Origin of the sequence: Streptomyces sp. NPDC093510, from assembly GCF_040683555.1 — a bacterium.
In the GTDB taxonomy this organism is placed as follows: Bacteria; Actinomycetota; Actinomycetes; order Streptomycetales; family Streptomycetaceae; genus Streptomyces.
This window is the reverse complement of sequence record NZ_JBFBEE010000010.1, coordinates 1-114,943: the sequence shown is the minus strand read 5'-3', so window position 1 is coordinate 114,943 and position 114,943 is coordinate 1. Positions and strand designations below refer to the sequence as shown.

General features: G+C 71.9%; 95 protein-coding genes (1 of these 95 cut by a window edge). 49 read left to right on the top strand and 46 right to left on the bottom strand.

Annotated features, from left to right (window positions below; translation table 11 throughout):
- Positions 1-702 carry the 3' portion of an exodeoxyribonuclease III gene (locus AB0N81_RS17770; RefSeq protein WP_365359181.1) on the top strand. 78 nt of this gene lie to the left of the window's left edge, so only the last 702 of its 780 coding nucleotides appear in the window; its start codon lies off the left edge, out of view; its stop codon occupies positions 700-702.
- A 4-nt stretch (positions 703-706) separates the two neighbouring features.
- On the opposite strand, the gene AB0N81_RS17765 is transcribed toward AB0N81_RS17770, so the two are convergent.
- From AB0N81_RS17765 to AB0N81_RS17730, 8 genes are all read right to left on the bottom strand, one after another.
- Positions 707-2,479: an SGNH/GDSL hydrolase family protein gene (locus tag AB0N81_RS17765; protein WP_365359179.1), complete on the bottom strand. Its 1,773-nt coding sequence runs from the start codon at positions 2,477-2,479 to the stop codon at positions 707-709.
- Between the two features lie 178 nt (positions 2,480-2,657).
- Positions 2,658-3,317, bottom strand: a complete 660-nt coding sequence (locus AB0N81_RS17760; protein ID WP_365359177.1) for a response regulator transcription factor — start codon at positions 3,315-3,317, stop codon at positions 2,658-2,660.
- Positions 3,314-4,594 (bottom strand): histidine kinase, encoded by a 1,281-nt coding sequence (locus tag AB0N81_RS17755; protein ID WP_365359175.1) that lies wholly within the window; start codon positions 4,592-4,594, stop codon positions 3,314-3,316. The genes AB0N81_RS17760 and AB0N81_RS17755 overlap by 4 nt, the downstream gene beginning before the upstream one ends.
- A gap of 101 nt (positions 4,595-4,695) precedes the next feature.
- A complete protein-coding gene (locus AB0N81_RS17750) occupies positions 4,696-5,886 on the bottom strand; it encodes a hypothetical protein (RefSeq protein WP_365359173.1) in 1,191 nt (396 codons plus the stop codon).
- Positions 5,886-6,983, bottom strand: coding sequence for a hypothetical protein (locus AB0N81_RS17745; RefSeq protein ID WP_365359171.1), 1,098 nt, complete (start codon positions 6,981-6,983; stop codon positions 5,886-5,888). Before AB0N81_RS17745 ends, AB0N81_RS17750 begins: the two co-directional genes overlap by 1 nt.
- Before the next feature lie 180 nt (positions 6,984-7,163).
- Positions 7,164-7,631 (bottom strand): hypothetical protein, encoded by a 468-nt coding sequence (locus tag AB0N81_RS17740; RefSeq protein WP_365359169.1) that lies wholly within the window; start codon positions 7,629-7,631, stop codon positions 7,164-7,166.
- Entirely contained in the window at positions 7,628-9,397 is a 1,770-nt protein-coding gene (locus AB0N81_RS17735; RefSeq protein WP_365359167.1) for a PRC-barrel domain-containing protein, read from the bottom strand. Before AB0N81_RS17735 ends, AB0N81_RS17740 begins: the two co-directional genes overlap by 4 nt.
- Positions 9,397-9,540, bottom strand: coding sequence for a hypothetical protein (locus tag AB0N81_RS17730; RefSeq protein WP_365359165.1), 144 nt, complete (start codon positions 9,538-9,540; stop codon positions 9,397-9,399). Before AB0N81_RS17730 ends, AB0N81_RS17735 begins: the two co-directional genes overlap by 1 nt.
- Before the next feature lie 345 nt (positions 9,541-9,885).
- Here AB0N81_RS17730 and AB0N81_RS17725 point away from each other — a divergent pair, with 345 nt between their 5' ends.
- The 5 genes from AB0N81_RS17725 to AB0N81_RS17705 all read left to right on the top strand — a co-directional run bounded on the left by AB0N81_RS17725 (position 9,886) and on the right by AB0N81_RS17705 (position 13,767).
- A complete protein-coding gene (locus tag AB0N81_RS17725) occupies positions 9,886-10,329 on the top strand; it encodes a DUF6278 family protein (protein ID WP_365359163.1) in 444 nt (147 codons plus the stop codon).
- Between the two features lie 202 nt (positions 10,330-10,531).
- Entirely contained in the window at positions 10,532-11,275 is a 744-nt protein-coding gene (locus AB0N81_RS17720) for an amino acid ABC transporter ATP-binding protein (RefSeq protein WP_365359160.1), read from the top strand.
- 66 nt (positions 11,276-11,341) lie between these two features.
- Positions 11,342-12,247, top strand: coding sequence for a glutamate ABC transporter substrate-binding protein (locus AB0N81_RS17715; RefSeq protein ID WP_365359158.1), 906 nt, complete (start codon positions 11,342-11,344; stop codon positions 12,245-12,247).
- A gap of 9 nt (positions 12,248-12,256) precedes the next feature.
- Entirely contained in the window at positions 12,257-12,901 is a 645-nt protein-coding gene (locus AB0N81_RS17710; protein ID WP_365359156.1) for an amino acid ABC transporter permease, read from the top strand.
- The gene (locus AB0N81_RS17705) at positions 12,898-13,767 is read left to right on the top strand and encodes an amino acid ABC transporter permease (protein WP_365359154.1); all 870 of its coding nucleotides are present in this window, start codon (positions 12,898-12,900) and stop codon (positions 13,765-13,767) included. The genes AB0N81_RS17710 and AB0N81_RS17705 overlap by 4 nt, the downstream gene beginning before the upstream one ends.
- Positions 13,768-13,799: 32 nt before the next feature.
- On the opposite strand, the gene AB0N81_RS17700 is transcribed toward AB0N81_RS17705, so the two are convergent.
- From AB0N81_RS17700 to AB0N81_RS17690, 3 genes are all read right to left on the bottom strand, one after another.
- Complete coding sequence (locus AB0N81_RS17700; protein WP_365359152.1) at positions 13,800-15,410, bottom strand: CocE/NonD family hydrolase; 1,611 nt, start codon at positions 15,408-15,410, stop codon at positions 13,800-13,802.
- A gap of 116 nt (positions 15,411-15,526) precedes the next feature.
- A complete protein-coding gene (locus AB0N81_RS17695) occupies positions 15,527-16,648 on the bottom strand; it encodes an Ig-like domain-containing protein (RefSeq protein ID WP_365359489.1) in 1,122 nt (373 codons plus the stop codon).
- A 205-nt stretch (positions 16,649-16,853) separates the two neighbouring features.
- Positions 16,854-17,609 carry a hypothetical protein gene (locus AB0N81_RS17690; RefSeq protein WP_365359150.1) on the bottom strand — a complete coding sequence of 252 codons (756 nt, stop codon included), beginning with the start codon at positions 17,607-17,609 and terminating at the stop codon, positions 16,854-16,856.
- A 104-nt stretch (positions 17,610-17,713) separates the two neighbouring features.
- Between AB0N81_RS17690 and ggt the strand changes: the two genes are divergently transcribed.
- Complete coding sequence (gene ggt / locus AB0N81_RS17685) at positions 17,714-19,522, top strand: gamma-glutamyltransferase (RefSeq protein WP_365359148.1); 1,809 nt, start codon at positions 17,714-17,716, stop codon at positions 19,520-19,522.
- Positions 19,523-19,566: 44 nt separating this feature from the next.
- On the opposite strand, the gene AB0N81_RS17680 is transcribed toward ggt, so the two are convergent.
- Positions 19,567-21,441 (bottom strand): hypothetical protein, encoded by a 1,875-nt coding sequence (locus tag AB0N81_RS17680; protein ID WP_365359146.1) that lies wholly within the window; start codon positions 21,439-21,441, stop codon positions 19,567-19,569.
- Between the two features lie 231 nt (positions 21,442-21,672).
- Here AB0N81_RS17680 and AB0N81_RS17675 point away from each other — a divergent pair, with 231 nt between their 5' ends.
- The 13 genes from AB0N81_RS17675 to aroA all read left to right on the top strand — a co-directional run bounded on the left by AB0N81_RS17675 (position 21,673) and on the right by aroA (position 36,312).
- Entirely contained in the window at positions 21,673-23,001 is a 1,329-nt protein-coding gene (locus tag AB0N81_RS17675) for a hypothetical protein (protein ID WP_365359144.1), read from the top strand.
- A 182-nt stretch (positions 23,002-23,183) separates the two neighbouring features.
- Positions 23,184-24,026, top strand: a complete 843-nt coding sequence (locus tag AB0N81_RS17670) for a nitrilase-related carbon-nitrogen hydrolase (protein ID WP_365359142.1) — start codon at positions 23,184-23,186, stop codon at positions 24,024-24,026.
- Positions 24,023-25,306: an aspartate aminotransferase family protein gene (locus AB0N81_RS17665; RefSeq protein ID WP_365359140.1), complete on the top strand. Its 1,284-nt coding sequence runs from the start codon at positions 24,023-24,025 to the stop codon at positions 25,304-25,306. The genes AB0N81_RS17670 and AB0N81_RS17665 overlap by 4 nt, the downstream gene beginning before the upstream one ends.
- Positions 25,307-25,355: 49 nt before the next feature.
- On the top strand, positions 25,356-26,747 hold the full coding sequence (hydA, locus tag AB0N81_RS17660) for a dihydropyrimidinase (RefSeq protein ID WP_365359138.1): 1,392 nt from the start codon (positions 25,356-25,358) through the stop codon (positions 26,745-26,747).
- Between the two features lie 380 nt (positions 26,748-27,127).
- Positions 27,128-28,036, top strand: coding sequence for an aromatic prenyltransferase (locus AB0N81_RS17655; RefSeq protein WP_365359136.1), 909 nt, complete (start codon positions 27,128-27,130; stop codon positions 28,034-28,036).
- Between the two features lie 55 nt (positions 28,037-28,091).
- The gene (locus AB0N81_RS17650) at positions 28,092-28,400 is read left to right on the top strand and encodes a hypothetical protein (RefSeq protein WP_365359134.1); all 309 of its coding nucleotides are present in this window, start codon (positions 28,092-28,094) and stop codon (positions 28,398-28,400) included.
- Positions 28,390-29,445 (top strand): diphosphomevalonate decarboxylase, encoded by a 1,056-nt coding sequence (mvaD, locus tag AB0N81_RS17645; protein ID WP_365359132.1) that lies wholly within the window; start codon positions 28,390-28,392, stop codon positions 29,443-29,445. The genes AB0N81_RS17650 and mvaD overlap by 11 nt, the downstream gene beginning before the upstream one ends.
- Complete coding sequence (locus AB0N81_RS17640) at positions 29,442-30,578, top strand: phosphomevalonate kinase (protein WP_365359130.1); 1,137 nt, start codon at positions 29,442-29,444, stop codon at positions 30,576-30,578. Before mvaD ends, AB0N81_RS17640 begins: the two co-directional genes overlap by 4 nt.
- Positions 30,575-31,666, top strand: a complete 1,092-nt coding sequence (gene fni / locus AB0N81_RS17635; protein ID WP_365359128.1) for a type 2 isopentenyl-diphosphate Delta-isomerase — start codon at positions 30,575-30,577, stop codon at positions 31,664-31,666. The genes AB0N81_RS17640 and fni overlap by 4 nt, the downstream gene beginning before the upstream one ends.
- Positions 31,663-32,724 (top strand): hydroxymethylglutaryl-CoA reductase, encoded by a 1,062-nt coding sequence (locus AB0N81_RS17630; RefSeq protein WP_365359126.1) that lies wholly within the window; start codon positions 31,663-31,665, stop codon positions 32,722-32,724. The genes fni and AB0N81_RS17630 overlap by 4 nt, the downstream gene beginning before the upstream one ends.
- Positions 32,725-32,727: 3 nt before the next feature.
- Complete coding sequence (locus tag AB0N81_RS17625) at positions 32,728-33,903, top strand: hydroxymethylglutaryl-CoA synthase (protein ID WP_365359124.1); 1,176 nt, start codon at positions 32,728-32,730, stop codon at positions 33,901-33,903.
- 103 nt (positions 33,904-34,006) lie between these two features.
- Positions 34,007-35,014 (top strand): ketoacyl-ACP synthase III, encoded by a 1,008-nt coding sequence (locus AB0N81_RS17620; protein ID WP_365359122.1) that lies wholly within the window; start codon positions 34,007-34,009, stop codon positions 35,012-35,014.
- Positions 35,015-35,037: 23 nt separating this feature from the next.
- Positions 35,038-36,312: a 3-phosphoshikimate 1-carboxyvinyltransferase gene (gene aroA, locus AB0N81_RS17615; protein WP_365359120.1), complete on the top strand. Its 1,275-nt coding sequence runs from the start codon at positions 35,038-35,040 to the stop codon at positions 36,310-36,312.
- A gap of 140 nt (positions 36,313-36,452) precedes the next feature.
- On the opposite strand, the gene AB0N81_RS17610 is transcribed toward aroA, so the two are convergent.
- The 8 genes from AB0N81_RS17610 to AB0N81_RS17575 form a co-directional block, all read right to left on the bottom strand.
- A complete protein-coding gene (locus AB0N81_RS17610) occupies positions 36,453-37,091 on the bottom strand; it encodes a hypothetical protein (RefSeq protein WP_365359118.1) in 639 nt (212 codons plus the stop codon).
- Positions 37,092-37,163: 72 nt separating this feature from the next.
- A complete protein-coding gene (locus tag AB0N81_RS17605; protein ID WP_365359116.1) occupies positions 37,164-38,369 on the bottom strand; it encodes a phage tail sheath C-terminal domain-containing protein in 1,206 nt (401 codons plus the stop codon).
- Positions 38,370-38,414: 45 nt separating this feature from the next.
- Positions 38,415-38,981: a PhzA/PhzB family protein gene (locus tag AB0N81_RS17600; RefSeq protein WP_365359114.1), complete on the bottom strand. Its 567-nt coding sequence runs from the start codon at positions 38,979-38,981 to the stop codon at positions 38,415-38,417.
- Between the two features lie 35 nt (positions 38,982-39,016).
- Positions 39,017-39,697, bottom strand: coding sequence for a phenazine biosynthesis FMN-dependent oxidase PhzG (gene phzG / locus AB0N81_RS17595; RefSeq protein WP_365359112.1), 681 nt, complete (start codon positions 39,695-39,697; stop codon positions 39,017-39,019).
- Positions 39,690-40,526: a PhzF family phenazine biosynthesis isomerase gene (locus AB0N81_RS17590; protein ID WP_365359110.1), complete on the bottom strand. Its 837-nt coding sequence runs from the start codon at positions 40,524-40,526 to the stop codon at positions 39,690-39,692. Before AB0N81_RS17590 ends, phzG begins: the two co-directional genes overlap by 8 nt.
- Before the next feature lie 172 nt (positions 40,527-40,698).
- Positions 40,699-41,940, bottom strand: a complete 1,242-nt coding sequence (locus AB0N81_RS17585) for an FAD-dependent oxidoreductase (protein ID WP_365359108.1) — start codon at positions 41,938-41,940, stop codon at positions 40,699-40,701.
- Positions 41,940-42,263, bottom strand: coding sequence for a 2Fe-2S iron-sulfur cluster-binding protein (locus AB0N81_RS17580; RefSeq protein ID WP_365359106.1), 324 nt, complete (start codon positions 42,261-42,263; stop codon positions 41,940-41,942). Before AB0N81_RS17580 ends, AB0N81_RS17585 begins: the two co-directional genes overlap by 1 nt.
- Positions 42,264-42,612: 349 nt before the next feature.
- Complete coding sequence (locus AB0N81_RS17575) at positions 42,613-43,542, bottom strand: LysR substrate-binding domain-containing protein (protein ID WP_365359104.1); 930 nt, start codon at positions 43,540-43,542, stop codon at positions 42,613-42,615.
- Between the two features lie 279 nt (positions 43,543-43,821).
- Here AB0N81_RS17575 and AB0N81_RS17570 point away from each other — a divergent pair, with 279 nt between their 5' ends.
- The 5 genes from AB0N81_RS17570 (at position 43,822) to AB0N81_RS17550 (ending at position 50,855) form a co-directional block, all read left to right on the top strand.
- A complete protein-coding gene (locus AB0N81_RS17570; RefSeq protein WP_365359102.1) occupies positions 43,822-45,123 on the top strand; it encodes a cytochrome ubiquinol oxidase subunit I in 1,302 nt (433 codons plus the stop codon).
- Between the two features lie 108 nt (positions 45,124-45,231).
- Positions 45,232-46,278, top strand: a complete 1,047-nt coding sequence (gene cydB, locus AB0N81_RS17565; RefSeq protein WP_365359100.1) for a cytochrome d ubiquinol oxidase subunit II — start codon at positions 45,232-45,234, stop codon at positions 46,276-46,278.
- A gap of 30 nt (positions 46,279-46,308) precedes the next feature.
- On the top strand, positions 46,309-47,985 hold the full coding sequence (gene cydD / locus AB0N81_RS17560; RefSeq protein ID WP_365359098.1) for a thiol reductant ABC exporter subunit CydD: 1,677 nt from the start codon (positions 46,309-46,311) through the stop codon (positions 47,983-47,985).
- On the top strand, positions 47,982-49,706 hold the full coding sequence (gene cydC / locus AB0N81_RS17555) for a thiol reductant ABC exporter subunit CydC (protein WP_365359096.1): 1,725 nt from the start codon (positions 47,982-47,984) through the stop codon (positions 49,704-49,706). The genes cydD and cydC overlap by 4 nt, the downstream gene beginning before the upstream one ends.
- A gap of 150 nt (positions 49,707-49,856) precedes the next feature.
- The gene (locus tag AB0N81_RS17550) at positions 49,857-50,855 is read left to right on the top strand and encodes a TIGR03842 family LLM class F420-dependent oxidoreductase (protein ID WP_365359094.1); all 999 of its coding nucleotides are present in this window, start codon (positions 49,857-49,859) and stop codon (positions 50,853-50,855) included.
- A gap of 16 nt (positions 50,856-50,871) precedes the next feature.
- Here AB0N81_RS17550 and AB0N81_RS17545 read toward each other — a convergent pair whose 3' ends face one another.
- Positions 50,872-51,936 carry a biotin/lipoate A/B protein ligase family protein gene (locus AB0N81_RS17545; RefSeq protein WP_365359092.1) on the bottom strand — a complete coding sequence of 355 codons (1,065 nt, stop codon included), beginning with the start codon at positions 51,934-51,936 and terminating at the stop codon, positions 50,872-50,874.
- Between the two features lie 210 nt (positions 51,937-52,146).
- On the opposite strand from AB0N81_RS17545, the gene AB0N81_RS17540 reads away from it, so the two are divergent.
- The gene (locus AB0N81_RS17540) at positions 52,147-53,520 is read left to right on the top strand and encodes a deoxyribodipyrimidine photo-lyase (RefSeq protein ID WP_365359090.1); all 1,374 of its coding nucleotides are present in this window, start codon (positions 52,147-52,149) and stop codon (positions 53,518-53,520) included.
- Between the two features lie 57 nt (positions 53,521-53,577).
- Here the strand turns inward: AB0N81_RS17540 and AB0N81_RS17535 are convergent, their stop codons facing one another.
- Together AB0N81_RS17535 and AB0N81_RS17530 are read right to left on the bottom strand one after the other, a co-directional pair.
- Entirely contained in the window at positions 53,578-54,258 is a 681-nt protein-coding gene (locus AB0N81_RS17535; RefSeq protein WP_365359088.1) for an SDR family oxidoreductase, read from the bottom strand.
- 1 nt (position 54,259) lies between these two features.
- Positions 54,260-54,901, bottom strand: a complete 642-nt coding sequence (locus AB0N81_RS17530) for a sigma-70 family RNA polymerase sigma factor (protein WP_365359086.1) — start codon at positions 54,899-54,901, stop codon at positions 54,260-54,262.
- Between the two features lie 99 nt (positions 54,902-55,000).
- Here AB0N81_RS17530 and AB0N81_RS17525 point away from each other — a divergent pair, with 99 nt between their 5' ends.
- From AB0N81_RS17525 to AB0N81_RS17515, 3 genes are all read left to right on the top strand, one after another.
- The gene (locus AB0N81_RS17525) at positions 55,001-55,987 is read left to right on the top strand and encodes a MerR family transcriptional regulator (protein ID WP_365359084.1); all 987 of its coding nucleotides are present in this window, start codon (positions 55,001-55,003) and stop codon (positions 55,985-55,987) included.
- A 407-nt stretch (positions 55,988-56,394) separates the two neighbouring features.
- Entirely contained in the window at positions 56,395-57,543 is a 1,149-nt protein-coding gene (locus AB0N81_RS17520; RefSeq protein ID WP_365359082.1) for a hypothetical protein, read from the top strand.
- Positions 57,543-58,331 (top strand): hypothetical protein, encoded by a 789-nt coding sequence (locus AB0N81_RS17515; RefSeq protein WP_365359080.1) that lies wholly within the window; start codon positions 57,543-57,545, stop codon positions 58,329-58,331. The genes AB0N81_RS17520 and AB0N81_RS17515 overlap by 1 nt, the downstream gene beginning before the upstream one ends.
- A 40-nt stretch (positions 58,332-58,371) precedes the next feature.
- Here the strand turns inward: AB0N81_RS17515 and AB0N81_RS17510 are convergent, their stop codons facing one another.
- The 4 genes from AB0N81_RS17510 to AB0N81_RS17495 are packed head-to-tail and all read right to left on the bottom strand — an operon-like array spanning position 58,372 to position 66,194.
- Complete coding sequence (locus AB0N81_RS17510; RefSeq protein WP_365359078.1) at positions 58,372-59,745, bottom strand: hypothetical protein; 1,374 nt, start codon at positions 59,743-59,745, stop codon at positions 58,372-58,374.
- Between the two features lie 32 nt (positions 59,746-59,777).
- Complete coding sequence (locus tag AB0N81_RS17505; RefSeq protein WP_365359076.1) at positions 59,778-60,515, bottom strand: Crp/Fnr family transcriptional regulator; 738 nt, start codon at positions 60,513-60,515, stop codon at positions 59,778-59,780.
- Positions 60,516-60,566: 51 nt separating this feature from the next.
- Complete coding sequence (locus AB0N81_RS17500) at positions 60,567-62,462, bottom strand: caspase family protein (RefSeq protein WP_365359074.1); 1,896 nt, start codon at positions 62,460-62,462, stop codon at positions 60,567-60,569.
- 57 nt (positions 62,463-62,519) lie between these two features.
- A complete protein-coding gene (locus AB0N81_RS17495) occupies positions 62,520-66,194 on the bottom strand; it encodes a CHAT domain-containing protein (protein WP_365359072.1) in 3,675 nt (1,224 codons plus the stop codon).
- 717 nt (positions 66,195-66,911) lie between these two features.
- On the opposite strand from AB0N81_RS17495, the gene AB0N81_RS17490 reads away from it, so the two are divergent.
- From AB0N81_RS17490 to AB0N81_RS17465, 6 genes are all read left to right on the top strand, one after another.
- Positions 66,912-68,738 (top strand): gamma-glutamyltransferase, encoded by a 1,827-nt coding sequence (locus AB0N81_RS17490; RefSeq protein WP_365359070.1) that lies wholly within the window; start codon positions 66,912-66,914, stop codon positions 68,736-68,738.
- A gap of 99 nt (positions 68,739-68,837) precedes the next feature.
- Positions 68,838-69,665, top strand: coding sequence for an inositol monophosphatase family protein (locus AB0N81_RS17485; RefSeq protein ID WP_365359068.1), 828 nt, complete (start codon positions 68,838-68,840; stop codon positions 69,663-69,665).
- A gap of 87 nt (positions 69,666-69,752) precedes the next feature.
- The gene (locus AB0N81_RS17480) at positions 69,753-71,165 is read left to right on the top strand and encodes an NAD(P)/FAD-dependent oxidoreductase (protein WP_365359487.1); all 1,413 of its coding nucleotides are present in this window, start codon (positions 69,753-69,755) and stop codon (positions 71,163-71,165) included.
- Positions 71,162-71,695, top strand: a complete 534-nt coding sequence (locus AB0N81_RS17475) for an O-acetyl-ADP-ribose deacetylase (protein WP_365359066.1) — start codon at positions 71,162-71,164, stop codon at positions 71,693-71,695. The genes AB0N81_RS17480 and AB0N81_RS17475 overlap by 4 nt, the downstream gene beginning before the upstream one ends.
- 83 nt (positions 71,696-71,778) lie before the next feature.
- Positions 71,779-73,260 carry an AlkA N-terminal domain-containing protein gene (locus AB0N81_RS17470; RefSeq protein WP_365359064.1) on the top strand — a complete coding sequence of 494 codons (1,482 nt, stop codon included), beginning with the start codon at positions 71,779-71,781 and terminating at the stop codon, positions 73,258-73,260.
- A 12-nt stretch (positions 73,261-73,272) separates the two neighbouring features.
- Positions 73,273-73,776: a methylated-DNA--[protein]-cysteine S-methyltransferase gene (locus AB0N81_RS17465; protein ID WP_365359062.1), complete on the top strand. Its 504-nt coding sequence runs from the start codon at positions 73,273-73,275 to the stop codon at positions 73,774-73,776.
- Positions 73,777-73,803: 27 nt separating this feature from the next.
- On the opposite strand, the gene AB0N81_RS17460 is transcribed toward AB0N81_RS17465, so the two are convergent.
- Genes AB0N81_RS17460 through AB0N81_RS17440 form a run of 5 tightly spaced genes read right to left on the bottom strand, consistent with a single transcriptional unit; the run spans position 73,804 to position 81,680 of the window.
- Positions 73,804-74,304, bottom strand: coding sequence for an NUDIX hydrolase (locus AB0N81_RS17460; RefSeq protein ID WP_365359060.1), 501 nt, complete (start codon positions 74,302-74,304; stop codon positions 73,804-73,806).
- A 26-nt stretch (positions 74,305-74,330) separates the two neighbouring features.
- Positions 74,331-78,113: an SAV_2336 N-terminal domain-related protein gene (locus AB0N81_RS17455; RefSeq protein WP_365359058.1), complete on the bottom strand. Its 3,783-nt coding sequence runs from the start codon at positions 78,111-78,113 to the stop codon at positions 74,331-74,333.
- 2 nt (positions 78,114-78,115) lie between these two features.
- On the bottom strand, positions 78,116-79,087 hold the full coding sequence (locus AB0N81_RS17450; RefSeq protein ID WP_365359056.1) for a MoxR family ATPase: 972 nt from the start codon (positions 79,085-79,087) through the stop codon (positions 78,116-78,118).
- Complete coding sequence (locus tag AB0N81_RS17445; protein WP_365359054.1) at positions 79,084-81,303, bottom strand: hypothetical protein; 2,220 nt, start codon at positions 81,301-81,303, stop codon at positions 79,084-79,086. Before AB0N81_RS17445 ends, AB0N81_RS17450 begins: the two co-directional genes overlap by 4 nt.
- A gap of 2 nt (positions 81,304-81,305) precedes the next feature.
- Positions 81,306-81,680: a CU044_2847 family protein gene (locus AB0N81_RS17440; RefSeq protein WP_365359052.1), complete on the bottom strand. Its 375-nt coding sequence runs from the start codon at positions 81,678-81,680 to the stop codon at positions 81,306-81,308.
- A 353-nt stretch (positions 81,681-82,033) separates the two neighbouring features.
- Between AB0N81_RS17440 and AB0N81_RS17435 the strand changes: the two genes are divergently transcribed.
- From AB0N81_RS17435 to AB0N81_RS17425, 3 genes are all read left to right on the top strand, one after another.
- On the top strand, positions 82,034-83,239 hold the full coding sequence (locus AB0N81_RS17435; RefSeq protein WP_365359050.1) for a glycerate kinase: 1,206 nt from the start codon (positions 82,034-82,036) through the stop codon (positions 83,237-83,239).
- 94 nt (positions 83,240-83,333) lie between these two features.
- Positions 83,334-84,134 (top strand): hypothetical protein, encoded by an 801-nt coding sequence (locus tag AB0N81_RS17430; protein WP_365359048.1) that lies wholly within the window; start codon positions 83,334-83,336, stop codon positions 84,132-84,134.
- Positions 84,131-84,886: a hypothetical protein gene (locus AB0N81_RS17425; protein WP_365359046.1), complete on the top strand. Its 756-nt coding sequence runs from the start codon at positions 84,131-84,133 to the stop codon at positions 84,884-84,886. The genes AB0N81_RS17430 and AB0N81_RS17425 overlap by 4 nt, the downstream gene beginning before the upstream one ends.
- Before the next feature lie 44 nt (positions 84,887-84,930).
- Here the strand turns inward: AB0N81_RS17425 and AB0N81_RS17420 are convergent, their stop codons facing one another.
- The gene (locus AB0N81_RS17420; RefSeq protein ID WP_365359044.1) at positions 84,931-86,169 is read right to left on the bottom strand and encodes a helix-turn-helix domain-containing protein; all 1,239 of its coding nucleotides are present in this window, start codon (positions 86,167-86,169) and stop codon (positions 84,931-84,933) included.
- Between the two features lie 293 nt (positions 86,170-86,462).
- On the opposite strand from AB0N81_RS17420, the gene AB0N81_RS17415 reads away from it, so the two are divergent.
- The 5 genes from AB0N81_RS17415 to AB0N81_RS17395 are packed head-to-tail and all read left to right on the top strand — an operon-like array spanning position 86,463 to position 91,335.
- Positions 86,463-87,254 (top strand): ABC transporter ATP-binding protein, encoded by a 792-nt coding sequence (locus tag AB0N81_RS17415; protein WP_365359485.1) that lies wholly within the window; start codon positions 86,463-86,465, stop codon positions 87,252-87,254.
- On the top strand, positions 87,251-88,057 hold the full coding sequence (locus AB0N81_RS17410; RefSeq protein ID WP_365359042.1) for an ABC transporter ATP-binding protein: 807 nt from the start codon (positions 87,251-87,253) through the stop codon (positions 88,055-88,057). Before AB0N81_RS17415 ends, AB0N81_RS17410 begins: the two co-directional genes overlap by 4 nt.
- Positions 88,054-88,944: a branched-chain amino acid ABC transporter permease gene (locus AB0N81_RS17405; RefSeq protein ID WP_365359040.1), complete on the top strand. Its 891-nt coding sequence runs from the start codon at positions 88,054-88,056 to the stop codon at positions 88,942-88,944. Before AB0N81_RS17410 ends, AB0N81_RS17405 begins: the two co-directional genes overlap by 4 nt.
- On the top strand, positions 88,937-90,061 hold the full coding sequence (locus tag AB0N81_RS17400; RefSeq protein WP_365359037.1) for a branched-chain amino acid ABC transporter permease: 1,125 nt from the start codon (positions 88,937-88,939) through the stop codon (positions 90,059-90,061). The genes AB0N81_RS17405 and AB0N81_RS17400 overlap by 8 nt, the downstream gene beginning before the upstream one ends.
- A complete protein-coding gene (locus AB0N81_RS17395; RefSeq protein WP_365359035.1) occupies positions 90,058-91,335 on the top strand; it encodes an ABC transporter substrate-binding protein in 1,278 nt (425 codons plus the stop codon). The genes AB0N81_RS17400 and AB0N81_RS17395 overlap by 4 nt, the downstream gene beginning before the upstream one ends.
- 60 nt (positions 91,336-91,395) lie before the next feature.
- On the opposite strand, the gene pssA is transcribed toward AB0N81_RS17395, so the two are convergent.
- From pssA to AB0N81_RS17350, 9 genes are all read right to left on the bottom strand, one after another.
- Positions 91,396-92,250, bottom strand: coding sequence for a CDP-diacylglycerol--serine O-phosphatidyltransferase (gene pssA / locus AB0N81_RS17390; RefSeq protein WP_362997565.1), 855 nt, complete (start codon positions 92,248-92,250; stop codon positions 91,396-91,398).
- Entirely contained in the window at positions 92,237-92,893 is a 657-nt protein-coding gene (locus AB0N81_RS17385) for a phosphatidylserine decarboxylase (RefSeq protein WP_365359033.1), read from the bottom strand. Before AB0N81_RS17385 ends, pssA begins: the two co-directional genes overlap by 14 nt.
- Positions 92,894-93,062: 169 nt before the next feature.
- Entirely contained in the window at positions 93,063-94,268 is a 1,206-nt protein-coding gene (locus tag AB0N81_RS17380) for an acyl-CoA dehydrogenase family protein (RefSeq protein ID WP_365359031.1), read from the bottom strand.
- Positions 94,265-94,804: a MaoC family dehydratase gene (locus tag AB0N81_RS17375; RefSeq protein WP_365359029.1), complete on the bottom strand. Its 540-nt coding sequence runs from the start codon at positions 94,802-94,804 to the stop codon at positions 94,265-94,267. The genes AB0N81_RS17380 and AB0N81_RS17375 overlap by 4 nt, the downstream gene beginning before the upstream one ends.
- A 5-nt stretch (positions 94,805-94,809) precedes the next feature.
- Positions 94,810-95,793, bottom strand: coding sequence for a CoA ester lyase (locus AB0N81_RS17370; RefSeq protein WP_365359026.1), 984 nt, complete (start codon positions 95,791-95,793; stop codon positions 94,810-94,812).
- Positions 95,790-97,817: a methylmalonyl-CoA mutase family protein gene (locus tag AB0N81_RS17365; RefSeq protein ID WP_365359024.1), complete on the bottom strand. Its 2,028-nt coding sequence runs from the start codon at positions 97,815-97,817 to the stop codon at positions 95,790-95,792. Before AB0N81_RS17365 ends, AB0N81_RS17370 begins: the two co-directional genes overlap by 4 nt.
- Positions 97,818-97,839: 22 nt before the next feature.
- On the bottom strand, positions 97,840-99,201 hold the full coding sequence (ccrA, locus tag AB0N81_RS17360; RefSeq protein ID WP_365359022.1) for a crotonyl-CoA carboxylase/reductase: 1,362 nt from the start codon (positions 99,199-99,201) through the stop codon (positions 97,840-97,842).
- Between the two features lie 392 nt (positions 99,202-99,593).
- Entirely contained in the window at positions 99,594-100,418 is an 825-nt protein-coding gene (locus AB0N81_RS17355; RefSeq protein WP_365359483.1) for a TetR family transcriptional regulator, read from the bottom strand.
- A 115-nt stretch (positions 100,419-100,533) separates the two neighbouring features.
- Complete coding sequence (locus AB0N81_RS17350; protein ID WP_365359020.1) at positions 100,534-102,315, bottom strand: 3-hydroxybutyryl-CoA dehydrogenase; 1,782 nt, start codon at positions 102,313-102,315, stop codon at positions 100,534-100,536.
- Positions 102,316-102,671: 356 nt separating this feature from the next.
- On the opposite strand from AB0N81_RS17350, the gene AB0N81_RS17345 reads away from it, so the two are divergent.
- Positions 102,672-103,241 carry an adenylosuccinate lyase gene (locus AB0N81_RS17345; protein WP_365359018.1) on the top strand — a complete coding sequence of 190 codons (570 nt, stop codon included), beginning with the start codon at positions 102,672-102,674 and terminating at the stop codon, positions 103,239-103,241.
- Here the strand turns inward: AB0N81_RS17345 and AB0N81_RS17340 are convergent.
- From AB0N81_RS17340 to AB0N81_RS17325, 4 genes are all read right to left on the bottom strand, one after another.
- Positions 103,171-103,779 carry a GNAT family N-acetyltransferase gene (locus tag AB0N81_RS17340; RefSeq protein WP_365359016.1) on the bottom strand — a complete coding sequence of 203 codons (609 nt, stop codon included), beginning with the start codon at positions 103,777-103,779 and terminating at the stop codon, positions 103,171-103,173. The genes AB0N81_RS17345 and AB0N81_RS17340 overlap by 71 nt on opposite strands.
- A 5-nt stretch (positions 103,780-103,784) precedes the next feature.
- Complete coding sequence (locus AB0N81_RS17335) at positions 103,785-104,186, bottom strand: RidA family protein (RefSeq protein WP_365359014.1); 402 nt, start codon at positions 104,184-104,186, stop codon at positions 103,785-103,787.
- Positions 104,183-105,754 (bottom strand): alpha/beta hydrolase, encoded by a 1,572-nt coding sequence (locus AB0N81_RS17330; RefSeq protein WP_365359012.1) that lies wholly within the window; start codon positions 105,752-105,754, stop codon positions 104,183-104,185. Before AB0N81_RS17330 ends, AB0N81_RS17335 begins: the two co-directional genes overlap by 4 nt.
- Before the next feature lie 120 nt (positions 105,755-105,874).
- Complete coding sequence (locus AB0N81_RS17325; RefSeq protein WP_365359010.1) at positions 105,875-106,909, bottom strand: Rv2578c family radical SAM protein; 1,035 nt, start codon at positions 106,907-106,909, stop codon at positions 105,875-105,877.
- A gap of 259 nt (positions 106,910-107,168) precedes the next feature.
- On the opposite strand from AB0N81_RS17325, the gene AB0N81_RS17320 reads away from it, so the two are divergent.
- The 5 genes from AB0N81_RS17320 to AB0N81_RS17300 all read left to right on the top strand — a co-directional run bounded on the left by AB0N81_RS17320 (position 107,169) and on the right by AB0N81_RS17300 (position 114,852).
- The gene (locus AB0N81_RS17320; protein WP_365359008.1) at positions 107,169-107,693 is read left to right on the top strand and encodes a GNAT family N-acetyltransferase; all 525 of its coding nucleotides are present in this window, start codon (positions 107,169-107,171) and stop codon (positions 107,691-107,693) included.
- 65 nt (positions 107,694-107,758) lie between these two features.
- Positions 107,759-109,006: an SLC13 family permease gene (locus AB0N81_RS17315; protein WP_365359006.1), complete on the top strand. Its 1,248-nt coding sequence runs from the start codon at positions 107,759-107,761 to the stop codon at positions 109,004-109,006.
- A gap of 96 nt (positions 109,007-109,102) precedes the next feature.
- Entirely contained in the window at positions 109,103-109,546 is a 444-nt protein-coding gene (locus AB0N81_RS17310; RefSeq protein WP_365359004.1) for an SRPBCC family protein, read from the top strand.
- A 199-nt stretch (positions 109,547-109,745) separates the two neighbouring features.
- Entirely contained in the window at positions 109,746-112,214 is a 2,469-nt protein-coding gene (locus AB0N81_RS17305; protein ID WP_365359002.1) for an MFS transporter, read from the top strand.
- A gap of 163 nt (positions 112,215-112,377) precedes the next feature.
- Positions 112,378-114,852, top strand: a complete 2,475-nt coding sequence (locus AB0N81_RS17300) for a SpoIIE family protein phosphatase (protein ID WP_365359000.1) — start codon at positions 112,378-112,380, stop codon at positions 114,850-114,852.
- The last annotated feature ends 91 nt before the right edge of the window (positions 114,853-114,943 follow it).

Below are 114,943 nucleotides of genomic sequence, written 5' to 3'. Positions count from 1 at the left end.
ACCGACGTCGTGTGCATACAGGAGACCAAGACGACGGCCGAGGGTTTCCCCACCGAAGCGCTCCGCGAGCTGGGGTACGAGTCGGCGGTGCACGCGACCGGCCGGTGGAACGGCGTGGCGCTGGTCTCCAAGGTCGGCCTCGACGACGTCGTCAAGGGCCTGCCGGGCGACCCGGGGTACGACGGGGTGCAGGAGCCCCGCGCGATCTCCGCGACCTGCGGCCCGGTCCGCCTCTGGTCCGTGTACGTGCCGAACGGCCGCGAGGTCGACCACGCGCACTACGCGTACAAGCTCCAGTGGTTCGAGGCGCTGAAGGCCGCCGTCGCCGGGGACGCGGGGGGCTCCCGCCCCTTCGCCGTCCTCGGCGACTTCAACGTCGCGCCGACCGACGACGACGTCTGGGACCCGTCCCTCTTCGTGGACTCCACACACGTCACCCCCGCCGAGCGCGCCGCCCTGACCTCCCTGCGCGAGACGGGCCTGACGGACGTCGTGCCGCGCCCCCTCAAGTACGACCACCCGTTCACGTACTGGGACTACCGCCAGCTCTGCTTCCCCAAGAACAAGGGCATGCGCATCGACCTCGTCTACGGCAACGAGCCGTTCGCGAAGGCCGTCTCCGACGCGTACGTGGACCGTGAGGAGCGCAAGGGCAAGGGCGCGTCGGACCACGCGCCGGTGGTGGTCGACCTCGACGTGTAGCGCCTCACGGCACGAGCGTGCGCAGGTCCACCGACTCCGCAAGCGCCGCGAGCCCCGCGTCGCCCGGATGCAGATGGTCCCCGCTGTCATAGGCGGGGAGCATCCGCGCCGGATGCGCGGGGTCCCGCAGCACCGCGTCGAAGTCGAGCACCGCGTCGAAGTCGTCACCGCCGCGCAGATACGCGTTGACGGCCTCCCGCTGCCGGTTCGCGGCCGCCGTGCAGAGCGACTCGCCCTCGCAGGGCGCGATCGTCGCCGCCACAGCCCGCAGCCCGCGCGCGTGGGCGCGGTCCGCGATCTCTTGGAGGCCGGCGATCACCTGGTCCGCGGAGGTGCCCCAGCGCACGTCGTTGACACCCTCGAAGACGACGACGGTACGCGCCGACGTCTGGGCGAGGACGTCCCGGTCGAGCCGGTGCAGGGCGCTCACGCCGCCCGTGTCGGTGGAGACGCCGTCGCCGGGATAGCGGTCGGCGACCACGCGGTTCGCGGAGATGCCCTGGTTCAGCACTCCGTAGCGCGGGACGTCGGTCTGGTTCAGGAGGCGGGTCGCGAGGATGTTGGGCCAGCGCCGGTTGGCGTCCTGCGTGGACTTCGCACCGTCGGTGATCGAGTCGCCCAGCAGGACCACGGACCCGGGCCCGCCGCCCACGTCGACGCCCGTCAGCAGCGGCCAGGTCGTGATCGTCGAGGTGTACGCGGCCGGGGAGCCGTCCGCCGCGTGGTCGCCGGGACCGCTGACGTACGACCGCTGGACGGCCTGGCTGTGCACGGGCGCCGTCGCCACCGGCCCCGGCAGATGGAAGCTCACCAGGAGGTTCGCGTCGGCGGGTACGTCGAAGTCGAGGGGGTCGCTGAACGCCTGGGCGCCCGCCGGGATCTCCGTGCCGCGCGAACCGCGGAAGGACAGCCGCCGCGGCTCGCCCCGCGCGCCCGCCCCGGACTCCTGCACCGCCACCGTCGCGCCGCCGATCCGGACCGGCGCCGCCGCGAACGTGTTGTCGAGCCGGATGCGGACCCGCGGCCCGCCCGTACTCGTGTGGACGACGAGCCGCACGGTCCGGTCCGTCCAGGGCCCCACCGCCGTGTACCCCGCGGTCGACGCCGACCAGGTGCCCGTCCAGCCCTTCGTCCCCGCCCGCACCGACAGGGCGAACACGTGCAGGTCGGCGGCGCCGGGGTCCCGCGGCAGGTCCACCGATGCGACCTCGCGGCCACGGGCGACCGGCACGGTCACCACGTACAGCCGTGCCTTCTCGGCGAGTTGGCCGCCGGGCGTGTTGATGTGCGGCAGGGCCACGGCCTTGGTGGCGAGCGGGCCCGAACGCCAGTCCGGCGCGGTGAGCCGGTAGCCGGTGCGCGAGCCGTCCCGGTAGCGGACCGTCCCCGTGCCGCTCGCCTCGCCGCCCGTGCCGGCGACCAGGAAGGCCAGGGCGTCACCGCGGCCGCGCACCCGCACCGGCTGGCCGTCGGCGCGCACGTTGTCCCGGGCGCCCGGCCCGGTGCGCGGCCAGGTGAGGCGGGCCCCGTCAACGGCCAGGGACCGCCCGGGAGTCCAGCCGGCGGACGTCAGGTCCCGGGCGGACAGCGAGCCGCCCGCCCCGTCGAAGTCCGCGTCGGCGGGCCGGGCGTCGTCGCTCACCGCACGGTTGTCGAAGAGCCGCTCCAGGGGGAGCGGCACGGGCCTGTGCGGGGCCGTGGCCTGTGCCGATGCCACGGGCACGGCACCCGCGAGCAGGGCGAGCACGGCGGCCGCTCCCCAGATACGTCGGCGCACGACAGACCCCTCCCGCGTGGAGCGATGAGCGACGAGTGAAGCGTGATGGGTGAAGCGTGATGGGTGAAGCGTGATGGGTGAAGCGTGATGGCGGTGCGCCATGAAGCTAAGGAGGTGCGGGAGGCGAGTCAATGAGGGACGCGTGAACACGGCGCGAACTCGCCGCGCACACGGTCCGTCAGCGATCCGCCGACACCAGCCCCTTCTCGTACGCGAGGATCACCAGCTGCACCCGGTCCCTGGCGCCCAGCTTGGCGAGCAGCCGGGTCAGATACGTCTTCGCGGTGGCGACGCTGAGGCAGAGCTCCTCGGCTATCTCCGTGTTCGAGAGGCCGCGGCCCACCAGGGTGAGGACCTCGCGCTCGCGGTCCGTGATGCCCGCGATCGCCGCCCCGCGTGACGGCGCCGACACCGGACGCCCCGCGAACTCCCTGATCAGACGGCGCGTGACGCTCGGCGCGAGCAGCCCGTCGCCGGTCGCGACGATACGCACCGCCGCCAGGATGTCGTCCAGTGCCATGTCCTTGACGAGGAATCCGGCGGCGCCGGCGCGCAGCGCCCCGTACACGTACTCGTCGTCGTCGAACGTGGTCAGGACGACGACGTGCGCGGGCGTCGGGCCCGAGGTGATCAGGCGGGTGGCCTCGATGCCGTCCATGCCGGGCATCCGGATGTCCATCACCACGACGTCCGGGCGCAGTTCCGCGCACCGGCGGACCGCCTCGTCGCCCGAGGACGCCTCACCCGCGACCTCGATGTCCGGAGCCTCGGTGATGACCATGCTCAGGGCGGTGCGGACGAGGGGCTGGTCGTCGACCAGCAGGACGCGGACCGTCATCGGGCGCCCGCCGTGGCCGGGACGGGCAGCCGGGCGCTCACCAGGAAACCGCCGCCGGGCTGCGGCGCTGCGCTGAACTCGCCGTGCAGCAGGGCGACTCGCTCGCGCATGCCGACCAGGCCGTAACCGGAACTGGGCGTGAGGCCGCGGGTGGCCTTCGCGGCGCCCTGTCCGGAGTACTGTCCGGAGCGCTGCCCGGAGTCCTCGATCTCGATGATGATCTCCTCGTCGCGGTAGTCCACGGCCACGGTGCAGGACGCGGTGGCCGCGTGCCGTACCACGTTGGTGACGGACTCCTGGATGATGCGGAAAGCCGACAGGTCGACATCCGCGGGCAGCGGCCGCCGCTCGCCCCGCCACAGCACGTCCACGCGCACCCCCGCCGCTGTCGTCGACGCGGCAAGCCGCTCCACGTCCGCGAGGCCCTCGGCCGGACCGCGCGGCGCCGGCTCCCGCTCCCGCTCCCCGCCCGGCCCTCGACCGGGGTCGCTCTCGCGCAGCGCGCCCAGCATCCGCCGCAGCCCGGCCAGAGTCTCCCGGCCCGCCTGCTCCACCGCGATCATCGCCTCGCGCGCGCCCGCCGGCTGGGTCTCGACGACCCGGGCCGCCGCGCCCGCCTGGAGGGCGATGATGCCGATGCTGTGCGCCACCGTGTCGTGCATCTCCCGGGCGATGCGCAGCCGTTCGGCGGTGACGGCCTGGGCGGCGGCCTGCGCGCCGAGCCGCTCCGTGTAGGCGCGGGCCTGCCGCACCGAGTTGCCGGCCAGCCAGGCGACGGCCGCGGTGAGAGCGACGGTCTGCCAGTCCGACCAGCTGGAGCTGAGGGTGTGGGGGAGCCGCAGGGGGAGCCCGAGCAGCAGTCTGAGCACCGCGTAGCCGGGCAGGACGCAGAGCGCGAGGACCACGGCGGCGGTACGGGCCCGCCGCGCCCCGGTCGCCACCACGTAACCCATCGCGATGTCGACCGCCGCGTACTGCAGGAAGCCGATGTTCGTCGCGTCGATCGCCAGGGCCCCCGCGTACGAGGCGACGACGAGCAGCCCGAGCGCCACCAGCGGGCGGCAGGGCAGCAGCCGGACGACGGCCAGCGCCATGCCGGCCGCGACCGCCACGAGCAGCCACTCCCACGGCCCGGGGCCTTCCTGCGTACTCGTCGGCAGCCACGGGATGCCGTAGTACGCGCGCGCCCCGAAGGCCATGCCCAGGCACCAGGAGGCGGCCGCCCACGCGCCCGGCGGCGCGTGCTCGACCAGGGGAATCGGCGGGGTGGCTGACATGCGCCGATCGTAGCCAGCGGGACCGGCATCCGAATCGACCCACGGGTGTACAACCACGGTCGACATCCGTCCCCCCCCACGGCACGTGTCAGCGCCGACCGTCACCCACGCTCTCCGCCCGGGAGTTCGACGCGCAGCGGGCCGCAGCCGATGCGGTCGGCCTCCGCGGCCACATAGCGGGGCAGGAGGGCGCGGATGGCTCCGGCCTGCGTCGCGTCCTGAGCGCGGATCAGGAAGGTGACGTCACCGCTCTGGCAGGACGCCTGGACCAGCCCCAGATCATCGCCGAGGAACCCGCGCACCCCGGCGTCGTCCGGCGTCCCCTTGATCCCCCTCGCGCCGGCACGGTGGAGCGCTTGACCGTCGTAGAGCACGGACAGGCGCGGGTCCTCGATGGTCATCAGGCGCAGCCTGGGGTGATCGAGCGACACATAACGGTCGCAGGTCCGTACGGGAGCTCCGGCCCCCCTGGTCACCAAGGGCGACCTGAGGGCGTCCGGCTTCCGGCCGACGGGCAGGCGCAGACCCTTGACGCCGCAGATCGCGTCCCGCCGCTCCTGCTCGAAACGCGCCGGAGCGGACAGGCGGCCCACCGGCTCACTGATGGCGCGGTCACAGCCCTGGTCGGCCATGTAGCCGTTGACGAGTCCGACCAGGGCACGGGCGAGGCGGTCGCGCTCCCCGGTGTCGACCTCGCGGTCGTAGTCGGTGAGACCTGTCTCCATGTCGATGACGAGCGGCCCCTCGTACTCACTGGGCCGGCCGACGCAGCCCTCCGGAACCGCGAGCCACGCGCGCGTGTCCGACACCATGCCGAGCAGGCCGTCGCCGAACGGAGTCATCCTGGCGGACAAGTACTCGTCGGCCCATTGGTCACTCGCGCCGCCGAACCGCTCGTCGAGCTGGTGCACGCGGGCCGTGACACGGTGGCCGCGAGGGGAGGCCAGACGGCAGACGCCGGTGGGGCCCGTGGTGGTGAACCGGGCAGTCGCGACGGGTATCTCGGAAGCGTCGATGTCCCTCCTCCCGTTGAACAGGTCCGCCACGTCGTCTTCGCCGAGGGCGCCCCAGCAGGCCCGTTCCCGCGCCGCGAACGGTCCTGCCTCCGCCTGCCACGCCGTCATTGTCCCGCCGAGGAGCGCCCCGGCGAGGGCGGCGGCGACAGCGGGCCGCAGGCGCCCCCGGGTCAGTTCGCGCCAGTGCCACCACGGCCTGGACGGCTCCACGGCGGCATCGCCGGCCCCGGACGTGCCGGCGGCCCGGGTTGTCGTGTCGGTGGTTTCCTCGGTCATCAGTGGGTTCCCCCGGTCGGCGCGGGCGCGACGGGAGCGCACCCGAGGCGCCGGGTCACGGCGCCGGTGAAGGCGGTGAAGTAGTCCTCGCCGGCCGAGGGGCCGAGCATCAGGAACGTCGTGGGGCGCTTCGCGCACTCGGCACGGACGATGTACTGATCCGGCCCCAGGGACCCGGTGCCCCGCCAGCCCGGCGCGGGCGCGCGATCGCCCGTCACTCCGTGGAGGAGCGCGGTGAGCCGTGGCTCGCGGATCATCAGGGCGTCGAAGAAGCCCTTGTCGTACCGCTCGCCCCTCAGCACGGACCGCCCCACCACCACGGAGCAGGACTGCAGATCGCGGGTGACCGCACCGACCTGGTATTCCAAGCGCCGCGCGGTGTCCTCGTCGACATCCTCCTGGGGATCGAGTCCCGGGATGCGGCACGCGGGCCCCTGCTCCACGTCCCCGACCTCCTCCGGGAGCGTGGGCAGCGGCGAGGTGAGGCGCAGGGGCTTCGCAGGGGCGCAGCCGGCCGCCTCCATGCCCTTGCCGGCGGCCGCCACCAAGAGGTCGGACACCGCGTCCGAGCCGCCGAGGTCCGGGGTGGCCGGATCATCCGCCCCGGGCTCCTCCCGGGCGTCGAGCGTGACCGCGGTCGGCCGTCCGTCGGCGGTGTCGCACCGCTTCGGCAGCACGAGCAGGCCGTGAGTCTCGTCGACGGCGCCCGGCAGGCCGCCGGGCAACGGCATCGCGTGGTCGCCCAGATATCCGGCGACCCATTCGACGCGCCGCTTCGCCGACTTGGGGGCCGGGCCGTACGCCACCGTGACCGTGGTGTCCTGGACGCTCTTGCCGCCGCTGCCGTACGTGAGGCTGGAATGCAGCTCGACGGTGCACCGGCCCCGCGGCCGTTGCCGTGTCGGCGCCGACTCGCTCCCTGTACGGCTACGGGCGTCGGGGCCCTCGAACCCGGCGTCGCCCACGAGGTCGAAGCCGCCGTCCTCCTGCCAGGCGCCCCAGCAGTAGCTGTCCCGGTCGGCGAACGGACCGGTGTCCGTGGCCCAGGCGCCGAGCGCGGTGGCGAGGACCGCGACGGTTGCGCCTGCGGCGACCATACGGCGACGTGACCGCAGGAACGCCCCCTTGAACAGAGGCAGTTGCCCCAGCCCGCCCCCACCCCTTGTCACGCCTCTTACCGCACCCCTTGCCACGTCCCCCGCCTCGCTCCCGGTCGGTCGCTGGATCAGCGGCTGATCGTATCCAGCTCCGGATTCGGCGTCAGGGGTGAGGGGAGCTCAAGCCCGGACGGCACCCGCGGCACCCGCGGCACCCGCGTCGGCCGCTCGGATCACCACCGCGTACGAGCCGATTCCGAGCAGGTGGAGGCCGGGGACGCGGTCGCCGCGGGAGGTGTGGAGGGTGTGGATGAGACCGGACTCCGGGTCGAACGCGACGTCGGCGAGGGTTCCCGCGGCGTCGCCCAGTTCCGTCAACAGGCGCTTGCCGAGCAGGTCCTGGCTCTCCGACGAGTCCGTCGAGGCGAACCGGGCCGCCGACGCCGCCCCGACGACCACCGCGTCCGGCCCCACCGCGTGCACGTCCGCCCAGGCGATGACGTCGCCGCCGCCCTTGACGCCGTCCAGCCGGACGGCGGTGATCAGCGCCTCTTCCGGCGCGACGACGAGCCCGGCGACGGTACCGATGTGCGAGGCATCCGCCGCACTGACGACCGGCCGCCCCACGACCTGACTGAGCAACATCACGCTCCCCACCCCTCACCGACGTCGCCGGCCCCGTGGGGACGGGTGCGGGGGGCGTCTGTGCGTTCGGGGCGGGTGGGGCGGGTGGGGCCGGCGGGTCCGGTGTCGGTGGGCCCGGCGCGGAGGGGTCCTCCGCCAGCGCTTCCCGCCTCGGCGGGCCTCATTCCGGTGGGTCCGGCTCCGGTGGGTCCGGCTCCGGTGGGCCTGGCCCCGGTGGGGCCGGCCCCGGTGGGGCCCGTGTCCCTGGGCACCGCGCCGGAGGAGCTCGTGTCCGTGAGCCCCATCCTGGCGGGGCCCGTGCCGGTGGCCTCCGCCCCGGTGGGCCCGGCGCTGATGGGCGTGGTGCTGGTAGGCCGGCTGCCGGCGGGTCCTGCCTCGGCATCCCCTGTGCCGATGGGCCCTGCCGCAGCGGCCCCCGCCCCGGAGAACCTCGTCCCGGCGGCCCGTGTGTCTGGGAGTTCCAATCCGGCGGACCCCGTGCCTGCGAGCCACGTGCTGGTGGACCCTGTGTCCGCGAACCCCGCCCCGGCGGTCCCCATGCCCGTGGGATCCGTTCCGGTGGCCCCCGCCCCGGCGGGCCCCGCTCGCGTGGTCCCCGTGTCGGTGGCCCTTGCCCCGGCGGGCCCGGCGCCGGTCGGCCCGGTGTCGGCGGGGCCCGTGCCGGTGGCCTCTGCCCCGGCGGACCGCGTCTCGACGCTCCCCGCCCCGGCGGGCCCCGCTCGCGTGGTCCCCGTGTCGGTGGCCCTTGCCCCGGCGGACCCGGCGCCGGTCGGCCCCGTGTCGGTGGTTCCTGCGCCGGTCGACCGCGTGTCGGCGGGTCCCGTGCCGGCGGGCTCTGCCCCGGTCGGCCCCGTGCCGACGGGCCCTGTGCCGCCGGCGCCTGCCCTGGTCGGCCCGGTGTCGGCGGGTCCCGTGCCGGCGGACCCGGCCCCGGTCGGCCCCGTGCCGACGGACCCTGTGCCGCCAGCGCCTGCCCTGGTCGGCCCCGTGTTGGCGGGCCCTGTGCCGGTGGCCCTTGCCCCGGCGGACCCGGCGCCGGTCGACCCCGTATCGGCGGACCCCGTGCCAGTGGCCTCCGCCCCCGCCGACCGCGTCTCGACGCCTCCCGCCCCCGCGGCCCCCGCCCCGAAAGCCCCACCCCCAGCGGCCCCGTCTCCGAACTCCCCGCCCCCAGCGGCCCCGTCGTCTCCGAACTCCCCGCCTCCCAAGCCCCGCTCTCGCCCCACCACCACCGCCAGCTCACCGAGCTCATCCACGGCGTGTGTCGTGTCGTGGGAGGGGATCAGGAGGGTGTCGCCGGTCATGGCCGCGTGGGTGGTCAGGGGGAGGAAGACCTTGCGTTCGTGGTGGCCCAGCGCCTCCGTGGAGGACATTTCGAAGCCGACCACCCGTCCCTCGCGGCCCGCCTCGACCACCACGTCGAGCACCGTGCCCACCTGGACCCCCTGGTCCGTCAGTACGCGGGCCCCGCGGATCAGGCCGCCGGAGGCCTCGTCCCCGGAGGCGACGGCGGACCTGTCCTCCAGGGCCTCGACCGAGGTGATCATCACCGCGTCCGCGCCCAGGGAGTGCACGGCCGCCCACGGCAGGCTCTTGCGCATCGGCCCGGACAGAAGGCCCCGTCCGGCCAGCGTGAAGCCGGCGATCCGGCCGCCCGCCCCGTCGAGCACCACATCCTTGACCTGGGCGACCGCTTCGCCGCCCAGCGTGACCACAGGGCGTTTGGTGAGGTCACCGGCCGGCATCAGCACCGGCAGGGGCATCGTCATCACACCCTCCCCCGTCCGGACCGCCGGCCGCGCCGCACCACGATCACGCCTCCGCTGCGCCGCCGCGCCTGTACGCCGATCACCGCGGCGGCCAGCAGCCCCACCACGACGATCACGGCGATCAACCACACCCACCACTCCATCGCCCACCTCCCGGACCGAACAGACCGAACCGAACAGACCGAACCGAACCGAACAGACCGAACCGGAGGGGCCGAACAGGACGTGCCCCTCGGGCGCCCACGAGTACCCCGTCGGGGAGGAACAGTCTCCCCTCCGTCATCTGCCGAGCGGACCTGGGTGAGGAGTTGGGAGGGGAAGGAGGGGAGGGGAAGGAGGGGAGAGGAAGGGGGGAGCGGGGCTGTGGCCGTCACCGGGCCGTCGGATTCGCGCATTCCGTGATCAACTGATGCAAGATATATTCTTGGACATACGGAATCAGCGCCAGGCCGCGCATCCGGCGGCGCCACGCGACGGAGAGGCCGACCATGAACATCCCGTTCCTCGACAAGTGGCGCAGGCGGCACTCCGCGACGGACCGGGCGGAGGGGCTCGCTGCCGCGTTCGAGGAGGACCCGGACGGCGTGGCCGAGCTGCTCTCCGAGTGTGAGCTGCTGCGGTCTCAGGCGAGTGCCGCCGGGCTCGAACTCGACGACTCCCCGGCCTCGTTGGCGGCCCTGGACCAGCTCAAGCCGCGCTGGCGCGACGACCCCGAGCTGTTGCCCTGGCTCGGCAACGACGCCGGGCTCTATCTGGGAACCGTCGTGGTGCGCACGGTGCCGGGCGCGACCTGGCACGTCTGGCCGGGCGGCAGCCCCGTCGTGCGGCTGAGGAGCGGGCGCGACATCCAGGTCGTCGAGGCGGGACTCGACTGGGCCGTGCAGGGAGCGCCCCAACTGTCCCAGGTCTACGCCGAAGCCTCCGAAGCGTGACCGCACGGCCTCCGAAGCGTGACCGCACGGCCTCCGAGACGTGACCCCGTGACCTCCTAGGCGTGACCTCATGACTTCCTAGGCGCAGCCGGAATTGCCTCAAATACGGTTAATGCCCATAAGTGCGTGTCGTCCAGTAAGCCCCGTTTTCACGTGGATAGTTTGCGCGGACGTACACAGCTGAGAGTGGGCAGGTCTTGCCATGGCCGTCGATCCTTTGATCGAGCTGCGTGATGTGAACAAGTACTACGGAGAGCTGCATGTCCTCCAGGACATCAACCTCACCGTCGGCAAGGGGGAGGTGGTCGTGGTCATCGGCCCGTCGGGGTCGGGCAAATCAACACTCTGCCGAACGATCAACCGGCTCGAGACCATCCAGTCGGGAGAGATCAGACTCGACGGACAGCCACTGCCCGACGAGGGCAAGGCACTCGCGAAGCTCCGCGCCGAGGTCGGCATGGTCTTCCAGTCCTTCAACCTCTTCGCGCACAAGACCGTTCTCCAGAACGTCTCCCTCGCGCAGGTCAAGGTGCGCGGCCGCAAGAAGGACGAGGCGGAGAAGCGGTCCCGCGAACTCCTTGAGCGCGTGGGTCTGTCCGCGCACGCCGAGAAGTACCCGGCGCAGCTCTCCGGCGGCCAGCAGCAGCGCGTGGCCATCGCCCGCGCGCTGGCCATGGACCCCAAGGCGCTGCTCTTCGACGAGCCGACCTCGGCCCTCGACCCCGAGATGATCAACGAGGTCCTCGAAGTCATGCAGCAGCTCGCGCGCGAGGGCATGACCATGGTCGTCGTCACCCACGAGATGGGCTTCGCCCGCTCCGCGGCCAACCGCGTCGTCTTCATGTCCGACGGCCGCATCGTCGAGGACCGGACCCCCGAGGACTTCTTCACCCGCCCGGAGAGCGAGCGCGCCAAGGACTTCCTCTCCAAGATCCTCAAGCACTGACGGGGGGACGTGCTCGTGAAGCGAACCACCATGCGAACCACCAAGCGAAACACCAAGCGAAACACCATGCGTACGACGCGCCTGCTCGTGGTGCTCGCCCTCGCCGCCCTCACCGCCGCCGCGTGCGGCAAGGACGGCAGCCCGCCGACCAAGGGCCCCGCCGCCGACGAACTGCCGAAGTACCGCGTGGCGACCGGCTTCCAGCTGCCCGCGTCGGGGACCTGGAAGAAGGCGAAGAGCCGCGGCCGCTTCATCGTCGGTGCCAAGGAGGACCAGCCCTACCTCGGCGAGAAGGACCCGGCGAGCGGCAGATACTCCGGCTTCGACATCGAGATCGCCAAGATGATCTCGGCCTCGCTCGGCGTGGACCCCGGGAAGATCGAGTTCAAGACCATCGCGTCGGCGAACCGCGAGACCGCCCTGCAGAACGGGCAGATCGACTACTACGTCGGCACCTACACCATCAACGACAACCGCAAGAAGCTCGTCGGCTTCGGCGGCCCCTACTACATGGCGGGTCAGGGTCTGCTGGTGCGCAGCGACGAGGACGACATCAAGGGGCCCGGGGATCTCGCCGGCAAGCGCGTCTGCTCGGCCGCCGGGTCCACCCCGTACCAGCGAATCCAGAAGGACCACCCGAAGGCCACGCTCGTCGCGTACGACACGTACTCGGTCTGTGTCGACAACCTGCTGACCTATCAGGTCGACGCCGTCACGACCGACGACGCGATCCTGATCGGCTACGCGGCCAAGGTGCCCGAGGAGCTGAAGGTGGTCGGCAAGCCGTTCTCCGAGGAGCCGTACGGCATCGGCGTGCCCCGGGGCGACAACGCCCTCCGGTTCGCCGTCGACGACGCCCTCGCCGCCGGTGAGAAGAACGGCGACTGGAAGAAGGCGTACGACGCCACGCTCGGCCTCTCCGGGGTCCCGGCGCCGAGCCCGCCCGCCATCGACCGCTACCCGGCGAGCTGAGGAGGCGTCGTGGACGTACTGACAGACAACTTCTCCACGTTCGGCGAGGGGTTCGTCGGCACCGTCGAACTCACCGTCTTCGCCTCGCTGCTCGCGCTCGTGCTCGGCTTCGTCATGGCGTCGTTCAGGGTGGCGCCCGTCGGCTCCTTCCGGGCGCTCGGCACGGTGTGGGTGACGGTTCTGCGCAACACGCCGCTCACACTGCTCTTCTTCGCCGTGCTGCTCGGACTGCCGCGCTTCGGACTCGTGCTGCCCTTCAAGGTGTTCGCCGTGCTGGCCCTCGGCTGCTACACCTCCGCCTTCATCTGCGAGGCGCTCAGGTCCGGCATCAACACCGTGCCGAAGGGGCAGGGCGAGGCGGCCAGGAGCCTCGGCATGAGCTTCGGCCAGACCCTGTCCATGGTCGTGCTGCCGCAGGCCTTCCGGTCCGTCATCGCGCCGGTCGGCTCCAACCTCATCGCGCTGGCCAAGAACTCCGCGATCGCGGGCGCGTTCAGCGTCACCGAACTGCTCGGCACGTACAAGACGCTGAGCGAGCTGGGCTACAACATCATCTGGACGTTCGGCTGGATCGCCCTCGGCTACCTCATCATCACCCTGGCCATCAGCGCGGTCTTCAATGTCCTCGAAAAGCGCTGGGGAGTCGCCCGATGAAAGCCCTCTCCCACGATTCCACCGCCCTCTACGACATCCCCGGCCCCAGGACCGTCCGCAGGCACCGGCTGTACGGGATGCTCTCCACCCTGCTCGTGCTGGCCCTCGTCGGCTGGATCGTGTATCTGCTCTTCGACACCGACCAGTTCACGACGACGAAGTGGACGCCCTTCGAGTACAAGGGCATCCAGGAGCTCCTCCTGCGCGGCCTCGGCAACACGCTCAAGGCCTTCGCGATCTCCGCGGTCCTCGCCCTCGCGCTCGGCGGCCTGCTCGCCATGGGGCGCCTCTCCGACCACCGGCCCGTGCGCTGGCTGGCCACGCTCGTCGTGGAGTTCTTCCGCGCCATGCCGGTCCTGGTGATGATCTTCTTCGTCTTCGTGGCGCTGAAGGTCCAGCCGCTGCCCGCGCTGGTCGCCGGGCTCACGCTCTACAACGGCTCCGTACTCGCCGAGGTCTTCCGATCCGGCGTCAACTCCGTGGAGAGGGGGCAGCGGGAGGCGGCCTACGCACTCGGAATGCGCAAGACGCAGGTCATGGGGCACGTCCTCGTTCCGCAGGCCGTGCGGGCCATGTTGCCCGCCATCATCAGCCAGTTGGTGGTGGCCCTGAAGGACACCTCGCTCGGATATCTGATCACCTACGAGGAGTTCCTCCATGCCGGGAAGCTCATCGCGTCGAACCTCGACTACGATTTGCCCTTCATCCCCGTTGTCATGGTGATCTCACCGATCTACATCGGGATGTGCATGTTGCTGTCGTGGTTCGCCCAGTGGGTGTCCAGGCGTCAGCGGCGCAACCCCAAGACCGAGGCCGCGGACGTGGCCCCGGCGGAACCAGGGACGCTGCTGCCAGGTACGCGGTAGCTGAAACAGGCCCACCCGGCAGCAGCCGGTGATCACTGCTCGCGCAGGGGGACGGACACGTACGACGGGTCCGACTCCGGCGAGGAGAAGGTCAGCTGCGCGCCGGACGGGTTGTGCTCGATGTAGAGCGGGTCGACCGTGTCGACCACCAGGGCGAGCCTGTGTCCTGCCGGTACGTCGTAGGCCGTGGAGAACAGCTCCAGGTCCACGCCGAACGGCTTGCCGGGCGTCTTGCCGTGGAAGGTGTACGGCGCGTTGCTGACCAGCTTGCCGAGGCCGAGCGGGCCCACGTCGTAGAGGTACGCGACGAGGGTGCCGCTCTCCTTGGTGCTGGTGAGCGTGGTGTGCAGCTTCGCCGTCCCGCGCACCCGCTGGGCCGATGTGTACCGCTCCGACTGCCAGACGCCCGTGTACCGGCGCGGGAGCAGCGGCACCGACGCCGTCGGCGGGATCTTGAGGAACTGGTCGAGGGCGTTCGACAGGATGGCGATGCCGCCGTTGGCGCCCGAGTCGACGTTGGCGCGGATCGTGGTGGAGCCCGCCATGGCGATCTTCTTGCGGTCGGGGCCGACCGACTTCCAGTCCGGGTAGCCCTCGTAGCCGCCCTCCGACCGGGATTTGAGCTGGACCGGCTGTTCCTTGTCGATGCCGTTGTCCGCGCCCTTGAGGTAGTGGTCGAACCACCGCTGGGTGGAGGTCCAGGTGTCGTTGGGCAGGCCGAGCAGACCGGTCGCCTCGGCCGTCGCGTGGTCGCCGGGGCGGAACTCCAGGCGCTTGGGGCCGGTCAGCCGTTCGTAGAACTCCGCGTACTGGTTCGGCGGGAAGAGGGTGTCGCCCCAGGCGTTGCCGAGCATGACGGCCGCGCCGTTCTCGTTGATGTCGTCGAGGTAGGTCGCGGGGGAGCGCTTCGCGCCCCAGGCGATCATCTCGTCCTCCTTGTCCAGGTTGGACCCGAGGAAGTCCTTGAGGGTCTGCTGGAGTTCGGCGCTCGGGCGGCCGGTGAGGGCGCCCGCTCCGCCGAGGAGGGCCGCGGCCTGGGAGTGCTGGGTGCGGCCGCTGTAGATCGAGTCGATCAGGTCGCCCCAGCCGCTCAGCGCGGCGACGGCCTTGACCCGCTTGTCGTGCCCCGCGGCGAGCAGGCTGATCCCGGCGCCGTACGAGACGCCCGCCATGCCGACCTTCGACGGGTCGGCCGGGGTGTTGGCGAGGGTCCAGTCGATGACCTTGGACGCGTCGGCGATGTCCTCGGGGCCCGCCGTCTCGATCTCGCCGCCGGACTGCCAGAAGCCGCGCGAGTTGTAACTGACCACGACGTAGCCGGAGTTCGCGAGCTTCTGGGCCTGCGCGACGTACTCGATCTGGGGCATCGCCCAACTGGTGGGCAGCACGATCGCGGGGTAACGGGTGCCCGGCTGCGCGCCCTTGGGAGTGAAGACGTTGGCCTTGAGGATCGTGCCGCCGTCGCCGGGTATGTCGACGAAGCGTACGTCGGTGGCGCTCGCGGCCGGCGGCGCGGCCGCCGGGGCCGCCGGGGCAGCCTGGGCCGCTGGGGCGAGGCCGAAGGCGGCGCCGGCGACGAGCGTCGCGGAGACGGCGCCCACGGTGGTCGTACGCAGGGCCCGGCGCGGGTGCGGAGCTCTCACGGGTCACTTCCTCACTCGTTGAAAGTGCAAAGTGACCCGACGGTAACCGCGAACCTTTACCGGGGGTAACCCGTCGGTAAGTTACGCCCCGGTAACGATCGTTGGAGGGGGCACGGTTACGCCAGTGCGCTCTTCGCCTGCCAGTCGGACCAGGAGATGTTCCACTCGCCGTAGCCGTTGCCCGGGTCCGGAACGCCCTTCGAGCCGCTGCCCTCGACCTCGAAGGGGTCGCCTATCTGCGCCTCGCGGTAGAGCCAGCCGGCGTCACCGGTGCTCATACCGACGCAGCCCGAGCTGTGGTTGGTGTTGCCGAAGTACGAGGCGTTCCATGGGGCCGCGTGCGCGTACATGCCCGACCAGGTCAGGCGCATCGAGTAGTCGACCATCTTGTCGTAGGAGTTGCTGCCGGTGAGGCCGACCGTCTCCGAGCGCATGTTGATGGTGCCTTCCTTCGACATCAGGACGGAGGTGCCGCCCCAGGAGGCCTTCTCGCCACCGGGCGTGCCGGCCGACATCGGCACCGACTTGACGGTCTTGCCGTCGCGCGTCAGCGTCGTCGTCTTGCTGTCCAGGTTCACCTTGACGACCTGGTTCTTGCCGACGGTGAAGTTGGTCGCGTAGTCGCGGACGAACCAGTCGTCGCCGCCCGAGTCGATGCCGTTGAGCCGGGCGTCCAGCTTCACCTTCGTGCCGGACTTCCAGTACTCCTTGGGCCGCCAGTCGACGCGGTCCTTGCCGTCGTGGTTCTTGATCCAGCCCCACGACCCGGTGGTGTCGTTCGACGTCGTCACCTTCAGGTGCTTCTCCACCTCGGCCTTGTTGCGCACCGGGTGGTCGAAGGTGATCGAGAGGGGCTGCGCGACGCCCACCGTGGAGCCCTTGCCCGGGGCGAGCGTCACCTTGTTGACCTGCTCGGGCGCGGCCGTCTTGAAGGAGGCCTTCGCGCTGCCGCCCTTGTCGGTGCTCGCCTCGACCCGGTACGCGGTGCCGGGCGCCGCCTTGCGCTCCGAGGTCCAGGTGCTGCCGTTCGCCGACACCTTCCCGGACAGCTTCGCGCCCTTGTCGTCGGCGACCGTGACCTGCTTCAGCCTGCCGTCGGCCAGGCTGACCTTCACCGGCTTGCCCGCCTCGGCCTGCTGCCCCGAGAGGTTCACCGAGATCTTCGGCTTCTCGGCGGCCTTGTCGGCGCCGGACGAGCCGCTGCCGCCCGAACAGGCGGTCAGGGCGGCGGCGAGCACCGCAAGGCCCGCGGTCGCCGTGTGGCGGGTGCGAAGGGGGCGTCGGCGGCTCGAAGAGCTCTGGGGGGTCAAGGAACGTACCTCCGTGCGAATGTGGACTGCACGGTGAGAGGGACGATCGTCCGAACGGGTTGCCTGTTGTCCGGAAATTCCCTGCTAGATCACGGAAGAGGCCGGATCGCGTCGGCGCTCAGTGAGGGCCGCGTCACTTGGCGCGATGGGAGGTGCGGGCCGACGGCGTGGGCAGCGGGGTCTGGGCCGCGCGCGTCACGTCCCCGACGAGCTCCACGACGTCGGGACCGTACGCCTGCGAATTGACGATCTTCAGGAGCAGCACGAAGGAGTTCTTGCCGTGCTTGCGGGCGAGCTTCTCGTGGTGGCGTGCCAGATAGCGGGTGGCCGCCTGGCTGGTGACCGCACGCTGGCCGCAGAAGAGGAAGACGGGTCTCGCCTCCTGGCCCTGGTCGGCGGTGAGCCGGGCGAGGATCACATACTCCGTGAGGCCGGCCTCCAGGCGGTAGCGCTCGGCGCCGATCTGGAAGGCGCCGCGGTCGGGCGTCGGCTCGGGCTCGCTGTTCACCCGGACGCCGGGCAGCAGGCTGTGCATGTGCGCCGCCATGCGGCGGTTCGCCACCGGACTGCCCACACAGAACTCCGTGCGCTCACCGAAACCCTGCTGGGCCGCGTCGTGCGCGACGACCTGCTGGTGCGCCCCGCACTCCTTGATGACCGCGGCCAGCTCCAGGAGCGCGAACACGTCCTGGCGCATCACGGTCGGCTCGGGGCCGCCCGCGTCGCGGTTCACCACGAGCAGCGACTCGGCGTTGTCGGGCAGCCCGAAGAAGGCCTGCTTGCGGCGGAGCCTGCGCTTCCACAGGTGGCCGCGGGCGAGCCAGCCGAGAACGGCGCTGATGCCGACCGCGATCAGGCCGAGGACGAGTGTGCGCACGTCTTCAGTCATGGGGGCGCATGCTAGCGGCCCGCCGGACCCGTGTTCGAGGAGGTCCTGACGAGACGGGGGACTCGAAGTTACGCTGCGCAGACGGTTGTTGACAGGAGGTACGAATGCGTCGCGCTGTCGTACGGAATCTGACGCTATTGGCGGTCGGAGGGGTATTGGTGTCGGTCGGTGCGGCCGCGCCCCCTTCGCCTACGCGCTCAGCGGAACCGGCCGCACCGGAGAAGGTGCCGGTCGCCGTCGGCCACGGCGGGGCGGTCGCCAGCGTCGACCCCGACGCCTCGGCGGTCGGCATCGAGGTCCTCAGGAAGGGCGGCAACGCCGTGGACGCGGCCGTCGCCACCGCCGCCGCGCTCGGCGTCACCGAGCCGTACTCGGCCGGCGTCGGAGGCGGCGGATACTTCGTCCACTACGACGCGAGGACCCGCAAGGTCAGCACCATCGACGGCCGCGAGACGGCCCCGCGCACCGCAGGACCCGGGCTCTTCCTGGAGAACGGCAAGCCGATCCCCTTCGACCAGGCGGTCACCAGCGGCCTCGGCGTCGGCACCCCCGGCACCCCGGCCACCTGGCAGTCGGCGCTGGACACCTGGGGCAGCAAAAGCCTGCGCACCCTGCTGAAGCCCGCAGAGCGGCTCGCGCGCGACGGATTCACGGTCGACGCGACCTTCCGCTCGCAGACCGCGTCGAACGAGAAGCGGTTCAGGGACTTCCCCGACACGGCGAAGCTGTTCCTGCCGGGCGGCAGGCTGCCGGTGGTCGGGTCGACGTTCAAGAACCCCGACCTGGCGCGCACCTACAAGGAACTGGGCCGCGAGGGCGTCGGCGCGCTCTACCGAGGAGACCTTGCCGAGGATTTCGTGCGCACGGTGAACAAGCCGCCGGTCGACCCCGCCTCTGACCGCGTCGTGCGGCCCGGCGACCTCTCCCGCAAGGACCTCAAGGCGTACGCGGTCAAACGCCAGGCCCCGACGAAGACCAGGTACCGCGGACTGGACGTCTACTCCATGGCGCCCTCCTCCTCCGGCGGCACCACCGTCGGCGAGGCGCTGAACATCCTGGAGCGCACCGACCTCTCCAGGGCGTCGAAGACGAAGTACCTGCACCGCTACATCGAGGCCAGTCGCATCGCGTTCGCCGACCGGGGGCGCTGGGTGGGCGACCCGGCCTTCGAGGACGTACCGGCCAAGGAGCTCCTCTCGCAGCGGTACGCCGACTCGCGCGAGTGCCTGATCAAGGACAGGTCCGTCCTGAAGAGCCCCCTCGCACCCGGCGACCCGCGCCGGCCGACGCCGTGCGGCACGGGTGACAAGGCGGCCCCGACGACGTACGAGGGCGAGAACACCACGCACCTCACGGCCGCCGACAAGTGGGGCAACGTCGTCGCGTACACCCTCACCATCGAGTCGACCGGCGGCAGCGGTATCACCGTGCCCGGTCGCGGCTTCCTGCTCAACAACGAACTGACCGACTTCTCCTTCGCGCCCGCCGCCCCCGGTGTGCACGACCCGAACCTGCCGGGCCCTGGCAAGCGGCCGCGGTCCTCGATCTCCCCGACGATCGTCCTCAAGGACGGCAAGCCGGTGGTGGCGCTCGGCTCACCGGGCGGCGCGACCATCGTCACCACCGTCCTGCAGACCCTGACGGGCTTCGTCGACCGGGGCCTCCCGCTGGTCGACGCGATCGCCGCGCCGCGCGCGAGCCAGCGCAACGCCGCGCAGACCGAGCTCGAACCCGGGCTCTGGAACAGCCGGGTGAAGGACTCCCTGGAGTCGATCGGGCACTCCTTCAAGCAGAACCCGGAGATCGGCGCGGCCACCGGCGTGCAGCGGCTGCCGGGCGGCAAGTGGCTCGCGGCGGCGGAGAAGGTCCGCAGGGGCGGCGGGTCCGCGATGGTGGTGCGTCCCGCCGACTGAGGGCCTGTCCGCAAGGCTCTAACTGAGGGCCTGTCCTCAAGGCTCTAAGGGACGGGTGAGGCCGCGCAGTTCTGCTCCAGCTCGTTCGCCGCCCAGCGGATCGACGACTCCGGGTCGTCGTGCAGATACCGCAGCGTGGGCAGCGCCTCGCGGACGGCGGCGAGCTGGGCGTCACCGCGGCCGCCGCGCGCTCGGCGGACGTCGGCGAGGTCGGCGATGAGCAGCAGCAGCGTGCTGCGGGACCTGTTGTCCGGGTCGGTCATCAGCTCGACCAGGAACGGGATCGCGGGGACCGCGGCGGTCGAGGCGGCCTCCTTGGAGACCAGGAGCCGGTAGAGGTCGTGGACCGCGTCCATGGCCGTCTTCTTGTCGTCGGACGCGACCTTGCCGATCAGGTCCGGGATCATGCGGCCGGGGCCGCGGGCGGTCCACAGCGAGCCCCAGTCGACGCCGTCCAGGCGCAGTTGGAGATCGCGGTGCGGCCACAGCTTCGCCGGGTCCAGGCGGAGCGCGGACGTGCCGTGCGCGTCGGTGACGTGCAGGGTGCCGTCCGCGTCCAGGCCGAGGAATCTGATGCCGGTGCCCAGACGCAGCCCGGCCACCGCGTCGGAGCCCAGGTCCCAGACGCGGACCAGGCCGTCGGCCCACGCGGCGGCGAGCGCGGGACCCGTCTCCAGCTGTGCCGGCGCCAGCGCCCGGACGGGCGTGCGGCGCCGCGCGAAGGGGGTGCGCAACGGCTTGCGGCGGGTGCTCCAGTAGCGGATCACGCCGTTCTCGTCGCCGCTCAGGACGAGGCGCCTGCCGCTGTCCAGCTCGAGGCAGGCGAGCGCGGTGACCGGCGCGCGGTGCAGCGCCAGGCTGATCGTCTCGGGTGACTCGTCGTCGGTCTCCAGGACGTGCACCCAGCCGTCCGTGTCGCCCGCCACGAGGGTCGTCGCGTCCTGGTCGGCGGCCACCGACCGCAGGACGCCGGACGCGGGGACGAGCGCGGCGGCGGCGCCCGGCACCGACGGCGTTGCGACGGGCCCGCGGGAGAGGACCGTCCAGCGCCCCCGCGGATCGGCGTCGCCCTGTGTCAGCGAGAGCGGCCCGAGGTCCTCCAGGGGCGCGGGCACCTCGGAGGGCGGGCTGATCGCCTTGTCGCCGGACCAGTCGACGCCGAGGGTCTCGGCGACGGCGACGAGCGCCTCACGCGTACGGGCGTTGATGACGACCGCGAAGTCGGCGCCGGGCCCGCGTCCATGACGTATGACCGCGTCCGGCGCGCCGTACGAGAGGGCGTCCGTGCCCATCTCCTGCCAGGGCAGCAGGCCCAGTTCGCGGTACGAGGACGTCAGGCGCCGGACGATCTCCGGGTCGGCGTCGACGGTCGCCCTGCGCACCCGCAGCGTCCAGCCGTAGTGTGCGGGCAGCCGTTCGAAGGCCAGCTGTGTCAGGAACTCGGACAGCGACCGGCTCTGCACGACCCACGCGCCGCCGACGCTCACGACGACGCGCGGGTCGGGCAGTTCGGCCTCGGCGGCGAGATAGCCCCACTCGTGGCTGTAGTGGTACTCCGACATGAAGACGCAGACGCGGCGGTCGCCGCCGGGCCCCACGAGGCCGCTGTCCGCGGCCGCTTCGAGCTCCGAGATGGTCGGCGGCCACTGGGTGTGGACCCAGTACAGGCGCGGATCGAAGGCGAAGGAGTTGACGGGGGAGTCCCACCACTCGTTCAGGGCCACGGGGACGGGCAGGTCCCAGTCGATGCCGTCCGTGCGGTTCTCGCCGCCCCACCGGGAGTGGCCGGGCTCGCCGCCCGGGTCCTCGTAGCCCCACTCGCGCTGTACCGCGTCGAGCAACTCCCAGCGGGGTCGGCCCTGTTGCCAGGCCCGCAGCCGGTCCGCGAACTGTCCGTAGTCGATGATCTCTCGTGTCACCGGAGAAGCGTACGGATGATCAAGGTCGGGGATTGTCCCCGCCGGGTCACAGTGCCGTGAGAATCCTGGGACCGTCCTCGGTGATCGCGACATGATCGCGACGGTGTGCCGAGCCGGCCGTTCCCGTACCGCGCGCCCGTGGTGGCAAACTGCGTGTAGTCGTCCTGTAACACGTCTGGTGTTATCTTCCGGACCGGAAGACTCCAGGCTCCACGGGGCGGTGCAAGTCGGATGGCAGTGGAACAACTCCCCGAACAGGTGAGGGAGTTCGCTAGGTACTTGAGGGATCTGCTGGGGCGGTTGGATCAGGGGACAGGCTGGTGCGGCGTGTTCTGGCAGCGCGATCCGGACGGCATGCGTGCCTGCCTGGACGGCGCCGAGGTCCCGCCCTGGGACGTGGTGCAGGCGCTGCTCCACGACCTCGCGGCGGACCGGGGCATTCCGGAGGCCGAGCGCGAGGCGGGCACGGCGAGCGCCCTGCACCGCGCGGCGATCACCGCGTACGACGCCGGGCCCGGAGGCCGCGAACGCCTCAGCGACCGGCTCGACCTGATGCTCACCGAGCAGCGGATCGCCCTGGAACGCCTGGCGGACCTGACGCGGCAGCTGACCGTCGCGGCCGACGCCGACGAGGCCGACCGCGTCAACCTCGATCTGGCCTGGGTGCGCGACGACCACGAGCGCGCGACCGCCCGCTGCGCCGAGCTCCAGGGCCGGATGGACCGCCTCGCCGACGCGGCACGCCCGTCGTGGGTGGACCTCGGCACGGCATCCGCCCCTCACGGGGGCGAACTGCGCCTGCCCCGGCAGGCCACCGGGCAAGGCCCGGCCGATCCGGCGCGCCCCCGGGGCGCACGGTTCGCCGGACTCGACGGCGTCGCGAGCGGCGAGGGCGCGCCCGCCGGCGCGGCCGCCCCCGTCGCGGAGCCCGCATCGGACGAGGCGTGGCACACCCCCAGAGGCGCCCGCTTCGCGTCCGGCGCGCAGGAGCCCGCGCCCGCGCCGAAAGCCCCACACGTCCCCGGCGGGGACCCCGGGGCCCGTGCCACGTCCGACGCCGTGCGGGAACTCGTCAAGCTCCGCGGCGAGGGCCGCAGCGGCGAGGCGCACGGCGTGCTCGTCGAGGCCGCGGGCTGGCCGGCGGCCAGGCTGCCGCTGTTCGCCGCGGAACTGCACCGCGCGGGCCTCGCCGCCGACTGGGCGACCCTGCTCTGGGAGGCCGCCTCGCTGCCGCCCGACCGGCTCGTCGCGCTCGCGGACGCGCTGGCCGGTGCGGGCCGCGCCGACGACTGCCGGAAGCTGCTCCGGCAGGGCGTCGCGCGCCCCGCGCCGGAGATCGCCGAGGCGATCGTCGCGCTGATCGACGCGGGCCGGGAGCGGGAGGCCCGCGCGCTCCTCGACTCCTACCTCCGCGTCCGCACGCCGGAGGACGTGGCCCGGTGCGCGCACACCGACCCCCACCGCCTCATCCCCCTGCTCCTGGAGACGGCACGGCAGGTGTCGGACGAGCACCACTGGGACCTGGTGCACGCCCTGCGCGTGGCCGGTTTCAGCGCCTGACCGGGATCACCCCTGCCCGTTTCTCGCCCGCTCGGGTGCGAAACATGATCGACTCCGGCGGTTGACGGCGATGGTCTTGCTCAGCCCCTCGGAGGAGGCTTACGTTCTCCTAATCCACGCACCGGATCTACGTGCGTAGAAGCTCTCTGACGTCCTCTCAAGGGCATACGAAGGAGCAGCTCATGGCCAACGTCGTACGCGCCGCACTGGTCCAGGCCACCTGGACGGGCGACACCGAATCAATGATCGCCAAGCACGAGGAGCACGCCCGCGAGGCGGCCCGGCAGGGCGCGAAGGTGATCGGCTTCCAGGAGGTCTTCAACGCCCCCTACTTCTGCCAGGTGCAGGAGGCCGAGCACTACCGATGGGCCGAGCCCGTCCCCGACGGCCCCACGGTCACCCGCATGAAGGAACTCGCCCGCGAGACCGGCATGGTGATCGTCGTCCCCGTCTTCGAGGTCGAGCAGTCCGGCTTCTACTTCAACACCGCGGCCGTGATCGACGCCGACGGCAGCTACCTCGGCAAGTACCGCAAGCACCACATCCCCCAGGTCAAGGGCTTCTGGGAGAAGTACTACTTCAAGCCGGGCAACCTGGGCTGGCCCGTCTTCGACACCGCGGTCGGCAAGGTCGGCGTCTACATCTGCTACGACCGCCACTTCCCGGAAGGCTGGCGGCAGTTGGGGCTGAACGGCGCCCAGATCGTCTACAACCCCTCCGCCACCTCACGCGGCCTCTCCGCCCACCTCTGGCAGCTGGAACAGCCCGCGGCCGCCGTCGCCAACGAGTACTTCATCGCCGCGATCAACCGCGTCGGCCAGGAGGAGTACGGCGACAACGACTTCTACGGAACGAGCTACTTCGTCGACCCGCGCGGCCAGTTCGTCGGCGAGCCCGCGAGCGACAAGTCCGAAGAACTCGTCGTCAGAGACCTCGACTTCGGCCTCATCGAGGAAGTACGCCAACAGTGGGCGTTCTACCGCGACCGCCGACCCGACGCCTACGAAGGGCTGGTGCAGCCGTGACCGATCTGTACGACCGCCACCGGGCAGTGCTGCCCGACTGGCTCGCGCTCTACTACGAGCGGCCCATGGAGCTCACCCACGGCGAGGGCCGCCACGTCTGGGGCGCCGACGGCAGGAAGTACCTCGACTTCTTCGGCGGCATCCTCACCACCATGACGGCGCACGCCCTGCCCGAGGTCACCAAGGCGGTGAGCGAGCAGGCGGGCCGGATCATCCACTCCTCCACGCTCTACCTCAACCGCCCCATGGTGGAACTGGCCGAGCGCATCGCGGCGTTGTCCGGCATCCCCGACGCCCGCGTCTTCTTCACCACCTCCGGCACCGAGGCCAACGACGCCGCCCTGCTGCTCGCCACCGCCCACCGCCGCTCGAACCAGATCCTGGCGATGCGCAACAGCTACCACGGCCGGTCCTTCACCACCGTCGGCATCACCGGCAACCAGTCGTGGTCGCCGACCAGCCTCTCGCCCCTCCAGACGCTGTACGTCCACGGGGGCGTCCGCAGCCGCGGCCCGTACGCCGGCCTGAGCGACGCCGAGTTCACGGCGGCCTGCGTCGCCGACCTGCGGGACATGCTCGGGCAGAGCCGCGGGGGAGTGGCCGCACTGATCGCCGAGCCGGTCCAGGGCGTCGGCGGCTTCACCTCCCCGCCCGACGGTCTGTACGCCGCGTTCCGCGAAGTCCTGGACGAGCACGGCATCCTGTGGATCGCCGACGAGGTGCAGACCGGCTGGGGCCGCACGGGCGACCACTTCTGGGGCTGGCAGGCGCACGCGCAACACGGCCCGCCGGACATCCTCACCTTCGCCAAGGGCATCGGCAACGGCATGTCGGTCGGCGGAGTCGTGGCCCGCGCCGAGGTCATGAACTCCCTCGACGCCAACTCCATCTCCACGTTCGGCGGCTCCCCGGTCACCATGGCGGCCGGCCTCGCCAACCTCACGTATCTCCTGGAGCACGACCTCCAGGGCAACGCGCGGCGCGTCGGCGGGCTCCTCATCGAGCGGCTGCGGGCCATCTGCGCCCAGCTGCCCGCCGTACGCGAGGTGCGCGGACGCGGCCTGATGATCGGCATCGAACTGATCGAGCCCGGCACGGACCGGCCGAACCCGCAGGCGGCGGCCGCCGTGCTCGAAGCGGCCCGAGAGGGCGGCCTGCTCATCGGCAAGGGCGGCGGGCACGACACCAGCGTGCTCCGCGTCGCCCCGCCGCTCTCACTGACCGTCGCGGAGGCGGAGGAGGGCGCCGCGATCCTCGAACGGGCGCTGCACAGCGCCTAGTTCGGGCACGCACATTCCTCGCAGGCCCGCAGGAAAGGGAGCGCACCACATGAGTAACCGCACTCTGATCACCGGCGGCCTGGTCATCACGGCCTCCGACGAACTGCCCGTCGACGTCCTGGTGGAGGACGGCCGCGTCGCGGCGCTGGCCACCCGTGACAGCCACGGGTGGACCGCCGACCGCGTGCTCGACGCCACCGGGAAGTACGTGATCCCGGGCGGCGTCGACGCCCACACGCACATGGAGATGCCGTTCGGCGGCACCCTCGCCGCGGACACCTTCGAGACCGGCACCCGCGCCGCGGCCTGGGGCGGCACGACGACCATCATCGACTTCGCGATCCAGCCCAAGGGCGGCACGCTCGCGGAGGGTCTCGACGCCTGGCACGAGAAGGCGGCCGGCCGATGCGCGGTCGACTACGGCTTCCACATGATCATGTCCGACGTGAACGAGTCCTCCCTCAAGGAGATGGACACGCTCGTCTCCTCCGGGATCACCTCGTTCAAGCTGTTCACCGCCTACCCGGGCGTCTTCTTCTCCGACGACGGGCAGATCCTCCGGGCGATGCAGCGCGCGGGCGGCAACGGCGGCCTCGTCATGGCGCACGCGGAGAACGGCCTCGCCATCGACGTCCTGGTGGAGCAGGCGCTGGCGCGCGGCGAGCGGGACCCGCGCCACCACGGAGAGGTCCGCAAGGCGCTGCTGGAGGCGGAGGCGACGCACCGGGTCATCCGGCTGAGCCAGGTGGCCGGCGCCCCGCTGTACGTGGTGCACGTCTCGGCGCGGGAAGCCGTCGCCGAACTGACCAGGGCCAGGGACGAAGGGCTCCCGGTCTTCGGCGAGACCTGCCCGCAGTACCTCTTCCTGTCGACCGACAACCTCGCGGAACCGGACTTCGAGGGCGCGAAGTACGTCTGCTCGACCCCGCTGCGCCCGAAGGAGCACCAGGCGGTCCTGTGGCGCGGGCTGCGCACGAACGACCTCCAGGTGGTCTCCACGGACCACTGCCCGTTCTGCTTCAAGGGACAGAAGGAGATGGGCCGCGACGACTTCTCGAAGATCCCGAACGGCATGCCCGGCGTGGAGAACCGCATGGATCTGCTCCACCAGGCTGTCGTGGAGGGCCACATCAGCCGTCGCCGCTGGATCGAGGTCGCCTGCGCGACGCCGGCCAGGATGTTCGGCCTTTACCCGAAGAAGGGCACGATCGCCCCGGGAGCCGACGCCGACATCGTCATCTACGACCCGAACGCCGAGCAGACCATCTCCGCTCAGACGCACCACATGAACGTCGACTACTCGGCCTACGAGGGCAAGAGGGTGACGGGACGGGTGGAGACGGTGCTGTCCCGGGGCGTCCCGGTGGTCGACGACCGCGCGTACACGGGGCGTGCGGGGCACGGCTCGTTCCTGCGGCGGGGGATCTGCCAGTACGTGTGAGCCGGGCCGGCCGGCGCCGGGGTCCCGCCCAACTGGCGCGGCCCCGGCGCCACTTCACGAGGGTGTGACCCGGGTCACTTTGGGGGCCCCTTGGCCCGAAGGCGCCACCCGTGTCACTATTTCTGCGCGCCGACTCTGCCCAAAATCTGCTGTGAGGCCGTGAGTCGAGTGCCCTGGCCGCCGGTTCGTACAGGCGAGGCCGAGTCCTCACTCGGCGCAGTACCGACTCCCTTTCACATCCCCGTCGCGATATCCCGTCGCGTGTGACGGTGCCCCTCCCTTTGCCGCGCCCTTTTCGCGGACCGCAGGGGACCGATGCCCTCAAGTTGCGATGCGGCCCCGGCGATCGACAGACGCCAAGATCGACAAGTGGAGGAATCATGTCAGAAACCACCGACTTGAAAGAGCTGTACTCGATCATCGAGAAGACGGCTCAGGTGGTGGACGTCACCGCTTCGCACGACAAGGTCTGGCCCATCCTGAACGCTTTCCAGGATGTGTTCGGACAGGCAGTGATCTCTTTCCGGGCGTCGACGGGCAGAAGCACGGACGAGCTGGACTGCCGTTTCACCATGCTCCCGAAGGGCCTCGACCCGTACGCCCGTGCCCTGGAGCACGGCCTCACCCCGAAGACGGACCACCCTGTCGGCAGCCTGCTGAAGGAAGTCCACCAGAACCTGCCCATCGACAGCTGCGGCGTCGACTTCGGGGTCGTCGGCGGCTTCGCGAAGACCTGGTCCTTCCCCAGCGCGGCCAACCTGCTGTCGATCTCCCAGCTCGTCGAGCTTCCGTCGATCCCGCGCGGTGTGGCCGAGAACGTCGACTTCTTCAAGAAGTACGGCCTCGACGACATCGTGAGCACGGTCGGCATCGACTACACGAACCGCACGATGAACCTGTACTTCGGAGCGGGCGGCGGACGTGAGGTGCCGGCCGGCTGCTTCGAGGCGGAGGGCGTCAAGGCGATTCTGGCCGAGCTCGGACTGCCGGAGCCGAGCAAGGAGCTCCTGGCGCTCTGCGCGCGGTCGTTCTCGATCTACATCACCATGAACTGGGATTCCCCGAAGATCCAGCGGGTCAGTTACGCCGCCATGACGCCGGAGCCGCGGGGCCTCGCGGTCGAGATGACCCCGGTCTTCGACCGGCTCCTCGAGAACGCCCCGTACAGCACGGAGGGCCACAACTTCGTCTACGGCATCGCGGCGACGCCCAAGGGCGAGTACCACAAGGTCGCGTCGTACTACCAGTGGCAGAAGCGCGTCGAGGGACTGCTCCATTCCGAGTCCTGACACACGCCTCGCCCGAGAGGGCATCACGACCAAGGGCTTGCGGAGAAGCAACGACATGCTTCTCCGCAAGCCCTTTTTCTCTCCCAGAAATCCGGATGATGCGATCTCCATGCAGAAAAGACAGAGGGCTGGTCCGACGCCGCGGCGTCGGCGCCACCGCCGGGGGCGCGTCGGCGCACCGGTCGAAGGAGCGCTCGCGGCGGGCAGCCTCGGCGCCGAGATCACGGGGGGTGGCATGGGCGGCTGCGTGATCGCGCCGACCCGGCCGGAGCAGGCGAGCACGGTGACCCGGCGGCTGCACGAAGCCGGCGCCGTACAGACATGGGTCGTACCGCTGAGGGGGATTGCCGGTCATGGGCACTGAACAGCAGGCCACTGCGGTACGCACCGCGCCAGGGAGCACGGCGGGCACCGCGACCGCGGTGGCGCACCCGAACATCGCACTCATCAAGTACTGGGGCAAGCGCGACGAGCGGCTCATCCTGCCGCGTACCGACAGCTTGTCGATGACCTTGGACATCTTCCCGACCACCACCGGCGTCCGGTTGCTGCCGGGGGCGGACCGCGACGAGGTGACGCTCGGCGGCGCACCCGCGGAAGGGGAGGCGCGGCGGCGCATCATCACCTTCCTCGACCTGGTGCGGGAGCGGGCCGGCGTCGCCGACCGGGCGGCCGTCGACACCGAGAACACGGTCCCCACCGGGGCGGGCCTCGCCTCCTCCGCCAGCGGATTCGCCGCCCTCGCGGTGGCCGCGGCCGCCGCCTACGGCCTCGACTACGACGCCACCGCGCTGTCGCGGCTGGCCCGCCGCGGCTCCGGATCGGCCTCCAGGTCCCTCTTCGGGGACTTCGTCGTCTGGCACGCGGGCCGGACCACCGGTACCGAGGAGGAAGCGGACCTGAGCTCGTACGCCGAGCCGGTGCCCGCGGGGCCGCTCGACCCCGCCCTGGTCGTCGCCGTCGTCAACGCCGGACCCAAGGACGTGTCCAGCCGGGCGGCGATGCGCAGGACCGTCGACACCTCGCCGCTCTTCGAGCCGTGGGCCGAATCCAGCAAGGACGACCTGGCCGACATGCGCCGCGCCCTCGGCCGGGGCGACCTCGAAGCGGTCGGGGAGATCGCGGAACGGAACGCGCTCGGCATGCACGCCACGATGCTGGCCGCCCGTCCCGCCGTGCGCTACATGTCACCGGCCTCCCTCACCGTCCTCGACAGCGTGCTACAGCTCAGGCGTGACGGCATCGCCGCCTACGCGACCATGGACGCGGGGCCGAACGTCAAGGTGCTCTGCCGCAACGCGGACGCGGACCGGGTCGCCGATGTGGTGCGCGCCGCCGCACAGGGCGGCGCCGTCCACACCGCCCGCCCGGGCCCCGGCGCCCGGCTGCTCGGCGAGGACGGGCGATGACCCGTCGCCCGACGGTCGTCCGGCGCGCCCCGGGCAAGCTGTTCGTCGCGGGCGAGTACGCGGTCGTGGAGCCCGGCAACCCGGCGATCATCGTGGCCGTCGACCGGTACGTCACCGTCACCGTGTCCGACCCCGGTGAATCCGGTGCACCCGGTGACCCCGGCGCTGTCGTCCTCTCCTCCGACCTCGTCCCGGGACAGGCACGCTGCCGGTGGCAGGACGGCAGGATCGACGGCGACAGCCCCGAGGACGGACAGCGTCTGAGCGACGGCTTCACCCACGTGGTGGCGGCCATCGAGACCGTGGGCCGCCTGCTGGCCGAACGCGGCCTGTCCGTACCGCCGTTGGACGTCTCGGTCAGCAGCGGACTGCACGACAACGGCACGAAGTTCGGGCTGGGGTCGAGCGGAGCGGTGACTGTGGCGACCGTCGCCGCGGTCGCGGCCCACAGCGGCCTCGACCTGTCGCGCGACGCCCGCTACCGCCTCGCCATGCTCGCCACGGCGGGCATCGAGGCCAAGGCATCCGGCGGCGATCTCGCCGCAAGCACCTGGGGCGGCTGGATCACCTACCGGGCACCCGACCGGACGGCCGTCCTCGACCTGGCCCGGAGAGCGGGCGTCGAGGAGGCTCTGCGCGCACCCTGGCCGGGCCTCGAGGTACGCGCACTCCCGCAGCCCGCGGGCCTCTCGCTGGAGGTCGGCTGGACCGGGACACCCGCCTCCACCTCGTCCCTCGTGTCCGGACTCGACCGCAGGACCTGGCGGGGCAGCGCCTCGCACCAGCGGTTCGTCGCGACCAGCAACGAGTTCGTGCGCGCCTCCGTCGACGCCATCGAAGGCGGCGACCGGGACGGGCTGCTGCGGCAGATCCGGCGCGCCCGCGAGGAGCTGGCGCGCATCGACGAAGAGGTCGGACTCGGCATCTTCACACCACAACTGACCGCGCTGTGCGACGCCGCCGAAGCCGCGGGCGGCGCGGCCAAGCCCTCCGGGGCGGGCGGCGGCGACTGCGGCATCGCACTGCTCGACGCCGAAGCGGCACCGGACATCGTCCAAGTACGGAAACGGTGGACCACGGCGGGGGTGCGGCCCTTGCCGATCCGTCCCGCCATGGAAGGGAACGAAGAATGATCTCTCAACGCAAGGACGACCACGTCCGCCTCGCCGTCGAGCACCAGCGCCGGCACAGCGGACACAACCAGTTCGACGAGGTGTCGTTCGTCCACCACGCACTGGCCGGCATCGACCGGCCCGACGTGTCCCTGGCCACGACCTTCGCCGGCATCTCCTGGCCGGTGCCGCTCTACATCAACGCGATGACCGGCGGCAGCGTCAGCACCGGCATCATCAACCGCGACCTCGCCATCGCCGCCCGCGAGACGGGCGTGGCCGTCGCCTCCGGGTCCATGAGCGCGTACTTCAAGGACCCGTCGTGCGCCGAGACGTTCAGCGTGCTGCGCAAGGAGAACCCCGACGGGTTCGTCCTCGCCAACATCAACGCGACGGCCTCGGTCGACAAGGCGCAGCGTGCCATCGACCTCGTGCAGGCCAACGCCCTGCAGATCCACATCAACACCGCGCAGGAAACACCGATGCCCGAGGGCGACCGGTCGTTCTCCTCCTGGGTCCCGCAGATCGAGAAGATCGCGGCGGCCGTCGAGGTGCCCGTGATCGTCAAGGAGGTCGGCAACGGCCTCAGCCGTGAGACGGTCCTGCTCATCGAGAGCCTCGGCGTCCAGGTCGCGGACCTCGGCGGCCGCGGCGGCACGGACTTCGCCCGCATCGAGAACGGCCGCCGGGAACTCGGCGAGTACGCGTTCATGCACGGCTGGGGGCAGTCCACCGCGGCCTGCCTCCTGGACAACCAGGACGTCGGCATCCCCGTACTCGCCTCCGGCGGCGTACGCAACGCGCTCGACGTCGCCCGCGCGCTGGCGCTCGGCGCCTCCGGCGTCGGGGCGTCCGGCGGATTCCTCCGCACCCTGAAGGACGAGGGCGTCTCCGCGCTGATCGCGCAGATCTCGACGTGGCTCGACCAGCTCGCGGCGCTGCAGACCATGCTCGGCGCGCGCACCCCCGCCGAACTGACGCGCTGCGATCTGCTGATCCACGGCGAACTTCGTTCCTTCTGCGCCGACCGAGGCATCGAGACGGGGCCGTTCGCGCAGCGCTCCCGCTCCGTCGAGGCCGCCCACCAACTGACGGGAAGCACCCGATGACTGAGACACACGCGATAGCCGGCGTCCCGATGCGATGGGTGGGCCCCCTGCGCATCTCCGGGAACGTCGCCACCACCGAGACCCAGGTCCCGCTCGCCACTTACGAGACGCCGCTGTGGCCCTCCGTGGGCCGCGGCGCGAAGGTCTCCATGCTCGCCGAGAACGGCATCGTCGCCACCCTCGTCGACGAGCGCATGACCCGCTCCGTCCTCGTGGAGGCGGCGGACGCGCAGACCGCGTACGTGGCCGCACGGGCCATCGACGCGCGCATCGACGAGCTGCGCGAAGTGGTGCGCGGCTGCAGCCGGTTCGCCCAGCTGATCAACATCCGGCACGAGATCAACGCCAACCTGCTGTTCATCCGGTTCGAGTTCACCACCGGTGACGCGTCCGGGCACAACATGGCGACGCTCGCGTCCGACGCCCTCCTCAAGCACCTCCTGGAGACGGTGCCGGGGATCTCCTACGGGTCGATCTCGGGCAACTACTGCACGGACAAGAAGGCCACCGCGATCAACGGCATCCTCGGCCGCGGCAAGAACGTGGTCACGGAGCTCACGATCCCGCGCGACGTCGTCACCGACGTCCTGCACACGACGGCCGCGAAGGTCGTCCAGCTGAACATCCGCAAGAACATGCTCGGCACGCTGCTCGCCGGCGGCATCCGCTCGGCCAACGCCCACTACGCGAACATGCTGCTCGGGTTCTACCTCGCCACCGGCCAGGACGCGGCCAACATCGTCGAGGGCTCCCAGGGCGTCACCATGGCCGAGGACCGTGACGGCGACCTCTACTTCGCCTGCACACTGCCGAACCTGATCGTCGGCACGGTGGGCAACGGCAAGGGCATCGAGTTCGTCGAGACCAACCTCGCCCGGCTCGGCTGCCGGGCCGAGCGCGAGCCGGGCGAGAACGCCCGCAGGCTCGCGGTGATCGCGGCCGCGACCGTGCTGTGCGGAGAGCTCTCCCTGCTCGCCGCCCAGACGAACCCCGGCGAACTGATGCGTGCGCACGTCCAGTTGGAGCGCGACAACAAGACGGAAAAGGTCGGTGTGTGAGGCATGGCCAGTGGTTCGGGCATAGGTATTCATGATCTGTCGTTCGCGACGACCGAGTTCGTGCTGTCGCATGCGGAGCTCGCGGCGTACAACGGGACGGAGCTCGGCAAGTATCACGTGGGCATCGGCCAGGAGTCGATGAGTGTGCCGGCGGCCGATGAGGACATCGTGACGCTGGCCGCCGCGGCGGCCGCTCCCATTGTGGAGCGGCATGGTCATGAGCGGATTCGTACGGTGGTGTTCGCCACCGAGTCCTCGATCGATCAGGCCAAGGCGGCGGGGGTGTATGTGCATTCGCTGCTGGGGCTGCCCTCGGCGGCGCGGGTGGTGGAGCTGAAGCAGGCCTGTTACGGGGCGACGGCGGGGCTGCAGTTCGCGCTGGGTCTGGTGGCGCGTGATCCCTCGCAGCAGGTGCTTGTGATTGCCAGTGATGTGTCCAAGTACGAGCTGGACAGTCCTGGTGAGGCGACGCAGGGTGCGGCGGCGGTGGCGATGCTGGTCGGCGCGGAGCCGGATCTGGTGCGGATCGAGGGTCCTTCGGGGCTGTTCACCGCGGATGTGATGGATTTCTGGCGGCCGAACTACCGGGATGCGGCGCTGGTGGACGGCCAGGAGTCGATCAACGCGTATCTGCAGGCGGTGGAGGGCTGCTGGAAGGATTACAGCGAGCAGGGCGGGCGTGCGCTGGAGGAGTTCGCGGCGTTCTGCTATCACCAGCCGTTCACGAAGATGGCGTACAAGGCGCACCGGCACCTGCTGAATTACTGCGGGTATGACACGGACAAGACGGTCATCGAGCGGGCGCTGGGGCTGACGACGGCCTACAACCGGGTGATCGGCAACAGTTACACGGCGTCGGTGTATCTGGGTCTGGCGGCGCTGCTGGACCAGGCGAAGGATCTGTCGGGGCGGTCGGTGGGGTTCTTGAGTTACGGCTCGGGCAGTGTCGCGGAGTTCTTCGCGGGCCAGGTCGTGGAGGGGTATCGGGAGCGGTTGCGTACGGCGGAGCACCGGGCGGTGATCGAGCGGCGCCGGCCGGTGGATTACGCGGGTTACCGGGAGCTGCACGAGCGGTCCTTCCCCACCGACGGCGGGGGTTATCCCACGCCGGTGCAGACCAGCGGCGACTTCCGGCTGGCCGCGCTGCGCGGCCACAAGCGCATCTACGAACGGCGCTGACGGCACCGCACCATACGGAAGTGCGGGGGCGGCCGACCGGCTGCCCCCGCACTCCGCGTCCACGCACAATCCATGCACGTCGCGTTGAGGGTGGGACAGGCGAATGGCCGGTATCGCAACCGATTTCGCAGTTCTCGGTACGGGCTCCTGTGTGCCGGACCGCATCGTCTCCAATGAAGAGGTCGGGGCCCCGGCAGGGGTCGACGGTGAGTGGATCGTGCGCAAGACCGCGATCCGGGCACGACGATGGGCCGCCCCGGAGCAGGCCACATCGGACCTGGCCGTGGCCGCAGGACGGGCGGCCCTGGAGTCGGCGGGGATCACGGCGGGCCAGCTGTCGCTGATCGTGGTGGCCACCTCCACCCCGGACCGGACGCAGCCGCCCACCGCGGCCTATGTACAGGAGCAGTTGAACGCCGTGGAGGCGGCGGCGTTCGACGTGAACGCCGTCTGCTCGGGCAGTGTGTTCGCCCTGTCGGCGGCCGAGAGCATGCTGGCCCGGCGCGGCGGCCACGCCCTGGTCATCGGCGCGGACGTGTACTCGCGGATACTGGACCCGGCCGACCGCAAGACGGTCGTGCTGTTCGGGGACGGGGCCGGCGCGATGGTGCTCGGCCCGGCCGACGGCGCGGGCGGACGCGGGCCCCGGGCGCGGCTGCGGCACGTCGCCCTGCATACCTTCGGGGAACTGTCGGGCCTGATCGAGGTCCCCGCGGGCGGCAGCAGGCAGCCCATGGACGAGGCGGCGCTCGACGCCGGAGCGCAGTACTTCGCGATGGACGGGCGGGAAGTGCGCCGGTTCGTGGTGGAGCAACTCCCGCAACTGACCAAGCAGTTCCTGCACGAGGCCGGTGTGGCGCCGGACGACATCGCGCACTTCGTACCGCACCAGGCCAACGGCGTCATGCTGGAGACGGTGATCGAGGACCTCGCACTGCCCCGAGTCACCACGCACCTCACCCTGGAGACCTACGGCAACACCGGGGCGGCGTCGATCCCCCTCACGCTGGACGCGGCCGCCCGCAGGGGCGCCTTCCGGCCCGGCGACCTGATCCTCCTGGCGGGCTTCGGCGGTGGCATGGCCGCGGGGTTCGCCCTGCTCCAATGGTGACTCCGCAACGAGGAGGACTCCGCGTGATCACACAGAAGGAACAGGACACCGGTCTGGCCGCCCGCGTCCCGGGCTCCAAGAGCCTGACCAACCGCCTGCTGCTGCTTGCCGCCGCGGCCGACGGCACGAGCACGCTCCGCGCACCACTGGTGAGCGAGGACACCGTCGCGTTCCGCGAGGCGCTCGGCGTGTCCGGCATCCCGGTGACGAGCGGTCCCGGGGACGCGTTCTGGGAGGTGACGGGCGCGGGGCGCGGGCCGGCCGGGCCCGCGAGGCCGTGGTGCGCGGATGCCGGGACGGCCGCCCGCTTCCTGCCCCCGTTCGCCGCCGCCGGACACGGCTCCTTCCTCTTCGACGGCTCGTCCCAGCTGCGCGCACGCCCACAGGGCCCCCTGATCGAGGCACTCCGTGCCCTGGGCGCCGACCTGGAGCCGGGCCCGGGCAACGGGCTCCCGCTGCTGATCCGCGCCCGGGGCCTGGAGGGCGGCGAACTCTCCGTGGACTCGTCCCTGAGCAGCCAGTACCTGAGCGGGCTGCTGATGGCGGCGCCCCTGATGCGCCGCGGCCTGCGGATCAGGGCGGGACATCTCGTCAGCCGCCCCTACGTCGACATGACGGTCGCGCTGATGCGGCGGTTCGGAGCCACGGTCGAGGAGAGCGCGGACGGCGGCCTCCTGGTCCTGCCCGGGGCGTACGAGGCCACTGACGTCGTGGTCGAACCCGACGCGTCCTCCGCCTCGTACGTCTTCGCCGCGGCGGCCGTCACCGGACGCACCGTCACCGTGCCCGGTCTCGGCACCGGCAGCCTTCAGGGCGACCTCCGCTTCGTCGAGGTCCTCGAACAGGCGGGCGCCGAGGTGCGCGTGGGGCCGACGGCCACCACCGTGACGGGCACCGGGCCGCTGCGTGGCGGCTTCACCGTCGACATGGGCGAGATCTCGGACACGTTCATGACCCTCGCCGCGATCGCGCCGCTGGCCGACGCGCCCATCACCGTGCGGGGCATCGCGCACGCGCGGCTGAAGGAGTCCGACCGCGTCGCCGCCGTGGCGGAGAACCTGCGGGCCTGCGGCATCGAGACCTCCGAAGGCAAGGACTGGATCACGGTATGTCCCGGAGTGCCGCGCCCCACCCGCGTCGCGTGCCACCGCGACCACCGGATCGCGATGTCGTTCTCGGTACTCGGGCTCGCGGTGCCGGACACGATCTCGTTGGACGACCCGGCCTGCGTGGCGAAGACCTTCCCGGCGTTCCACGACGAGCTGCGGCGCCTGTTCACCGGCCAAGCGAGCTCGTAGGACGGCCGTGAACGGCTCCGTATCGCGCCTTTCCCTGCTCTCTCCCGCTGAGCAGGCCGAGCGTTTCGCGGAGCCGTTCTCGTCAGTGCGAGTGCCGGTGCCGTTGCCGTTGCCGTTGCCGGTGCCGGCCGGGTGTTTCTCTAGGCGGCCTCTTCACGCTGTCTGTCCATGAGGTGGCGCAGGACGAGCCATTCCCGTATCTCCCAGGAATGCCCTGCCGAACAGCTGATGCTGCTCTTCTTTCCCCCATGACCGGAGTGCCGCGCGTTCTGCGGTGAGGCGTTGATCGTTCCTGTGCAGTCGTCCATCACGCACCGCGTGGTGAGCGGGTTCCCCTCGCCCCTGTCGGGGTCGATGACACGGAGCAGTTCGACGTGGAGGCTCTGGATCTCCTCCGCGAAGTCCAGCGCGGGGGGTTGAGCCGTGAGCCACCGCAGGTGGAGCAGGAGGAAGCAGGCGAGGTGGGGCACGGAGCGGGTCGGGGGAGTGGTCCCGAGTTCGTCCGCGACGTAGCCCGCCCACGACTCCAGGATGGCGGCGATGTTGCTTCGGGCGTCGAGCGCGGAAACGTTCAGGTGATCCCGCCGGCGGCTCCCGGACACCTTCGTCGGGTTCCGCCGCCTGGACGACGCCAGCACGTGGTGCAGGCCCTCCTGGTGGAGCCCGGGAAGCGCGCGGAGATCGAGTTCCAGTTTCCTGACGCAGGGGTCACAGAGCAGTGGGCCGGTGGCGCCGTCCGATTCCCGTCTGTGGTTCTGCGTGCATGAGTGGCTCTCCATGGTGAATCTCTCCTGTAGGTGTTTCGTTTCGGTGTTTCGGTGTTCGGTGCTTCGTCGCGTCGTGGCTTCTTGTCAGGTGGTTCTGGTTCCGATGTCGTGCTGAACGCGGAAGGTGACGAATTCGGCCGACCGCAGGGCCGCGAGGCCGACGTCGAGATTCACCCGGCCCCGCGCCACGTCCTCGGCGGTGTTGTTGGTGTCGTCGCAGACGACCTCGAAGGCCTCGGCCGCGGACCGGCCGGACAGTGCGCCCTGCTGCCACAACCCGTTCAGGAACGTCGTGGCGGAGTGGCGGATCAACGCGCGCAGCGGGGCGCTGTTGGTGTCGAACGCTGCCCACCGGGTGCCCTGTTCGAGGGAGGCGCGGGCGTAGTTCAACAGGCGGCGCACGCTGAGTTGCGCCCCCTCGGGCTCGGTCGACAGCGTGTGCGCCCCCAGTACCCGGACGCCCTTGCCCGGGACGGAACCGAGGCAGTTCACCCCGTGCGAGGCGACCGACTCCCTTTCGGCGTCGGTCAGTTCACGCTCGTGCTTCACCACGCCGACCAGCGCACCCACGGGCGTGGCGTGCACGCCACGGTCGGCGTCGACGCGGCAGCACATCCCCGACACATGACCGGAGGGCGGCACCAGGCGCTCGCGCCCGTCGGGCTCGGTCACGGTGACCCATGGGTAGTGGACGGCGACGAACTGGGCCTCGGGCTCGTCCAGTTCGAACGGCCTGCTCCGTATGTCGACGGGGTCGAGGCCCGGCGGGGTGTGCAGGAGTGCGACCCGGCGGCCCGCGCGGCGGCAGTGCCCGGCGATCTCCCGCGCGATGCCGTGCGCGTCCTCCTTCACCCGCCACAGGTCCGGCGCCACCACGAGGGTGATCTCCGGAAGGCGCTCCAGCTTGGCGAGGGCGGACCGGTAGGCGGCCACCCGGTCCTCGGCAGCGTCTGTGCCGAGTATCCAGGCCCCGCCTCCCCCGTTGCGGAAGTGGCCGAGCACGGCGTCGTGGACGAAGGAGAGCGGCTCCCCTTCGGCGCCGCCCTGTGACGCGGCGCTGCCCTGTGACGCGGTGCCGTCTCGCGCTGCGGTGCCGTCTCGCGCCGCGGTGCCGCGTCGCGAGAACGCCTCGATGAACTCCTGCGGGTGGCGGACGAAGGCCGGTTTGCCCGGCAGCCCCGGGGCGTCCCCGACGAAGACCGCCACCGACGTGTGCACTCCCTGGATGAAGGGCACACCGTGGCCTGACGTACTTGTGGTGCGTGGTGGATTCGGCTGCTGGTGGGGCATGCAGACTCCTCGGTCACGACGGAAGGGCGTCGGCGCGTCGCCGGGTCAGGAGGGGATCCAGTCCCGCTGGATGTGCGGGGTCTCGATGCTCAGGGCGCGCATGTGCTCGATGGGGTTGGTGTATTCACGGCTGGCGGCGATCCGGCCGTCGTGGAGGGTGAAGCCGTGGATGAAGTGGTTGCGGTAGGTGCCCTCGGGGTAGCCGGGAAAGCGGATGGTTCCCTCGCCGTCGCACTCGACCCAGATGATGGCCGGGTCCTGGGTCTCGTATACGCGGACGTTGAACCACTGCCAGTCGGGCAGCACCTTCAGGGACAGCTCGCCGTGCCGCTTCAGCTTCTCGCGGCCCTGCACCACGATGGGCCGGCCGATGTCGGTGTTGAACAGCGCAGAGGTGCCGTCCTCGGTGTAGAGGGTGTAGCGGCGCAGCCGCGCCTCGGGGCCCGTCTCCATGTACTGCTCCACGGCCCGCCGGTTGCGGGCCCGCAGTTCGAGATGGTTGGTGAACACGGGCCCCGCGGGCTCAGGTTCGGGGGACGTGGCTTCGGCGGAAGCGGTTTCGGCGGTATCGGATTCGGCGGTATCGGCTTCGGCCGGTGGTTGGGAGGTCATGACGTCTCCTGTGAGCGGGGTCGGGTCGCGGCAGGTCAGGGCTGGAGGCGGCTCACGCTCCAGCCGCTGTCGGTGCGGTCGTAGCGCAGGCGCTCGTGCAGCCGGTCGGTGCCGTTGCCCCAGAACTCCACCGCGTCGGGCTCCAGGCAGAAGCCCACGAACGCCTCGGGGCACGGCAACGGCTTCTCCGGCGCGCCCAGTTCCAGCGCCTGGGCGCGGATCTGCTCGAAGTGGTCCAGGTCGCGCACCGGCTGGCTCTGCAGCGAGACGGTGGTCATGGGGTGGGTGAACACCGCGCGCGCCGCCCACAGCGCCTCGGCCTCGGAGCGCGGAAGTTGGCGTACAGGACCGGACACTGTGATCTGCTGACTGGTCTCGCGCCAGTACAGGACGCCGGAGGCGAAGGGGTTGGCGGCCAGTTCGCGGCCCTTGCGGCTGCCGGCGTGGGTGATGAACACGATGCCGCGGTCGGTGACCTGGTTGATCGCCAGGATGCGGGAGGAGGGGCGGCCCCGCTCGTCGGCGGTGGCGAGGGCCAGCGCGCGCGGCTCGCGCACCCCCTGCTCGGTGGCCGTCTTGAGCCAGGTGGCCAGCAGCCCCATCGGCTCGGCCGGCGGCGTGATGAACTCGGGGAACTCCACCTCGACGGAGCCCGTGAGCGTCTCCGAACGCCGCGAGGGGGCCGCGCCGTTGCTCGGCTTGGTCAGCTCAGACATGAATCATTCCTTCGATCGTGATGACGCCGTGGCCGGAGACCTCGACGGAGTCGACCCGGTCGCCCTCGCCCTGGACCAGCGCGTTCATGGGAGAGGGGCGGCCGATCTCGATGCCCTGGGTGATCTCGATGTGCTGCCCGTACGAGGCGAGGCCGTGCCGGGCGATGTGGATGGCGATGGGGCCGGCGACGGAGCCGGTGGCGGCGTCCTCGACGACGCCGTAGGCGGGCGAGAACATGCGGTTGCGCCAGGTGGTACCGGACCCGGCGATGCAGTTGGTCGCCATGTCGGGGAAGGTCGCGAGCGCGCGGTGGTCGGGGTCCACCTTGGAGAGGGCCTCGAAGCTCTCGAAGCCGACCAGGACGTGCCGCGGGCCGTTGCGGTAGATCTCCACGGGGAGCGTCGACTCGCTGACACCGAGGGCTTCCAGGAGCTCGTCGGCGCGGTCGAAGGGCTCCCACACGGGCACGGGCTGGCGCATGCTCGTCGAGACGACCTTCCCCGCGACACGCCGCAGCTCGAAGGGGATCACCCCCATGGCGGTCTCGATCCGCAGCTGGTCCGCGTCGGTGCGGTGGCCCAGGGCGATCGCCGTGCCGAGCAACGGGTGCCCCGCGAAGGGCAGTTCGTTGACGGGCGTGAAGATCCGTATGTGTGCGTCGCCGCCCTGCTCGGGGGCGAGCACGAACGTGGTCTCCGAGAGGTTCATCTCCCGCGCGATGCGCTGCATCTGCTCGGCGGACAGGTCGTCGGCATCGAAGAACACCGCGACCGGGTTGCCGCTGAGGGGCTCACGGGCGAACGCGTCGACAACCACGTAGTTGTGCATCTGTTCTCCACTGTCATCGGGGCGGCTGCGGGATGCCGGGCCGACGCTCGGGGGAGGACGTCGGCCCGGACGATGCCCACGATGCGCGGTCTTTCTTTGGTCGGAACGGATTCCGGCTGGAATCGCGCCGAAGTCGCCGGCATCGCCCTGGACAGTGGGGCTCAGAGGTGTTTCAGAGAGAGCCCCTGAGATACTCCTTGAGGCTGAAGCCCGGCGCCGAGGCGCCCTCGGGCGTCAGGCGGGTGCCCCGCCCCAGGAGCCGGCGTGCCGCGATGTGATCGGCGGGCCGGTTGACGGACTCGACCGCTTGCAGGTCCTTCCCGTAGAAGCGCAGTACGGAGAAGGCATCGGGGTCGTCACCGAGCACCACCTCGGACTCGTGCCCTTCGGCCAGCCCCGCGATCTGCACGGTCGTGGAGAACTGATCGCTCCAGAACCACGGCAGTTCGTCGTACGCGCGAGGCCGCCCGGTCAGCCGCTCGGCGACCGCCCTGGCGTGGCCGACGGCGTTCTGCACCGATTCGAGCCGCCGCCGGTTCCCGGAGCGGGCCTGCGGAAACGTGGCGCAGTCACCGATGGCCGAGATGTGCGGGTCACCGGTCAGCAGCCGCGAGTCGACGGTGATGCCCCCGCTCACCGGGAGACCGGCCGCGACGGCCAGTTCCGTGCGCGGGGTGACACCGACTCCGACCAGGACCAGGTCGGCCGGCCGCCGGCCGCCGTCGGCGAGCTCCACCGCCGTCACGCCCGAGCGGCCGTTGCCGTGCAGGGCCGTGACACCCTGCCCGAAGAGCAGCTCGGTGCCCTTGCTGCGGTGCAGCCGGGTGAAGTGCTCCGCGGTCCGTGCCGATGCGACCCGGGAGAGCGGGCGGTCGAGCGCCTCGACGACCGTCACCCCGACACCCGACTCCCGTGCCACGGAGGCGAATTCGAGACCGATGTACCCGGCCCCGACCACCACCGCGTGCCGCGCCCCGGCCAGCGCCGACTGCAGTGCGGCGGCGTCCCGCGCGGTGCGCAGGGTGTGTACGCCGCGCAGCTCCGTGCCCGGCACGTCGAGCGTGCGGGGTGTGGCGCCGGTGGCCAGGACCAGGTGGTCGTATCCGTACACGGAACCGTCGGTGAGGCACACCGTGCGGGCGGCCGGGTCGATCTCCGACACGGTGCCCGCGACCAGGTCGATCGACTGGCGCACGTAGTACGTGGCGGGCCGCAGCCACAGCTGTGCCTCGTCCGCCTCGCCCCTGAGGTACGCCTTCGACAGCGGTGGACGCTCGTAGGGAAGGGCGTCCTCGGCGCTGATGAGCGTGATGCTGCCCTCGTAGCCGTACTCCCGTAAGGAAGCCGCGGTCTGGTAGCCGCCCTGACCGGCGCCCACCACCACGACGGACCCGGGAGGTGTGCCGTCCGTCATCAGTTCTGCCGTTCGGGGAGGTGGACGATCAGGCCTTCCAGGGCGTCGCTCGACTTGAGCTGGCAGCTCAGGCGGCTGTTGGGCCTGCGCGGGCAGGCCGTGAAGTCGAGCATCTCGTCCTCCCGCTCCTGCGGCGGCTCCAGCTTGTCGAGCGTGGACTCGTCCACGTAGACGTGGCAGGTCGCGCACTGCATGTTGCCGCCGCACTGGGCGACGATGCCGTTGATGTCGTTGAACACGGCGCCGCGCATGACGCTCGTGCCCGCCGGGACGTCGACCGACGTCTCGTTCCCGTCGACGGCGATGTACGTGATCTTGGGCATGACGGAACTCCTCGATGGCACCCGGACGCACACGAGGGCGTGCCGCGGCACGGATGCCTGACAAGTGGGATGACGGAAGGTGGGGTGGCGCGGCCGACGGCAGGCAGGGGGACATGACACCCGTGCCGACTCACCGACTCGCACCGGCCCTTCGGACACGCGACGTCCTGGGCCGGGGGTACGGCAGCGCGTCGGACAGTACCAAAGAAATTTGGGCCCAGCCAGGGCCCGTCAGGCTCGGCTAGGACCAGTCAGGCTCGACCAGGGGCCAGGGTCAGGGTCAGGGCCAGGGGCAGGGTCAGTCAGGCTCGGCCAGGTCCCGTCCGGGACTCCAGGGCCGGCGTGCGCGTCAGGTTCGGCCGCCGCGGCGGCCGCGGCGCGGGTCCGGCAGGCGGTGCGTCATGAAGGGCCTGCTGGTGGTGAACTCCCGGAACTTCAGGGCCGCGTCGGAGAGGTAGGTGTCGCGGTTCCACACCAGGGTGAGCACCCGGTGGCAGTCGGGAGCGTCCAAGTGCACCCAGGCCACCGGCACTTGCGACTCCGTACCGGCCTGGCGGGAGATCGCCGGGATCAGGCCGATGCCGAGCCCCGCACTGATCATGTCCTGGCTGGCGCCCGGCTCGTCGCCCTCGCAGGACAGCAGCGGAGTGAGCCCCTCGGCCGCGAACAGCCGGCCCAGGAGGGCGCGTTGCCACTGTCCGGGCCGGGTGGTGACGAAGGGTTCGGTGGCGATCTCGCGGATCGTCACGCTGTCCTGGCCGTCGAGCCAGTGGCCGCGCGGGACGGCGAGCAGCACCTCTTCGCGGGCGAGCTCGATCGAGTCGAGGTTCGTACCGGTCAGCGGCTGCGAGGCCACGCAGAAGTCGACCTCTCTGGCCCGGAGCTGGCGGTCCATCTCCTCCGCGTTCGACTGGTAGAGCCGGACGTTGGCGCGAGGGTAGGCGGCCCGGAAGCTGCCGAGGACATGGGTGATCGTCAGGAGGGTCTCGGAGGCCACGCTGACCCGGCCGAACGCCGTGTCACGGGCGTCGCGCAGGACCCGGCGGGCGTCGTCGAGCTCGCTCAGGGCGCGGTCCACGTGGGCCAGGAACACCACGCCGTACTGGTTGAGCCGGATGCGGCGGCCCTGCCGGTCGAACAGGGGCGTGCCGAGGTCGGCCTCCAGGCGCGCGATGGTGCGGCTGAGCGAGGGCTGGGCGACGTGCAACTCCTCGGCGGCGCGGCTGATGTGCTCGAAGCGGGCTACGGCCTGGAAGTAGCGCAACTGCAGAAGATCCATGGTCCACCTTCACTTATGCCTTCCGGGCCATCCTCACATGGCAGAACCGGTCTTGGAATGCATAAGGAATTCTCTCTACGGTTCTCATCGAGGTCACCGCACAGGGGCCGGGCGACGGAGCCCGGCACCTGCACACGCGAAGCGGGGACCCCACCCCCGTCCACCGCCCCCTACCCGGCCCTGCCCTGCCCGCCTTCATGACCGGCCCAGCCGGCCCGGCCGCCCGCCCCCACTCCCACCCCCACTCCCACTCCCACCCCCCCCCAGGAAGGTCGCATCATGAGCGCTGCGGATCTGGCTCGACTCCAGTTCGCGGCCACGACCGGCATCCACTGGCTGTTCGTGATCCTCACCATGGGCCTCGTCCCCATCGTGGCGGTCATGCACACCCGGGCCGCGTTCACCCGTGATCCCGCCAAGAGAGCAGTCCGGGAGCGCATGACCCGCTTCTGGGGTCAGCTCTACGTCATCAACTACGCGGTCGGCATCGTCACCGGCCTCGTCATGGAGTTCCAGTTCGGGCTCAGCTGGAGCGGAGTGAGCAAGTTCGCGGGCAACGTCTTCGGCGCCCCGCTGGCCCTCGAAACCCTCATCGCCTTCTTCGCCGAGTCCACCTTCCTCGGCATGTGGATATTCGGCTGGGGCCGCCTGCGCAGAGGCGTGCACGTCACGCTGATCTGGCTGGTCGCCCTGACCGCGTACGCCTCCGGGTACTGGATATTGATAGCCAACGGCTTCATGCAGCACCCGGTCGGCTACGAAGTGCGCGACGGCGCCGCCTACTTGACCGACTTCGGGGCGCTGCTCACCAACTCCAGCGCCCTGGTCGCGCTCTTCCACCTCTCGCTGGGCGCCCTGACCACGGGCGGCGTCTTCGTCGCCGGCGTCAGCGCCTACCACTTCCTGCGGCGCACCGGGGAAACCGAACTATTCCGCACCTCCCTGAAGCTGGGGCTGTGGGTGTCGACGGTCGCCTCCTTCTTCGTCGTGGTCGTCGGCGAGATGCAACGGCCGGTCATCGAGCGGACCCAGCCCATGAAGCACGCGGTCCTGGAGAACAGCGGCGTCGCCGAGGCGCAGGCCCGGCTCGTCCAGGAGTACGGTCCGGGTGACTACGTGCCCTGGCAGGACACCGTGCGGATCTCGATGGACGCCATGACGCTCATCGGCAACACCGTGTCCACCATCACCTTCCTCGCCCTCGTCCTTCTCTGGAAGGACCGGCTGATGCGCTGGCGCTGGGCCTCGTGGGTCTTGGTCGCGACCGTCCCGTTCCCCTTCATCGCGTCCGTGGGCGGCTGGGTGGTCCGCGAGGTCGGACGTCAACCGTGGGTCATATACGGCGAGTTGACGGTCGACGGCGCTCTCTCCCACGTGGGGAAGACGTCACTGTTCCTGTCCTGCACCTTGTTCATCACCATCTTCGTCGCCCTGGCCGTGACGAACTGGACCCTGATCACCCGGTTCGCGCTCCGCGGCCCCGACGCCACCCAGCTCGGCCTCACCGAACCGCTGCCCGACGACCTGCCCACGGCACCCGGAGGCGGCGCCGACGAGAAGCAGCCGGTACCCGTGCTCTGAGCCGGGCGGACCCGGCACCCCCACCAAGATGAACCCCACCAAGGTGAACCCCCCCGAGACGAATCCCACGGGGATGAACTCCCGTGCTGTGAAGGAAAGTTGAGCGAGATGAGTCTGGAGACGGCCTGGCTGGCCCTCCTCGGCCTGCTGCTCGCCGGGTACTTCGTGCTCGGCGGCTACGACTACGGCGCACAGATGCTGCACCCCTTCCTCGGCCGCGACGGTCAGGAGGCCGGTCAGGAGGGTCGTCAGGAGGAGAAGCGCACCAGCAAAAACGCCGCCCTCGACGCCATCGCGCCGTTCTTCCTGGGCAACGAGGTCTGGCTGGTCGGCTTCGCCGGAGTCATGTTCGGAGCCTTCCCGCACCTGGAGGGCTCCCTCCTGACGGGCTTGTACCCGCTGATCGTCGCGATCCTCACCGGCCTGGTCGTCGGCAACGCCGCGGTCCAGTTGCGCCGCCGCGCCCACAGCGCCCGCGGCCGCCGGATGTGGGACGCCCTGATCGTGTTCGGCGGCGTCGTCCCCGCCGTGTCCTGGGGGCTCGTCGTGGGGCTGCTGCTGCACGGCGTGCCCCGCCGCGCCGACGACAGCTTCCACATCGGGCCGGGCGAGGTGTTCGCGCCGTTCGTGCTGGCCTGCGGCGCCACCGCCGTGCTGCTCTTCGCCGCGCACGGAGCGGCCTTCGTCGCACTCCGCTCAGGACCCGGACTCGCCGCGAGAGCGCGGCGTCTGGGCGCCAGGCTGCTCGCGGGTGTCGCCGTCGCGGGCACCCTCGCCCTGCTCCTCACGCTCTTCGGAGCGGGCGCCTCGATGTCCAACCGCACGACGTCGGCGGTCATCGCCGCCCTGCTCGTGGCGGCCCTCGCCACCGCCTGGTGGCACCTCGACCGCGGACACGGCGTCCCGGCGTTCGCCGCCACCTGCGCCGCGACCGCGCTGCCCGTGGTGCTCCTGGGGGCCGGGCACTATCCGTACCTCCTGATCACGCGGGCCGGCGCGGGCCTGGACATCGACCACGCCATCACCGACGACGCCACCCTGAAGATCCTGAGCGGCTTCGGGGTCCTGGTGATCCCGACGATCCTCGCCTACCAGTTCTGGAGCTGGTGGGCCTTCCGGGGGCGGACGGGCCACCGCCACCCCAGCTACTTCTGACCCCCGGAACGCAACGAGAGGGACCCCACGATGAAGCCCGTCGAACGCCGCCTGACACGGGAGATACCGGCACTGCGGCGCCATATGACGTACTCCTCGGCGCTGGCCCTCGCGGGCGCCGGGCTCATCGTCGCCCAGGCCGTCCTGCTGGCGACGGCGCTCGCTGACGGCTTCGCCGGACACGGGCCCCGCACCGGGACACTGGTCGCGCTGGGCGCCGTCATGGCGCTGCGTGCCCTCCTCGCCTGGCTCCGCGGCGTGCTCGCACAGCGGGCCGCCGCCGACGCCAAACGCACCCTGCGGGACCGGATCACCGGACAGCTGAGGCAGACGGGACCGCTGCGGCTGACGGCCCACCGGCACGGCGAGACGGCCACACTGCTCACCCGCGGACTCGACGCCCTCGACCCGTACGTCGTCGGCTACCTGCCCACCATGGCCGCCGCCGCGGTCGTACCCCTCACCGTGGTCGCCTGGGTGGGATGGACCGACTGGTCGTCGGCGCTGATCATCATCGTCACGCTGCCGCTGATCCCCGTGTTCGGCGCGCTGGTCGGCATCCACACCGCCCGGCGCACCGCCCGCCAATGGCGGCTGCTGTCCCGCCTCGGCGGCCACTTCCTCGACGTGGTGGCCGGACTGCCGACCCTGCGCGCCTTCGGCCGCGAGCGGCACCAGGCCGAAGTGGTCCACGAGATGGCGGACGCCCACCGGCGCGCCACCATGCGGACCCTGCGCCTGGCGTTCCTCTCCTCACTCGTCCTGGAAACCGTCGCCACCCTCTCCGTGGCACTGGTCGCCGTCCCCGTCGGACTACGGTTGCTGCACGGCGAGGTCGACCTGCGGACCGCCCTGGTCGTCCTGTTCCTCGCCCCCGAGGCGTATCTGCCGCTGCGCGCCATGGGCGCGGCCTTCCACGACAGCGCCGAGGGCATCGCGGTGGCCGAGCGGGTCTTCGCCGCGCTCGACGACGAGGACGCGCACCCGTCGCCCACCGACCGCCTCCCCGCCCCCGACGCCCGCACGGCCCACCTCACCCTCGACGACGTCACCGTCCACTACCCGGGCCGCGCCGAACCCGCCCTGCGCAACGTCTCCCTGACCATCGCCCCCGGGGAGCACATCGCGCTGATCGGCCCGAGCGGCGCGGGCAAGTCCACTCTGCTCTCGCTGCTCCTCGGCTTCGTCACCCCGGCCTCGGGCCGGGTCGAGGCAGGCGGCACCGACCTCGCGGGGCTCGACCTCGACGACTGGTGCACCCAGGTGGCGTGGGTGCCGCAGCGCCCGCACCTGATCGCCGGGTCCGTCGCCGAGAACATCCGCCTCGGGCGGCCCGACGCGAGCGACGCCGAGGTGCGGGAGGCGGCCCGCGCCGCGTCCGCCGACCTCTTCGTCGACGAGCTGCCCCAGTCGTACGACACCGTGCTCGGCGAACACGGCGCCGGGCTCTCCGCCGGACAGCGGCAGCGGATCGCCCTGGCCCGCGCGTTCCTCAAGGACGCCCCCGTACTGCTCCTCGACGAACCGACCGCCCACCTGGACCCCGAGAGCGAGGCCGCCGTCACACGCGCCACGGTCGGCCTCATGCGCGGCCGTACGTCCGTCGTCGTCGCCCACCGCACGAGCCTGCTGCCCCACGCCGACCGGATCATCACCGTCCGCGGGGGCACCCTCTCCCTCCCCACCGAAAGGCTGGTGGGCTCGTGACCGCGCACCCCCGCCCCACCGTCCGCCTCCTGCGCCACCTCCTGCCGTACTGGCGCAGACTGCTGCCCGCCGCCCTCGCCGCGGCCGGCAGCGAACTCGCCGCCGCCGGGCTGATGGCCACCGCGGCCTGGCTCATCACCCGCGCCGCCGAACAGCCGCCGCTCGCCGCGGTGAGCGGCGCCATCGTCGCCGTACGGGCCCTGGCCCTGGGGCGCGGCGCGCTGCGCTACATCGACCGGCTCCTCGGCCACGACGCCGTGCTGCGGGCCGTCACGGGCTTCCGCACCCGGGTGTACGAGTCGCTCGTGCCGCTCGCCCCCGCGGGCACCCCCGCCTTCCGCGGCGGCGACCTGCTGACCCGCCTCGTCGACGACGTCGACGCCGCGCAGGACCTGCTGCTGCGCGTCATGATCCCGGCCACGGCTGCCTGCGTGGTCGCCGCGACCGCCACCGGCGTCACCATGACGCTGCTGCCCCAGGCAGGCGTGCTCCTCGGGCTGCTGCTGGCCGTCGCGGGACTCCTCGTGCCCGCCCTCGTCCTCGTACTGTCCCGCCGTGCCGGACATGAGGAGAAGGCGGCCCGCGCCGAACTCGCCGCCGTCTCCGTGGACTTGACGCAGGGAGCCGCGGACCTCGCCGCGTACGGCGCCCGCGGCCGCACCCACGACCGGTCCCGCCGCGTCACCGCCCGGATCGCCCGGCTGGAGCGCCACAAGGCCCTGACCACCTCCCTCGCCCAGGCCGTCGTGCTGGCGTTGCAGGGCACGGCGACGGTCGGCGTCACCTGGCTCGCGCTGCGCGCCCACGCGGCGGGCGATCTGCCGGCCGTGTGGCTCACCGTCCTCGCGGTCCTGGCGCTCATCTCCTTCGAGGCCCTCGCGCCGCTGCCCGCCGCCGCCCGGCGCCTCGCCGAGGTCCGCGCCTCCGCACACCGCCTGGCCGGCCTCTTCGACACCCCGGCACCCGTCCCCGACCCCGTCGACCCGCAACCGCTGCCCACCGGCACACCGCTCGACGTGACCGTCACCGACCTGCGGGTGCGTCACCTCCAGGGCGGCCCCCCGGCCCTGGACGGCGCGAGCCTGCGGCTGCCGGCCGGCCACCGGGTGGTGCTCCTCGGCGCCAGCGGGTCCGGCAAGTCGACGCTGATCGCCGCCCTCATGCGGTTCGTGCCGTACGAAGCGGGCAGCATCCGCGTCGGCGGACGCGAACTGAGCGACTGCACGGGCGCCGACGCCCGCCGCGCGATCACCGGCATGACGCAGGACGCGCACGTCTTCCACGCCACCGTCCGCGCCAACCTGCTCCTGGCCGCGCCCGACGCCACCGACGCCGCCCTGCGCGACGCCGCCCGCAGGGCGCGCATCCTGGACTGGATCGAGTCGCTGCCCGACGGCTGGGAGACCGCACTCGGCGGGGACGGCGCCACGGTCTCGGGCGGCCAGCGCCAACGCCTGCTCCTGGCCCGCGCGCTGCTCGCCGACCCGCCCGTCCTCGTCCTTGACGAACCCACCGAGGGCCTCGACCCGGACACCGCCGCGGAGGTGCTCTCGGACATCCTCGACGCCACCCGCGGCCGCACCACGCTCCTGGTCACCCACGAGCGCTCGGGCATCGCCGCCGCCGACGAGATCGTGACCCTGGACCGTGGCCGGATCCGTCCCGTCACCCCGGAGGATCTCGACTCCACCGCGGACGGCGTGGCCGCCGCGGCCCTCTGAGGCGCCCCGGACGGCGGCCGGGCGGCGGCGGGACGAACCGTAGCCGGACGCGCGTCGAGTCCCTCTTGCCAAGCCCCGGCGGTGAGCCGAGGATTGTCCCTCCTCGGACGACCTTCGAGGGGTGCTCGATCCGAGTGAGGAGCGAAGGCCATGGATTTTGGACTCGTACTGCAGACCGACCCGCCCGCCTCGGAGGTCGTCGGACTCATGAGGCGCGCGGAGCGCAACGGCTTCCGCTACGGCTGGACCTTCGACTCGTCGGTCCTGTGGCAGGAGCCGTTCGTCATCTACAGCCGCATCCTCGAACACACCACGCGCCTCACCGTCGGCCCCATGGTCACCAACCCGGGCACCAGGACCTGGGAGGTCACCGCCTCCACCTTCGCGACGCTCAACGACATGTACGGCAGCCGCACCGTGTGCGGCATCGGACGCGGCGACTCCGCGATGCGCGTCGCCGGGCGCAGGCCCAACACCCTCGCCCGGCTCGGCGAGGCGATCGACGTCATCCGAGACCTCGCCGAAGGGCGCGAGGCCGACATCGGCGGGCAGACGCTGCGGCTGCCGTGGGTGCGGAACGGCAAGCTGCCGGTGTGGATGGCGGCGTACGGCCCCAAGGCGCTCGCGCTCGCCGGGCAGAAGGCCGACGGGTTCATCCTGCAACTCGCCGACCCCTATCTGACGCAGTGGATGGTCAAGGCGGTGCGGGACGCGGCCGCCGACGCGGGGCGCGACCCGGCGGACGTGAAGATCTGCGTGGCCGCGCCCGCCTACGTGGGCGACGACCTCGCGCACGCACGCGAGCAGTGCCGGTGGTTCGGCGGCATGGTCGGCAACCACGTCGCGGACCTGGTCGCCAAGTACGGCGAGCACTCCTCGATGGTGCCCGAGGCCCTCACCGCGTACATCAAGGCCCGCGAGGGCTACGACTACAGCCACCACGGGCGGACCGGGAACCCCGACACCGCCTTCGTGCCCGACGAGATCGTCGACCGGTTCTGTCTGCTCGGTCCGGTCGAGGCGCATCTTGAACGGCTGCGGGAACTGCGGGAGTTGGGCGTCGACCAGTTCGCCGTGTACGCGATGCACGACGCGCGGGAGGACGTCATCGACGCGTACGGCGCCTCGATCGTCCCGGCGCTCTCCTGAATCGCCCCGCTTTCGGCTAGGGCACGCGGGCCGTCCACTCGGCGGTCGTGAACTTGGTCCGCACGAGATCCCGGGCGCGCGCCATCTCCTCGTCGGTGACCTTCCCGTCGGTGAGGCCGTAGCGCCCGCGGAAGGAGTCGACCATGCGCTCGATGACCGCCTCGCGGGGCAGCCCCGTCTGGCGGCGCAGCGGGTCGACCCGCTTCTTTGCGCTCCGCGTGCCCTTGTCGGACAGCTTCTCCTTGCCGATGCGCAGCACTTCCAGCATCTTGTCCGCGTCGATGTCGTACGACATCGTCACGTGGTGCAGCACCGCACCCGGGCCGCCGCCGGGCGCCACCATGCGCTTCTGCGCGGCACCGGCGATCTTCCCCGCCTCCGTCGCGATGTCGTTCAGCGGCTGGTACCACGCCTTGATGCCCATGTCGGCGAGCGCGCCGAGCACCCAGTCGTCGAGGTAGGCGTAACTGTCCTGGAAGGACAGCCCCTGCACGAGGGCGTCCGGCACGGACAGGGAGTACGTGATGGTGTTGCCGGGCTCCACGAACATCGCCCCGCCGCCGGAGATCCGGCGTACGACGTCGATGCCGTGCCGGGCCGCGCCTTCCGCGTCGACCTCGTTGGCCAGCGACTGGAAGCTGCCGATGATCACCGAAGGCGAGGCCCACTCCCACACGCGCAGCGTCGGCGGGCGCCGGCCCGCCGCCACCTCCTGCGTCAGCACCTCGTCGAGGGCCATGTGCAGCGCGGGCGGCTGCGGCCCCTCGTGGATCAGCTGCCAGTCGTAGTCGGTCCAGTCCGTCGCGTGCGCCAGGGCGCGGCGGACCGCGACCCCGACACCCTCCGACGTCAGGCCGTACATGACCGTGCCCTGCGGCAGCGCGGCGTCGATACGGGCGGCGAGACCCCGCGCGTCCGTGTCGGCGGGGGCGCCGTCCAGCGCGCCGTTGATCGCGTCGAGTGCCTCGTCGGGTTCCAGGAAGAAGTCGCCAGCCACGCGCGTGTTCCGCAGCTCGCCGCCCTCGACGTCCAGATCCACCACGACGAGCTTGCCGCCGGGGACCTTGTACTCACCGTGCACCGTGCTTCCTCCATGCCCTGTCATGCCCTGTTCCGAATCGTCCCCCAACGCTAGCCCAGCGCGGGAATGTCCCGTTGTGTGCGCCGTGCGGGGGACCGCCCACCGGACGGCGCATCCCCGCACGCCGGACCGGCCGAAGGAGAGGAGGAAGGTTCCGGCAGTGCGATCTGCCGGCGCAGGCACCCGGCCCGGCCCCCTGGAGTACGCACCATGCACAACTCGGTCGTCCTGTTCACCTCCGACCTGCGGGTGCACGACCATCCGCCGCTGCGCGCCGCCGTCACGGGCGCGGACGCCGTGGTGCCGCTCTTCGTCCTCGACCGGACCATCGCGGGCCTCGGCGCCGCGGGACCCAACAGGGAGGCGTTCCTCGCCGACTGCCTGGCCGACCTCGACCGGCGGCTGCGGGACCGCGGCGGCCGGCTCGTCGTGCGCGCCGGCGACCCCGTCGAGCAGGTGCGGTCCGTCGTCGAGGCCGCGGACGCCGACGAGGTCCACATGGCGGCCGGCGTCAGCCGGTACGCGCACGCCCGCGAACGGCGGCTGCGCGAGGCGCTGGAACGCGACGGCACACGCTTGTACGTCCACGACGCCGTGGTCACCGCGGTCGCCCCCGGCACCGTGACCCCCGCCAGCCGCGACCACTTCGCCGTCTTCACCCCCTACTTCCGCCGCTGGTCCGCGCAGGGCGTGCGGGCCGTCCTCGCCGCCCCGCGCACCGTGCGCGTCCCGGACCACATCCGCTCCCGGCCCTGCCCCGCCCGCGACGACATGGACGGCCTCTCGCCGGGACTCGCCGAGGGCGGCGAGAGCGTCGGCCGCGCCCTGTGGAAGGCCTGGCTGCGCGACGGCATCGACCGGTACACGGAGACCCACGACGACCTGGCGGCCGACGACACGTCGAAGCTCTCGCCGCATCTGCACTTCGGCACGCTGTCCAGCGCCGAACTCGTCCACGCCGCCCGCCGCCGGGCGTCGAAGGGCGCCGAGGACTTCGTCAGACAGCTGTGCTGGCGCGACTTCCACCACCAGGTGCTCGCCGCCCGACAGGACGCGGCCACCGTCGACTACCGCACGCGCGGCGACCGCTGGCGCTCGGAGGAGGCGGCGCGGGACGACATCCGCGCCTGGCAGGAAGGGCGTACGGGCTACCCGATCGTCGACGCCGCCATGCGCCAGCTGCGGCACGAGGGATGGATGCACAACCGCGGCAGACTCCTGACCGCGAGCTTCCTGGCCAAGACGCTCTACGTCGACTGGCGGGTGGGCGCCCGCCACTTCCGGCACCTCCTCGTCGACGGCGACCTCGCCAACAACCAGCTCAACTGGCAGTGGGTGGCCGGGACCGGCACGGACAGCCGGCCCAACCGGGTCCTCAACCCCGTGACCCAGGGCAAGCGCTACGACCCCGACGGCACCTACGTACGCCGCTGGGTGCCCGAGCTCGGCGAGCTGCGGGGCGCGGCCGTCCACGAGCCCTGGAAACTGCCGGAACAGGAGCGGGAGCGCTACGACTACCCCGAGCCGCTCGTCGAACTGGCCGACGGACTCAGCCGGTTCAAGGAGGCACGCGGCATCGCGTGACGGACGGCAGGGGAGGAGCAGTCGGGGAGGGGCGGGCCGGGGTCATGCCACAGGCTCTCAGGCCGCGGCGATGCTCTCCATCAGGGAGAGCGCCGCCTCCAGCGCGTCGGCCCCGGGCGGCAGCGGGGGCGGGCTCCCGGTGACGGGACGTTCGGCGAAACCGGTGTCCAGGTGCGGGGAGCGGATGTCGAGGACCGCGACGGACCGCGGCACGAGCTCCTCGGAGAGCACACCGAGCCAGCCGCTCAGCGCCGCCTTGGCGGCGGTGTAGTCGGCGGTGCCCGGAACGTAGGGGGTCCAGTGGTCCGTACGCGTCCAGGGTGTCGTCATCCCTCCGGTGACCGCGAGCAGGAACCCCTTGTCGGCCACCACCGGCGCCGCGCCCCGCAGCACGGCCATGGGGCACAGCGCGTTCACCGTCAGCAGATGCCCGGCCACCGCGTTCGACACCTCCTCGACGGCGCCGAAACCCGCGGCCCCCACCGTCACGAGCACCCCCTCCAGCCCCGAGAGCGCCCGCCCCGCCCACGGCCCGAGCGCGGAACACTGGTCCAGATCGCAGGCCTCGAAGGTACGGGCGGGGACCCCGCCGAGGTCTTGTGCGAGCGCGGACAGACGCACCGGACTGCGCCCGGCCAGCGCCACCCGGGCGCCGCGCTCCACCAGGGCGCGGGCGGTGAGTCCGCCGAGGACGCCGGTGGCCCCGACCACCAGGACGCGGGCACCCGAGATCTCCATGTCAGCCTCCAAACGGTGTCGTACGAAAGGGTCTTGTGCGGGGGGAGGGTGGCGGCCCGTTGGGTCCGAGGCAGTCCCGCAGGGCACGCAGCCCGCGCCGCGTGTGGCTCTTGACCGTGCCGAGCGGCAGGCCGGTCCGCTCCGAGATCTGGGCCTGCGTGAGGTCCGCGTAGAACGCCAGCCGCAGCACCAACCGCTGTGCGGCGGGTAGGTTCGCGAGCTCCCGCTGGACGACCACCCGGTCCAGGACCTGCTCGGGGCAGGGGCCGCCCGCGCGGGCCGTCTCCTGCCGGGCACCCACAGCCGCCGTCAGCACGGCACGCCTGTTCCTCGCGGCGAGCGCGTCGGCGACCTTGTGCCGCGTGATGCCCACCAGCCAGCCGCCGAGACCGCCCGCGCCGGGCCGGTACCCGAGCCGGCCGCGCCAGGCGGCGAGGAACACCTGCTGCGTCACGTCCTCGGCGTCCGGTCCTTCGCCCAGCGCGCGGCCCGCCAGCCGGTGGACGAGCTGCCCCCAGCGGCGGTAGGCCGCCGCGAGACAGAGTGCGTCACCGGCGGCGAAGCCCGCCGCGAGCTGCTCGTCCCCGAGCAGGTCCTCGGGGTGCGGGAAGCCGTCGGAGATCCTGGGGTCGGCCGTCACCATGATGCGTACTCCTCGTGCAGGGACCGGAGTTGGCCCCAGACTGATGACAGTCCGTGAGAGACGACAACTTGCAGCGATTGTGCGTCGTATCGTCGCGGGATGGGAGCTGCACAGCGGCCGGGCCACGCCCGGCGGAGCGAAACGGACGCCGCGCTGACCACGGGAAGCGTCGCCCGCAGACTGGGCGTCGCACCGACCACGCTGCGCTCCTGGGAACGGCGTTACGGCATCGGGCCCGCCCGCCGCGAGGAGGGCCGCCACCGCCGCTGGACCACCGTCGACGTGGGGCGGATGGAGGAGATGTGCCGGCTGACCGCGCTCGGCGTGCCGCCGGCCGAGGCCGCGCGCGCGGCGCTGGAGGCGACCGGCGCCGACGCCCCGCGCTCGCGGAACGGCGGCGGCCGGGGTGGCCGACGCGCCCTCTCGCTGCCCCTCGGCAACGTCCGTCAGGAGTGCCGGGGCCTCGCCAGGGCGGCGGTGCGGCTCGACGCGCCCGCCGTCGAGTCACAGCTGCGGGTCACCCTGGGCGAGTACGGGTTCACCACGGGATGGGAGGAGGTCATGGCGCCCGCCCTGCACGCCGTCGGCCGCAAGTGGGCCTCGTCCGGCGAGCGGTACGTGGAGGTCGAGCATCTGCTCTCGTGGCACGTGTCCTCCGCCCTGCGGCGCGTCGCGGACGCTCCGGAGGACGCGTCGAGGCCGGTCGCCCCGGTGGTGCTGGCCTGCGTTCCCGGGGAGCAGCACACCCTTCCGCTGGAGGCTCTCACCGCCGTTCTGGGTGAACGGGGCGTGCCCACGCGGATGTTCGGCGCCGCGCTCCCCGCCGAGGCGCTGTACGAGGCGGTCCGGCGCATCGGGCCTTCGGCCGTGGTGCTCTGGGCACACTCGCGGAACAGCGCCGACCGCGCGCTGGTGCGCCTCGTCGCCGAGACGGAGTGGGGCGTCCGGGGCGCCAGGACGCACTCCGCGGTGCTCGTCGCCGGGCCGGGCTGGTCACCGCGGGCGGGGACGTACGCGCCGGGGGTGGAACGACTCACCGGCCTGCGGACGGCGGCCGACCGCATCGAGTCGCTCTTCGCCGCCTGAGCGGCCCGGCCCACACCCGAGCCCGCGCTGTACCGGGAGCGGAGGGGTGAGCACCGGAAGCGGAGTCGCGACCCCCCGGGACCAACCATGAGTTTCCCGAAGCCAAGAGCTGCATCCGCCAGAACAGCAGTCGCGTACGGCAGATCGGCCGTCATACACGCGCCACATCGCTACCGAGTGACTGGGGGGGGACCGCTGGCTCCAGGAGCCCCCCGGTGCCGGCGAGAACGTCTGTCGAGACCGGCTGAGGGCATTGCCTGCTCGATGCCTATTCCCCGGGATTCCGCACCACCACCGAATCTGTTGGCCCCGGCCGGTCTCTACTGATGCTTCACGGGGGAGGGGAGGCCGCCCGCCGGGTGCCTCCCCCACTTCCCTCGCAGAGGTCAGCGAGGAGTTCAGCTGCGATGTCATCCATACCCGTCACTGTTCTGGGACCGCAGGGTTCCGGGAAAACGGTCTACCTGGCCAGTCTGTTCCGGCGCCTCGCGCTTCAGCGGGACGACGTGGGGTTCTTCGTTCAACTCCCGCCGCACGAGGCGACGAAGCTGAACCAGATCTACTCCCAGATCGTCAGCCCGGACGGCTGGCCCGACCCCAATCTTCTTTCGCACACGTCGGAATGGAAGTTCACGTGCTCGATCCGGACCGAACAGGGCGAGGTGTACAGCCCCTTCACCCTCGACTACCTGGACTTCGCAGGTGATCACCTGACCAACGCGGCGGCGACCGCGACCGAGTACGGGGCGGCCGTCTGGCAGCGGGTGGAGGAGTCCGAGTTCCTGCTGGTCCTGTTGGACGGGCTGAAGGTGATGCGGTACCTGGATGGCGACAACCGGCTGATCGATGAGTTGATGCCCGTGTTCGGCGCCATTGGCGCGAGCCGGGCCGTGGCTCACTTCCTCGTCACCAAGTGGGACCTGTTGGAGGCGGAGGGCTACTCCGTGCGCGCCGTCCTGGATCGGCTGCTGGAGAACCCGGACTTCCATGATTTCTACGTCAACCGCCTGCGCCGAACGGACGGCGGTGCGCTGCGCTTCATCCCCGTGAGTTCTCTGGGCAGGGGTTTCGCCACGCTTGGCCCCGACGGGCAGACGATGGTGAAGCAGGGCCGCTTCCCGCAGCCGTTGAATGTCGAAGTGCCGTTCATGGCCGTCCTCGTGGACCTGTTCACCCGCGAGCTCAATCGGACGAGTGAGCTGCAGGGCACTGTCGAGGAGGACCCGCGGAAGACGGAGCTGTGGCCCCGGCTGTTCGGGATGGCGGCGAAGAAGCTCCCGGCACTGCGCAGCATCCTGACGGCCTACGTCAACAGTTCGCCTGCTCTCGCCGCCGTCCAGGAGACGCTGATGGATGCCTTCGACGCGTTCGTGACGGAGCGCAACCGGAGGTTCGAAGAGAAGGCGGCGGAGGACAGCGGGCAGTTGCGCGCACGGATGCTCAAGGCACAGTCGCGACAGGAGGCGATGAACACCATGATCACGCTGTTCGATTCGGTCCTCGCGGAGTTCGAGGCGGCCAATCCGGGAACGCTCGTCCTGCGGGAGGCGTTGTGATGTCCAACATCGACCCCACGGGCCCGCCGATGGGCCCCCGCTCCGGTAGTGGCACCGTGTGGCCCTTCGCGATCACCCGCTCCGTCGATACGGGGTTCCATGTAGTGGTGGCCCCCGACTTCCTGGTCGACTGCGACCTGCACCACCTGCTGTCGGACGTGGTCGCGGGGGAGGCGGCCAAGGGCACCGCCTACCTCAGGGAGTACCTGGACCGGGGCGAAAGGGGGTTGTGGGTGCTCTATCGGGTCGGCCACCTGCGTGGTGCCGACCTCGGCCTGGACACCGAGTACGCCCTGCACGGGAGCCGCAGGACCCCGCTGGTGGAGGGCATCGTCTGCAGCGGGCGCCCGCACCCGCCCACCGACGATCTCTTCGACTGGATCCATGCGATCTGTGCCGACCCCGTCAAGGCCTTCTTCGACGCTGATTCCGACACTCATCCGGTGCGTTCCAGTGAGGGCGCCGAGCCGCCGACTACCGGGACTGCCCTGCGGGTTGTCGAGGAGAACGTCTACCGCTCGGAGAGGAACCTCCAGGTGGCCCTCACGGGCCGCCGCCCACTGCCCCCCCGCTCTTCGCCCACGGACGCTCCTTCCGTACGCACCGACGGCCGCGAAAGCGCTGCGGATACTCGGTCGGTTCCTGCTGGTCACGGGGGAGTGTGCGCTCGCTGCTGCGGAGTCGATCGATGCGCGCAGCGCATCCGGCGGGCGCGCCACGTCGCCCTCGCCTCCACGGTCGTCGCCCTCGGGCTCGGCCTTGCCCTGATGGTCGTCCTGCTGCGCTGAGTCATGAGGGCCGGTGAATCCGTGCCGGGTCCGTGGCGGTTCAGGCGCCGGGGCCCAGCCGGATCCAGGCGGTCGCGGAGAAGCCCTTGGCCGCGTTGCGCACGTCGACGCGGTGGAATCCGTCGGGTGACAGGCCGGCGTACCCGTGAGCAACCAGATCCTGATACAGGCTGTTGGAGAAGGCGACCGCGAGGACAGCCGACGCGTCCGATGCCAGGGCCTGCCGCAGTTGATCGCAGTCCAGTACGCGGAAGAGCTCGACCACGGCAGAGCCTGCCCACCCGCTGTCGGCCTCGTGGACGATGCCCTGGTGCAGGCTCGCCCGCATACGCAGCGGCCGAGTCGTGCGGTCCCCGGCGCTCTTGGGCCCTCCTTCTCGCAGGCTGTCGTCGGGGGGTGCCTCAGGGTGGGGGCCGTTGGCCGAGGAGAGGCCGGCGGCCAGTCCCACAAGCAGGTCGGGTACCACCCGTGTCTCGTCGACGCCGGAGGCGAGGACCAGGAGGTAGCCGTCGCCCTGGGCCTGGCGGCCGCACGTCTCCCACCGCACCCCCGCGCGTGTGCAGGCGACGCGCAGGGTGCGCAGCAGTACGCGTTGCAGCCGGATCATGTCAGCATTGTCGCGGGCACTGTACTTCTCGATGTCCACCGCGAGGCACAGCCTGCGCAGTCCGGGTGGCAGGCCCTCGTCTGTCGCGGCGTCCCTCGTCGCCCGTTCCGCACTGCCGGTGTCATGGTCCCCGTACGGTGGCAGGGCCCACATGCCGGGGAGGATGCCGTGGCCGGCGAGAGGCCCGGTGGTGGTCCAGGCGTCTTCGACCGACAGCCGGAACAACACGTCCTGCGGCAGCCGCGCCGGGGTACGTGGCCACACGCCGAACAGCTTCGGGCGTTCGATTACCGTGCTCAGCCTGATCCGTCCCGTCACCTCCGCGGCGCCGGGCGGCAGTTGTACGAGGGTTTGTGCCCAGCGGCCGTCGGGGCGCAGCGCGCCGGAGCCGCCGGAGGCGCGGAAGACCCAGCGGAGCCTGCTGCCGCCGAGGCCGAACGCCGTCACGTCGACGTCGTGCCCGGCGGACGGGGCGGCTGGGCCGCCCGGTGCCGGGGCGGAGGCCGGGTGCAGGGCCAGAGCCCGCAGGCCGTCGTCGAGGAGGACGGTGAGTTGCGCCTCGTGGTAGCGGCGTCCGTCGGGGAGTTCTTCCAGGTCGAAGGGGAAGCACAGGAGCAGTTCGCGAGGGCTGTGACCACTGCCGCCCGGCGGGGGCAGGGCGTACACGAGCGGGTGCCCCAGCTGGGCGCCGCAGACCCGTTCGGCGGTGGGCGCGGGGCCCTCGCCCCGGGGCACCAGGGCGTTCTCGTCGAAGAGGTCGACGGCGGCGAGTACGTCGTCCGGAACGTTTGTGGTCCACCGGTCCATGCGTGCCTCCTGTCGATGCGTACCGGACTGGCTCACCCGGGCTTGTGGGGCGGCTCGGTGGCCTCCCGCAGCCCGTCCAGCGAGCGCACCGTCACCCGCCGGTACCCGACGTCGATCACCTGCTGTGCCGCGAGTGCGCCGAGCACTTCGTGGACGCTGCGCTCGCGCGCGCCGACCAGTCCGGCGAGCTCGGCCTGGGTGAGTCCGGGGATGCTCAGCGCGCCGTCGTCGCGCTGCTGCCCGTAGTCCTCGGCCAGGTCGGCAAGGACCCGGGCGACCCGGGTGGCCACGGGGCAGCTGCTGAAGTCGCTGCGCCGCCGCAGTGACCACCGGTTCTTGCGGACCAGGGTCCGGCTGACCGCGAGGGCAACCGCTGGATGGCCGTCCAGGTGGCGCAGGAAGACTTGTTGGGAGAGCCGCCGGGCCCGTACTGGGCTTGCGGCGGTCACTGTGGCGGAGCGCGGCTGGTTGTCGAACGCGGCGAACTCGCCTACGAGGTCGCCGCCGAGCCGCACTGCGAGCAGGGCTGTCTCACCGCCCGGTTCCACGGTTGTCACCTTGGTGACGCCCGTGAGGAGCAGCAGCACGAAGGTTTCGGTGTGGCCCTCGGCCAGCAGGATCTCGTGCGGAGCGTAGGAACGCGGAGTGCCCGCCGCGAGCAGGGCTGCTGTTGCTGAGTTCGTGGCCGATCCCGCGGCGAGGTCCGCCAGGAAGGTGCCGTGCGGCCACGGTGTGGCAGGTAAGGGGTGCCGCGTGCTTGCGCCCGCCATGGCCGTACCTCCCGCACTGCCGCCCGACAGTGGAATGGTACGTCCGGTGTTTCATGAACGCGCCTTGTTCGTAGGCGGAGTGGGGTGCATTAGGGCGTGCGTGGTCAGCACCCGGTAGCGCAACTCGCGGTCCCGCTCCGGCTCCTGGTCGCGGCGGTGGTCCAGGGCGCCCTCCCATACCTCGTCGAGGAGGTGCCGCAGGGGGTGCCCCGGATCGTGACGCGCCAGCTCGCGGGCACCGCGTGAGATGAGTGGGGTGAAGTCCACCGGCCGGTTCCCGAGGAGTAGGTGCACGGTTTCGGGGCGCGGTCCATGCTTCGGGACGTCCTGCGGCCAGAACACGCGCACCGGACCCAGCCGCACGGTGCTGCCGTGCTCTGAGCCTTGGGGGAGTAACCGCACGCCGCTGGGCTGATCGTTGGTGATCAGGTCAGTCCGGCCGCTGAGGCCTACGCCGACGATCCAGGCGTACAGGACCTGGTCGCTGAGATTGGTCACGGTGAGGCGGTAGCGGTCGTCCGGGTACAGGGCTGCGCTCCCGGCCGACAGCGGCTCCCAGCCGCCGCCGGCGGCGGGCAGGAGATCAGTGTGCAACTCGACAGGCGCCTGGAGGCTCTCGTCGTTCGGTGGGTTTCTGAGCTTGCGCAGCCGGTCGCCCCGGGCCAGTGTCTCCAGCAGCTCGGCGACGGCCCGCTCGCCGCCAGTGGCTGCCGTTTGCGGGCTGCGTGCGGCGAGTCCGTCGGCGAGCCGGACCTCGATTCCGCCCTGTTGTGCCGGCAGTACCGTCGCGAAGGGGTGATAGGCGGTGTCCGCGAGGCCGAGACGCGGGGAGGAGGTCACGAGTTCGCGCAGTGCCGCCGCGAACTCCCGGGGCAGCGTGGCGTCGAGGTGCACCAGACGCCGGTCGTGCAGCAGCACCGGGACGGCGTGTGCGCCGGGCGGCAGTTCTGTTGTGGTCAGTTCGGCCCGCTCGGGCGCCACGTTCAGCAGGGCGTCCGCGCCGTCGAGCGCGCGGACCTCGCCGCGCACGGTGAGGGTGAGGTCCGCCTGCGCCTCCCCGCCCGGCGCCGGGGCGGGGGTGTCGTCGGGGAACACCAGATGCAGGACGTCGCCCGTGTTCAGTCCGAGTAGCTGTCCGCCGGGGATCCGGAAGCGCTCGTTCACGCGCTCCAGCGGCAGCAGCTCCGGTTGGCGCGGCACGTCGAGCGAGAATGGAAGCCTTCCCGACTCGCCGCCCGCGTCGGGCCATTGGTCCGAGACCTGCTTCACTCGATCCCGTACGCGCCGCACCAGCGCAGTCCAGGGCAGAGCGCCGGTGCGGGGGTCTTGCAGCAGGGCGGCCAAGGCGTCCGTGAACAACCCCTGTGTGCGACCACCGCGCGGTGACGGCCGCTCGAACGCGTAGCCGCCCTGTTGACTGGCCGTCAGCCGTACCAGGTCCGGTACGAGTCCGTGGCCCGCGCCACCGATCCGAGAAGCGCGCTCCCGCGCCGCCTCGGGCGGGGTCCCGTGCAGGGCAAGGGACTTGAGACGTAGCTGGTCGGGGCCGCGCACCAGGGCGCCGGCGTGGCAGCAGTCCAGCACACAGGTGACGTTGCGGACAGTTGGGGTGAGGCGGCGGAACATCTCGGTGAGCTCCGCACCGAGCAGGCCGCGGAAGTCGTCCGGTGTGCTCTCCTCGAGGTCGACGGGCACCAGATACTGCAGACCGTCAACAAGTGCGCCGTGTCCTGAGTAGTACACGACGATCGCGTCGCCGTCCCGGGCGTCCCGGCACAACTGCTCCAGGGCGTCGACCATGCCGTGGTAGGTGGCGTCCTTCCCCGTACACACGGTGATGCCGTCGAAGCCGCGTGCGGCGAGGACGTCCTGCATCAGTTCGATGTCGTTGTCCACGCCCCGCAAACCGTGGGTCGTTGCACCGATCAGTACGGCACGCCGGGTCATTTCGCCTCCAGTGGCACTGGTATTGACAGATGAGGGTCGGCGGGTTGGGTGACAGTTCTAGATGCCGACGTAGATGAACGGCGCCCAGTGGCGTGGTTCTCGGTCGGTGGCGGTGGGGGAGAGGAGTGTTTCGCTGTCGCGGATGGCGGGTGCCGATTCCGGCGCATCGGCCGCTTCCGCCAACCGGCCGTACAAGTCCTTGCGTTCGGCCCCACTCATGGCCCGTATGTCCTGCTGGGCGCCGTGCAGGGCCGTCGGTACGTCCGCCGCTGTTTCGTCGACCAGCCGCTCGTACATCCGGTTCATCACGAGGCAGCCGGTGGAGTCACCCACTGGCCACAGGGACACGACGGCTCCCTGCGCTCCGGTGATCATTGCCACCCGGGTCAGACCCAGGACGTCCCCACCTGCGGTGGCGGTGCCCCGGCCGGAGTTGCAGGCCGACAGTACGAGCAGCCGGGGCGCCCGCGCGCATTCGATGAGGTCGGCCATCTCCAGGCTGTCCGTACCGGCCAGGGCGAGCCTGCCGCGGCTAGGTGAGAGGTCGTCGACCAGGCCATGGGTGGCCAGGTGGAGGACGTCGCACTTCGGGGCGGTCGTTATTACCCGCTCGTGGGTGGCGCCCGTGCTGACCAGGAGCTCCGCGCCGGGCAGCAGCCGGGCGATCGAGGCGGCCTCGACGCCCGTGCCCGGAAGGGGCAGGAGCCCGGTCTCGGGAGACAGAGCGGGGGCCCCAACGAGCAGAGCTCGGGCATTGCGCCACGGCGCTTGTGGCCGTCGGGTCCGGGTCAGCAGGGAGGCAGCCGGAAGGTAGGAGACGACATGCCGGGTGCCGAGGACGTCGTCGTCCCAGGGCAGCACATGGAACGGCAGCAGCGACAGGCGTGAGGAGGGCACCACCACGACCCGTCGGTGCTTGGCGAGTGCGTCGGCAAAGGGCTTCAGCAGCCACTCGGCCAGTGCCTGCGCCGCCGCCGGTCCGCCGCTGTCCCCATTCGCGCACCCCGCGTGGAACCGGCGTGCCGCCGCGGTCACTTTCCCCGCCCAGCGGTGCCGCCGTTCGGCCCGCACCCCGTCCCGGGACACCGCCCAGCCCACCAGGTCCTCGTCGAAGACGTGGTAAGCGAGCAACAGGGTGTCCGGCGGCAGCGCGGCGGCGATCGCCGCCGCGCCCGGGAGCTTACCGCCGCGCACGGCGGTCAGGGCCGTCGGTGTGAGCCGCCGTACGGTGGCCTCCGCGGCGTCCAGTTCCGCCTCGGCCACCGTGATTCGCGCCAGCCGGCCTCCCGCTTGCGCACCGGGGCCGGCTCTCTGGCCCGATGCGGTCCGCACGGTGCCGGGCTGTTGACCCGAACCGTTGCGTGGCGCCGCCCGGACCCGCTCCGATGCTGGGTGCGACGCGAGGTCCGGCAGGCCGAGCGGGCGAACCTCGGGGTCTGCGCCCTCCCGCCGGATTTCCACCAGTTCCTCCTCGAACCGAGCAGACCACCGGATCCCGGCCGACAGCCAGGCGCGTACGGCGGTCTGCGACCCGGGGAAGCCCGTGGCGGAGTCGAGGGCGCGCACCGCGTCGAGGAAGCCGGAACGGCCGCGTTCCGCCCAGTCGAACGCGGCCTCGGCCGGTAGGCCCGTGCAGGACTCTTCGGGCAGCTGGGAGAGAACCGCGCAGTGGTAGAGCATGGCGACCACGGGGGAGTCGGCGGATGCGGAACGCAGGGCATCGCGGGCGAGCCTGGCCCGGTGCTCCTCATAGGCCTGCACGGCCTGCCTGGCGTATGCGTAGGCCGCGTCGAGGTCGCCGAGCTGGAGCTGCAACTCGGCGTGCAGGCCGGGGAGTTCCCATGGAGTGGAGGGGGCGGGGCCGCGACGGCCGATGGCCCGGGCCGACTCGGCAGCCTTCGCGGGCTCGTTGAGCCGCAGCCACAACGACGCTGACTGCAGGGACGTCGTGCGTTCGGCATCGCCGTCGTCGAGTCGTCGTGCACGCGCGCGGGCCTCCTCTGCGCGGCGGAGTTCGATCAGGGCCGCGTAGGCGCCGTAAGTGTTGCCGAGCCGATCCGCCTCTGCGAGAGCCAGACTGGCGTGCTGGTCGGCCTCGTCGGGGAGCCCGGCGGCGCGGTCGCGACGGGCGCTGTGCAGAGCCGTCCACAAGGGCAGCTCCGTGCGGTCGGCAGCCAGCAGCTTCAGCACTCCGGTCACCTGCGCGTCCCTGGCCGGAAGCCCGCGTGCGGCCTTCAGGGCTCGCTCGAGACGGACGCCCGACGCCGCGAGCAGCCCTGGGTCGCCCAGGGCAAGGGCGTGGTGATGGAAGAGCTGGGCGCAGGACACGACACCGAGCAGGTCTCCGAAGCACTCCGCGGCGGGACGTCCTTGTATGCGGGTGCCGAGGCCGGCCATCCGGACGTCGGTGAACACCAGCGCGGCCTGCCGGTGTCCGGCCGACCGGTACAACTCAGCCCAGGCATCGGCACGTTCGGGGATCTCCACCTCGTCCGAGAGGCGGTCCGCGAACAGCAGGGCGCCCCGGCCCCGTACGAGGTCCCCCGTGCCGAGCCACGAGGAGGAATGCTCCAACGCGATCAAGCGCAGCCCCCGTACCCAGGAGCCGCTGCCCACCGTGTTGCCCCAGGCCCGAATAGCATCCGCCTCTGCCGGGTCGGCCGTGGCCCCGCGTGCTACGGCCTCCAGTGCGACCTGCGTCCGTACGAGCGCGACGCAGGCACCGTCGCCGGCGGCCAGTGCCAAGTCCAAGGCCCGGGCGAGCGAGGTGCGGCACTCCCTGGTTCGGCCGTGGAGGCGGGCCGCGTGCGCAAGGCGCAGGGCCGCCGCGGCCTGTCCGCGCCCAGATCCGGCCCGGCGATAGGCGGCCTCGGCGCGGATGAAGTGCTCGGCCGCGGCCTCAGGGTCGGCCGTCGTCCGGTCCGGAGTCGGCAAGGCCCGTTCCGCAGCATTCGGCGATCCAAGAAGCCAGTCCCCGGCGAGGAGTTCGGCGAAGCCCTCGCACGAAGGGTCGCCCGCGACCGAATCGGTGGCGGCCCGATGCAGGGCCCGGGCGCGCAGTTCCCGTGCTCGATCCGGATCGGCGGCCCGTGCGCACAGGTCCGCTGCAAGCAGCATGTGGTAGGCAGACGCCGCGGCGCTCCCGCCAGCGGTGTCAAAGTACCGCAGCACCAGCGTGATCTCCGGGCCCAGGTCCCTCCGCACCCACGGCTCGTCCATCCCGTGCACCAGGGCCTCGCGCTGGGCGATCTGTGTGCTCGCCAGGTGTCCCAGCGTCGTCCGCGTGCTGATCAGGGCGGGCAGCGTTTGACCGGCCAACTGGGCGCACCGGCGCAGCCATGAGTCACCGGCGGCGGCAATGGCTGCCTCCAAGCCTATCGCCGCGGAAGCCAGCACGACGGATACCTCGGGCGGCAGGAACGAGGCCCCTGGGACCGGCTGCCAACTGTGCTCCAGATGGAGGGCGGCCACGCGTAGTGCTCGGGCCACGACGTGGTGGTCGTGCGGCATCGCGTCGAAGTTGAGCGGGCCCTCCAGCACGGAGAGTGCCCGCTTGCTCTCACCGGCCGCGAGCGCGGCCGCGACCTCGCACCATCGGTGTGCCAGGGCCTCGGCGTTGGAGACGCTCTCCAGGGCGGGCCCGGTCGCCATCTCGTCCTCGACGCCTGTCCCGGCAGCACTCGGATCCGCGCCGCGTTGCTCGGTCATCAGTAGATCCGTGAGTCGTTCCATGTCGTTCCCCCTCGAATCGCGACAGAGTTACGCGCCTGCCTCCTTGGATACACGGGCTGCGCGAACCGATTTCCGCATGGGTGCGGGTTTCCTGGGGGGGGCACCAGAGTGGCGCGGACCGCGGCCGGGACCGGCAGGATTGGTCGGCGCGGCCCGGGGCCCGGCTGAAGATGAAGATGACCGCGTCGGCCCAGGTCCAAGTCGGTGCGGTGGCCGAAGCTGCCTGATGAGCGTCGTGAGGCGTGGCCCGAGACGGTGCCTCGGGCTGATCCCATCACGTAGCTTTCGAGCTACTGCCAGCGCCTACCCGGGGAACAAGGTTGAGCTTCCGTGGGGCGGTCCTGAACCTGACCGGAGGCGAAAGAAGTTCGGCCTCGTGCTGGCGACGAAGTACGGGGAACGCGATCGCGGCCAACACGTGGAACACGGAGATCTGGAAGCCTGCGTTGGCCAAGGCGGGCATCATCCCCCCACCGGCGAAGGGGGCGAAACCGTGGCGATGGCAAGCAGCCCCGAAGGACGGGTTCCATGTGCTGAGGCACACGTACGCATCCCTCGTGCCGGAGGCGGGGGAGAAGGGGCGCAGGGCGATCGATAGCCTGCTGGGGGAGCGGACCGAGGAGAGCTCCGGCCCGAACTCCCCAGATTCTCCCCAGGACCGATCCTGAGCGCCCATCGGTTCGGCCGATGCGCGGAAGCACCGAGGTGAGAGCCCGTATGTTCACTACCCGCCCCACCCTTCAGGGCACCTTCGGCATGGTGTCGTCCACCCACTGGCTCGCCTCCCAGTCCGCCATGGCCGTCCTGGAGGACGGCGGCAACGCCTTCGACGCCGCCGTCGCCGCGGGGTTCGTCCTGCACGTGGTCGAACCGCACCTCAACGGGCCCGCGGGCGAGGTCCCGATCATCCTCGCGCCCGAGGGGGAAGAGGTGCGCGTGCTCTGCGGGCAGGGCTGCGCGCCCGCCGGTGCCACGGTGGCCCACTACCGTTCCCTGGGGCTGGAGTTGGTGCCCGGCACCGGCCCGCTCGCCGCCGCCGTGCCCGGCGCCTTCGACGCGTGGATGCTGCTCCTGCGGGACCACGGCACGAAACCCCTCGCGGACGTCCTCAAGTACGCCATCGGGTACGCGGAGGACGGGCACGCCCCCGTGGAGCGGGTCGGCGAGACCGTGGAGACGGTACGGGAGCTCTTCGAGACCGAATGGCCCTCGTCGGCCGAGGTGTACCTCCCCGGCGGCGTGCCCCCGCGCCCCGGCGAGCTGTTCCGCAACCCCGCGCTCGCGGCCACCTGGCGCCGGCTGCTCGCGGAGGCGGAGTCCGCGGCGGCCGACGGGTCGCGGGTGGCGCTGATAGAGGCCGCGCGTGAGGTGTGGCGCGGCGGGTTCGTCGCCGAGGCGCTCGTGCGGCAGGCCGGGCGGCCCACCATGGACACGAGCGGCGAGCGGCACGTGGGCACGCTCTCGGCGGACGACCTGCGTGGCTGGAGCGCCTCCTACGAGGACCCCGTCACGTACGACTGGAACGGCTGGACGCTCTGCAAGGCCGGCGGCTGGAGCCAGGGCCCCGCGTTCCTCCAGCAGTTCGCGCTGCTGCCCAGGAACATCGCGGAGCTCCCGGCGTACGGGTCCGCCGAGTACGTCCACCTCCTCGTCGAGGGCTGCAAGCTGGCCATGGCGGACCGGGAGGCCTGGTACGGGGACGCGGGGGAGGACGTGCCGGTGCGTGAGCTGCTCTCCGTCGAGTACAACGCGCTGCGGCGGCGGCTCGTCGGGGACAAGGCCTCGTACCGGCTGCGGCCCGGCGCGCCCGGCGGGCGGACGCCCCGGCTCTCCGCGCACGCGGACGCGGTGGCCTCGGGAGAGACCGCGGGAAACGACACTTGGGGCGGCACGGCGGCGGCAGGGGCGGGAGAGCCCACCGTCGCCGGGGACGGCGGCACGCGCGGCGACACGTGCCACATCGACATCGTCGACCGCTGGGGGAACATGCTGTCCGCGACGCCCAGCGGGGGATGGCTGCAGTCCAACCCCGTCGTGCCCGAGCTCGGGTTCCCGCTGGGCACGCGGCTGCAGATGGCGTGGCTGGAGGAAGGGCTGCCGAACTCGCTCACGCCCGGCAGGCGCCCGCGCACGACGCTCTCGCCGTCACTGGCGCTGAAGGACGGGGTGCCGGTGCTGGCCTTCGGCACGCCGGGAGGCGACCAGCAGGACCAGTGGCAGGTCCACTTCTTCCTCGGGGTGGCGCTGCGGGACGCCGTGCGGGGCGGACCGGACCTCCAAGGCGCGATCGACGCCCCCAACTGGCACACGGAGTCGTTCCCCGGCTCCTTCCACCCGCGGGGGATGCACCCCGGAAGCCTCGCGGTGGAGTCGCGCACGGACCCCGAGGTGGTGGACGAGCTGCGGCGCAGGGGGCACGACGTGGTCGTCGGGGGCGCGTGGTCGGAGGGACGGTTGTGCGCGGTCGCACGCGATCCCCGGAGCGGAGTGCTGTCCGCGGCGGCGAACGCGCGCGGGATGCAGGGGTACGCGGTGGGGCGCTAGGGCAGGGACGTCAGGTCGGATGCACGGGATTCACCAGGGATTAAGGGCCCGTTTGCCGAGGCCGTACGGGATGTCAGCGAGGCGTGCTCTCATGGACGCATGATCGAAGACTTTCTGGCGCACGGGGTGCGCGACGTGGAAGACGCCCTCCGCAAGGCCGCCGCGGCGGAGGTCACTCCCCGGTTCCGGCAGCTCGCCGAGGGTGACGTCGTCGAGAAGAGCGGCCCCCACGACATGGTGACCGTCGCCGACCGCCGCGCGGAGGAGCAGCTGACGGTCGACCTCGCCGCCCTGCTGCCGGGCTCGGTCGTCGTGGGCGAGGAAGCGGTGCACGCCGACCCGTCGACGTACGAGGCGATCCACGGCGACGCGCCCGTCTGGATCGTCGACCCCGTCGACGGGACGCGGCAGTTCGTCAACGGCGACCCGGCGTTCTGCATGCTCGTCGCCCTCGCGGTGGGCGGTGAGGTCCAGGCCTCCTGGACGTACGCGCCGGTCCTGGAGCAGTTCGCCGTCGCCGTCCGCGGCCGGGGCGCCTGGCTGAACGGCGAGCGGCTGGTGGCAGGATCACCCGAGGCGGGCACCGACGTGCAGGTGGCCACCTCCCACCCGGACTACACCACGGACGAGCAGAAGCGGGCCCTGCTCGGCCTCGGCGTCGAGGGCGTGCGCCCGCGGCCGTGCGGCTCGGCCGGACTGGAGTACCTCGCCATAGCCAAGGGCGAGTTGGACGCCGTCGCGTTCTCCTGGGAGCTGGACTGGGACCACGCCGCGGGGCTGCTGCTCGTGGCCGAGGCGGGCGGCGCCGACCTGACGCTGACGGGCGAGCCGTTCCGCATCGGCGGGGGCAACGCCCTGCCGTTCACGGCGGCCCGCGACGCCGCCACGGCCCGCCGCGTCGCGGACCTCCTCGCGGGCGCCGCCTGAGAGGGGCCCGACGGGTGGCGTGAGCACCCCGCCCTATCCTGGGCGGCAGAGGCCATCGGCTGACAAAGGAGTCCGAAGGTGCCGTCGATGCTGGACGCCGTCATCGTGGGGGCGGGACCGAACGGGCTGACCGCTGCCGTCGAGCTGGCCCGCCGCGGTTTCTCCGTGGCCGTCTTCGAGGCGAAGAGCACGGTGGGGGGCGGTGCGCGCACGCAGGAGCTGACGCTGCCCGGCTTCCGGCACGACCCCTGCTCCGCCGCCCACCCCCTGGGCATCAACTCCCCGGCGTTCCGCGCCATGCCCCTCGGGCGGTACGGACTGGAGTGGCTGCAGCCCGAGCTGCCCATGGCGCACCCCTTCCCGGACGGCTCGGCCGCCGTCCTGTCCCGCTCCGTCGCCGAGACCGCCGCCTCCTTCGGGCCGCGCGACGCGGGGGCGTACCGAAGGCTGGTGGAGCCCTTCCTGCCCAGGTGGGACGTGCTGCTGCGGGACTTCATGTCCCTGCCGATGAGCTCGCTGCCGCGGGACCCCGTGACCCTCGCCCGGTTCGGACTCGCGGGGCTGCCCCCGTCGACGTGGCTGATGCGGCGGTTCCGCGACGACCGGGCCCGCGCACTGTTCGCCGGCCTCGTAGCGCACGTCATCGCGCCGCTCGACGGCATCATCACCGGCGGCGTCGGCATGGTCTTCGCGCTGGCCGCCCACGCCCGCGGCTGGCCCGTCGCCCGCGGCGGCTCCCAGTCCATCTCCGACGCCCTCACCGCGTATCTGAAGGACCTCGGCGGCTCCGTCCACACGGACTACGAAGTCAAGCGGCTCGACGACCTGCCGCCCGCCCGCGCCTACGTCTTCGACACCTCGCCGACCGCCCTCGCCAGGATCGCCGGACTCGGCAGCGCCTACGACGGGTACCGGTACGGGGCGAGCGTCTTCAAGATCGACTACGCACTCGACGGACCCGTCCCCTGGACCGCCGAGGAGCCGCGCGTCGCCGGGACCGTGCAGATCGGCGCGAGCAGCAAGGAGATCGGCACCGCGCTGCACGCCGCCTCGCGCACGCGGCGCGCACCCGACGTACCGTTCCTGATCACCGTGCAGCCCAGCGTCGTCGACCCCTCCAGGGCCCCGGACGGCAAGCACGTCTTCTGGGCGTACGGCCACGTCCCGAACGGCTGGGACGGCGACCTCACCGACGCGATCGAACGCCAGCTGGAGCGCTTCGCGCCCGGCTTCCGCGACCGCGTCCTCGCCCGCGCCACGGCGGGCCCGCGCGAACTCGCCGCGCACAACGCCAACTACGTCGGAGGCGACATCGCCTGCGGCGCCGCGAGCGGACTGCAACTGCTGCTGCGGCCCAAACCCTCCCTCTTCCCGTACGCCACCCGGCACCCCGCCGTCTTCCTCTGCTCCTCCGCGACACCGCCCGGCCCCGGCGTGCACGGCATGTCCGGGCACAATGCCGCGAAGGCCGTGTGGAAGACGCTCAGGAGACAGCCATGACCGTCCGGATCACTCTCGTCCAGGGTGACATCACCCAGCAGACCGCCGACGCCATCGTGAACGCCGCGAACTCCTCGCTGCTGGGCGGCGGAGGCGTCGACGGCGCCATCCACCGGCGCGGCGGCCCCGACATCCTCGCCGACTGCCGCCGCCTGCGCGCATCCGACCACGGCAAGGGGCTGCCCACCGGCCGCGCCGTCGCCACCACCGCGGGAAGGCTCGACGCCCGGTACGTGATCCACACCGTCGGCCCCGTCTGGTCCGCCACCGAGGACCGCTCCGAGTCGCTCGTCTCCTGCCACCGCGAGGCCCTGCGGGTCGCCGCCGAGCTGGGCGCGCGTACGGTCGCCTTCCCCGCGATCTCCACCGGCGTCTACCGCTGGCCGCTCGACGACGCGGCCCGAACCGCGGTCCGGGCGGTCCGGGAGGCAGCCGACCCCTCTCTCTTCGACGAGGTGCGGTTCGTGCTCTTCGACAAGGCGGCCCACGACGCGTTCGCCGCGGCGCTCGCGGAGGCGGAGCGGGTGTAGGAGGCACGGCGGCTCCTGGCAGCACGACGTCGATGTCGGATTCTCGCCAGCCACGCGGCGCCGGACCCGCGATCCTGGACGGCATGCACACCGACACAGAGCGCTGTGTACGCGCCGTTCAGTCGAAGGACGCCCGCTTCGACGGCTGGTTCTACACGGCCGTCGTCACCACGCGGATCTACTGCCGTCCCAGCTGCCCGGTCGTGCCGCCCAAGGCCGAGAACATGACGTTCTACCCGAGCGCCGCCGCCTGCCAGCAGGCCGGCTTCCGGGCCTGCAAGCGGTGCCGCCCGGACAGCAGCCCGGGCTCTCCCGAGTGGAACCAGCGGGCCGACCTCGTGGCCCGCGCCATGCGCCTCATCGGTGACGGCGTCGTCGACCGCGACGGCGTCCCCGGCCTCGCGGACCGCCTCGGCTACAGCCCGCGGCAGATCGAACGCCAGCTGCTCGCCGAGCTCGGCGCCGGACCCCTCGCGCTCGCCCGCGCCCAGCGCGCGCAGACCGCCCGGCTGCTCATCGAGACGACCGCGCTGCCCATGGCGGAGATCGCCTTCGCCGCGGGATTCTCCTCGATCCGCACCTTCAACGACACCGTGCGCGAGGTCTTCGCGCTGGCCCCCGGCGAGCTGCGCGCCCGCGCGCCGAAGCAGCCCGGCACCCCGCCCACCGGCGCGGCCGGCGGTGTCCTCTCGCTCCGGCTGCCGTTCCGCGCGCCCCTCAACCCCGACAACCTCTTCGGGCACCTCATCGCCACCGCGGTGCCCGGCGTCGAGGAGTGGCGGGACGGGGCGTACCGCCGCACCCTGAGCCTCCCCCACGGGCACGGCGTCGTCGCCTTCACCCCGCACCCCGACCACATCGGCTGCCGGCTGAGCCTCACCGACCTGCGCGACCTCACCATCGCCATCAGCCGCTGCCGCCGCATGCTCGACCTGGACGCCGACCCGGCCGCAGTCGACGACCGGCTGAGGACCGACCCGCTGCTCGCCCCGCTCGTCGACAAGGCGCCGGGGCGGCGCGTGCCGCGCACCGTCGACGAGGCCGAGTTCGCCGTGCGCGCCGTCCTCGGCCAGCAGGTCTCCACGGCCGCCGCCCGCACCCACGCCGCGCGCCTAGTCACCGCGCACGGCCGGCCCGTCGAGGACCCCGAGGGCGGCCTCACCCACCTCTTCCCCACCCCTCGGGAACTCGCCGCGCTGGACCCCGACTCCCTCGCGCTGCCCCGCAGCCGCCGCTCCACCCTGACGAGCCTGGTACGGCACCTCGCCGACGGCAGCATCGGCCTCGGTGTGGAGAGCGACTGGGACGAGGCCCGCGCGCGGCTCACCGAGCTCCCCGGCTTCGGCCCCTGGACGGTCGAGGTCATCGCGATGCGGGCGCTCGGCGACCCCGACGCGTTCCTCCCCTCCGACCTCGGCATCCGCCGCTCCGCACGGGAGCTGGGCCTGCCGCACACCCCCGCCGCGCTCACCGCGCGCGCCGCCGCCTGGCGACCGTGGCGGGCATACGCGGTCCAGTACCTGTGGGCCACCGACGACCACCCGATCAACTCGATCCCCGAGTAAGGGACTTCACTCATGAAACGTCTGCACACCCTCATCGACAGCCCCTACGGGCCGCTCACGCTCGTCGCCACCGACGGCGTGCTCAGCGGCCTCTACATGACCGAGCAGCGCCACCGCCCGCCCGAGGAGACCTTCGGCGACCGCGACCCGGCGCCGTTCGGCGAGGCGATCAGCCAGCTGGAGGCCTACTTCGCCGGGGAGCTGACGGAGTTCGACGTGCCGCTGCGGCTCGACGGCACGCCGTTCCAGCGCACGGTCTGGCACGAGCTCCTGCAGATTCCCTACGGCGAGACCCGTACGTACGGCGAACTCGCCGCAGCCCTCGGCAAGCCCAACGCCTCACGCGCGGTCGGCCTCGCCAACGGGAAGAACCCGATCAGCGTCCTCGTGCCCTGCCACCGCGTCATCGGCGCCAGTGGCAGCCTGACGGGGTACGGCGGCGGGCTCGACCGCAAGCAGCGGCTGCTGGCCTTCGAGGGCGGGGCGGCGAGGAAGGCCGAGGACGCGCTGTTCTGACAGCCCCGCCCGGTCGCGGGGGCCGGGTCAGCCGACCCGGTGCCCGTTCTCCAGCTCCGCCGGTCCTTCGCCGCGCGCCAGCACGTCCAGCGCGGCGGCGACCCGGCGGCCCAGCTCGTCGGGCAGGTGTTCCGGCAGGTCCTCGACGGCCACGAGGCGCCAGGAGAGCAGCTCCTCCTCCTGCAGCCTGATCGACTTGAGCTGTTCGGTGCCGAGTACGCCACCGTCGTACAGGTACGCGATCAGCGGCGGCCGGGGCCGTACGGGGCCCGGCGGCACCCAGTCGACCACGAGCAGCGGTCCCGGCTCCACGTCGAGCCCGATCTCCTCGAGGGTCTCCCTGCGCGCCCCCTGCCGCGGCGTCTCCCCGTCGTCCGACTCGACGGTCCCGCCGGGCAGCGCCCAGCCCTCGCGGTAGTTGGGCTCGACGAGCAGCACCCGGCCCTCCGCGTCCCGGAAGAGCGTGGCGGCCCCGACGAGGACGCGGGGGAGGCCCGCGATGTACGTGGCGAAGTCCTGAAGGGTCATCCGGGAAGGGTAACCGGGGCGCTTCGTCAGCCCTGGGGGCGCAGGAGGTCCTTCACGAGGCGCCGGGTCGCGACGGTGTCGGGGTGGTCGTGGCCGAGGACGTCGGCGCGAGCGTCGAGGACGCTGCTCGCCACGTCGTGTGCGTCCAGGGTGTTTCCCGCGCCGCTCAGCGCGAGGGCCAGGGCGTGGCCGCTCGCGAGGGTGTCCGGGTGCCGGTCGCCGAGGGCGGTCCGGCGTCCGTCGTGGGTGGCGCGGGCCTGGCGGACGGCCTCGTCGTGGCGGCGCAGGACGATGAGGGCGGCGGTCAGGTTGTGGCGGCACAGCAGGGTGTCGGGGTGCAGCGGGCCCCGGACGCTCTCCCACAGGGGCAGCACGGTGTGGCAGATCGTGTACGCCTCGTCGTGGCGGCCCAGGCGGAAGAGCACGAAGGCCCGCATCTGGTGGGTGAGCAGGGTGTCGACGTGCTCCCTGCCGAGCACGGCGTCGCGGGCCGTCGCGCAGACGGCGAAGGTGCCCAGCGCGTCGTCCAGGCGGTCCAGGGCGAGCTGGAGGTGACCGATCTCGTGCCGGGTGACCAGCAGATGGGGGTGGTTCGGGCCGAGGCGTTCGAGCTGGCGGGTGCCGAGATCCTCCAGCCAGGCGAGCGCCTCCTCGTGATGGCCCCGGACGCCGTGGTCGACGGCGGAACGGAACACGGCGGCGAGCAGGGCCTCGTGGGGCACGCGGCGGGGGAGCGGCAGCAGGAAGGGGACACCGGACCCGGGCGCGCCCGAGTGGTGGAGCACCGGCCCGCCGCGGCGGGTGAGATCGATGCGGAAGTCGAAGTCGACCGGCCCCCGCCGGGGACCCTCGACGAGCAGGAGGTGGATGTCGAGATCCTCGAGCCACGCCATGTCGCCGTGCAGCCCCTGCGCGCCGAGGACCACGATCAGGCTGGTCAGGTCCGGGCGCGGGGCGCCCGCCGCCCGCGCGGCGGCGAGCACCGCCCGACGGTGGGCGCGCTCCGCTTCGAGGGTGTCCTCCAAGGGGTGAATGGCGCCGGTGACGATGTGGGGCAGCGTGCCGCTCGTACCGGAACGCAGGTACTGGTCGGTCGAGTTGAGCAGGTAGAAGCGGACCGCGGACGGCGGGTAGCGGTCGGCCAGGCTGCGCACGATTCCCTCAAGGACGGTGGAGCAGTCCTCGTCGGTGCCCTGGACGACGCCGTGCGGGCCCATCGCGCGGATGTCCAGGACGACATCGGCGCCGTGCTCGTCGCGGCCGACGGGCACGGTCAGCCGGGCCGCACGCCTGTCGCGCGGCGCGGGAGGCCGGGCGTTCGCGTGGCGGAACGCCTCGAAGCGGGAGGCGACGTCGGCGGCGGTCGGCCGCTGGTCGAGCAGGGGTGAGGAGCAGCGCCGGACGAGGTCGGTGAAGGGCGCGGGGACGGCGCCGCCCGCCGCGCTCGTCAGCAGGAGGCCGAGCTTGGAGATGTCGTGCTCGGTTCCGTCCGCGTGCTCCTGCACGCACCACCCCGTGACGCATACGTCGTCCGGCGTGATCAGCACCCTTCTCGGCACCAGATCTCCGTGCACGATCCCGCGCATGTGGGCCCGGGCGAGGGTGTCGGCGATGCGGTGCCCCAGCTCGGCGAACTCCCGTGGATCGGACCAGCGTCGGCCGGCCGCCGTCAGACTTTCGAGGTGCAGGTCCGGGCGGCCGTCCGTCATCCGCAGCTCCGTGGCCAGCCAGTGCGGCGTCGCCCCCGGGTCCATGCCGACCACCCCGGGCGCCCGTCCGCCGGCCAGCAGCCGCAGGGCCTGCGCCTGCCGGGGAAGCGAGGCGCGGCGCACGGAATTCGGCCGGGTGAGCCGGATCGCCGCGACCTCGCCGTCGGCCCGGCGGCCGAGGAACATCCCACTGCTCGACCGCGCGCCGGCATGCCGGGCGAACAGCCGCCAGGGGCCCGCCCACCGGGGGTTGCCCGGCAGCAGCCCCAGCCACTCCGAGCCCGGCGCGTCGATGTACGGCGGAAGCTCCGGCTCGGCGGGCTCCACCGGCACCGGACGCGGCACGCCCACCCCGAGCCGCCGCATCAGCCGTTCGTCCACCCATCCGAACGGCCGCGCCCCGCCACCGGCCCGCGCGGCCCCCTCGGGGTGGGCCAGCCAGGCGGGGAAGTCGGCCGACCGGCCCGCGAGTCGGCCCAGCCGGTCCGTCACCGACCGGCTCGTGCGCAGCAGTTCCCGTACCGGGGCGGCATCCAGGAGGATCTCCCTGGTCTCGGCCGTGACGTCGTAACTGCGGTGCTGCGGCGCGAGTTCGGCGACATCGTCGCAGCGCCGCAGCAGGCCGCTCAGGAACACCTCCGCCAGATGCCCGGTCCGCACGTCCGGGCCGAGCGCCTCCTGTACGAGCCGCATCACCGGTACGGAGACGGGGGCCATCCCGGCGAGATGGGCGGCCAGACGGTACGCCTGCGGGGAGGCCGTGTCCCGGAAGCGCAGGACCCGCTCTCCCGCGGCCAGGTCGGCGAGCGGCTCCGGAGCGATCTCGAAGGGCGCCGACAGGAGCGGCAGGACCGCGCTCGCCCCGGGAGAGGCGACCAGATCCGCCCAGGCGCCGACCGCCGCGGGCTCGGGCGTGAGCACCGGTACCGGCACGCCGTCGTACGCGGCGAGCCCCGGCGGCAGCACCGGATCAGCCACCTCCCAGGTGAGGTTGGGCGCACCGCGCCGCCGGGTGGTGACCTGCCAGCGTTCGGCACGGATGCCCGAACCGTCCCACAGCTCCGGAGGCAGCGTGTGCAGCACGGCCGTCGGCCCGAACCGCCCCCACTGCCGCAGGAGTCCGGGCATCCGGCCGTCCCGCCAGGCCGCGCCGACGCCGTCGCTGAGGACGAGGATCAGTGTGGTGCCGCCGGGATCGGTCACGGTGGCGGGCGGCAGCACGGCGGTGCCGGGGGTGAAGGGGCGCCGGCCGAGCAGCGGCGCGCCGGGCGTACGGGTGTCCAGGCCGTGTACGCGTACGTCACGGAAGGCACCGCTGCGCTCCAGGAGCAGCCGTGTCTCCGTGGCGAGCCGCTGCCACAGGAGCATGGACGCGCCGTCGTCCACCAGCAGCGTCAGGTGCAGCCAGCGCGCGCGGGCGGGGCGCAGCACGGCGTCGGTGAGGCCGCTGTGGGCCGTCGCGTCGGCGGTGGCCGTCTCGTCGAGCTCCCAGCGGCTGTGGTCGCCCACGGTCTGCTTCAACGGGCGCAGCGCTCGGCCCAGTTGGAGCTGGCGGGAGCCGAGGGCGCGGGTGCCGGGCGCTCGGACGGTGCGGGCGGGCGCGGTGCGGGGGCGCGGGGCGCGGTCGGGGGCGGTACCGCCGTACAGGCCGCCATACTGATCGCTCACGGGCTTGTGGATGCGGACGGTCCTGGTCGAGAGCAACGCCGTGGTCTCGTCGTCGGGATCGATGTCCAGGAGCGGTCGCTCGGCGGGGCGGGACCGCGCCGACGGCAGGGACCGGGCGTCGGCCTCGCCCTGACGGGGTGGGCCGGGCTGTGCGGGCCGCGGCTCCGCCCGGGGGCCGACGGCCGGTGGCAGCCACCCGTCGCCGTACGCCTGACGGGCGGGCGTGATGGTCCCCGACGCACGCGCCAGCGACGTCGACGCGCCCTTGGGCAGCCGCTCCGCCAGCCACAGCGCGTCGAGCAGCTCCTCCTGCGCGAGCTGTACGCCGCTGCCCGCCAACGCCTCCAGAGCCCGGCGCAGTTGCTGCGCCCGTGCCCGAGCGGCGGACGCCTTGAGCACACGTCCGAAGAGGTCGGCGGGGTCGTCGCGCACTCCTAGACCGTCCCGCCCAGCCGGTGCAGCACCGCGTCGAGCAGGGCGCCGGGCGGCAGGTCGAGGCCCCCCTTGCGCAGGAACACGGCGTTCAGGAGCTGGTCCGTGGCCAGCTCGCCGGGGGCACGGCGGCCCAGGAAGGTGCGCAGGAGGTCGTCGACGCCGTCCAGCGCCGCGTCGCCGAGGTGCGCCTCGACGATGTCCCGCAGCCGCTGCTCGTCCGGCTCCGCGAGATCCAGGCGTACGCAACGGCGCAGGAACGCGGGCGGGAACTCGCGTTCGCCGTTGCTGGTGATGACCACCACGGGGAACTCGGAACAGCGCACCCGCCCCCGCGTCACCCGTGCCCGCACCCGCGGGTCCATGGTGAGGACGTCGACGTCCGACTGGTCCTCGGGCAGCCGGGCCAGCTCGGGGATCTCGAACTCGCCCTCCTCGAACACGGTCAGGAGGTCGTTCGGCAGGTCGACGTCTCCCTTGTCGAGTTCGTCGACGAGCAGGACGCGCGGGCGCTCGCCCGGGACCAGGGCGGTACCGAGCGGTCCGAGCCGGACGTACGAGCCGATGTCGGGCCCCTCGGTCGGCTCGGGCGCGTCTCCCGAGGCGTCCGCGCGGCTCAGGTTGGACTCCCGCAGGCGGCCGATCGCGTCATAGCCGTAGAGGGCGTCGCGCAGGGTGGAGCGGCTGTTGACCGGCCAGGTCAGCACGCGGCCCAGCGTCAGCTCGTGCGCGACGGCGTGCGCGAGGGACGACTTGCCGGTCCCGGGATGACCGGTGACCAGGAGCGGGCGGCGCAGCATCAGCGCGGCGTTGACCACCTCCGTCTCGTCGGGGCCGATGAGGTAGGGCCGCGGCTTTGGCGCGCCGTCCGCCGGGGTGAAGCGGCGCCACGGCGGGGCCTCGGGGAAGTCGACGTGCCGGGCGTCGCCGTCACCGCGGAAGAGCCGCCAGTCGCCTTGCCGGTCTGCGGTCATGAACTGCGTACTCCTTCGTCGGAAAGCGGGCGCGGCGTGTCGGGGTCCGTGAGTGTCGGCTCGTGGTCGCCAACCGTGCCGTCCTGTCGGGCCGAGTCCTCCCATACGAGGGAGGGGCGGGCCAGGAGCCCGGTGGGGTCGGGCAGCGCGGACGCCCTGAACCGGTGGACACGGAAGGGGAGTTCGTACAGCTGCCCGGTGGGGGCCAGGGGATCGAGACGGTCGGCGTGGTCGTGTCCCTCGGCCTCGCGGTCCCAGAGCACGACGGGGACGCCGAGGGCCAGACAGAGGTCGAGGAGCTGGGCGCGGAGCGTGGGCGGGCCGTGCAGGACGACGTGGTTGGCGTCGCGGTGGGTGGAGCTGAGGAGCGCCGCGACCTGCCGCCCGTCGGCGCAGCTCGGGTCGATGACCAGGGGCCTGCCGTGCCCGTCGCCCCAGCGGCGGCGGTGCTCCGGGTCGCGCCGCGGCACCCGGCGGCTCATCTCCGGGCAGCGCAGGGTGAGCGGGAAGGAGGCGCCGAGCGGGAGGCTCGGCACGAATTCGTTGGGGCTGCCCGCGTCCCACTCGTCGACGGGCAGATGGAGCCCGGCGCGGTCGACCTCGACGGCCACGGCGGGCTGCCCGTCACCGGAGCGCTCGGCACCCTCACGGATCAGCGCGCCGACCTGCTCCGGCGTGAGCGGCGCGTCCCCTGCACCGGTCTCCAGGCGACGCACCGTGCCGCCCTCGTGCTCCTGCCACAGCCTGCACCGGTACCGCTCGGCCGGCTCGGTGCCCTCCCCCTCGGGCGAGACCCTGGTGAGCCGGGCGAGCAGCCGCGTCACCTGGGGCGTCCGCGCGCCCGCCCAGCGCGCGGCGTCGGCCCTGCGCTGATCGCGGGCCGCGGGGTGCACGCCGAGCCGGGCACAGACCCGTTCGCTCCAGCGGCCGAGCGCTTCCCCTACGGGACCGCCCGCCGCCGCGGCGACGAACTCGACCAGGTGCACGAGCGCGGGCACCCGCGGCGTGCCCGCCGGCACACAGCCGCCGTCCTGGTACTCCTCCAGGTCCGCGATGACCTGCCCCAGCGCCGTCACGGACAGCCGTGCGGTGCACAGGGCCGCGGGCAGTGGGGTGTAGCGCAGCGCCTCCTGGGCGGCGCGGGCGGGCAGCGTCGGATCGGCCACGACGACGCGTGTCAGGTGCTCCTCCAGGAAGGCGTACTCGCCACGGGAGAGCAGCCCCGCCGCCTCGATGGCCCGTCCGGTGCCGAGCAGGGTGGTCAGGCGCTCGGGGCGTGCGCCGTAGGGCCCGGCGGTGAGCAGGGATTCGCTGAGCGTCGGCAGGGCGCGGTGCCGGGTCAGCAGGACGGCGGTCAACTCCTCGGCGCGCGGCGCCGAACCGTCCGTGGGCACGGCGAGGCCGAGCTCGGTCGCGAGCCGCCGGGCGTGCTCGGCGCGCACCGCGGGGTCGGGCAGCAGGGAACGCAGCAGCTCGCTGAGTTCGGCACGCAGCGGTTCGCCCGACGGGTCGCCCAGCGGGTCGTCCTGCGGGGCGGCGCGCAGCGTACGGCAGTCGTCCACGACCGCGGCCGCCCCCGCCGCGTACAGCTGCTCGCGCACGGCCTGCCAGGACAGCGCCCAGGTGCGCCGCAGGGTCCGGCCGGGTTGCGCGGGGGCGTCCGGCTGCCCGAGCTGTCCGACGACGAGCCCGGCAGCGCTGTCCCCCGCATCGGTCCAGAGCGGCCCGCCGCTGAATCCGGGCCCGATCGCGGCCCCCGACAGCGGCCCGTCCAGATAGCCCACGTCGCCGTCGAGCAGCTTGAGCACGGTGTCCGCGAACGTGATCGGTTCCCCGCAGCCGTGCCAGGCCCGCAGCGACTGGCCCTCCGCCATCTCCGTCCAGACGACCGGCTCGGCGCCCGCGGGCGCGGGCTCGGCGAGCATCAGCACGCACAGGTCGCCCTCCCAGGCCGCGGAGGAGCGCCGGGGCGGCACCCACACCTCGATCTGCGCCTTGATCCGCACCGTACGCCGGTCGAACCCCACCTGGAGCACCTCGTCCGCGGGCCTCGTCCCGCTCAGCGGCGGCCGCCCCAGGGCTTCGTTGACCACGTGCGCGCAGGTCAGGGCGCGGCCGGGGGAGAGCAGCGCGGCCGCGCCGACGGCCGCGTCGCCGTGCCGCCCCAGCACCGCGACCACCGGCGGCGGCCCCTGCGCCGCCTTGAACCAGCCCACGGCTAGGTCCCGGAGCCCGGATTCTCCGTACGCCGCCACGTCGCCGACACCGTCATGGTGGCCGCCCCCTTCAGGCCGACGATGCCGAGCTTCAGGTCCTTGCCCACCTCGATGCCGAACTCGACCGTGAACTCCTCGGGCGGCTCCTGGGCCCGGGACACCGAGGCGTGCACCTCGTCCAGGAGCGGGCCGAGCGGGCTCAGCGTCGCCCGCAGCGCCCCGGCGGCGAGGGCCACGCCCCGGCCGCCGCCGGTGGAGACGGGGGCGGGCACGCCGAACTCGTCGGGCAGGCCGCCGGGTTCGGCCGGCTGCCCCACGTCGGCGAGCTCGACGCGCAGCGCGGCCCCGGCCAGATCGAGTTCCAGGTACTCAGGCATGGGGTCATTGTGGGGCCACTGCGGCGGCGCGCGCCGTGAGTTCGCTGATCCGCGCTCCGCCGAAGCCGGACAGCGCCCCGCCGAAACCGGACACCGCGCCGCTCGGCTCGGGCGACCACCGGCGAGCGCCGTCCCGCGGCCGACCACCGGCGAGTGCCATCCGGCGGCCGACGGTGATCGATCATTTACCCGCTCTGGCACCCCGCTATAGAGCGCCATAGGGGGATTTTCCACCGGGACGCGCTGTCTCGCGCGCCGGTCGGCCATGGGCAGCGGCCCCTCTCTGCGGTTATGGTCGCAGCGGCGCGACTGCCTTGACGCGAGCAAGGCCCGGAAAGCAAGGGGAATGCAAGGTGGCGGACGCTGCAGGAACGACGGGACACGAGCAGCAGGCGCAGGCCGGGCGCGACCGCGCGAGGCGCGGGGAGGCGCAGCGTGTTCTCGTCGCCGCGGACAAGTTCAAGGGCTCGCTCACGGCCGTACAGGTCGCGGAGCGGGTGACGGCCGGGCTCCACCGCGTCGCCCCCGGCACGGTGGTCGAGGCGCTGCCGGTCGCCGACGGCGGCGACGGCACGGTCGCCGCGGCCGTCGCGGGCGGCTTCGAGCGCCGCGAGGTGCGCGTCACGGGACCGCTCGGCAACGAGGTGACGGCGGCGTACGCGCTCAAGGACGGCACCGCCGTGGTGGAGATGGCCGAGGCCTCGGGCCTCCAGCTGCTCCCCGATGGCGTCTTCGCGCCGCTCACGTCGACGACGTACGGCTCCGGAGAGCTGATCCGCGCTGCGCTCGACGCCGGCGCCCGCACCATCGTCTTCGGTGTCGGCGGCAGCGCGACGACCGACGGCGGCGCGGGCATGCTGGCCGCGCTCGGCGCCCGCTTCCTGGACGCGGACGGCGAGCCCGTCGGACCGGGCGGCGGCCCGCTGAAGGACCTGGCCGCCGCCGACCTGTCGGGCCTCGATCCGCGTCTGAAGGACGTCGAGATCGTGCTGGCCAGCGACGTGGACAACCCGCTGACCGGGCCGAAGGGCGCGCCCGCGGTGTACGGGCCGCAGAAGGGCGCCGACCCGCAGGACGTCGCCGCGCTGGACACCGCGCTCGCCCACTTCGCCACGGTCCTGGAGAAGTCCATCGGCCCCAAGGCCGCCGAGTACGCGCAGTCGCCGGGCGCCGGCGCCGCGGGCGGCATCGGGTACGGAGCGCTGGTCGGGCTCGGCGCGGGCTTCCGGCCCGGCATCGAGGTCATGCTCGACGTGCTCGGCTTCGCGCCCGCTCTGCAGCGGGCCACGCTCGTCATCACCGGCGAGGGCTCCCTCGACGAGCAGACCCTGCACGGCAAGGCCCCCGCGGGGGTGGCCGCCGCCGCGCGGGCCGCCGGGGTGGAGGTCATCGCCGTCTGCGGCCGCCTCGCGCTGGCCCCGGAGGTGCTCGGCAAGGCGGGCATCCGGCGCGCGTACGCCCTGACCGACGTCGAGCCGGACGTGGCGCGGTGCATCGCCGAGGCAGGGCCGATCCTGGAGACCGTCGCGGAGGGCATCGCCCGCGACTTCCTCACCTGATCCGGCCGGTCGACACCCGCGTCCCCGGCACAGACACCGCCCGTGTCGAACCGGGGACGTGATCGTTTCTTCATTACGTGAAGAGGAGACGATCTTGACCGGGTGGGCGCAGCTCAGCGGCGGTCTTGGCATCGTCGCGTCCCTGTGCCCGATGGGCGGCCTGACCGTGGACGCGCAGGTCGAGGCGGTCGGCGTGGCCCTGTCGGAGCGGCTGGAGATCTGCCGGGAGGATCTGCCGGACGCCCCGGACGCCCCGGACGCCCCGGACGCCCCGGACGCCCCGGACGACGCCGTGCCGGAGCCGCGGGACGGGCCCCGCCTCGCCGTCGCCGTACAAGTCGCCGTACAAGTCGCCGTACAAGCGGAGGCCGGGCTGCCGCATCCCCCGCCGCACCCCGAGCCCCCGCCGCACTCCGGGCCCCCGCCTCGCCCCGAGCCCCCGCCGAGCCCCGAGTCCCCGCCGCACCCCGAGTCCCCGCCGCACCCCGAGCCACCGGCACACGCCGAGCCACCCGCACACGCCGCGCCGGCTCCGGAACTCCCGCCCCCACGCGCCACCCGCCCGGCGAAGCGCCCGCCGCGAGCCGCACCCCGCGTCCGGGAGCTCCTCATCCCCGTACGCCTGGAAGCCTCGCCGCGCCCCGCGCCGCCCACCCCACCGTCCCCGCCCGCCCCACCGTCCCCGCCGCCCTCCCCGTCCTTCGCCGCGCCGGGCTACCGCGCCGCCGAAGGGCGCGAACGCGCGGGCGGGCGGTCCATGGTCACCACCACGATGGTCGTCACCACCCCCGCCGTCCTCGCCGCCGCGCTGCTGCGCCCCCGCTCGCGCTCCGCCGCGTCCGGGGCGTCCGGCGCCCTTTCCCGCCCCAACCCGCCCTCAGGAGGCCCCTCGTGACGGAATGGTTCGTACTCGGCCTGGCCATGGTGCTGGCCTGCGCGGTCGTGCTGACCGTCACCGTGGTCAGACACCGCCGCGTGCCCGAGGACGACGACACCAGCGAGACGCCCGACGTCCTCGAGTACATGGTGATGATGGTCGGCGTCGTGTACGCGATCGTCCTCGGCCTCGCCATCGCCGGTGTCTGGGAGGCCCGCGGCGCCGCCCAGGACGGCACCCGCGACGAGGCGCAGGCCCTGCACGAGATCAGCAGGCGCGTGCAGGTCTACCCGGCGGACGCGCGGGAGCGCATCGAGCGGGACGTGCGGCGCTACAGCGAGCACGTGACCACCGTCGAGTGGCCGCGCATGATCGAGGAGCACGAACTCACCGACCGGGGCGGCGAACTCCTCGACACCTTGCGCAGGGACATCGCCCGGCGGCCGCCCGCGAGCGAGCTGGAGGCGCAGACCTACCAGCCGCTGCTCGACCAGGTGGCCGCCGCCGACGAGGCGCGCAGGACCCGCGCCGACAACGCGGAGGAGACGCTCCCAGGAGTGGTCTGGTTCGGCCTGGTCGCCGGGGCGTTCGTCACGGTCGGACTGATCTTCATGCTGCAGATCAGACGCTCGTCGAGAGAGCTGCTGCTGGCCGGGACCTTCAGCGCCCTGATCGCCTTCCTGCTGTTCCTTGTGTGGAATTTCGACGCGCCCTTCGGCAGGTCGGCGACGGAGACGACGACCGCCTTCCAGGACCTGATCAGCGCCTGAGGCCGGACGCCCCGGCTGCCCCAGGGGGGACGGCCGGCTCGGGTTCACGCCGGCCGGGCGCCCTGGGACAGCCGGTGCGCCTCCACCGCGAGCGCCACCTCCACCAGGTCGCGCGGGCGCGCCAGGGAGCGCGAGGTCAGCTGTTCCAGGCGGCGCAGGCGGTTGAACACCGTGTTGCGGTGGCAGTAGAGCCGCCCGGCCGCCCGGCCCGCAGAACCCTCGCAGGCCAGCCACGCGTCGAGCGTCTCCAACAGCACCGCCCGGTCCGCCGGTTCGAGGGCGAGGACCTCGCCGAGCACATCCGTCACCAGGCGTCCCGCGAGCTCCGGCTGGCTCACCACCAGGGCCGTCGGCATCCGCCGGTCCAGCCGCACGATGCCCGTCGCGCCCGGCGGGCAGGTGCGCAGCGCCAGCTCCGCGAGCCGCCGGGCCTGGCCGAGCTCCGCGAGACCGCCGACCACGGGACTGATCCCGCCGGGCCCCGGACAGCGCCCGTCGAGCAGCCGGGCGAGCCCGTCCAGGCCGCCCGCCTCGCCGTCCTCGGCCGCGCCGAGCGCCACCACGCCGACCTCGCAGTCCGTCCGCATCCGCCAGATGAAGCGGAACCCCACCCGCTGGATCTGCCGGTGGAACGCCTCGCGCCCGTCGCGCCGCTCCACGCGGAGCACCACCACGGCGTACGGGCCGTGCTCGGGCAGGTCGAGTCCGGCCGCCGCGCGCGCCGCGAGGCCCGGCGCCGAACGGCCCTCCAGAAGCGCGTCGAGCAGCGCCTGCAACTGCTCGTCGGTGCGGCGGCGCAGCTCCAACTCCGTTGCCCGGTAAGCGTCGGACGCCACCGCGGCCTGCGCGTCCACCGCCGACCACACCATCGTCGCCGAGCGCATCAGGACCGCGAGCTTCTCCGGTTCCTTGCCCGCCGTCCCCTCCAGCAGTGAATCCCACACCAGATAGCCCGCGTTGCGGTACGAGTGCACCAACAGGTCGAGCGGCAGGCCCTGTTGGGCCCGGCGCCGGCCCGCCTCCTCCGCGTACTCCAGGTCCCGGCGCGGCGAGGCCCGCGGCGCCGAGATCGCCTCGATGCCGATCCGCATGGCCTCCTCGGCCTCCCGCCACTGCGCGTCGTACGGCAGCACGCGCCCGTACACCGGCGAGTGCTCGCCGAGCTGCCGCAGATGCTCGTCGACCAGCTCGGGCAGGCGCGGCAGGAGAGCCGTACACGCCTCCTTGAGGAGTTTCCAGTCGTGTCCGGTGCGAGGCCTGCGTCCGCTCTTGGTTCCGGTCATCGTCGCCCCCGTCGCCGCGTTCAAAGACGTCGTCGTCCGGAGGATGCCACTCGTCGGGCCCCTCCGGCAGGCCCCTGACACGCGGTGTTGTGCGCGTGCACAACCGGGGGTCGCCGCCACTGGTCCCCCGCAGCGTTTCGCCCGCTGCCCGTGGACGGGCCGGTCCCGCGGTGCTGGGGTGAGCGCCACGCGACGGCGGACGGCCGTACGGGACGAGAGGGCGATACGTGGCTGGATCCGATGTGAAGGGCGCCGGGAAGACCGGGCCCGGTGCCCGCGGCGGGGGGCTCGTCGTGCGGGACGTATCGGTGGGCTACGGCCCCGTGCGGGCCCTGCGCCGAGTCTCCCTCGACCTGCCCGAGGGCGCCGTCGTCGCCGTGCTCGGCGGCAACGGCGCGGGCAAGTCGACGCTGCTGCGCGCGATCTCGCGCACCCTCTCCTTCCAGGGCGGGACGCTGACCTCGGGCGACATCCACTTCGACGGGCGGCGCGTCGACGGCCTCGCGCCGGACCGGGTGGTGGCCGCCGGGATCTCCCAAGTGCCCCAGGGCAGGCAGGTGTTCGCCAGGATGAGCGTCGCCGACAACCTGCGGGCAGGGGCGCTCGGCTCCGCCGGATCGCGCGCCGCCAAGACGGACGCCCTGCGGCGCGTCCACGACCTCTTCCCCGTCCTCGCCGACCGCGGCGCCCAGCGCGCCGGGCTGCTCTCCGGCGGCGAGCAGCAGATGCTCGCGGTGGGCAGGGCGCTGATGGCCTCCCCGCGCCTGCTCCTCCTGGACGAACCGTCCCTGGGGCTCGCCCCGTTGATGGCCGCCCGCATCGCCGACACCATCCAGGAGATCAACGCGCAGGGCACCTCGGTGCTCCTCGTCGAGCAGAACGCGGCCCTCGCGCTGCGGCTCGCCTCCACCGCGTACGTCCTCGACGTCGGCGAGGTCGCCCTCGCGGGCCCCGCCGACGAGCTCGCCGCCTCCGACGAGGTGCGCCGCCGCTATCTGGGCGTGGTCGACGAGGACGCGGCGGCCGACGCCACCCGCGGTCTCGGCGCGCTGCCGACGCTGCCGCGCTGGGAGGCCGAACGGTGACCGGAACGACCGTACCGCCCCTCGAAGTGCGGGACCTGACGGTCCGCTTCGCCGGGCTCACCGCCCTCGACGCCGTCAGCTTCACCGTCCGCCCCGGCACCGTGCACGCCGTCATCGGACCCAACGGCGCGGGCAAGTCGACCTGCTTCAACGTCCTGTCCGGCGTCTACCGCGCGAGCGGCGGCAGCGTCCGCTTCGGAGAGCACGAGCTCACCGGCATGCGCCCGCACCAGATCGCGGGGCTCGGCGTCGCCCGCATCTTCCAGAACCTCGCCCTGCCGCCGCGCGCCACCGTCGCCGACAGCCTGCTGCTCGGCCGGCACCGCCTGACCCGCACCGGCTTCGTCGCCGCCGGGCTCCGGCTGCCCTCGGCCGCCCGCGAGGAACGACGCCACCGCGAACGCGTCCGCGAGATCGCCGCGTTCGTCGGCCTGGAACACCAACTCGACCTGCCCGCGGGCGCCCTGCCCTACGGACAGCAGAAACTCGCCGAGCTGGCCCGCGCCCTGTGCATGGAACCGCGCCTGCTGCTCCTCGACGAGCCCGTCGCCGGCATGACCGCCGACGAACGGCGCCGCACCGCGGCCGTCATCGCGGGCGTCCGCGACAGCCTCGGCATCTCGATCGTCCTGGTGGAACACGACATGGGGGTGGTGATGCGGCTCGCGGACGCGGTGACCGTACTCGACTTCGGGCGCCGGATCGCCGACGGCGCCCCCGGCGACGTACAGAACGATCCGGCGGTCGTACGCGCCTACCTGGGCGAGGGCGACCGGACCGGCGAAGGGAAGACGCGACCGTGACCACCTTCACCGAACTCCTGCTCAACGGCGTCTCGATGGGCTCCGTCTACGCCCTCATCGCCCTCGGCTTCGTCGTCATCTTCCGCGCCACCGAGGTGGTGAACTTCGCGCACGCCTCGCTGCTCCTCGCGGGCGGCTACATCACCGCATCCCTCCACGACGACCTCGGCTTCTGGCCGGCGCTGCTCGTCGGCATCGCGGGCGCGGCGGTCGTCGGGGCGGGCGTCGAGTTCCTCGTCATGCGCCGCTACCGAGGCTCCGACCACAGTGTCCTCGCCATCGTCACCATCGGCGTCGACATCCTGCTCACCACGGAACTCACGCGCCGCCTCGGCACGGACGTCCTGCCGCTCGGCGACCCGTGGGGCGACGACGTGCTGACCGTCGGTCCGGTCTCCCTCGCGCACACCCGCATCGCGGCGTTCGTCGCGGCCGCGCTGCTCATCACCGTCTTCCTCCTCGCCTTCCGCTACACCTCGTGGGGCGTGGCGATGCGCGCCGCCGCCGAGAGCCCGGAGACCGCCGCGCTGATGGGCGTGCGGCTCGGCAGGGTCTCGCTCGGCGCGTGGGCGGTGGCGGGCGCGCTCGCCGCCGTCGCCGCGCTGTTCCTCACCGTGTTCCCGACGCCGGGCCTCGAACGCGCCACGTCCCTCGCCGCGCTGAAGGCGTTCCCCGCCGCGATCCTCGGCGGCCTCGACTCCACCACCGGAGCCCTGGTCGGCGGCCTCGTCGTGGGCGTCACGGAGTCCCTCGCCACCGGCTACCAGAGCGAGCTCAGCTTCCTCGGCCGCGGCCTCGGCGACCTCGCCCCCTATCTCGTCATGACCGCCATCCTGCTGATGCGACCCGCCGGGCTGTTCGGCACGAAGGAGCTCGCCCGTGTCTGAGGTCACCGAGGCGGCCGCCCGCCCGGCCCCCTCCGCCCCCGCCGTCGCCCGTACGCGGCTCGGCCGCCCCCGCACCTACGTGTGGGCCGCCGCCGCGGTCCTCCTGCTCGCCGTGCCGTTCTACCTGGACCGTTTCTGGCTCCAGGCGGGCCTCTTCGCGATGGCCGCCGCCATCGGCGCGATCGGCCTCAACCTCCTCACCGGCGCGACGGGCCAGCTCTCCATGGGCCACGCCTTCTTCCTCGCCATCGGGGCGTACGGCTACTGCGTCCTCGCCGGCGAAGGAGGCGAAGGACTGACGGGGCTCGGCCTGCCCACCTGGCTCGCCGCGACCCTCGCGGTGGCCGTCGCCGGGCTCGCGGGCGGCCTCTTCAGCCCCATCGCGGGCCGCCTCAGCGGCGCCTACCTCGGCATCGCGACCCTCGCCCTGATCTTCATCGGGCAGCACGTGCTCTTCAACGCCCACGACCTGACGGGCGGCTCCAACGGACGTGACGTGCCGCCCCTGAACCTCTTCGGCATCACCTTCGACGAGCGCGAGGCCGTGATCGCGGCCGTGCCGTTCGGCTCGGCGGAGAAGCTCTGGTACGTCGGACTCGTGCTGCTCCTCGGCTGCGGCCTCTTCGCCCGCGGCGTGCTGCGCGGCCGCCCGGGACGCGCCATGAACGCCATCCGCGACCACCGCGTCGCCGCGGGCGTGATCGGTGTCCCGGTCGCCCGCTACCGCGCCGGGGTCTTCGTCCTGTCGTCGATGTACGCGGGCCTCGCCGGAGTGCTGCTCGCCCTCGTCTTCCAGCGGACCGTGCCCGACTACTTCGGCATGACGCTCTCCCTGGAGTACCTCGCGATGATCGTCATCGGGGGCCTCGGCTCGGTCGCGGGCGCGGTGGCCGGCGCCGCCCTCGTCTCGCTGCTGCCCCAGCTGCTCACGCGCTACAGCGACGCGCTGCCCCTCGTCTCGGCACCCGGCACCGGCGGGATCTCACCGGGCGAGGCGTCCCGGTACCTGTACGGCGCCGCCGTCGTGGCGGTGGTGCTCTTCCTGCCCGGCGGCCTGGCGAGGATCGCCGCCCGGCGCAGCAAGCCAAGACCAGGCACTCCAGGGGAGGAAGCATGAAGACACCCAAGGCACCAAAGACACTGACCAGGGCCACAGCGGCCGCCACAGCGGTCGCCGCGCTGCTCGCGCTGACCGCGTGCAGTTCAAAGGCGAAGGACGACGGAGAGAGCGACGAGAGCGCGGGAGGGGTGAAGGCCGGCGACGGCGTGACGAGCGAGACCATCACTCTCGGCGTGCTCACCGACATGACCGGCGTCTACGCCACCCTCGGCAAGAGCGTCACCCAGGCCCAGCAGCTCTACGTCGACCAGGCCAACGATGACGGCGGCATCTGCGGCCGCAAGCTGAAGCTGACCGTCCGCGACCACGGCTACGACCCGCAGAAGGCCGTCGCCGCCTACACCGAGCTGGAGCCGAAGGTGCTCGGCTTCGCCCAGTTCATCGGCTCCCCGTTCGTCGCCGCCGTCAAGCAGCGCATCGACGGCAACAAGGGTCTTGTCCTGCCGCAGGCGTGGTCGGCGAACCTGCTGGGCAGCCCGTACGTGCGCGTGATCGGCTCCACGTACGACCTGGAGACGATCAACGCCATCGACTTCCTGATGAAGGAGAAGGGCCTGAAGAAGGGCGACAAGCTCGGCCACGTCTACTTCGAGGGCGACTACGGAGAGAGCGCCCTCAAGGGCTCGAAGCACATGGCCGAGGAGGCGGGCCTCACCGTCGTCGAGCAGAAGATCAAGCCGACCGACAACGACATGACCGCCCAGGTCTCCGCCCTGAAGAAGGCGGGCGTCAAGGGCGTCGTCGTCAGCGCGGGACCCCGTCAGGCCGCTTCCCTGGTCGGCGTCGCGGCGGCGGGCCGCTTCGACGTCCCCGTCATCGGCAACAACTCGGCGTTCGCCCCGCAGCTCCTCGCCACCCAGTCGGGCCCGGCCCTCATGAAGAACTACTACGTGGCCTCGCCCACGCTGCCCATCGGCGCGGACACGACGGCGGCGAAGAAGCTCGTCGCCGACTACAAGAAGGCCCACCCCAAGGACTCCCTCGACAACGGAGTCGTGGCGGGCTGGACGGCCGCGTCCGTTTTCGGCGAGGCCCTGAAGAAGGCATGCGCGGAGAAGGACCTCACGCGCGAGGGCGTCGACAAGGCCCTCCTCACGATGGACGACTTCGACTCCGGCTTCGGCGTCCCCCAGGACTTCACCGACCCGAAGGCACCCTCCTCCAAGGAGAGCGTGATCCTCCAGCCGGACAAGAAGGCGACGGGCGGCATGAAGGTGGTCCGGCAGCCGAGCGCGGCGGAGGCAGCGAAGGGTTACACCGCGGAGAACTGAGGCACGCAAAGGGGGCCTGAACCATTCGGTTCAGGCCCCCTGGGCTACGTTCAAGCGCCGCTACGGCAACTGCGCGGCCCGCGCCTCACGCCGGTTGCCCCGGAAGTTGTTCACCCGCCGCGCCGTGGCGAAGAGGGGAATCACCGCCCCGAGGACGAGCTGCAGAGCGCACCCGGTCTGGAGGAGCAGCTGGCCGCCGGGCGCGTCGAACGCCCAGGCCGCGAGCAGCCCCATCGCCGCGACGATCCACGAGAGCATGGCCACCGCGAGGGGGCCCCGCGGCTTCGGGTACTCGACCCGGCTGACCATGAGCCAGGCCGTGCCGATGATCGCGAGGAGCGTCGCCACGAAGGGCAGCTCCAGGAGCACGATCGAGACGACCGTCAGCGCCCCGAAGGGCGACGGCATGCCCTGGAAGGTGCCGTCCTTCACGGTCACGCAACTGAACCGCGCAAGCCGCAGCACCACCGCCAACAGCACGACGATCGCGCCGACCGCCGCCACCCGCTGGTGCGCGTCGTCGGCGACCATGCCGTAGACGAGGACGAAGTACGCCGGCGCCAGACCGAAGCTGATCAGGTCCGACAGGTTGTCCAGCTCCGCGCCCATCGGCGAGGACCGCAGCTTGCGCGCCACGAGCCCGTCGAAGAGGTCGAAGACGGCGGCGCAGAGCATCAGGATCACGGCGGTCGCGGCGGAGTGCCGCGCCATGCCGCTCTCGGTGCTGCCCTGCACGTACGGGATGAGGATGCCCGTGGTGGTGAAGTACACCGCCATGAACCCGCACGTGGCGTTGCCGAGCGTGAGGGTGTCCGCTATCGACAGACGCAGTGAGAGAGGCATCTCTTCGTCTGCCTCGTCCTGCACCGCCTCGGGCACCCAGCCCGCTTGTGTTTCAGGATCAACCACGGTCAATGCGAGTCACCCCAGCCACGGTCTTCTGACCGACCTCGACGTCCACCTCGACACCCTCGGGGAGGTAGATGTCGACGCGCGAGCCGAAACGGATCAGACCGATCCGCTCGCCCTGCTCCACCTTCGACCCCTGCGGCACGTACGGCACGATGCGCCGGGCGACCGCGCCCGCGATCTGGATCATCTCGATGTCGCCGAGCTCGGTGTCGAAGTGCCAGACAACGCGCTCGTTGTTCTCGCTCTCCTTGTTGAACGCCGGGACGAACCCGCCGGGGATGTGCTCCACGGACGTCACCGTGCCCGCGAGGGGGGCACGGTTGACGTGGACGTTCAGGGGGCTCATGAAGATGGCGACGCGGGTACGCCCGTCCTTCCACGGCATGATGCTCTGCACCACACCGTCGGCGGGGGAGATGACCCGGCCCTGAGCGATCTCACGCTCGGGGTCGCGGAAGAACCACAGCATGCCCGCCGCGAGAGCGGTGGCGGGTACGGCGACGGCCGCGGCGGCCTTGGAACGGCGCGCGCGGGCGAGGCTCAGTGCCGCGGTGGCGACGGTCGGCAGGAGCCACGGCGATGCTCCGCGAGCAAGGCGTCCCTGGAGAATGCCGTCGCGTGGTGCAGAGGTTTGGCTGTGGGGCATGGATGACCTTCGTAGCGGATGATGCCGCGCATGAACGGGGGACGGCGGCTTTTTCCGGATGCTATCGGTTGCGAGCCACAACTGGGCAAGCCAGGAAGCCGAGTCGGCGGCCGAAGAGTGTTGACAGGGTGTGATCTTCTTCTCGGCGAAAGTGGCCCAAACCGGGCATCTAGCCCTGGAATCGATACTCTTCGAGTAGTCGTCGGCCAATGATCATTTTCTGGATCTCGGCGGTACCTTCACCGATCAGCAGCATCGGAGCCTCCCGGTAGAGACGCTCGATCTCGTACTCCTTCGAGAAGCCGTAGCCGCCGTGAATCCGGAACGCATCCTCCACGACTTCCTTGCAGTACTCGGAGGCGAGGTACTTCGCCATCCCTGCTTCGAGGTCGTTTCGTTCCCCTGAATCCTTTTTGCGCGCTGCATTCACCATCATCGCATGGGCGGCCTCGACCTTGGTAGCCATCTCGGCCAGCTTGAACTGAATCGCCTGGTGCTGGGCGATGGCCTTGCCGAAAGTGTGACGTTGCTGGGCATACGAGACGCCGAGCTCGAATGCACGCTGAGCGACGCCACAGCCACGTGCCGCGACATTGACGCGGCCGACCTCGACTCCGTCCATCATTTGGTAAAACCCTCGGCCGGTGACCCCGCCGAGCACGCGATTGGCCGGAATTCGCAGTCCGTCCATGATGAGTTCGGTCGTGTCGACGCCCTTGTAACCCATCTTGTCGATCTTGCCGGGGATGGCGAGCCCGGGACGGACCTCTCCGAAGCCCGGCTCCTTCTCGACGAGGAACGTCGTCATCGACTTGTGCGGAGCCGTGCCTTCAGGGTGTCCTTCGTCACTTCGGCACAGAACGGCCACCAGAGTCGATGTTCCGCCGTTGGTCAGCCACATCTTCTGACCGTTGAGAACGTACTCGTCGCCGTCCCTGACGCCCTTGGACGTGATGGCCGACACATCGGAGCCGAGCCCCGGCTCCGACATCGAGAACGCGCCCCGCACCTCGCCGGCCGCCATGCGCGGCAGGAAGGTGTCCTTCTGCTCCTGAGTGCCGTGCTGCTTGAGCATGTAGGCGACGATGAAGTGGGTGTTGATGATGCCGGAGACCGACATCCAGCCACGCGCGATCTCCTCGACGCACAGCGCGTACGTGAGCAGCGACTCGCCCAGACCGCCGTACTCCTCCGGGATCATGAGCCCGAAGAGGCCCAACTCCTTGAGCCCGTCGACGATCTGCTGCGGGTACTCGTCACGGTGCTCGAGTCCGGTCGCGACAGGGATGATCTCCTTGTCGACGAAGTCCCGGACGGTGGCCAGGATCTCCTGCTGGACGTCGGTGAGACCGGCGGTCTGCGCGAGTCGGCTCATGCCTGCTTCTCCGTGCTCTGGGCGCTCTTGGAAGGGGTCTTCAGCTCCGGGCGGCCGGGCTGCTCGCCGCCGCGCTCCTTGATGTACGTCTCGGTGGGCACCATCACCTTGCGGCGGAACACGCAGACGAGCGTGCCGTCCTGCTTGTAGCCCTTGGTCTCCACGTACACGATCCCGCGGTCGCTCTTGGACTTCGACGGCGTCTTGTCCAGGACGGTCGTCTCGCCGTAGATCGTGTCGCCGTGGAAGGTCGGCGCCACGTGCTTGAGCGACTCGACCTCCAGGTTGGCGATCGCCTTGCCGGAGACGTCCGGGACGGACATGCCGAGGAGCAGCGAGTAGATGTAGTTGCCCACGACGACGTTCTTCCCGAAGTCCGTCGTGCTCTCCGCGTAGTTCGCGTCCATGTGGAGAGGGTGGTGGTTCATGGTGAGCAGACAGAAGAGGTGGTCGTCGTACTCGGTGACCGTCTTGCCGGGCCAGTGCTTGTACACGGCGCCGACTTCGAACTCTTCGTAGGTGCGGCCGAACTGCATGTGTCTTACGCCTCCGGGGCCTCGAACTTGGACGTGCGGGTCATCCCGGCCGCACGGCCCTTCCCGGAGATGACCAGCGCCATCTTCCGGCTGGCCTCGTCGATCATCTCGTCGCCGAGCATCGCCGAGCCCTTCTTGCCGCCCGCCTCGGACGTGCAGTACTCGTACGCGTCCAGGATCAGTTCGGCGTGGTCGAAGTCCTCCTGGGAGGGGGAGAAGACCTCGTTGGCGGCCTCCACCTGGCCGGGGTGCAGGACCCACTTGCCGTCGAAGCCGAGCGCGGCGGCGCGGTTCGCGACCTCGCGGTAGCCGTCCACGTTCTTGATCTGGAGGTAGGGGCCGTCGATCGCCTGGAGGTTGTTGGCGCGGGCCGCCATCAGGATCTTCATCAGGATGAAGTGGTAGGCGTCCGCCGGGTAGCCGGGCGGCTGCTCGCCCACGACCAGGGACTTCATGTTGATGGACGCCATGAAGTCGGCCGGGCCGAAGATGATCGTCTCGACGCGCGGGGAGGCCTCGGCGATCGCGTTGACGTTGTTGAGGCCCCGCGCGTTCTCGATCTGCGCCTCGATGCCGATCTTGCCGGCCTCGAAGCCCATCGTCTTCTCGATCTGGGTGAGGAGCAGGTCGAGCGCGACGATCTGGTCGGCCGTCTGGACCTTCGGCAGCATGATGCAGTCGAGGTTCTGGCCCGCGCCCTCGACGACGGTGACTACGTCGCGGTACGTCCACTCCGTCGTCCAGTCGTTGACGCGCACGACCCGTGTCTTGCCCGTCCAGTCGCCCTCGTTGAGGAACTTCACGATGGTGTGCCGGGCCTCCGGCTTGGCGAGCGGCGCGCAGGCGTCCTCCAGGTCGAGGAAGACCTGGTCGGCGGGGAGGCCCTGGGCCTTCTCCAGGAAGCGGGGGTTCGAGCCCGGCACCGCGAGGCAGGAGCGGCGCGGACGCAGACGGTTGACGGGCGCGGTGGGCGCGGTGGGCGCGGTCATGCGGGGACCTCCAGAGGGTCGAGGTGGTTCGCTTTCCGGATCTCGTCGACGATACGGCCGATGATCTCGGTGATGCCGAAGTCCTTGGGGGTGAAGACGGCGGCCACACCCGCGGCCTTCAGGTCCTCGGCGTCGCTGTTGGGGATGATGCCGCCGGCGATGACGGGGATGTCGGGGGCGCCGGCCTCGCGGAGCCGTACGAGCACGTCCGGCACGAGCTCGGCGTGGGAGCCGGAGAGGATCGAGAGGCCGACCGCGTGCACGTCCTCGGCGAGCGCCGCGTCGACGATCTGCTCGGGCGTGAGGCGGATGCCCTGATAGACCACTTCGAAGCCGGCGTCCCGCGCGCGCACCGCGATCTGCTCGGCCCCGTTGGAGTGTCCGTCGAGGCCGGGCTTGCCGACGAGGAAGCGCAGCCGGCCGCCGCCGAGGTCCTCCGCGGTCCTCGCGACCTTCTCCCGGACCAGGGCGAGCGGCGTGCCCTCCTCCGCCGTGACCGCCACAGGAGCGCTGGAGACGCCCGTAGGGGCCCGGAACTCCCCGAAGACCTCCCGCAGGGCCCCCGCCCACTCCCCGGTCGTCACACCGGCGCGTGCGCACTCCAGGGTGGCCTCCATCAGGTTGCCCGTCCCGGCGGCCACCTCCTTGAGCCGCTTCAGGGCCTTGCAGGGGCGCGGGTGGTTGAACGGCGGCTGGTAGCGGGTGTCGCGCCAGTCCCCGAGGGCACGCACGACGCGCGCCTCGACGGCCGGGTCGACCGTCATGATCGCCGCGTCCAGGTCCGAGGTGAGGGGACTCGGCTCCGTGGACTCGTAGGAGTTCACGCCGACGATCTTCTCCTGGCCCGACTCGATGCGCGCCCTGCGCTCGGCGTGCGAGGAGACGAGCTGCGACTTGAGGTAGCCGGACTCGACGGCGGCCATCGCGCCGCCCATCTTCTCGATGCGGTCCATCTCGGCGAGGGACTCGTCGACGAGCGCGGCCACCTTGGCCTCGACGACGTGCGAGCCCTCGAAGATGTCCTCGTACTCCAGGAGGTCGCTCTCGTGCGCGAGGACCTGCTGGATGCGCAGCGACCACTGCTGGTCCCACGGGCGGGGGAGACCGAGGGCCTCGTTCCAGGCGGGCAGCTGCACGGCGCGCGCGCGTGCGTCCTTCGAGAGCGTGACGGCCAGCATCTCGAGCACGATCCGCTGGACGTTGTTCTCCGGCTGGGCCTCGGTGAGGCCCAGGGAGTTGACCTGCACGCCGTAGCGGAACCGGCGGTGTTTCGGGTTCTCGATGCCGTACCGCTCGCGCGTGACCTGATCCCAGATCCGCCCGAACGCCCGCATCTTGCACATCTCCTCGATGAAGCGGACGCCCGCGTTCACGAAGAAGGAGATGCGGGCCACGACGTCCCCGAACTTCTCCTCGGGGACCTGCCCGGAGTCGCGTACGGCATCGAGAACCGCGATGGCGGTGGACATCGCGTACGCGATCTCCTGGACCGGTGTGGCCCCCGCCTCCTGGAGGTGGTAGCTGCAGATGTTGATGGGGTTCCACTTGGGGATGTGGGCCACCGTGTACGTGATCATGTCGGTGGTCAGCCGCAGCGAGGGAACCGGCGGGAAGACGTGCGTCCCGCGCGAGAGGTACTCCTTGACGATGTCGTTCTGCGTCGTCCCCTGGAGCTTGGTGATGTCGGCACCCTGCTCCTCCGCGACCACCTGATAGAGCGCCAGGAGCCACATGGCGGTGGCGTTGATCGTCATCGAGGTGTTCATCTGCTCCAGGGGGATGTCCTGGAACAGCCGTCGCATGTCACCGAGGTGCGAGACGGGCACGCCCACCCGGCCGACCTCGCCACGGGCGAGGATGTGGTCGGGGTCGTAGCCGGTCTGCGTGGGCAGGTCGAAGGCGACCGAGAGACCCGTCTGCCCCTTGGCGAGGTTGCGGCGGTACAACTCGTTGGACGCTTCCGCCGTGGAGTGACCGGCGTACGTCCGCATGAGCCACGGCCGGTCCTTCTGGCGCTCTGTCATGTTCCGCTGCTCCTCAGTGCGTTCAGACGTTGCGGAAACGGTTGATCGCGTCGATGTGCTCGGCCCGCAGCTCCGGGTCGCGCACGCCCAGGCCCTCCTCGGGCGCGAGGGCGAGGACGCCGACCTTGCCCTGGTGGAGGTTGCGGTGGACGTCGTAGGCGGCCTGGCCGGTGTCCTCCAGGCGGTACGTCTTGGAGAGCGTCGGGTGGATCTTGGCCTTGGAGATCAGGCGGTTGGCCTCCCACGCCTCGCGGTAGTTGGCGAAGTGCGAGCCGATGATGCGCTTCAGGGACATCCACAGGTAGCGGTTGTCATACTCGTGCATGTAGCCCGAGGTCGAGGCGCAGGTGGTGATGGTGCCGCCCTTGCGGGTGACGTAGACCGAGGCGCCGAAGGTCTCGCGGCCGGGGTGTTCGAAGACGATGTCGATGTCCTCGCCGCCGGTGAGCTCGCGGATGCGCTTGCCGAAGCGCTTCCACTCCTTGGGGTCCTGGGTCTGCTCGTCCTTCCAGAACTTGTAGCCCTCGGCGTTGCGGTCGATGATCGCGTCGGCGCCCATGGCGCGGCAGATCTCCGCCTTCTGGGGGCTGGAGACGACACAGATCGGGTTGGCGCCGCCGGCGAGCGCGAACTGCGTCGCGTACGACCCGAGCCCGCCGCTCGCGCCCCAGATCAGGACGTTGTCGCCCTGCTTCATGCCGGCGCCGTTGCGGGAGACCAGCTGGCGGTACGCGGTGGAGTTGACCAGGCCGGGCGACGCGGCCTCCTCCCAGCTGAGGTGGCCGGGCTTCGGCATCAGCTGGTTGGACTTGACCAGCGCGATCTCCGCGAGGCCGCCGAAGTTCGTCTCGAACCCCCAGATGCGCTGCTCGGGGTCGAGCATCGTGTCGTTGTGCCCGTCGGAGGACTCCAGCTCGACGCTGAGGCAGTGCGCGACGACCTCGTCGCCCGGGTTCCAGGCGTTCACGCCGGGCCCGGTGCGCAGCACCACGCCCGCCAGGTCCGAACCGATGATGTGGTACGGCAGGTCGTGGCGCTTGGTGAGCTCGCTGAGCCGGCCGTAGCGCTCCAGGAAGCTGAAGGTGGACACCGGTTCGAAGATCGAGGTCCACACGGAGTTGTAGTTGACCGAGGAGGCCATGACGGCCACGAGGGCCTCACCGGGGCCGAGTTCGGGGACCGGCACGTCATCCAGGTGGAGCGACTTGCGAGGGTCCTTGTCGCGGGTCTCGAGGCCCGCGAACATCTCCGTCTCGTCCTTGTGCACGGTGATCGCGCGGTACGAGTCGGGCAGGGGGAGAGCGGCGAAGTCGGCGGACGTGACCGCGGCGGTGCCGCTCGCGGTCGCGGTCTGGGCCTGAATCGCGTCCAGGATTTCCTTCACGTTTTGCCTCCGGCGAAGAAGCGTCTGAGGGGGACGCTCTCGAGGGTTGCGTCGGGTGCTGAAGTTGCGGTGGAGGGTGTGCCGTCGGTTCGGCGAAGGGTGGTGCTCGGCGACGCCTTGGTGGGGCGTGGGAGGTGCCTGTGACGCAGGCGTCCGGGCGCTCAAGCCGTGGCTTGTGGGGACAGCCGACGTACGGGAGATCTCTGTACGCCGGCCGCCCGGACAACATCAACGTATGGCACCGCGTGCCAGTCGGCAAGACACTGGGTGCCAGAACTTTTTGACCGATGATCGATCAGTGCAGGTCAGAGGGGGTGAGGGCACGGCGAAGGGGGCGCTACCGGTCGGTAGCGCCCCCTCGTTTTCCCAGGACGAAACAGGTCAAACAGTGACTACGAGCGCTCTCTGAGCGCCTTCTCGATGGTGCGCATGACCTCGTCCAGGGGTGCGTCCGTACGCGCCACCGTGACCAGCACCTCGCCCTGCGCGGACGCCGTCGCCGGGATGGAGGCGGGCAGTGTGTCGCGACCCGCGCCGATCCCCGTGCCGAAGGTGCGGCGGACGATCGCGAAGGCGTGGTCCAGCTGGGTCTCCACGTCGCCCTGGCCGCCGGCCCGCAGCCAGCGCCGCAGCACGTGGTTGTGGGCGGTGACCACCGCGGAGGCGGCGACCTCGGCGAGCAGCGGGTCGTCGTTGCCGTCGTGGTGCGCGTGCTCGTCGAAGTGGCCCAGCAGATAGCGCGTGAAAAGCCGTTCATAACGGGCCACCGAGGCGATCTCGCGCTCACGGAGCGTGGGGACCTCGCGGGTGAGGCGGTAGCGCTCCACGGAGACCGCGGGCGACGCCGCGTACATCTTCATGACTTCCTTGATGCCCCGGCACACCGTGTCCAGCGGGTGCTCGTGCGGCGGCGCCGCGTTGAGCACGGCCTCCGCGCGGATCAGGGTGTCGTCGTGGTCCGGGAAGATCGCCTCTTCCTTGGAGCGGAAGTGCCGGAAGAAGGTCCGGCGTGCCACGCCCGCGGCCGCGGCGATCTCGTCGACGGTCGTCGCCTCGTACCCCTTGGACGCGAAGAGCTCCATGGCCGCGGCCGCCAGCTCCCTGCGCATCTTGAGCCGTTGGGCGGCGGCACGGCTGCCCGCGGCACTCTCGGGAGCGTCGGGGCTGGCGTTGCGTGAGGACTTGGCGGCCTTGGACATGCCACGAACGTACTGCATATGCGCGGCGCGGTGCTCCTGAGGGACGGGGCCGCGCTCCTGGGGGACAGGGCTGCCCGAGGGTTCGAGCAGCCCGCCCCAGCCCGTCCGTTCCCCCGGGCGCTCCTCGGCCGGCTCAGCGCCGGGCATATTCGCGGAAGCCACGACCCGTCTTGCGGCCGAGGCAGCCCGCGGCCACCAGGTGCTCGAGCAGCGGCGCCGGGGCCAGGCCCGGCTCGCGGAACTCGCTGTGCAGGACCCTCTCGATGGCCAGCGAGACGTCCAGGCCGACGACGTCCAGGAGCTCGAAGGGGCCCATGGGGTAGCCGCCGCCGAGCTTCATCGCCGCGTCGATGTCGTCGAGGGAGGCGTAGTGCTCCTCGACCATCTTGATCGCGTTGTTGAGGTACGGGAACAGCAGCGCGTTCACGATGAAGCCCGCCCGGTCGCCGCAGTCCACCGGGTGCTTGCGGATCTTCGCGCAGACCTCGCGGACCGTGGCGTGCACGTCGTCCGCGGTCACCACGGTGCGGACCACCTCGACCAGCTTCATCGCCGGGGCCGGGTTGAAGAAGTGCATGCCGATCACGTCGTGCGGCCGCGAGGTGGCGCGGGCGCAGGCGACCACGGGCAGCGACGACGTCGTGGTGGCCAGGATCGCGCCGGGCTTGCAGACCTTGTCGAGCGTGGCGAAGAGCTGGCGCTTGACCTCCAGGTCCTCGGCGACGGCCTCCAGGGCCAGATCGACGTCGGCGAACGCCTCGTAGGACCCCGTGGGCGTGATCCGCGCCAGCGCCTGCGCCGCGGCCTCGGCCGTCATCCTGCCCTTGTCGACGGAGCGCGAAAGCGACTTTCCGATACGGGACTTGGCCGTCTCGGCCTTCTCGTCGGTGCGGGCGGCGAGCACCACCTCGAAGCCGGCCTTGGCGAAGACCTCCGCGATGCCGGACGCCATCGTCCCGGAGCCCGCGACACCGACCGAGCGGACCGCGCGGCCCTGCGCCCGCTCCTCGTCCTCCGGCGGGGTCAGCGCGTCACGCACCACCTCGGTGCTGCCGGGCCCGGTGTACGTGTAGAAGCCACGCCCCGACTTGCGGCCGGTCAGGCCCGCCTCGCTGAGCTGCTTGAGGATCGGCGCGGGCGCGTGCAGGCGGTCCTGCGACTCGGCGTACATGGCGTCAAGGACCGTGCGGGCCGTGTCCACGCCGATCATGTCGAGCAGGGCGAGCGGGCCCATCGGCAGGCCGCAGCCCAGCCGCATGGCGGCGTCGATGTCCTCGCGGGACGCGTACTTCGCCTCGTACATCGCGGCGGCCTGGTTGAGGTAGCCGAAGAGCAGCCCGTCGGCGACGAAGCCGGGCCGGTCGCCGACCGCGACGGGCTCCTTGCCCAGGGCCAGCGCCAGGTCGGTGACCGCGGCGACGGCGGCGGGCGCGGTCAGCACGGACGAGACGACCTCGACGAGCTTCATCGCGGGCGCCGGGTTGAAGAAGTGCAGGCCCAACACCCGCTCGGGACGCGCCGATTCGGCGGCGAGCCGGGTCACGGACAGCGCGTTGGTGCCCGTCGCGATGATCGTCGCGGGGCGCACGACAGCGTCAACTTCACGGATGACCTGCTGCTTGATCTCGTACGACTCCGGGACCACCTCGATGACCAGGTCGGCGTCGGCGGCGGCCCGCAGGTCGGTGAAGGTGCGGAAGCGGCTGAGGACGCCGCGCCGCTCCTCCTCGGTGAGGCGCCCCCGGCGCACCGCACGCGCCGTCGAGGACTCCAGGGACTCGACGGCCTGCGTGGCCGCCGCCTGGCTGATGTCGATGCCGATGACCTCGCGGCCCGCCCGGGCCAGGACCTCGGTGATGCCGGTGCCCATCGTGCCCAGACCGATGACGGCGACGGTGTTCAAGGGAGCGTCCATGCGTGGACTCCAGGAAGAGAGTGACGACTGAGGGGCGCGCGGGTACGGCGACGAGTGCCGCACGGCGAGCGGGGATTGGTGCGTGTCCTGTCCGGGCGGCGCGAAGGGCACGCCCGATGGAGAAGCCGACCGGCTCTGTCCCGGAGCCGCGTCGTACTGAGGTACGTCAAGTACCGAACCGACCAAGCACTCACAGTGGCTGCGTCACCAGGCCACTGCGAGGAAAGGTATTGCTACGGGGAGTGTGCCCCGCTCACATGAGACTAACCGGCGAGTAACGAGCGCGCCAGCCCGTGATGTTTCCCGATGTCTGTGATCTACATCGCGACCGCTGGGTAAGGCTTAGGCTCGCGACCATGGATGAGGAGTTGCGGACGGTGACGGAACGCTTACGGGCTGAGGCGGGTGGTTCGAAGGAGTACGAGCGGCTGATCGCCACGGACGACCTCGACGAACTCGCCGAGGCGCTCGTCTCACCAGGGCAGCCCTTGTGGGCCAGGGAGTTGGTGGCGCTCAGGCTCGGCGTCGCCGGCGACCGCAGGGCCTTCGAGTCGCTCGTCCTCCTCCTCAACCACCGGGACCCGCCGCGGTGCGCCGCCGCGGCCCACGCCCTGGCCCGCCTCGGCGACCCGCGCACGGCCCGCGCGGCTGCAGCCCTCGCGACCAACGAACTGCGCGTCGCCTACGCCCTGTATCCGGTGCGCCTCCTCACCGAACTGCGCGCCCCCGAGTCGGCGCCCGCGCTGATCACCACGCTGCAGCGCAGGCTCGCGCCCCACGATCCCTACGGCAAGATCGCGCTCGCATGCGTGGAGGGGCTCGGGGCACTCGGCGACGCCCGGGCCAGGCCGGTCCTCATGTCCGCCCGTGGCCACCCCCGCCTCGCCGCCGCGGCATCGGCGGCGCTGGCACGACTGCCGGAGTGAGAGGGCCCGCCAGGGCGGGGCGGGGTCGGACGAGGCCGCGGCTGTAGCGGATCTCGGGCACCGGCACGCCCTCCACCTCCTGCGGGTCGCGGGCGCCGTCCGGTGCGAAGCCCGCGCGCTCGTAGAAACGCCGGGCGCGGGTGTTGCCCTCCAGGACCCAGAGGCGCATCTCGGCGTGGCCCGCGGCGGCGCAACGGGCCACGCACTCCAGCATCAGCGCCCGGCCCACGCCCGTGGAGTACTGCTCCGGGTGCGCGTACAGCGCGTACAACTCGGCCTCGCCCGGCGGCAGATCGTCGTCGCGCGCCGGACCGGCACAGCCCCAGCCGACCACCTGCCCGGCCCGCACGGCGACCAGGTCCACCGTCCCCGGCAGGCCCGTCGCCAGCCGCTCGCGCTGCCACGCCACGCCCTCCTCGACGCTGAGCGCGTCCAGGTACGACCCGGGCATCAGCCCGGCGTACGCCGACCGCCAGCCGAGGACCCGCAGCTCGGCGACGGCCTCACAGTCGGCCTCGCCCATGTCGCGTATCCGCACGGGCGTCACCTCTCCGCCACCACCGCGAACGCCTCTATCTCCATCAGGAACTCCGGGCGGACCAGCGACACCACCTGCACCGCCGAGGCCGCCGGGAGCCGCGAAGGGTCGAGGAAGGCGTCCCGGGCGGCGCGGACCGCGGGCATGTGCGCCATGTCCGTCACAAAATACGTCAGCTTCACCACGTCGTCGAAGGTCGCGCCCGCCGACGCGAGGCAACGCCGCAGGTTCTCGAAGACCTGCCGGGCCTGCGCCGCCGCGTCGCCCTCGCCGACGAGCTCGCCGTCCTCGTCCAGGGCCAACTGGCCGGAGACCGCCACGAAGCGGCCCGTTCCCATGACGACGTGCGTGTACGCGGTGGCGGGGGCGACGCCCTCGGGGGCGCTGATGTGGGTCAGTCGGCTCATGACCCCATGGTGGACCATGGGTGTGACAACGCCCGGCGCGCGGAGGCGCTCCGCGGCTTCGGGGCGGGCAGGGCCTCGCACACGGCGTCGGCCTCGCCGCCCGTCGGCACCTCGCCGGAGTCCAGATAGGCCGCCAAGTGCCGGTCCGGGCACGGGTTCCCGCTCAGCGCGACGCCGTGGTTGCCGCCGTCCCGCTCGACCACCAGGCGGGAGCCGCGCAGCTTCCGGTGCAGGGTCACCGCGCCCTCGTAGGGGGTGGCGGGGTCGTCGGTCGCCTGGAACAGCAGGACGGGCGGCAGCTCGGAGTTGGCGACGTCCGGCGGGGTCAGGTGATGCGTCGGCCAGAACGCGCACGGCGCGTTGTACCAGGCGTTGTTCCAGGTGGAGAACGGCGCCTTCGCGTGCACCCACGCGTGGTCGGCGCCCCACGTCCGCCACTCGCGCGGCCACTGCGCGTCCCGGCACTGCACGGCCGCGTAGACGCTGTAGCTGTTCTCGCCGGCGGCGTCGACCACTCCGAAGTTCTCGTACGCCGTGACGAGGGGGCCCGCCTCCTCGTCGTTCACGTACGAGGCGAACGCCTTGGCCAGATGGGGCCAGTAGCCGTTGAAGTAGGCGCCCGGGACGAAGGTGTCCTCCAGTTCGCCGGCGCCCACCTTCCCGCCCGCGGGCTTCGCGGCGACCGCGTCCCTCATCGCGTACCACCTGGCCTCGACCTTCCCGGGGTCGCCGCCCAGCCGGTACGCGGAGTCGTGCCGGGCGATCCAGGCCATGAACGCCTTGTGGCGGGTGTCGAAGGCCTGGTTCTGGCGGAGGTTGTTGACGTACCAGACGCCCGTCGGGTCGACGAGCGAGTCGAGCGCCATGCGGCGCACCCGGTGCGGATAGAGCTTTCCGTAGAGGGCGCCCAGGTAACTGCCGTACGAGTAGCCGAAGAAGTTGATCTGCTCCGCGCCGAGGGCGGCGCGGACGGCGTCCATGTCCTGGACGACGCTCACCGTGTCGATGAACGGCAGGATGTCCCCGTACTTCGTGGAGCACGCCCGCGCGAACGCCTGCGCCCGGTCGAGGTTGGCGCGCTCCAGTGCGGGCGTGGCCGGGACGGAGGCGGGGCGCACGGGGGAGAAGTGCCCCGGGCGGCAGTTGAGCGCGGGTGTGCTCTTGCCCACGCCGCGCGGGTCGAAGCCGATGACGTCGTACTGCGCGGCCACCTTCCGCGGCAGCGACTTGGCGACGAACCCCGCCATGCCGAGGCCGCTGCCGCCGGGCCCGCCGGGGTTCACCAGGAGCGGCCCCTGGGAGGTCGCCGCGGTGTGCGGGACGCGGGACAGGGCGAGGGTGATCTGCCGGCCGTCCGGCCGGTGGTGGTCGAGAGGGACCCGCAACGAAGCGCACTGGAGCGTCGGATGGTCCTCGGTGGCGCACTTCTTCCAGGGGAGGGGTGCCTGCCGGGTGTGGCTCGCGTACGGCGTATTGGCGTCGGCAGGGGCGCCCGAGGCGGGCGGTACCGCCGTGACCATGGCGGCTGTGGCGGCGACTGAGCAGAGTACGACGGCACGCTTGTTCATCCGGCCTCCTGGGGCAGTGGCTCAAGGGCCCCGCAGGCCGTGACCCTCGGCGCATCTTCCCGGAAAGCCGTGCCGGAGAGAGCCGTCCCGCTCAGAAACAACCCGAAAGGGGCAAGCGATTCACAGCAGCGTGAGCTGGGTGGGGACGGGCGCGGGCTCGGGCTCCTCGGGGACGCGGACGCGCCGGCGGGCACCCGCGCGCGTGGGACCGATGCCGAACTCCTCGGCCAGCTCGTGGACGTGGCGGGTGACGCGGCGCTGGTACCACTTCGGGGCGTAGGCGCCTTCCGCGTACAGCCGCTCGTACCGCCGCACCAGATGCGGGTGGTGCTGTCCGAGCCACGCCATGAACCATTCGCGCGCCCCGGGCCGCAGATGCAGTACCAGGGGCGTCACGGACGTCGCGCCCGCCGCGGCGACGGCCCGCACCGTGGCGCGCAGCTGGTCGGGGTGGTCGCCCAGGAAGGGGATCACGGGCGCCATCAGGACGCCGCAGCCGATGCCGTGCTCGGTCAGGGTGCGCACGACGTCGAGGCGCCGCTCCGGAGCGGGCGTGCCCGGCTCGACGGTCCGCCACAGCTCCTGGTCGGTGAAGCCCACGGACACGGAGATCCCGACGTCCGTCACCGCGGCGGCCTGCCGCAGCAGGTCGAGGTCGCGCAGGATCAGCGTGCCCTTCGTCAGGATCGAGAAGGGGTTGCCGCGATCGCGCAGCGCCTCGATGATCCCCGGCATGAGGCGGTAGCGGCCCTCCGCGCGCTGATAGCAGTCCACGTTCGTGCCCATGGCGATGTGGTCGCCGTGCCAGCGCGGCGAGGCGAGCTGGCGCCGCAGCAGTTCGGCGGCGTTGACCTTGACGACGATCTGGCTGTCGAATCCGAGGCCGGTGTCCAGGTCGAGATAGCTGTGCGTCTTGCGCGCGAAGCAGTAGACGCACGCGTGCGTGCACCCCCGGTACGGGTTGACCGTCCATTCGAACGGCATGCGGGACGCCCCCGGCACGCGGTTCACGATCGACTTGGCCCGGATCTCGTGGAAGGTGATTCCTCTGAACTCGGGGGTGTCGAAGGTCCGCGTGGTCACCGCGTCCGCGCCGAACAGCGCGGCGTCCGCGGTGCCCCGGCGCGGCCCGTCGGATAGGTTCTCCCAGCGCATGACGCCTCCTCGGTAGCACTGACCACAGAATAGAACACATGTTCCCTTGATCGTGCGGGCGGAACGTCGCGGTCTCTCCGGGGGCGTGCTTGGTAGGGTCATGTCAGGCGCGACACGCGCGACCGCAGTGCGACGAGGGAGGTTGATGAATATGGCCCGCCGGACGCCTCATCAGCATGCCCTTGTCCGGGCCGCGCGGGCCTGACGCAACAGAGCCCGTCCTGAGCGGCCCGGTCGTCCGAACGACCTGGAGTGTCGCGTGTCTTCTCTTTCCGTTCTTCCCCTCGCCGGTACCGACCTGAGCACCGAGCGCCTCGTCCTGCGGGACTGGACCGCCGACGAGATCACCGCCGTCGTCCGCGACGAGCGGCTCGTCCACTGGGCGGCGGACTTCCCCGCCGACGGTGACCGCGTCATCGCGGGCTTCGTCGCCGAACAGGCCGGCCCGTCCGGCGTGCCGGGCGCGTACGGCCACCGGCTGATCATCGAGCGCGCGGGCGGCGCCGTCGTCGGCTCGATCAGCCTGCTCTGGCCGCCGAGCGAGGGGGCCGTTGAGATCGGGTACGGCGTGGTGCCTTCGCGCAGGGGCCGGGGCTACGCACCCGAGGCCGTCCGCGCCCTCGTGGCGGCCGCCCTGGCCCTGCCGGAGGTCACCAAAGTCCACGCCGACGTCGACCTCACGAATCCGGCTTCCGTCCGCGTCCTCGAGAAGGCCGGGCTGCACCGCCTGGGCGACGACGAGACGGTGGCCCGCTTCGGCGCCATCGATCCGACCCGGCGGTAAGCGGCGGGAACCTCCACGCCGGGGCGGCGGCCGGGTGGGACCCGGCGCGATGCATGATCGAAGGCATGCTCGTCGAGTCCCTGTCCGTCGCCGCCCTGGCCGTGGTGCTGGTCTGCGCCGTCGTCCGGCCCTTCCGCTGGCCCGAGGCCGCCTTCGCCGTGCCCGCCGCCGGGATCGTGGTCGCGACCGGGGCGATCCCGCTCGACGACGTGCGGGAGGAAGCCGCACGGCTCGGCCCCGTCATCGGCTTCCTCGCGGGCGTCCTCGTGCTTGCCAAACTCTGCGCCGACGAGGGACTCTTCCGCGCCTGCGGCACCTGGATGGCACGCCGGGCCGCGGGCCGCCCCCGCAGGCTGCTCGCCGCCGTCTTCGGGCTCGCCTCGGTGATCACCGCGACCCTGAGCCTCGATGCCACCGTCGTCCTGCTGACACCGGTCGTCTTCGCCACCGCCGCCCGCATGGGCACGCGCCCCGCGCCGCACGTCTACGCCGCCGCCCACCTGTCCAACACCGCATCCCTCCTGCTGCCCGTCTCGAACCTGACGAACCTCCTCGCCTTCACCGCGACGGGGCTGAGCTTCACGCGCTTCGCGCTGCTCATGACCCTGCCCTGGCTGGTCGCCATCGCGGTCGAGTACGCCGTCTTCCGGCGGTTCTTCGCCGCCGACCTCGACGCACCCGTCGAAGGCACCGACGTCACGGAACCGCCGCGGATCCCCCTGTTCGCCCTGGTGACCGTCGCGGCCACGCTCGCCGGGTTCGCCGTGGCCTCCGCCTTCGGCGTCGAGCCTGCCTGGTCGGCGGCGGCCGGGGCGGCCGTCCTCGGAGTACGGGCACTCGTGCGGCGGCGGACGACGCCGGTGGCGATCCTCCGCTCGGCCTCCCTGCCGTTCCTGGCCTTCGTCCTCGCCCTCGGCATCGTCGTGCGGGCCGTCGTCGACAACGGCCTCGGCGACGCCCTGGGACGCGTCCTGCCGGACGGTGCCACCCTGCCCGCGCTGCTCGGCACCGCCGCGGTGGCCGCGCTGCTCGCCAACCTGATCAACAATCTGCCGGCCGTCCTCGCCCTCGTCCCGCTGGCCGCGCCGGCCGGGCCCGGCGCCGTCCTCGCCGTGCTCATCGGCGTGAACATCGGACCCAACCTCACCTACGCCGGTTCCCTCGCCACACTGCTCTGGCGCCGCATCGCCCACCAGCACCGACACGACGTCAGCTTGGTCCGGTTCACGCGCCTCGGGCTCCTCACGACCCCCGCGGCGCTGGTCCTTTCGACCCTGGCGCTGTGGGTCTCGCTCCGGCTCCTGCCGGGCTGAGCGGGCCTCCGGTCGGGACCCCGATTTGGGAGGCCGGTGCACCGGGTGGTTGGCTTTCCGCGAAGCCCCCGAGGAACAAGTGCTGGAGGAAGTGCAATGGCGCAGGTCGAGGCGGTCACGGAGCGGATCATCACGGCAGAGCCGGACGACGTCTTCGACGCGCTGGCCGACTACAACGGCACGCGCGAGAAGCTCCTTTCTGAGCACTTCAGCGAGTACGAGGTGCGCGAGGGCGGCGACGGCGAGGGCACCCTCGTCCACTGGAAGCTGCAGGCCACCAGCAAGCGGATCCGCGACTGCCTCCTCGAGGTCAGCGAGCCCACCGACGGCGAGCTCGTCGAGAAGGACCGCAACTCCTCCATGGTCACGACCTGGACGGTCACCCCGGCCGGCGAGGGCAAGTCCCGCGTGGTCGTGACCACCGTGTGGAACGGCGCGGGCGGCATCGGCGGCTTCTTCGAGAAGACGTTCGCGCCCAAGGGCCTCGGGCGGATCTACGACGTGGTGCTCGGCAACCTCGCCGCCGAGGTCGAGAAGTAGTCAACTCCCGCGTAGCCCATCAGGGTTGTCGTTACGCTCACCGTTTCGAGTGGTTTTCCGTTCGGCCCCGTTGTACGCCGTAGGGCTCCGACCGGCGCTTACGTCCGCCAGGCCCCACACGAGGGCGACTCGTCGCGCTTGCTCGCAGTTGTCGCGTAATGCGAGAAATGCGTCGCAGGCGCGACGAGGGGAGCAGGACGTGGGCGGGATGACGCTGGTGAAGGTCGCCGAGCAGGACGGGCAGGACGAGCGGAACGGGCAGCACCGCGACGAGGTGGCCAACGGGCCCACGCCGCACGGTGATCAGGGCCCGGGGCAGGCACAGGCGCCGCCACCTGATCCCGTTCCGGCCGCGGCGCACGGGCTCAGCCCCAGCCGCGTCCGCATGGTGTTCGTCGGGCTGATGCTCGCGTTGCTGCTCGCCGCGCTGGAGCAGATGATCGTCGCCACCGCGCTCCCGAAGATCGTCGGTGAGCTGCACGGCCTCGACAAGATGTCCTGGGCGATCACCGCCTATCTGCTCACCTCCACCATCGGCCTGCCCATCTACGGCAAGCTCGGCGACCTCTTCGGGCGCAAGGGCGTCTTCCAGTTCGCGATCGTCATCTTCGTCATCGGCTCGGCGCTCGCCGGCTGGTCGCGGACGATGGACCAGCTCATCGCCTTCCGCGCGCTCCAGGGCGTCGGCGCGGGCGGCCTGATGATCGGCGTACAGGCGATCATCGCGGACATCGTGCCGCCCCGGCAGCGCGGCCGCTACATGGGCCTGATCGGCGCCGCGTTCGGCCTGGCCTCGGTCGCGGGCCCCCTGCTCGGCGGCTTCTTCACCGACCACGTGTCCTGGCGCTGGTGCTTCTACTTCAACGTGCCCTTCGGCCTCGTCACCCTCCTCGTCGTCACGCTCGTCCTGAAGCTGCCCAGGCCCACCGCCAAGGCCAGGCTCGATGTGCTCGGCGCGCTCCTGCTCGCCGCCGCCTCCACCTGCCTCGTGCTGCTGACCAGTTGGGGCGGGACCGAGTACGCGTGGGGCGACCGTGTGATCCTCGGGCTCGGCGCCGGTGCGGTCGTGGCGAGCGTGCTCTTCGTGGTCGCCGAGAAGTTCGCGGCAGAACCGATCATTCCGCTGCGCCTGTTCCGTGATCCGGTCTTCAACATCACCGGTCTTGTAGGCATGGTCGTCGGAATCGCCCTCTTCGGAGCGGCCAGTTACCTGCCGACCTTCCTGCAGATGGTCGACGGCGCGAGCGCCACGGAGTCCGGCCTCCTGATGCTGCCGATGATGGGCGGCATCGTCGGCGCGTCGATCATCTCCGGCCAGCTCATCAGCCACACCGGGCGCTACAAGATCTACCCGATCGTCGGAGGCATGCTCTCCGTAGTCGGCATGTGGCTGCTCTCGCGGCTGGAGGAGGACACCTCCCGGCTGGAGTACAGCATCTGGATGGCCGTGCTCGGCGCGGGCATCGGCCTGGTCATGCCCGTGCTGGTGCTCGCCGTGCAGAACGCGGTCCGCCCCGCCGACCTGGGCACCGCCACCAGTGCCAACAACTACTTCCGGCAGATCGGCGGCAGCGTGGGCGCCGCGATCTTCGGCACGCTCTTCGCCGACCGGCTCGCCGACGCGCTCCGGGACCGGCTCCCCGCCGGATCGGGCAAGGCGATGCCCGACGCCGAGTCCATCACCCCGCAGGTCGTCCACACGCTGCCCGCGCCGCTGCGCGAGGGCTACATCCAGGCCTACGCCGACGCGATGCCGCGGATCTTCCTCTACCTGGTGCCGGTGCTCGTCCTCGGCATGCTGCTCGCCTTCTTCCTCAAGGAGACTCCCCTGTTGTCCAGCGCCCCTTCTTCCGACGCACCCGCCGTCGCGCCCGTGACCGTCCCCCACGCCCGTACGACGACGTACGCCGCCGGGGTCCCGGTCTGCGGCACCGTGCAGCACCCCGACGGCACCGTGGTGCCCCGCGCGGCCCTCACCCTCATCGACGTGGCCGGACAGCAGATCGGGCGCGGCGCGAGCGGCGACGACGGGCGGTACGCCCTGAGCACCCCGGGCACGGGCTCCTTCGTGCTGATCGCGGCAGCGGGCGGACACCAGCCGCAGGCGGTCACCGTCACCGTCGGCGAGCGGCCCGTCGAGCTCGACGTCGTCCTCGGCGGCGCGGGCCGGCTCGCGGGATGTGTGGTGACCGCCGACGGAACGCCCGTGAGGGACGCGGCCGTCACCCTCACCGACGTGCGCGGCGAGGTCGTGGCCACCACCCGCAGCGGCCGCGAAGGCGGCTACGTCATCACGGAGTTGGTGGCGGGCGAGTACACGCTCGCGGCCAGCGCCCCCGCGTTCCGCCCGGCCGCGCTGCCCGTCTCGGTGCAGGCCTCGCGCGAGACCCGGCAGGACGTGGAGCTCGCGGGCGGGGCCGTGCTGCGGGGCACCGTCCGGGCCGGCGGGGGGCGGCCCGTCGAGGACGCGCGCGTGACGCTGCTCGACGCGGCGGGCAACGTCGTCGACACCCTGACCACCGGAACGGACGGCGCGTTCCGCTTCGTCGACCTGTCGTCCGGCGAGTACACCGTGATCGCGGCGGGTTACCCGCCGGTCGCCACGGTCCTCCAGGTCGCGGGCGGCGGCCGTACCGAGCGGGACCTGCAGCTCGGGCACGAGGACTGAGCGGCGCGGGGCCGGGGAGCGGCCGACGGCGGGCCCGGGGGCGTGCGCCGGTGCCCCGGCCGCGCGGCCAATTCCCGTATTGCCCCGCACGGCAACCCGCCTCGGCCGTACGGTGGTTGGTGGCGGCTCAGATCTTGCGCCGCCGCGGGAAGGAGCATGGGCCATGGAACGAGGCACTCCGGGCGAGCCGCTGACGCAGAGTGCCGCGTCCGGCCGCATCCCCTTGGCCGTGGTCGTCGTCGACGGCGCCGGTCTCGTCTCGCACTGGAGCGTCGGAGCGCGCCGCCTCTTCGGGTACGAGAAGGAGGACGCCGTCGGCCGCCCCGCGGGCGATCTCCTCCCGGTGCACGGCGCGATCCCGGAGGACCGCGAGTCCTACGGCGCGTTCGACGGCCTCGGCCCCGACCTGGAGACCTCCCTCGACGGGCACATCTCCTATCCGGCCGCCGGGCGTGCGCGACTGACCAACTCGGCCGGCGGACCGAGCACCGACCGCGACCGGGTGGACGTGCTGTGGTGGGCGTACCCCCTGGTGGGCCCCGGCCCCGAGCGGCTCCTCGTGCTCGCCGCCGACGCCACGCGGCTCGCCGTGGCCGACGCCCCGGAAGGCGAGCGGAGCGGGCGGGAGGAGCGGAACGAGCGGGACGATCAGGTCGAGCGGATCGCGCCGGGCTTCGCGCTCCACACGGACTTCCCCGGCGCGGACGAGCTCGCCGCCAGGCTCCCCGAGATCCTGCCGAGCATGAGCGTGGGCGAAAGCGCCCGCATCGTCGCCCAGATCCTCGAACTCGGCTACCCCGTCCTGGAGTTCAGCAGGCACGACCGGGTGCCGGTCACCCCGGACTGGGGTGTCGCCCGCCGGGCCGAACGCAAGGAACGCAGGCAGCGCGCCGCACAGGCGGCCGTCGACGGCGGGCCGGTGGCGCCGGAAGCGGTGGACGACGAGGGCGAGGACCTCGAGTACGCGGCGGTCCGCGAGCACCTCGAATTCCTCAACGAGGTCAGCGGACGCATCGGTTCCTCGCTCGACCTGTCGCGGACGATCATCGAGGTGAGCAGGGCGGTCGTGCCCCGCTTCACGGACGTCGCGGGCACCTATCTGCGCGAGCAGGTCGTCGCGGGCGAGGGCTTCCCCGAGGGGCCGCCGGACGAGACCACCATGTGGCACCGGGTCGCGGTGGAGCACACCGACGAGCCGGGCCGCTGGGACGACGTGGTGCCGGTCGGCGAGTCCATGCCGTTCCCCGCGCACACGCCGTTCTTCCAGTGCATGACCTCGGGCGACCCGGTGCTCGTGCCGCGCATCACCGAGGAGATGGGCAACGCCATCGCCTCCCAGTTCGAGAAGCGTGACATCCGCCCGCTGATCAACCACCGCTCGATGCTCGTCGTACCGCTCAAGGCGCGCAATGTGGTGCTCGGCTTCATGATCCTGCTCCGCCACCGGGAGCGGCCCGTCTTCAACGACATGGACCGCGTCACCGGCGCCGAACTGGCCGCCCGCGCGGGCCTCGTGCTCGACAACGCCCGCATGTACACGTACCAGGAGAGTGTCGCCGACACCCTCCAGGACAGCATGCTGCCGCACATCCAGCCCCGGATGCCCGGCTGCGACATCGCCACCCGCTACCTCCCCGGCACGCTCCTCGGCCGGGTCGGCGGCGACTGGTTCGACTCCGTCAAGCTGCCCGGCTCCAGGACCGCGCTCGTCGTCGGCGACGTCATGGGCCACGGCCTCAACTCGGCTGCGATGATGGGCCAGTTGCGCACCGCCGTACAGACCATGGCCGCCCTCGACCTGCCGCCCGAGCAGCTCCTGCGCAACCTCGACGACCTCGCCCAGCGCCTCGGGGAGCACTACCTCGCGACCTGCCTGTACGCGGTCTACGACCCGATCGCCGGTGAGCTGCGCCTCGCCAACGCCGGCCACATCCCGCCCGTCCTGGTCCGCGCCGCGGACGGCCGCAGCGAACTCCTCGACCTGCCCACCGGGGCGCCCATCGGCGTCGGCGGTGTGCCCTTCGAGTCGGTCCTCGTGCGCGTGGCGCCCGGCGACCGGCTGCTGATGTGCACGGACGGCCTCGTCGAGGTCCGGGGTGAGGACATCGGCGTCGGCCTCGCCACGCTCACCGAGTCCGCCGCGCACCCCGCCGCCTCCATGGACGACGCCTGCGACACGATCATCCGCGCACTCAACACACGGGGCGGCCGCAAGGACGACGTGGCGCTCCTGATGGCCCGGCTCAACGGAATCTCGATGGAGAACGTCGCGCACTGGCGGCTCGCCGTCGACCCCAGTGAGGTGGGCAGGGCCCGCGAGATGGTCCGCTCCCAGCTGCGGGCGTGGTCCCTGCAAGCCCTGATCGACCCGGCCGAGCTGCTCGTCAGCGAACTCGTCACCAACGTCGTGCGCCACTCCCGCAGCAGCAGGATCGATCTGCGGCTGGTCCGTGCCGGGGCGCTGGTGTGCGAGGTGGAGGACGACGACCAGACGCTGCCGACCCTGCTCAGCGCGGGTCCCGGCGACGAGTTCGGACGCGGCCTGCGCGTCGTCAGCGCCCTGTCGAAGGAGTGGGGCACGAGCCGCACGCGCGCGGGCAAGACAGTGTGGTGCGAACTGAGCCTGCCACGCCGCTAGGTTCTGTCTCTCCGATCACACTGGTTGTCTCGTGGCTCCGCCACCACGATGGGCCCTGGAGGCATCGCCTCCAGGGCCCTGGGGATCATCG

What these genes read in the sequence shown, in the direction of transcription:
- AB0N81_RS17760 (WP_365359177.1), bottom strand. Translation starts at nt 3,317, where the DNA reads ATGACGGTCCGCGTCCTGCTGGTCGACGACCAGCCCCTCGTCCGCACC.
- AB0N81_RS17755 (WP_365359175.1), bottom strand. Translation starts at nt 4,594, where the DNA reads ATGTCAGCCACCCCGCCGATTCCCCTGGTCGAGCACGCGCCGCCGGGC.
- AB0N81_RS17750 (WP_365359173.1), bottom strand. Translation starts at nt 5,886, where the DNA reads ATGACCGAGGAAACCACCGACACGACAACCCGGGCCGCCGGCACGTCC.
- AB0N81_RS17745 (WP_365359171.1), bottom strand. Translation starts at nt 6,983, where the DNA reads ATGGTCGCCGCAGGCGCAACCGTCGCGGTCCTCGCCACCGCGCTCGGC.
- AB0N81_RS17735 (WP_365359167.1), bottom strand. Translation starts at nt 9,397, where the DNA reads ATGACGATGCCCCTGCCGGTGCTGATGCCGGCCGGTGACCTCACCAAA.
- AB0N81_RS17730 (WP_365359165.1), bottom strand. Translation starts at nt 9,540, where the DNA reads ATGGAGTGGTGGGTGTGGTTGATCGCCGTGATCGTCGTGGTGGGGCTG.
- AB0N81_RS17725 (WP_365359163.1), top strand. Translation starts at nt 9,886, where the DNA reads ATGAACATCCCGTTCCTCGACAAGTGGCGCAGGCGGCACTCCGCGACG.
- AB0N81_RS17720 (WP_365359160.1), top strand. Translation starts at nt 10,532, where the DNA reads ATGGCCGTCGATCCTTTGATCGAGCTGCGTGATGTGAACAAGTACTAC.
- AB0N81_RS17715 (WP_365359158.1), top strand. Translation starts at nt 11,342, where the DNA reads ATGCGTACGACGCGCCTGCTCGTGGTGCTCGCCCTCGCCGCCCTCACC.
- AB0N81_RS17705 (WP_365359154.1), top strand. Translation starts at nt 12,898, where the DNA reads ATGAAAGCCCTCTCCCACGATTCCACCGCCCTCTACGACATCCCCGGC.
- AB0N81_RS17690 (WP_365359150.1), bottom strand. Translation starts at nt 17,609, where the DNA reads ATGACTGAAGACGTGCGCACACTCGTCCTCGGCCTGATCGCGGTCGGC.
- ggt (WP_365359148.1), top strand. Translation starts at nt 17,714, where the DNA reads ATGCGTCGCGCTGTCGTACGGAATCTGACGCTATTGGCGGTCGGAGGG.
- AB0N81_RS17675 (WP_365359144.1), top strand. Translation starts at nt 21,673, where the DNA reads ATGGCAGTGGAACAACTCCCCGAACAGGTGAGGGAGTTCGCTAGGTAC.
- AB0N81_RS17670 (WP_365359142.1), top strand. Translation starts at nt 23,184, where the DNA reads ATGGCCAACGTCGTACGCGCCGCACTGGTCCAGGCCACCTGGACGGGC.
- hydA (WP_365359138.1), top strand. Translation starts at nt 25,356, where the DNA reads ATGAGTAACCGCACTCTGATCACCGGCGGCCTGGTCATCACGGCCTCC.
- AB0N81_RS17655 (WP_365359136.1), top strand. Translation starts at nt 27,128, where the DNA reads ATGTCAGAAACCACCGACTTGAAAGAGCTGTACTCGATCATCGAGAAG.
- AB0N81_RS17650 (WP_365359134.1), top strand. Translation starts at nt 28,092, where the DNA reads ATGCTTCTCCGCAAGCCCTTTTTCTCTCCCAGAAATCCGGATGATGCG.
- mvaD (WP_365359132.1), top strand. Translation starts at nt 28,390, where the DNA reads ATGGGCACTGAACAGCAGGCCACTGCGGTACGCACCGCGCCAGGGAGC.
- AB0N81_RS17640 (WP_365359130.1), top strand. Translation starts at nt 29,442, where the DNA reads ATGACCCGTCGCCCGACGGTCGTCCGGCGCGCCCCGGGCAAGCTGTTC.
- fni (WP_365359128.1), top strand. Translation starts at nt 30,575, where the DNA reads ATGATCTCTCAACGCAAGGACGACCACGTCCGCCTCGCCGTCGAGCAC.
- AB0N81_RS17630 (WP_365359126.1), top strand. Translation starts at nt 31,663, where the DNA reads ATGACTGAGACACACGCGATAGCCGGCGTCCCGATGCGATGGGTGGGC.
- AB0N81_RS17625 (WP_365359124.1), top strand. Translation starts at nt 32,728, where the DNA reads ATGGCCAGTGGTTCGGGCATAGGTATTCATGATCTGTCGTTCGCGACG.
- AB0N81_RS17620 (WP_365359122.1), top strand. Translation starts at nt 34,007, where the DNA reads ATGGCCGGTATCGCAACCGATTTCGCAGTTCTCGGTACGGGCTCCTGT.
- AB0N81_RS17610 (WP_365359118.1), bottom strand. Translation starts at nt 37,091, where the DNA reads ATGGAGAGCCACTCATGCACGCAGAACCACAGACGGGAATCGGACGGC.
- AB0N81_RS17605 (WP_365359116.1), bottom strand. Translation starts at nt 38,369, where the DNA reads ATGCCCCACCAGCAGCCGAATCCACCACGCACCACAAGTACGTCAGGC.
- AB0N81_RS17600 (WP_365359114.1), bottom strand. Translation starts at nt 38,981, where the DNA reads ATGACCTCCCAACCACCGGCCGAAGCCGATACCGCCGAATCCGATACC.
- phzG (WP_365359112.1), bottom strand. Translation starts at nt 39,697, where the DNA reads ATGTCTGAGCTGACCAAGCCGAGCAACGGCGCGGCCCCCTCGCGGCGT.
- AB0N81_RS17590 (WP_365359110.1), bottom strand. Translation starts at nt 40,526, where the DNA reads ATGCACAACTACGTGGTTGTCGACGCGTTCGCCCGTGAGCCCCTCAGC.
- AB0N81_RS17585 (WP_365359108.1), bottom strand. Translation starts at nt 41,940, where the DNA reads ATGACGGACGGCACACCTCCCGGGTCCGTCGTGGTGGTGGGCGCCGGT.
- AB0N81_RS17580 (WP_365359106.1), bottom strand. Translation starts at nt 42,263, where the DNA reads ATGCCCAAGATCACGTACATCGCCGTCGACGGGAACGAGACGTCGGTC.
- AB0N81_RS17575 (WP_365359104.1), bottom strand. Translation starts at nt 43,542, where the DNA reads ATGGATCTTCTGCAGTTGCGCTACTTCCAGGCCGTAGCCCGCTTCGAG.
- AB0N81_RS17570 (WP_365359102.1), top strand. Translation starts at nt 43,822, where the DNA reads ATGAGCGCTGCGGATCTGGCTCGACTCCAGTTCGCGGCCACGACCGGC.
- cydB (WP_365359100.1), top strand. Translation starts at nt 45,232, where the DNA reads ATGAGTCTGGAGACGGCCTGGCTGGCCCTCCTCGGCCTGCTGCTCGCC.
- cydD (WP_365359098.1), top strand. Translation starts at nt 46,309, where the DNA reads ATGAAGCCCGTCGAACGCCGCCTGACACGGGAGATACCGGCACTGCGG.
- AB0N81_RS17550 (WP_365359094.1), top strand. Translation starts at nt 49,857, where the DNA reads ATGGATTTTGGACTCGTACTGCAGACCGACCCGCCCGCCTCGGAGGTC.
- AB0N81_RS17540 (WP_365359090.1), top strand. Translation starts at nt 52,147, where the DNA reads ATGCACAACTCGGTCGTCCTGTTCACCTCCGACCTGCGGGTGCACGAC.
- AB0N81_RS17535 (WP_365359088.1), bottom strand. Translation starts at nt 54,258, where the DNA reads ATGGAGATCTCGGGTGCCCGCGTCCTGGTGGTCGGGGCCACCGGCGTC.
- AB0N81_RS17530 (WP_365359086.1), bottom strand. Translation starts at nt 54,901, where the DNA reads ATGGTGACGGCCGACCCCAGGATCTCCGACGGCTTCCCGCACCCCGAG.
- AB0N81_RS17525 (WP_365359084.1), top strand. Translation starts at nt 55,001, where the DNA reads ATGGGAGCTGCACAGCGGCCGGGCCACGCCCGGCGGAGCGAAACGGAC.
- AB0N81_RS17520 (WP_365359082.1), top strand. Translation starts at nt 56,395, where the DNA reads ATGTCATCCATACCCGTCACTGTTCTGGGACCGCAGGGTTCCGGGAAA.
- AB0N81_RS17515 (WP_365359080.1), top strand. Translation starts at nt 57,543, where the DNA reads ATGTCCAACATCGACCCCACGGGCCCGCCGATGGGCCCCCGCTCCGGT.
- AB0N81_RS17510 (WP_365359078.1), bottom strand. Translation starts at nt 59,745, where the DNA reads ATGGACCGGTGGACCACAAACGTTCCGGACGACGTACTCGCCGCCGTC.
- AB0N81_RS17505 (WP_365359076.1), bottom strand. Translation starts at nt 60,515, where the DNA reads ATGGCGGGCGCAAGCACGCGGCACCCCTTACCTGCCACACCGTGGCCG.
- AB0N81_RS17500 (WP_365359074.1), bottom strand. Translation starts at nt 62,462, where the DNA reads ATGACCCGGCGTGCCGTACTGATCGGTGCAACGACCCACGGTTTGCGG.
- AB0N81_RS17495 (WP_365359072.1), bottom strand. Translation starts at nt 66,194, where the DNA reads ATGGAACGACTCACGGATCTACTGATGACCGAGCAACGCGGCGCGGAT.
- AB0N81_RS17490 (WP_365359070.1), top strand. Translation starts at nt 66,912, where the DNA reads ATGTTCACTACCCGCCCCACCCTTCAGGGCACCTTCGGCATGGTGTCG.
- AB0N81_RS17485 (WP_365359068.1), top strand. Translation starts at nt 68,838, where the DNA reads ATGATCGAAGACTTTCTGGCGCACGGGGTGCGCGACGTGGAAGACGCC.
- AB0N81_RS17480 (WP_365359487.1), top strand. Translation starts at nt 69,753, where the DNA reads ATGCTGGACGCCGTCATCGTGGGGGCGGGACCGAACGGGCTGACCGCT.
- AB0N81_RS17475 (WP_365359066.1), top strand. Translation starts at nt 71,162, where the DNA reads ATGACCGTCCGGATCACTCTCGTCCAGGGTGACATCACCCAGCAGACC.
- AB0N81_RS17470 (WP_365359064.1), top strand. Translation starts at nt 71,779, where the DNA reads ATGCACACCGACACAGAGCGCTGTGTACGCGCCGTTCAGTCGAAGGAC.
- AB0N81_RS17465 (WP_365359062.1), top strand. Translation starts at nt 73,273, where the DNA reads ATGAAACGTCTGCACACCCTCATCGACAGCCCCTACGGGCCGCTCACG.
- AB0N81_RS17460 (WP_365359060.1), bottom strand. Translation starts at nt 74,304, where the DNA reads ATGACCCTTCAGGACTTCGCCACGTACATCGCGGGCCTCCCCCGCGTC.
- AB0N81_RS17450 (WP_365359056.1), bottom strand. Translation starts at nt 79,087, where the DNA reads ATGACCGCAGACCGGCAAGGCGACTGGCGGCTCTTCCGCGGTGACGGC.
- AB0N81_RS17440 (WP_365359052.1), bottom strand. Translation starts at nt 81,680, where the DNA reads ATGCCTGAGTACCTGGAACTCGATCTGGCCGGGGCCGCGCTGCGCGTC.
- AB0N81_RS17420 (WP_365359044.1), bottom strand. Translation starts at nt 86,169, where the DNA reads ATGACCGGAACCAAGAGCGGACGCAGGCCTCGCACCGGACACGACTGG.
- AB0N81_RS17395 (WP_365359035.1), top strand. Translation starts at nt 90,058, where the DNA reads ATGAAGACACCCAAGGCACCAAAGACACTGACCAGGGCCACAGCGGCC.
- AB0N81_RS17385 (WP_365359033.1), bottom strand. Translation starts at nt 92,893, where the DNA reads ATGCCCCACAGCCAAACCTCTGCACCACGCGACGGCATTCTCCAGGGA.
- AB0N81_RS17380 (WP_365359031.1), bottom strand. Translation starts at nt 94,268, where the DNA reads ATGAGCCGACTCGCGCAGACCGCCGGTCTCACCGACGTCCAGCAGGAG.
- AB0N81_RS17375 (WP_365359029.1), bottom strand. Translation starts at nt 94,804, where the DNA reads ATGCAGTTCGGCCGCACCTACGAAGAGTTCGAAGTCGGCGCCGTGTAC.
- AB0N81_RS17370 (WP_365359026.1), bottom strand. Translation starts at nt 95,793, where the DNA reads ATGACCGCGCCCACCGCGCCCACCGCGCCCGTCAACCGTCTGCGTCCG.
- AB0N81_RS17365 (WP_365359024.1), bottom strand. Translation starts at nt 97,817, where the DNA reads ATGACAGAGCGCCAGAAGGACCGGCCGTGGCTCATGCGGACGTACGCC.
- AB0N81_RS17355 (WP_365359483.1), bottom strand. Translation starts at nt 100,418, where the DNA reads ATGCAGTACGTTCGTGGCATGTCCAAGGCCGCCAAGTCCTCACGCAAC.
- AB0N81_RS17350 (WP_365359020.1), bottom strand. Translation starts at nt 102,315, where the DNA reads ATGGACGCTCCCTTGAACACCGTCGCCGTCATCGGTCTGGGCACGATG.
- AB0N81_RS17345 (WP_365359018.1), top strand. Translation starts at nt 102,672, where the DNA reads ATGGATGAGGAGTTGCGGACGGTGACGGAACGCTTACGGGCTGAGGCG.
- AB0N81_RS17335 (WP_365359014.1), bottom strand. Translation starts at nt 104,186, where the DNA reads ATGAGCCGACTGACCCACATCAGCGCCCCCGAGGGCGTCGCCCCCGCC.
- AB0N81_RS17330 (WP_365359012.1), bottom strand. Translation starts at nt 105,754, where the DNA reads ATGAACAAGCGTGCCGTCGTACTCTGCTCAGTCGCCGCCACAGCCGCC.
- AB0N81_RS17325 (WP_365359010.1), bottom strand. Translation starts at nt 106,909, where the DNA reads ATGCGCTGGGAGAACCTATCCGACGGGCCGCGCCGGGGCACCGCGGAC.
- AB0N81_RS17315 (WP_365359006.1), top strand. Translation starts at nt 107,759, where the DNA reads ATGCTCGTCGAGTCCCTGTCCGTCGCCGCCCTGGCCGTGGTGCTGGTC.
- AB0N81_RS17310 (WP_365359004.1), top strand. Translation starts at nt 109,103, where the DNA reads ATGGCGCAGGTCGAGGCGGTCACGGAGCGGATCATCACGGCAGAGCCG.
- AB0N81_RS17300 (WP_365359000.1), top strand. Translation starts at nt 112,378, where the DNA reads ATGGAACGAGGCACTCCGGGCGAGCCGCTGACGCAGAGTGCCGCGTCC.